This window comes from Prosthecomicrobium pneumaticum, assembly GCF_014199915.1.
In the GTDB taxonomy this organism is placed as follows: Bacteria; Pseudomonadota; Alphaproteobacteria; order Rhizobiales; family Kaistiaceae; genus Prosthecomicrobium; species Prosthecomicrobium pneumaticum.
Genome location: NZ_JACHOO010000001.1, coordinates 55434 through 167379 on the forward strand (window position 1 = coordinate 55434; position 111946 = coordinate 167379).

Sequence of the window (111946 nt, forward strand, 5' to 3'; positions counted from 1 at the left end):
CTGCAGTCGGGCGGCGCGCGCGGCGCTCGCTTCAACCGGGCGACCGACGAGCTCGACGCCGTCGTCTCCGACACCGAGGCGGCGACCGAAGAGATCCTGCAGATGGCGGAGAACATCGACAGCGCTGCGACGTCCCTCGTCAGCGAGCTCGACGGCAGCCGGCGTTCGGCCGCTCAGGCGATCCATTCCTACGCGACGCGGATCTTCGAGGCCTGCAACTTCCAGGACATCAGCGGACAGCGGATCCGCAAGGTCGTCGAGCTGATGCTGTTCGTCGAAGAGCGGGTAACCCGCATGGCGGAGATCTGGGGCGGCCAGGAAGAGGTCGCGCGACTCGCCGATACGATCGCCGGTCAGCGCGACGGCGATCAGGCGCTGTTGAACGGCCCGGCGCTCGCCAAGGACGAGAACGTCGTCTCGCAGGACGACATCGACTCGCTGTTCTCCTGAACGGCCCACTGCCGACCCCGGCGGTCCGCGACCGCCGGGGTTCGGGCACTCGGCGGGGCCTCGCCACTGCTCTTTCCGGCCTCGGGCCGAGAGACGAACGCACGCCGCCCACCGCGCCGGACCCCGGGATCCGGCCCGCTCAGCCGCAGAAGGCCCGCGATTCGGCCGTCCATGCGCCGAAGCCCGACCGGACCAGATTGCCGATCACCTTGCACACATAGCGCTTCTGCGCCGGATTGTTGTTCGGTCCGGCATTGTAGCGGGCCGCCGCCATGGTCCAGCTTCCCTGTGCGCGGCGCAGCTGCGCGAGAAAGCGCGCCGCATAGTCGACATTGCGCTCCGGATCGAACATCTCGTCGGCGGACGCGAACTGATCGCCGTGCCAGCGGTGGTTGATCTGCATGCAGCCGAGGTCGACGAGCGTCACGCCCTTCGCTCTGAAGGCAGCGAGCTTGCGCACGCCGTCCTCCCGGCTCGCTGCAATATAGCTCTCGCCGCCGCCGTTCATGGCGAGCGGCTCCAGGCGGCCACCGCCGCCGGTCTCGGTCAGACCGACCGCGTAGAGGATGGCGAGCGGCACGCCATAGCGGGCGGAAGCCTCCGCCATAGCCGCCTCGCACGGGCCGAGCCGTGCCGGCTCTCCGGCCGCGGCTCCGCTAGCGAGCGCCAGAACGGTCAGAACCGCGGCGATCGTCGTCGTCTTCATCCTGTCCTCTCTCACGCTGCTGGGCCGGTTCCTGGCGGCGACGCCCGCCGCCGGCTTCGGCGTCGTCGGAACGCGGCGTCATGTTCGGCAGGACCGCGTCGTGGCCGGTCAGGCCTGCGACCGGTCCGTTGCCGGTGATCACGAGGTCCGAGGGGGCGCAGCCGGCATCGACGAGACTCGTCACGAGCGCTGCGCGGCCTTCGGCGAGCAGCCGGGCCGTCTCCGGCCTGGCGGCGTGAACACTGATCTCGACGCCGTTGCGGCCGCTGCGCAGCCGCACCGTAACGACGCCGAGCGTCGTCGGATGGAGCGCGATCTCGAGGATGCGCACGGGACCCGGCGCTCCGGCAGCGCCCTGTCCGGCCGCTTCCGCCGCCGGTGAAGCAGCGAGCGCACGAGCGATCCGGTCTGCGATCTGGCTGGCGGGGCTCGGCGATTCGCCGTCGCGGAAGGTCGGGGACCCGAGAGCCACGGAGCCGGGCGCCGCATAGGCGGGGGGCAATCCGCCGGTCGGTCCGGTCTGCGTTTCGGCAGGATGTCGCGCCGGCAGGTCGGCGGGTGAGCCCGGTCCCGCCGCGGCCCAGCCGGTCGGCGCGGCGGCCGGCTCGGCGAACGGCCGGGGCGCGCCGTCGAGAGCAATGGCGAACCGGCGCTCCACGGCCGGCCGCCCCGAAGGCACGGAGCGGCTCGCGAAATCCTGCGGCAGAACCGGCGCGAAGTGCGTCTCGCGCAGCACCACCCGGACCGGCATCCGGGCGACGGCGTCCGCACCGGCATCCTCTTCCGCGGCGGCCGTCTCCGACAGGCCGCGCGGCCCGGGGTCGGCTTCCGCTTCCGCTGCACGGCTCGACGTCTCGACCATGGCCGCCGCAGCAGGCGGCGCCGGGGCACCGATCAGCACCGCCAGATCGGCGCCGGCGCTTGCGGCCGGGGCGGTGGCTGCCGCCGGCGGCGTTCCAATGTCTGGCTCGGCGGCACGGTGCCGCGCCGGCGCGGGGTCGATCGGCTCGGGAGCGGGTGGGACGGATGCGTCGATCGCTGCCGCGCCCGGCAGAGCAGCCGAATGCTCGCGCAGTGATGCGGACCGTGCCGCGGGAACGACCGGCCGGTACGGGAGGGTCGGCGTCTTCAGCGCCTCTTGCCGCGACGGGTGGGTTGGGGTGCCGCTTCCGTCCGTGACGGGCCGCCCGCTGCGGACGTCTGCAGAGACCGCCATAGGAGGGGGTTCGCCGCCCGACGTCCCGCCGGGCTGCGGACCTGCCGGCGCTCCCGCGACGTCCGGGGACGCAGCGGCCCTTGCTCTTCCGGCGTTTTCGCCCACCGCCCCTTGCAGTGCGGCAGCGCCCGTCTCCGGCGTCTGGCGATCGGATCGAACGGACCCGGCGGGCGGGCGCGCCGAAGGGTCGCCCGGCGACGGGGCGGGCGAGATCGAACCGGACGAACGAAACGGGTTGTGGGCCGCCGCGGGCGACCCCTCCACCGATGGCCGGTCGGCCGCATCCGGCGGAGCAGGCACGCGCGGGGCCTCGAGCGTTTGCGGCGAGCCGTCCTGCGGCATTGCGGCGAGGGTGCGCAGCGCCGCCACCGATCGCTCGAAGCGGAGCGGCAGGGGTGCCCGGCCGCTCGATGCCGCCGCGCGCTCCCGCTGATCGGGCTCCGGGTGTGGCGCCCTCTCCGATCCCGGGGCGGGACCGGAGGGCTTCGAGCCGAGCGGGTCGGCGTCCGCCCCTTCGGCATCGACCGGCGTTGCGGCGCCTGTGTCGGCCGCTCCGGACTCCCCGCTGCCCGCAATGCGCAATCCTGCCGCAGAACGCGGCGCCGCATCCGGCGCGGCAGGCGCCTCCCATCCGACGAGCAGGGCGTCGAAATCCGCGCCGCCCGGCACGTCCCCGCGGCGGGGGTGGGGTTCGTCGCCGGGCGCCGTTGCGGCCTGCGGCTGAGAGGGCCGCAGCGGGATCAAAGCGGCGCCTCGGCGAGCAACTTGTCGGTGACGCCGAGCGCCTCCTGTGCCTTGGCGAGCACGGCTTGCGTCTCGGGTGCGGCTTCGGCCGCGGCGGCGTCGTCACGCGCTGTCTGCGCCGAGATCACGGCCGGGGCGTCCGCGACGGCCTGCGCGACCGCCGTCGCGGCGCCGAGCAGCTGCAGGTCCGTCGGCGACAGCCGGTCACGATCGATCCCGGCGAGTTCCTCGCGCGCCTCGGCATAGCGCTCGGGGCTGACCGCGAGGGCGGCGCCGCGATAGAGGTGCGCGCGGTCGGCATCGGCGCTGCCGATCGGCGCCTCGGCGAGCACGAGGTCCGCCGCCATCTCGGCCGCGCCGGTCTGCCCCCGGACGATCGCGCCCTGTGCGACGAGAAGGCCGATCTCGCGCCGGCCCTCCGGTTCGAGCGGCGCCAGCAGCGCGGTGAGCCGCTCGGCCGCGCCGGGCTCGGTGATGAAGCGCATCCGGGTCAGCGCCGCCGCGAAGCGCTGGCGGAAATTGCCCGCATAGACCGAGTGACGGAAGCGGTAGAGATAGGTGGCCGTCTGGCGCTCGAACTTGTCGAGATCATCCTCCTGTGCCGCGACGAGGATCTCCCGGCGCAGCGCCGCCTCCTCGACCAGCGTGCCAGGGGCGACGAGCCGGGCATAGCCGAGCAGGATCGCGGCGCGTTTCGGGTCCTTGCGCACCCAGAGCGCGGCTTGGGCGAGGGCGACCTGACCGGCTATGCTGTCCGGCAGGCTGCGCACGTCGATCTCGCCCAGTTCTCGCATGGCGTCGGTTTCGCGGCCTTCCAGATAGGCGATGCTGCCGCGCACCAGCTTCTCGTCGACGGCCGGGTGCGGGGCGCGCTCGAGCACCGCCCGCAGTGTCGTCGGGCCACCGCCACCCAGCGCGAATTCGATCAGGGCGCGCGCATTGTCGCGATCGTCCCAGACGGAGGGATCGGCAGCGCGGAACTCGCGGTCGATCCGGGCGATCAGTGCGTTCTGCGCCGCCACGGCGTCCGGCTCGCCATGGGCCATCTGGTCCTGGATCCGCTGCAATTCCCGGACCGCCCGGTAGAGGGGGGGAGCAGGCGGGGCCTTCGGTGCGTCGGCCTCCTCCTGTGCGTGTTCGGTCCCGGCGGCGTCGTGGCCGTGTCCTTCGGCCGGCGCGGCATCGGCCGCGGCGTGTCCCGTGTCCTCGGCCTGTCCGGCCTCGGCCGATGGGGCGTCGTGATCGGTCTGTTCGGCCGCCGCGACGGGAGCCGGTTCGGCGGGCGCGGCGTGTTCAGCGGCGGCGTCGTGCACGGCCTCCACGGCAGGAGCCGCGCCCGCCGGGACGGGCTCGGACGGGACGGCGGCCGCCGGTTCGGCGACCGGCGCGTGCGCATCGGCCGGGGCTGGTGCAGGGGTCGGGGCGGGCACGTCGGCCGATGCGGCGGTGTCGACGCCGGCCTCCGAGGGCGCGTGGTCCTCGGAGGCGCCGTGCTCGTCAGCCGACGCGGGCTCGGCGGGGTGCCTCCGAGGTGCCGGCTCCGCTCCGGTACCGGATGCCGCAACCGCGACGTGTTCGGTTTCGCGGGCGTGCGGCACGGGGATCGGCGTCGCCGCCGGCGCGGCTGTGGCCGGTGCTGCGAGCGCCGCAGCGCCCGGCCCGTTCGCTTCTGCCGCTAAACCCGGATGAACCGCAGGCTCGGCCGCCGCGGGCGGAACCGGCTCTGCCGGTGCTGCCGGCTCGGCCGCCGCGACGACGACCGGGGCATGCTCGGCCGCCATTGACTCCGCGACGGTCGCGCCGTGTCCGTCGGCGCCGTGCGCCGCCTCGGCGATCTGCGGCGCAGCGCTCCCGGCAGCGGCAGGGCCGGTTTCGGCAGCAGACGGTGTCGCAGCCGACTGCGCGGCCTCGGCTCGCTCGGCCTGATCGGCCGGCACGGCCGGGTGCACTGCGGGGGGCGTTACCGGTTCGGCGGGAGCATGCGCTTCGGGCGCCTGCGAGGCCGCGACCGTCTTCACCGGCTCGACGTCCGCGTCGTGCTCCGCCGGCGCGGTCTCGACGGCTGTGGCGGGAGGAGCGGCCTCGGCAACAGGATGGACGGTGTCTGCCGCCTGCGTCTCGGCAGCGGCCTCGCTGTTCGTTTCAGCATGGTCGGACGCCGCGGCGGGCTGCGCGGGCTCTTCGGTCTTCTCAGGGGGCGCGGCGGCCGTCTCGGCGGCCGGGGTCTTCGCGGGCCGCGTCTCGGCGGCCGGTGCTTCGGCGGTCCGGGTGTCCGCGAGCGCGGTTTCGATCCGATCCGCCGGTGCCGCCGGCTCGGACGCGGGTGCGGCATTCGCCGGCTCCGCGGGGATAGCCGCCGCGGCATCGACGGGTTCCGCGGGCACGGCCGCTTCGGCGAGGACGACCGGTTCCGCCGGGGCGGCGGGGGCGTCTGCGGGAACCGGCTTCGCCATCGGGACCGGCGGGTGGCGGAAGGTCACCCCGGTGGCGAGCGCCGGCGGCAAGGCGAGCGCCACCGGACTGGTGACGACGCGCCAGATCCGCTCGGGCGAAGGGCGCCAGAACCGCGGCGGATCCATGACCGGCTGCGCGATGTCGAGCCGGAACCCGGTCGCGGCCGCCGCCGGAGCGGTCTTCGATCGTGCGGAGGTGCCCGCCGTACTGCGCGGCAGAGCCGGCCGCCGCCGCGGCTCCGGCGGCAGGCCGGCGGCATCGGTCGCGGCGACCGAGGCGGGTGCCGTCCGGTATGGCGGCACGGGGGGCGGAGGCGGCGTCTCGGCGCCGTCACGGACCGGCCCGCCATCCGCCCGCAGCCCCGCCCAGGGGTCGTTGGCGAGGGCTGTGCCCGACAGGGCGGGCAGGAGCAGGGCGAGGCCTGCGGCGAGCGGGCTCCGCTTCATCGCGCCGGCTCCTGCTGCAGGAGGATTTCGATCCGGCGGTTCTCGGGCGCGTTCGGATCCGCTTCATTCTTCAGGTTGCGGTCGGCGAAGCCTTCGATCCTTCCGATCCGCCGCTCGTCGAGCCCGCCGCGCACCAGCATGTAATGGGCGATATTGGCGCGCGCCGCGGAGAGTTGCCAGTTGTCGTAGTTCGCCGAGCGGAAGGGCCGCGCATCGGTGTAGCCGCGGATCACGACGGTGCCCGGCCGCGACGCGAGCGTGCCGGCGATCCGCCGCATCGCCTCGATCAGCCGTGCGTCGGGCACCGCCGAGCCGATCGGGAACATCGAGAAGTCGATGTCGTCGGTCAGGCTGACGACGAGACCCTCCTTGGTCTGGCGGACCTCGACCTGCGGTCCGGCCGCGCCGTTCATCGCTCCGGCGACATCGGCCCTGATGGTCTCGGAAAGACTGGCCGGCTTGCCGTCGGCCGTCTGCGCGGCGGCGTTGCCGCTGCCGGTCTCGGCCGCCCGTGTGTCGGCGGTGTCCTGCGTCGGGGCATCCGGGGAACCATCCGGGGATTCACCGGCCGCCGGCGGGCTCTCCCCCGGCTGATCGGAGGGCGGCAGGTCGGTGCGCGCTGCGCGCGCGTCCGGCTCGCCGCCCGAAGGCGGCGTGATGCCGCCGGTCGGCGGCGCGTCGGTGCGTGCCTCGCGGTTCGAGGTCATCTGCCAATAGGAGGGGTCGAACGGGTCGCGATGGGTGTCGCCATTGCCGTTGCCCGGCGAACCCTGATCGCCGATCGCGGCATCCGGCGAGGTGGCCGTGCCGGGCGCCGCCTCGGCCGCGATTTCGGCGAGCACGGCGTATGGATCCTGGAACAGCGCGCTCTCGTGCTTGCCCTGCTGAACGTCTTCGCCCGCGCCGGTCTTCTCGCCCGCCGTGTTCTTGAGCGTCGACATCGATTCTCCGTCCGCGGAGGTGCCGGCATCGGAGGTATCCTGCGGGTCGTTGAGCCCCTTGCGCTCACTGATGCTCTCGGCGAGATCGACCGGATTGAAGTAGTTGGCGATCGCCTTCCGTACATCCTTATCGGTGACGTTGATCAGCCACATGATCAAGAAGAACGCCATCATCGCCGTCATGAAGTCGGCATGCGCCACCTTCCAGGCGCTCGAGTGGTGCTCGTGCTCCTCGTCGTCGTGACGTTTGATGATGATGAGTTCGTGTTCGTGATCGGCCATCTGATCCTCAGACTTCCTGTTCGCCGAGGCGGGCGAGCCATGCCGCAATGCGTGTTTCGAGCAGGGTCGCCCCCGCCGTGACGGTCACCTCGGCGCCCGAGGCCGGCTCGAAGGTGACCGGCGCGTCGGCCGCGAGCCGGGCGCGCAGCGCATCGATCAGGTCGGGCGCACCGCTGACGCGCAGCAAGGGCATGTTCTCGGCGGCGATCGCCGCGCGGATGAGACCGGCGAGCTCGTCGAGAGCGCGGTTGCGCATTGCCGGCGCCAGGAACGGCTCGACGACACGGGCGAGCCGATCGCAGAGCGTCCGCTCGAGACCGGCGAGGCCGGCTTCGAGCGCGCGGGCGAGACCGTCGCCTTCCCGTTCGCTCCAGCTCTTGCGTTCCGCGGCAATGCGTTCCTCGAGTCGAGCCTGATCCTCGGCGCGCTGGCGCTCGAACGCCTGCCGGGCGGCCGCCTCGCCGGCGCGGCGCCCCTCGGCGGCGGCGGCCTCCGCGATCGCCTTCAGGTCGGGCTGCGGGGGCGCGGAAGGCGCTGCGGCCGGCGCGTGTCCCGACTCGGCCTTGGTCCGCTCCGCGCCGACCAGTTTCGGCAGGGCGTGCGAGAAGTCGGGGAGATGCTCCATCAGGGCGTGCATCAGGCGCGCGCCTCCTGTTGCAGCCACTGACGCAGGATCGCCGCGGCCTGCTCCTCATCGAAGTCGACGATCTGTTCCAGCCGCTTCTGCGGCGAACGGTTCATGCGCGAGGTGAGATCCTCGATCAGGTTGACCTGCTCGGCCGCAGTCAGCCGTTCCGGTCCGTCGGGGGCGGGCAGTTCACCCAAGGGGGCCGGCGCCGCGATCATCGCCGCCTCGATCGCTTCGGCCTCGTCCGGCCGGGCGACGATCGCCCGCACCGCCGGCTTGAGCCCGAACCAGATCAGGAGAACGGCCACGATGAGGATCGTAGCGGCGTTCACCACCGTCCCCATCTGCCGCATCAGCACCTCGGTCCAGGACAGCGGCGGCACCGGCTCCAGCTCGCCATTTCCGTCGGCGAACTCGACCGCCGAGACTTTGAGCTTGTCGCCCCGGTCCTTGTCGAACCCGGCGGCGGCGGCGGCGATCTGCTCGATCTCGTAGATCTGGGTTTCGATCGGTACCGCGTCCTTGGCGTCGGCCGCCGGGGCGAGGCGCGCCCGGTTGACGAGGATGGCGATCGACAGGTTCTCGACCGTGAAGGCGTCGCGCACCGTTTCGGTGTTGCGCGAGGAGATCTCGAAATTGGTGAGCTCCTCGCGGCGGTTGTTCTCCTCGTTCGAATTGTTGCCGCCATCCGCAGCGGCCTGCTCCGTCGGGACGTTCTGCTGGATCGACGCGCTCTGCTGCTGCGAGCGGTTCTGCGCGCTGCCGGTCTCGCGGACGACCCGGACGGAGCGCTCGGTCTTCGAACCGGGATCGTAGGTCGTCTCGCTCGTCGTCACGCGGTCGGTGTTGAGGCGGGCGGCGACGCTGATCTGGAAATTGTCGATACCGAGATAGGGCGTCAGGGCCCGGCGGATCTTCGCCTCGGTCTCCCGGTTCAACTGGTCCTGGAGAAGCGCCTTGCGTCCGGCCGAGGCATTGGTCGGGTCGTCGCCCGCGGCGAGCACGTCGCCCTCGGTGTTGAGCACGGTGACACCGTCGATCTTCATGCCCGGCAGGGCGGCGGCGACGAGATGCCGGATCGCGCTGGCGTCCGTGGCGTCGTTCGGATTGTCGGTGCGGATGACCACAGAGGCGGAGGCCTGCTGCTCTTCCCGGCGGAACGAGCCCCGCTCCGGCAGCACGATGTGAACGCGCGCGGCCCGGATGCCCTGCATGGTCTGAATGGTGCGGGCGAGCTCGCCCTCGAGCGCCCGGACCTTCGTCACCTCCTGCATGAAGGAGGTGAGGCCGAGCGCGTGCACATCGTTGAACAGCTCGTAGCCCGAGCTCGAACTCTGCGGCAGGCCCTTCTCGGCGAGGAGCATGCGGGCGCGCGCCGTATCGGCCGGGGCGACCAGGACGGCCGAGCCGTCGGCATTGACGTCGAAGTCGATGCCCGAGTCCTTGAGCGCGCCGCCGATCCGCGTCACGTCCTCGCGGCCGAGATTGGCGTAGAGCACCTCGCTGGTCGGCTGGCTCAGATAGTAGGCGCCGAGCGCGATGGTGGCGAGCACGGTGAGGCCGATCAGGCCGAGCGCGACGAGCCGCCTGGCGCCGAGCTGACGCAGATTGCTGAGGAGCAGCGCGAGTTGCTGACGCGCGACCATGGCTCATTGGCTCCGTCGAAGGCCCTGCGGGATGGGACCGCCGCCTCGGCGCCCCGGGGTGGGGACCCGGGGCGCCAGTCCGGATGCGCCGAAAGTGGGGGCAAAGCGACGGCATCCGGACGAGAGGCAGGCGGCGATCGAGACATGGGCACCGCCGGCCGTCTCGACGAACCGAACCTCGCGCGACGAGCTTGCATGGGCATTGCGACGCGACGGAGCGAGGGGGGAGAGCATCCGTTCGAAAAAAAAGCCACGCTTCCTTCGAAGCGTGGCCAGTTTGCCGGTCGTCGCGGGGAGGAAGGGGCGACGGGCCGGGACTTTCGCAGAGTGCGAAGGACGGTCCGCCGGTGTCGCGGGCCGTCGAAAAGGGGGCCGCATGCCTCCGAGCGCGCCACGGTGGGGGCCGTGGAGCGCCTTTCCGGCCGCGCGACGCGGGTATGGAGGAATCGCGCACGGAACGGAGGCATGCGGTTGGCAGGACGCCGAGCGGGGGGGCCGGCGCCCTGCACAGTTGCATCCTCGCGCGCCTGGCTTGTCCGAGGGTTGCATCCTCGCGGGTCCGCGTGCCCCCGAAAACAGAAAGGGCCACGCTTCCGAAGAAGCGTGGCCCGGGCGCCCGGGACTGAGCGGGAGGAGTGCCGCTTAGCCTCGGAACAGGCTGAGCACGCTCTGGGACGAGGAGTTGGCAATGCCGAGCGACTGGACGGCGAGCTGCTGCTGCGTCTGCAGGGCCTTCAGTCGGGTCGACTCCTCTTCCATGTTGGCGTCAACGAGCGCACCGATGGCGCGATTGTTGGCGTCCTGGAGGGCCTGCACGAAGTTCGTCTGCGACTCGATGCGGCTGGAAGCCGAGCCGAGCGTGGTGGAAGCATCGGTCAGGTCGGTCAGAGCCGAGTCGACGATCGAGGTGTAGTTCGCGATCTTGTCGAGATCGGCCTGGCTGGAGGACAGGCCCGAGATGTCGATATCCTTGATCGAGCTGACGGTCGCCGTGCCGCTGGCGGTCGCGGCGACGCGGGACTTGTCGAGGATGCCGAGATCGTTGGTGCCCGAAGCGCCCAGCGAGTTCTTCAGCGCGAGAACCGCACCGTCGAGCGCCGTCTTCTTGGCGGCGCCCGCCGTCGCATAGGACGAGTCCCGCGTGTTCTTCGCCGTCGCATAGGCGGCGTCACGGGTGGCGACCGCCGCCGCGTCCATCGCCGAACCGGCGAAGGTCGTGTCGGCCGCGCCGATCGCGGTGTTATAGGTCGTGTCCGCGGTCGTCTTGGCGGTGTCGTAGGTGGTGTCGGCCGTGGTCTTCGCCGTGGCGTAGGTGGCCGACGCCGTGGTCACCGCCGCGGCGACCGAGGTATGCTTCGTCGTGTTCGAGTCATACAGCTTGAACTTCGACGTATCGATGTTGATCGTGTCGACCTGCACCGTGTCACCCGTGCGGGAGAACGACGCCACGATCGCCTTGTTGGCGTTGTAGTTCGCCTCGCTCGAGTCGACCGACAGCCAGTTCGAGCCGGAGATCACGGTGCTCGCCGCGTTGTTCTTCAACTCGTCGAGCAGGCTGGTGATCTCGGTCTGGAGCTTGGTCCGGTCCGCGTCGGGCGACGCGGCCGTGATCAGCTTCTCCTTGACCTTCTGCAGCGCGTTCCGGACCGTATCGAGGCCGGTGTTCACCGTGTCGACGGACGACTTGGCGAGACCGAGCGCATCCTTCACCGCGCCGAGCGCACCGTTGTCGGAGCGGGTCGTCGTGGCGATGGACCAATACGCCGCGTTGTCGGCGGCCGAATTGACCTTCAGGCCGGTCGAAACGTGGTTGTTGGTTTCGTCGAGGTTGGAGTTGATCATCCGCAGGGTCTGCAGCGCGACCATGCTGGACGTGTTGGTCATCAGGCTCGTCATGATAGAATGTCCCTTGAGGGTTGTATGAAGGTTTCGCGGGACATACCGGGCTGAAACCGGCATGGCAGAGGCGGCGTCATGCCTTTGTTGGGAGACGTCCTTGCGGGGTTCGTCTCTCGTCCGACGGACCATGGTGGCCGGCGGTCAATCTGCCATGTTTCGAGCTTCGCATCGGAAGCTTGCGCCAGGCTTGCCGCAGCGTCGTCCCGGAAAGGGGAGCTCGAGAGCATTTCGGGCCGCGCCCCAGGGGAGGGACGCGGCCCGAAAGACGCCGGCGGACGCGGAAGGCCGGCGGCGATCAGAGGAAGGAGCGGATCAGCCCGGCTGCGAGCAGGTTCCAGCCGTCGATCAGGATGAAGAACAGCACCTTGAAGGGCAGGGCGATGACTGCCGGCGGCATCATCATCATGCCCATCGACATGACGAGCGTCGCCACCACCATGTCGATCACGAGGAAGGGCAGCACGATGAGGAAGCCGATCTCGAAGCCGCGGCGCAATTCGGAGATCATGAAGGCGGGGATCAGGATGCGCAGCTCGATCGTCTCCGGATCGGTGCTGGCGGTCTGCCCCGTCTCGATGGCGAGGTTGGCGAAGGTGTCGAGATCCTTCGGCCGGACCTGCGACAGCATGAAGGCGCGGAACGGCTCGACGGTGCGGGCCAGCGCCTCCTGTTCGGTGATCTGGTTTTCCGTGAGCGGCCGGATGCCCTCCTTCCAGGCGCGGTCGAAGGTCGGGCCCATGACGTAGAAGGTCATGAACAGCGACAGCGAGATGAGCACGAGATTGGCCGGCGTCGATTGCAGGCCGAGTCCGGAGCGCAGGAAGGAGAAGGCCACGACGAAGCGGGTGAAGCTCGTCACCATGATCAGGAGACCGGGCGCCACGGAGAGCACGGTCAGCAGCGCGATCATCTGTACGATGCGGCCGGTGGCAGCCGCCCCGCCCGCCTGGTCGAGCAGGTCCGAGAGGCCGGGCACGGTCTGCGCGGTGGCCGGGACGGCGACGAGCGTGGCGGCGACGGCGATCACCGGGCGCACGAGGCTGCGCATCATTGCACCACCAGCGTCTGGACGATCAGCTCGTCGACGTGACCTTCGGTCCGTATCTTCGCCCGCTCGTCGAGATCGGCGCGCAGATGGAGCAGGCCGCTCGGACCCTCGATCTGGCTGAGCGTCAGCGTGCGCAGATAGCTCATCACGTCGTCGCGGATTTCCGCCGCCGCCACCGTCGGGTTGGAGAGGGTGCCGGTCTTGAATACCATCGCGGCCTCGATCCGCACGAAGGTCGAACTCGGCGCGGCGAGATTGGTGACGATCGGCTCGAGCGGCTGGACCGTCGTCTCGCCGAGCGCGTAGCGCAAGGGCGGCGTATCGGGCTCGGGCGGCTTTTCCTTCTCCCGCTCCGTGACCGTCTGCTCGACATTCGAGGCGACGAGCATGCCGAGGCCGGCGCCGCCCCCGCCGCCGAGCAGGGTCAGAACCAGGATCGGCAGAAGGAAGCCGAGCTTGCCGCCCGCGCCCTTGCCGCCTTCATTCTCTTCAATGGCCATGACGATTCCGGGGTCAGAAGGGCGCGGCGACGTCGGCGATGCGCTGGCCCCAGGCCGGCTGCTGAACGTCCATCAACCGGCCGCGGCCGCCATAGGAGATGCGTGCCTCGGCGATCTTGTCGTAGGCGATCTGGTTGCCCGCCGAGATGTCGAGCGGATTGACCATGCCGGCGATCGTCAGCACCCTGACTTCGTAATTGACGAGCACTTCCTGCGAGCCGCGGATCATCAGATTGCCGTTCGGCATCACGTCGGTGACGATCGCGGCGATCGACAGGCGCAGCTTTTCGGAACGGTCGATCGAACCCTTGCCCTTCGCCTCGGTGTCCGAGTTGAGCGTGAGGTCGCCGGTCGTCGAGCCGGAGGTTCCGAGCCCACCGAAGCCCTCTGCGCCGAAGGAAACGTCGAAGCCGCCCTTGCGTGCCGAATTGCGCGACCGGCCTGTCGAATTGTCGAACTGCGCCTGGTCGTCGATGGCGATGCTGACGGTCAGAACGTCGCCGACGCGGCTCGCCCGGATGCTGCGATAGAGGCTCTGGCTGCTCTGGTCCCAGGTCGAGGCGAAGCTGCGGCGCGGCTCCGGCGGGAAGGCGACCGGGATCGGCGCTGCCGGCGAGGAGACGCCATAGCCGACCGGGCTCAGCGAAGGACCGGTGGCGAGATTGTCGAACTGGTTCGTCTGGCAGCCGGCGAGGGCGAGCCCGGCGAGCGGGATGAGAAGGCGGCGCATCACGAGGTCCCGTTCGAGCGCGCCCGCTTGGCGATGCCGACCATCACGCCGGTGAGCCGTGCGGCGCGCGCCGGCTCCATCTCGTTGAGAATCGCGCTCGCAACGCGGGGGTTGAGCCTGGCGAGGATCGCCGCAGCCGGGTCGTCGCCCATGATGGTGAGCTGCGCGGAGGCCGCATCGGGCCGCATCTGCGAGAACACGGCGAGCAGGTTTTCGTCGGCCTGTTTCAGGAACTCCTCGCGGCGGCTCAGCCAGGTCTCGTAGTCGGCCCGCTTGGCCTCGAGCGCGGCGATCCGTTCGTCGATGGTCTTCTGCATCGCCTCCAGCGCGGCCTTCTGGCGGGCGAAGCGCGCGTCCTGCGCCGCCTGCGCGACGCCCTGGCAATACTGTTCGGCATTGGTGCCGCGCGGCGCCGGAGGGGGCACCGACCGGGCCGTCATCGCCGGCTCGGCGGCGGCCGCCTCTGCGCCGCCGCCATGCTCGGCTGCGGGCGCGCTCTCCGCGCGGGCCGGCGGAGGGACGACGAGGGCGGTGAGCAGCGCCGCTGCCGCGGCGAGGCCGAGCATGCGAGGGAACGCCTTGGCCGGTCGCTCGACGGATTGCGATCCGACGGCTTCGGGCTCGTCCGCACGGTCGTCGAAAGAGCCGAGACCGCGCGCGACCACGAGCAGGCCGGATGCCATCAGGCCGACGACGCCGCCGGCCACGAAGGCGAAGGTATGGGACAGAACGACACTCAGGGTCATTGGTCACCTTCACGGCCGCCGATGCGGCCCGGAAAAGGCGGCGTCACTGGATGACGAGATCCGCCTGGAGCGCGCCGGCCGTCTTGATCGCCTGGAGCACGGCGATGATGTCGGTCGGCCTCATGCCCATACGGTTCAGACCTTGCACGAGGGTTTCGAGATCGGTGCCGCTCACCACCGCGAGATGTCCGCCGCTGCTCTCGACCGAGACGTCGGTGCGCGGCAGCACGACGGTCTCGCCCTCCGAGAAGGGCGCGGGCTGGGAGACGACCGGATTCTCCGTGACCCGCACGGTCAGATTGCCCTGGGTCACGGCGACGGTTGAGATCTGCACGTTGCGGCCGATCACGACGGTGCCGGAGCGCTGGTCGACGACCACGCGCGCCGCCGTGTCCGGCTCGATCGGCAGTTCGCCGACCATGCCGAGGAAACGCGCGGCGTTGAGCCGGGCGGGCCGCCGCACGACCACGGTTCCGAGATCGCGCTCTTCCGCGATCGGCCGCTTGCCTTCGGCGAAACGGGCGTTGATCGCGTCGGCGATCCGCGACGCCGTCGTGAAGTCGGGGTTGTCGAGGGCGAGAACGAAGCTGTCGAGCGTGTCGAGCCGGCCGGGGGCGGGCCGCTCGACGAGGGCGCCGTTCGGAATGCGGGCGCCGGTCGGCACCCCTTCGGTCACGCTCTCGGCGGCGCCGGCGGCGGTGAGGCCCGTCACCGCGAGCTGGCCCTGCGCGACCGCATAGGTCTTTCCGTCCATGCTGGCGAGGGGGGTGATCAGAAGCGTGCCGCCGCGCAGTGATGTCGCATCGCCGAGCGAGGCGACATTGACGTCGATGCGGGCGCCGATGCCGGCGAAGGCCGGCAGGTTCGCCGTCACCGCGACGGCGGCGACGTTGCGCGCCCGCAGCGGCACGCCGCGCGCCGAGATGCCCATGCGGTCGAGCATCGACTGCATCGCCTGCTCGGTGAAGGGCGAGTTGCGCAGCGTGTCGCCCGTGCCCTGCAGGCCGATGACGAGGCCGTAGCCGATCAGCTGGTTGTCGCGCACGCCCTCGACGCTCGAGACGTCCTTGATCCGGGTCGCGGCACCGGCGCCGCCGAGACCGGCGAGCGCGAAGGAGAGGGCGAGGGCGGCCGAGAGAATGCGCATCACGGGCCCACCTTGACGGTTCCGTCCGACTGGACGACGCCGGACACGATCCGGCCGCTGTCGCTGTTCTTCACGCGCACGACGCTGCCCAGCGCACCCGATTCGAGTGGCACGCCGAGCGCCGTGATGCGCAACCCGTTCTCCTCGAACACCAGCTCGGTCCCCGTGCCGCGCAGCACGAGCTGCGCCTCGGCGACGGAGGCGACGAGAATCGCATTGCCCGGCAAGAGCATGCGCCGTGCGATCTTGCCGACCAGCTGGCCGCGGTCGTGCGCGACCGGATAGCGGGCGACGACCCCCGCGGGGAAGGGGCGGTCGAGCAGCATCGCGTCGGTGATGGTGTCGCCGGGGGTGATCGTCACCGCGGCGACGGGGAGCATCACCTCGGGCGATGCGGCGGCGGGGAGAGCCTCCTGCGCCTGCGCGCAGGCGAGCGCGAGGGCGAGCGCCACCGCCGCCCCCGACAGCAACCGGATCATGATGGAGAACCTTGCTAGCGGATACCCTTCGAGACCGTCGCGGCCATCTCGTCGGCGGCCTGGATGACCTTCGAATTCATCTCATAGGCGCGCTGCGCCGAGATCAGCTCGGTGATCTCCTTGACGGGATCGACGTTCGAGCTCTCCAGATAGCCCTGATGGATCTTGCCGAAGCCGGGATCGCCGGCAAGGCCCGTCACCGGCGTTCCCGAGGCGGACGTCTCGCGGTAGAGATTGTTGCCGATCGGCTCGAGGCCGCCGTCATTGGCGAAATTGGCGAGTCCGATCTGGCCGAGCTGGGTCGGCTCGGCCTGGCCTGGAACCTTGGCGTAGATGGTGCCGCTCTCGTTGACGACGATCTCGGTGGCGTCCGAAGGCACCGTGATCGCCGGGATGACGACATAGCCGTCATTCGTCACAAGCTGCCCGTCGGGTCCCTTGTTGAAGGAGCCGGCGCGGGTGAACAGCGTCTCGCCGGTGGGGCCGGTGATCTGGAACCAGCCCCGCCCGTTGATCGCGAGATCGAGCGGGTTGCCGGTCTGGGTGAGCGGCCCCTGGATATGGATGTTGCGCACGCCCACCGTGCGCACGCCGAGGCCGACCAGCGCGCCGTCCGGAATGGGCAGCCCGCCATCGACATTGGGAACGCCCTGGGCACGCTCGGCCTGATAGAGGAGATCGGCGAACTCGGCACGGGCGCGCTTGAAGCCCGTCGTGTTGATGTTCGCGATGTTGTTCGCGATCACTTCGAGATTGGTCTGCTGGGCGTTCATGCCGGTCGCGGCGATGGCGAGCGCTCTCATCTGCGGTCCTCAGATCGAAAGGCGGGAGATTTCCTGATAGGCGGCGACCACCTTGTCGCGCACGGCGAGAGCGGTCTGGAGGGTCTGCTCCGCCGCCATCACAGCCTGAACGACGTGCTGCACCGAGGAACGACCCTCGATGCCGGTGATCGCGGTTGCCTCGGCTGTCTTCAGCGTGCCGACGGCCTGGCTCGAGACATCGGCGAGGACCTCGCCGAAGGGAGTGCCTCCAGCCGGTTTCGCGACAGCCGCGGGCGCGGCCGCGCCAGCGCCTCCGGTGCCCGCGCTCGAGAGGCGGGTGGTGATCGATCCGACAGCGTCGAGCATCATCCGCCCCTCAAAAGATCGAGTGTCATCGAGATCATGGAACGCGCCTGTTTCATCATCTGGAGATTGGCCGAATAGGAGCGGCCCGCATCGCGCAGGTCCGCCATTTCCACGAGGACGTTGACGTTCGGCAGCTTGACGTCGCCATTCTGGTCGGCGGCCGGGTTGCCCGGATCGTGCTCGACCTCGAAGGCGGTCGCCCGGTCTACGCCGATCGAACGAACCGAGACGCCGGTGAAGCCGAGGGCGCGGTCGAGCTCGCTCGCGAATTCGACGGTCTTGCGCCGATAGGGATCCGCACCCGGGGTCGCACCGGTCGAACGCGCATTGGCGATGTTCTCGGATGCGATGCGCATGCGCAAGAGCTGCGCTTCCATTCCGGAGCCGGCGATCCGGCCGATCGAGAGCAGGGGGTCTGACATCAGCCGCTCCTTACGCTGGCGAGCATCATCCGGTGAAAGGCGCGCGCGATGCTCGTGTCGAGACTGAAGGCGCGATGGGCCTCGCCGGCCTGCACCATCTGCTGGTCGAGACTGACCGAGTTGCCGGTCGCGGTGACGCTCCAGCTCTCATCGGCGCCGAGCTTGACGCCGCCGCCGCTACCGGACCCCGCCACCATGTGGCGCGGGTCGGTGCGCATCTGGGTCAGACGCGTGCGGTCGAGCACGGAGGTGAAGGGCTCGACGTCGGACGCGCGATAGCCGGGGGTGTTGGCGTTGGCGATGTTGGCGGCGATCGTCGCCTGGCGCACCGAAGCCCAATCGGCGTGGCGCGCGGCGAGATCGAACAACAGGATCTTGTCCAAGGGGCACTCCGAACTCTCGATGGAACCAGATTAGGACGAGAACCTTGCTTGGGGCTGGCGGCGCCGATCAGTGTCCGGCAAGGCGTGCGGAGGCGAGCGCCGCGGCGAAGCGGGCGAGGCCATCCTCCTCGGGGCCGCCGGATGCGAACTCGATCCGGTCGACATTGACGCCGATCACCGCCGCCGCGAACACGATCCGGAAGGCCGCCCGGAGCTGGGCGCAGGCGAAGGTCATCTCGATCGAGACATGGGGCGGCGTGCCCCAATCGGTCTCGATCGTCGCCCTCCGGGCATAGCGCAGGCAGCCCGGCTTCAGGAAAAGCTCCGCCGAGGAGGCGATCAGATCGTCCATGTTCTCGTCGCGGCGATGGCTGATGTAGGACATCACCACGCCGGCATTGGTGAGACAGAGTTCGGCGAGAAAGCCGCGCAACGTCTCAGCGAGCAGCTTCTCGTAAGGCAGGAGCGCCAGCGGAGGCAGGGTCCGCCTGTCGAGGCTGCGCGGGCCGTCAGGTCGGGCCATTCTTGTCTCGGCTGTAGACGAAATAGAGAATCTTGGCGATCGGCCGGTAGAACTCCGGCGGAATCCACTGGTCGACCTCGACCGCGGCATAGAGCGCCCGGGCGAGTTCGCGGTCCTCGACGACGGGCACGTCGTTCTGCTCGGCGATCGCGCGGATCTTGAGGGCGATCAGATCGACGCCCTTGGCGAGCACGAGCGGTGCGCCGCCCTTCTGGCGGTCGTATTGCAGGGCGATCGCGTAATGCGTCGGATTGGCGATCACGACGGAGGCGCGCGGCACGGCGCTCATCATGCGCTGGCGGGCGCGCTGCTGGGCGAGCGAGCGCATCCGGGCCTTGACCATCGGGTCGCCCTCGGCCTGTTTGAACTCTTCCTTGACCTCCTGCTTCGTCATCCGCAGCTCGGCCCGCCAGCTCAGCCGCGACCAGACGAGATCGATGCTGACGAGCGCGATCGTCGCGACGCAGACGACGGAGACGAGCCGGACCGCCAGTGTGAGCAGCATCGAAGGGACGAGCACGGGGTCGGTGGTGAGCGCCCCGAGCAGGTCGTCGCGGCCGGAGAAGAGGAGGATGCCGCAGGCGATGGAGATGGCGAGGAACTTGAAGAGGGACTTGAGGAACTCGATCTGGCCGTGCTTGCCGAAGATCCGGTTCCAGCCGGCCATCGGTGAGATTCGCGACCACTGCGGCCGGATCCGCTCGCCGACCAGTCGCGGCGTGTTCTGCAACAGCGCCGCGACGAGGCCGGCGACGGCGAGCAGCAGCACGACGGGCAGGAGCACCCGGCCGGCGAGCCCGGCAATCATCCAGAGCAGGGCCGTCGCATCCTCGCCCGTGTCGAGCCGAAGCCCGCCGGGATCGTCGATCAGCCGAGCCAGCCCCTCGGCGAGCATCGTCGTCTGGTTGGCGGCGAAGAAGACGAGGCTGACGAGGATGCCGAGGAGCGAGGCGAACAGTGTCGCCTCGCGCGAGAAGGGAATGTTGCCCTTCTCCACCGCGTCGGCGATCTTCTTCTCGCTCGCCTCCTCGGTTTTGCTCTCCTTGTCGCTATCCTCCGACATGGGCGGCCTTAGCGGACATAGGCGTCGTCCTCTCCGCCCGAATTGAGTTCGATCTCGCCGCGCCCGGCCATTTCGAGCGCGAGGTCGGTGATCGCGCGGCGCGCTTCGGCGACATCGCGCTGCGAGGAAGGTTCGCTGCTCATCAGCTCCTGCTCCACCATGCGGCGCACGCGCGAGCCGAGCGATTGCAGGATGATCTCGCGGAATTCGGCATCCGTGCCCTTGAGGGCGATCACGGTGCGGTCGTTCGGCACCTGGTCGAACAGCGAGGTGCGGGCGCGCGCCGGCAGATTGATGATGTCGTCGAAGGTGAAGAGCAGGCCCTTCAGAATTTCGGCCGATTTCGGCCGCGTGTTGGCGAGGTTGGAGAGCACGTTCTCCATGTCCTCGCGCTCCATCTTGTTGATGATGTCGGCGATACGGGCGTGGGTGTCGGCGCCGGCATTGCGGGCGAGGTTCACCATGAAGTCTTCGTGGATGGTGTTCTCGATGATCCGCATCGTCTCGTCGACGATCGGCTTGAAGGCGAGCATGCGGCGCATGACACCGTTGCGCATCTCGAGCGGCAGATGGCTGAGCACCTTGGCGGCGCAGGCCGGCTTGACCTTGGAGAGAACGAGCGCCGCGATCTGCGGATGCTCCTTCATCACATAGGCGGCGATCGTCCCTTCAGAGACCGCCGAGATGCGGTCCCAGATCGAGTGGTTCGCGGCGCCGAGCACCTCCGTCATGATCTCGGCGATCTGTTCGGGCGGCAGCACGCCGTTGAGCAGCCGTTCGACCTCGCCGGCCGAGCCGACGACATTGGCGCCGGCGACGAACTGGGTGGCGAACTCCTCGATCGCCAGTTCGACCTGCGCGGTGGAAACCGGGCGCATCTCGGCGATCGCCCGGGTGACGAGCCGGATCTCCTCCGGCTGGAAATGCTTCATCAGACGGGCCGCGGTCGTCTTGCCCATCGTCATCAGGAGCGCCGCGACGCGGTCAGCGCCCGTCAGGCCGCGCGATCCGCGCGTCGCCACTGCCGCCATGGCTGCCGCCTCAGCGCGTGATTTCGCCGGTCGCGCCGACGATCTCGGTCAGCGACACGCCGAAGCGGGAATTGTCTTCGTCGACGACGACCACTTCGCCGCGGGCGATGATGCGGCCATTGACCACGATGTCGACCGGCTCGCCGACGCGGCGGTCGAGCGAGACGATGGCGCCGCGGCCGAGTTTCATCAGCTGGGCGACCGGCAGCTGGGCGGAACCGAGCACCACCTGCAGCGTGACCGGAACGCGCAGCAGCGAGTCGAGCCCGCGTCCGGCGAAAGTCTCCTCCGGCTCGCGGCCGGGAACGAGGGTCTCGGGGGCGAAACTCTCGCTCACGGGCGAATCTCCGGATCGCGGCCGATCGACTTGCCGGCGCGGTCGAGCCGCCAGAGCACCGCCTCGGCCTCTTCGATCTTCCGGCAGAGCTGGACGAGCAGGTCGCGGCTGTCGTCGTTGACGAGGCCCACGGCGGCCCGGGCCTTGAGGAGCGCCACAGTGCTGTCGTCGAGCGCGGCGCGGTAGCGGCCCTGGTCGACCGCGAGCGCACGCAGCCGGCGCTGCATGAGCACGACACAAACGCTCGTCATCACCAGGGCGGCGAAGAGGAGGGCTTCAGCGGGGGAGAATATCATCGAGAAACTCCTGGTCGAGATCGATGGCATCTTCGATGCGCAACACATAACTGCCTTGAGCTTGCCCGAGGCTGCACCAGAACAGCGGCTCCTCTTCGCTTTCGAGGCGTACGCGACTGCGCGTCGTCGCCTGGAGCGGCAGCAATTGGCCGACGCGCAGCGCTGCCGCATCGCCGAGCGTGACCTCGCGCTCTTCGAGGACGGCGCGCAGCCTTACCTCGGTGCGGCCGACCTCGCCCCGGATGTGCTTGGTCCAGGTCGGGTCGCGCGGGGAGGATTCGCCCGCCGTGGTGCTCGCGAGCTGCTGGCGCATCGGCGTCAGCGCGGCCTGGGGGATCAGGACGAACATCTCGCCGCCGCGGTTGATCGCCTGCAGCAGCAGCTTGGCGCAGACGGCGAGATTGTTGCGCCGGCCGATCACCGCGAAGTCCATGCGCGTTTCCTGCCGCTGCAGCTTGAACGTCGCCCGGCTGACGAGGGCGAAACAGGCCTGGAGCGCCTTCGCGACCTGTTCGAAGAGGGCGATGGCGATTCGCGTCTCGATGTTCGAGAACGAGCGCTCGTCATCGATCGGCGGCTCGGTGCCGTCGGCCCCGAACAGCACCTCGACCATGGTGAAGATGAAGTCGCGGTCGAAGCCCACGATGACGTGGCTGTCCCACTCCGGCGAATGGAAGACCCCGGCGATGGCGTTGCCTTCATAGCCGTCGAGGATGTCGCCGATGCGGCCGCTCTCGACATGGCTGAGCGAGTAATAGGCCTGGGAGGCGGCGAGCTGGCGCAGGCTCTCGGCGCAGTTGGTCGCCAGCCGGTCGAAGATGACGTGCAGCATCGGCAGCTTGTCGAGCGCCAGACCGGCGGCGTCGAGCAGCAGGTCGCGGATGTCGCGCGAGCCGGCGGCATTCGGAGGAGCGTGCATGTTCATGGCTCAGGCTGCCTGCTTGACGGCGCCGGCCGGCGGCACGTTCGAGATCGACTCCGCCTCGACCTCGTCGATCGTCGGCCGCTCCCCCGAGGAGATGGTCTTGCGGCCGTGCTCGAGCGCGATCTGCGGCAGGGCGCCGTTCATGAAGGCGATCAGCGCCTGCTTCACGATGATGTAGGGCTGGCACTGCTTCTCGCGCGTCAGCTTGATCTTGTTGGCGAGCGGAGAAAGGATCGCATACGAGCCATAGATGCCGACGAGCGTGCCGATCAGCGCCGAGCCGATGTAATGGCCGAGGATCTCCGGCGACTGGTCGATGGCACCCATCGCCTTGACGATGCCGAGCACCGCGGCGCAGATGCCGATCGCCGGCATCGCCTCGGCCACCGTGCCGATCGCGCTGGCGGGTTTGGTCTTGTGCTTCCGGATGGTCGAGATCTCCTGCTCCATCAGCGCCTCGATCTCGTGCGAGCGGGCATTGCCGATGACGATCAGGCGGGCATAGTCGCAGATATACTGCGTCAGTTCCTTGTCCTTCAGAATGCCGGGGAAGTGCTGGAAGATGCTCGAGTTCTGCGGATCGTCGATGTGCGCTTCGACCTCGTTGCGGGGTCGCGTCCGCAACTCACGCATCAGCGCGTAGAGCAGGCCGAGGAGCGCGAGGAAGTCTTTCCGTTTCGGGGCCTTCCCGGAAATCGCCTGCATGATGCCGGCGCCGCTGTCCTTGATGGTCGACATCGGGTTGGCGATGATGAAGGTGCCGAGCGCGATGCCGCCGATGATGACGTATTCGAAGGGTTGCCAGATCACTTCGATATGGCCGCCCATGGCCATGAAGCCGCCGGCCAGCGACGCCATGCCCAGGATGATGCCGATCAGAACGCCCAAGGTGATGCCACTCCGTTGTTGCGGAGCGGTCTAGGCCGACAAGGTTGCGCGAGGCTGGCCGCGATGAGCCGGCGGGGTGGAAAGCCCCGTGCAAGGTTGTCGGGGGAGGGTGCCGGACGAAGAAGGGCGGCCCGGCCATGGACACCACATTCTCCACCTATCGCCTGCTGACCCGCAACCTCGACCGCACGCTGAAGCTCAAGGCGGCCGAACCCCAGGTCGCGCTCGAGACGAAATACTATCTCGAAAACATCACGAAAGTGAAATCGGTCGACGATTTCCTCAAGAACACCCGGCTCTTCAACTATGCGATGAACGCCTTCGGCCTCGGCGACATGGCCTATGCCAAGGCCTATATGCGCAAGGTGCTGAACGAGGGCATCACCGACACCAAGTCCTTCGCCAACCGGCTGAACGACGAGCGCTTCGTCGCTTTCGCGAAGGCGTTCGACTTCGACAATTACGGCGCGCTCACGACCTCGCGCAGCCAGGCGCGGCAGGATGTTGCGGACAAATATGTCCGCCAGGCGCTCGAAGTCGACCAGGGAGTAGAGAACGAGGGCGTGCGCCTCGCCCTCTATTTCCAGCGCGAGGCGCCGAGCGTGAAGTCGGCCTATGGCCTGCTCGCCGATCCAGCGCTCTGGAAGGTGGTCAAGACCGTCTACGGCTTCCCCGATGCCATGGCGATGGCCGACATCGAGAAGCAGGCGAATGCCGTGACGAAGCGGCTCGACATCGCCGATCTGAAGGATGCAACGAAGCTCGACCGGCTGATCCGCCGCTTCACGGCACGCTGGGACGCCGATCAGGGCGTCGCGTCCTCCCCGGCGCTGAGCCTCATCGGCAGGTCTTACAGCACCAGCAGCAACGTCGCGCTGACGCTGCTGGGCTTCAAATACGGGGGCTGACCATGACCAGTCTTTATGTCGCGCTCTCCGCCCAGATGGCGACGGAGCGGCGTATGGCGACGATCGCCAACAATGTCGCGAACATGAACACGCCCGGGTTCCGGGCGGAAGAGATCCGCTTCGAGGACGTGCTGTCGGGTGCCGGCGACGGCACGCGCTTCGTCTCCTCCGGGCAGACCTATACCTCGCTGCGCGCCGGTCCCGTCGTCCAGACCGGAAATGCCTTCGACGTCGCGCCGCAGGGCGACGCCTGGTTCGGCATCCAGACGCCGGCCGGTACCGCCTATACCCGCGATGGCCGCTTCCATCTTTCCGAGACCGGCCAGCTGCTGACGGTCGAGAACCATCCGGTGCTCGATGCGGGAGGGACCGAGCTGATGCTCGACCCGGGCGCCGGCGAGGTTCACATCGCGGCCGATGGCGCCATCAGCCAGGGCGGCAACCGACTCGGCTCGCTCGGCCTCTTCACGCTCGCAGCCGATGCCAAGCTCAGCCGTTACGGCGGCGCGGTGATCCCGGACAAGCCGGCGGAGCCGGTGCAGGATTTCACCAGCCTCGGCGTCCGCCAAGGCTATATCGAGGGCTCGAACGTCGACCCGGTGACGGAGATGACGCGGCTGATCAACGTCCAGCGCGCCTTCGAGATGGCGAGCCAGGCGGTGCAGCAGGGCGAGGACTCGACCGCCGAGGCGATCCGCACGCTCGCCCCCTCCTCCTGAGCCTGAGCGCGCGCCATGAACCGTCTCGCCCGGCTCGAAGCCGCCATCCAGTCCGGCCTCGACGAAGAGCCTTTCGTGCGCGTGCGCGGCGCGGTGCGCGAGGTGGCGCCCACCCACTTCGTGGTGAGCGGTCTTTCGAGCCATTTGCGGCTCGGCGATTCCGTGACGGTCGACGCGGGCGGGCGCGCGGTCGTCGGCGAGGTCGTTCGCCTCGACCATGCCGCGGCGATCATCAAGCCCTTCGACGAGCGCATCGCGATCGGCATCGGGGCGGCGGCGCACAGGGCGGGGCCGCTCGCCTTTCGGCCGGCGGCCGACTGGAAGGGCAGGGTAATCAATGCGCTCGGCCGGCCGCTCGACGGATTGGGACCCCTGACGGTGGGGCCTCGCGCCATGCCGCTCGACGCCGATCCGCCCGAGGCGATGAGCCGGTCGCGGATTCACAAGCCGCTGCGCACCGGCGTGCGCGTCATCGATCTGTTCACGCCGCTCTGCGAGGGGCAGCGCATCGGCATCTTCGCCGGCTCGGGAGTCGGCAAGTCGACGCTCCTCTCGATGCTCGCCCGCTGCCAGGGTTTCGACACCGTGGTCGTCGCGCTGGTCGGCGAGCGCGGCCGCGAGGTGCGCGAGTTCCTCGAGGGTCCGCTCGCCTCGAACCGTCATCGCGCTGTGGTGGTCGTCGCGACGAGCGACGAGAGCGCGATGATGCGGCGGCTGGCGCCCCGCGCCGGCTTCGCCGTCGCCGAGTATTTCCGCGATCTCGGCGAATCGGTGCTGCTGATCGTCGACAGCGTGACGCGCTATGCCCATGCCGCCCGCGACGTCGCGCTCGCCGCGGGCGAGCCGGCGGTGACGCGCGGCTATGCGCCGAGCGTCTTCTCGACGCTGCCGCGCCTGCTCGAGCGGGCGGGACCCGGCGCCGAGGGCAGCGGCTCGATCTCCGCCGTTTTCTCGGTCCTCGTCGACGGCGACGACCACAACGATCCGGTCGCCGACGCCATCCGCGGCACGCTCGACGGCCATATCGTTCTCGACCGGGCGATCGCCGATCAGGGCCGATTCCCGGCGGTCAACGTGCTCGGTTCCGTGTCGCGGCTCGCCGATCTCGTCTGGACGCCCGAGGAGCGCACCCTGATCCGCCGATTGCGCGGTCTCGTCGCCCGCTACGAGGATACGCGCGACCTTCGCCTGATGGGCGGCTACCAGGCGGGTTCGGATGCCGAACTCGATCAGGCCGTCGGCGTCGTGCCGCGCATCTACGACGCGCTCCGCCAGTTCGCCGACGCGCCGCCGAGCCGCGATCCCTTCGGCGAACTCGCCCAGGCGATCCGGGGCTGACCGCTCCGGGCGGGGCGCCAGTCTCGCGCAAGCATCGCGCTGTTCTCTAGCGGCGGCAGGCCAGTCAGGAGTGATGAGATGAGCCTTTACGGCATGATGCGCACCGGCGTGACCGGTATGGCGGTGCAGTCGAACAAGCTCGGGGCGATCTCCGACAACATCGCCAATTCCGGCACCGCCGGCTACAAGCGCGCCTCGACGGAGTTCTCGACCCTGCTGCTGCAGAGCGGCCCCGGCGAGTATAATTCCGGCGCGGTCAATTCGAGCACGCGCTACGCGATCAGCCAGCAGGGCGCGCTCAACTACACCACTTCGGCGACCGATCTCGCGGTCCAGGGCAGCGGCTTCTTTCTCGTCTCGGGCACCGATGGCCTGCCCTATCTGACCCGTGCCGGCTCCTTCGCGGTCGATGCCTCGACCGGATACCTGACCAACACCGCCGGCTTCCGCCTGATGGGCTACGACATCTCGGGCGGCGATCCGAACATCGTGCTGAATGGCGCGGGCGGCCTGCAGCCGCTGCGGATCGCCGATGTGCGGCTCGCCGCGATCCCGACCCGCACCGGCGCATTCGCCGCCAACCTCCCGGCCAATGATGCGGTGGTGACGGGATCGACCCCGGCCGACAACATCGCCGGAGCGAAGTTCTCTCAGAAGTCCTCCCTCGTCACCTTCGACAATCTCGGCAAGGAGGTCACGCTCGACATCTATCTGACCAAGACCTCGGACTCGCCGATCGCCTGGGAAATGACCGCCTTCAACCGCGCCGATGCGGGCCTCGGCGGCGGCTTCCCCTATGCGACCGCGCCCCTCGCGAGCCAGAGCCTGACCTTCGACGCGCTCGGCAATCTCTCCTCGACGCCGTCGATGATGCTGACGGTGCCGAACGGTCAGGATCTGACGCTCGACCTGACCGGCATGACCCAGCTCGCCGACGACTACACGCCGCTCAAGGCGACCGTCGACGGCAATGCGCCGAGCTCGGTGTCGGGCGTCATCATCGGACCGGACGGCATCGTCTCGGCGCTCGACAGCAGTGGCCGCAAATCGCCGATGTACCGGATTCCGCTCGCCACCGTGACGAGCCCGGACAATCTCAATCCGAAGCCCGGCAATGTCTACGAGACGACGCGCGAATCCGGCGCCCTGCAGATCGGCTTCCCGACCGAGAACGCGCTCGGCACCATGGTGTCGGGTGCGACCGAGCGCTCGAACGTCGACATGGCGTCCGAGCTCACCGAGATGATCAGCGCGCAGCGCGATTACACGGCCAATTCGAAGGTCTTCCAGACCGGGTCGGAACTGCTCGACGTCCTCATGAACCTGAAGCGGTGAGGCCGCGATGAGCCTCTCGCTCGCCCTCAACACGGCGCGCTCCTCACTCTTCGCGACGGCGAGCCAGATCGAGACGACGGCGCGCAACATCGCCAATGCGGGGCAGGCCGGCACGTCGCGCAAGATCGCGGTCACGGCGACCGCGCCGGGCGGCGGGGCCTATGTCGTCACCGTGTCGCGGGCGGCGGACAGCGCGCTCTATACGCGCATGCTCGCGGCGACCTCTTCCTCGGCCGCCGGTGCCGCGCGGCTCGAGGGGCTCGACCGGATGCAGGCGACGATCGGCGATCCGGAAAGCGACGCCTCGCCTGCCGCCAAGCTCGGGGCTCTGGGCGATGCCCTCGCGCAATATGCCAATGCGCCCGACGAGCCCTCGCTCGGCGCGGCCGTGGTAACCTCGGCAAAGGATCTCGCCCGCACGCTCAACGCCGCCGCCGCCGCCGTCCAGAGCGTCCGCGAGGACGCCGATGCGGGCATGGTGCGCTCGGTCGCCCGGGTCAACGATCTGCTGCGCCAGTTCGCCGTCGAGAACGCGACGGTGATCAAGGGCTCGGCCGCGGGCACCGATGTGAGCGACGCGATGGACCGTCGCGACACGCTCCTCGCCAGCCTCTCCGAGGAGATGGGCGTTACCGCCATCACGCGGTCGAACAACGACATGCTGATCTACACCGATGGCGGCGCGACGCTCTTCGAGAGTTCGCCCCGGACCGTCGCGCTCGCCGCGACGCCGGTGCTGGCGGCGGGCCAGTCCGGCGCGGCGGTGACGGTGGACGGCGTTGGCGTCACCGGTGCCGATGCCGCCATGCCGCTGCGCTCCGGGCGGATCGCCGGCCTCGCGGCGCTGCGCGACAGCCTCGCCCCGACCATGGAGAAACAGCTCGATTCGGTGGCGCACGGTCTGATCGCCGTCTTCGCCGAGACCGACCGGACCGGCGGCGGCGCACCGGCGCCCGGCCTGTTCACCGCGGGCGGGACCACCGTTCCGGCCGATCCGACCGGACTCGCGCGCCGCATCGGCGTCGTCGCGGCCGTCGACACGGATCGCGGCGGTTCGCCGGCGCTGCTGCGCGACGGCGGCATCAATGGCCCGTCCTACCGGGCCGGCACCACCGGCTATGCCGGTTTCGCCGACAATCTGCGGGCGATGGGCGACCGCCTCGATGCCGTGCGCGGCTTCGACAGCGCGGCCGCCCTCGATCCGCAGGCGAGCCTCGGCGATTTCGCGAGCGCCTCGGTCGGCTGGCTGGCGCGGCAGCGACAGAACACGGCGGTGACCGCCGACAGCGAGAAGGCCCTGCTCGCGCATGCTTCCGGTGCGCTCTCCAATGCGACGGGGATCAACATGGACGACGAATACGCCCGCCAGCTCGAACTCGAGCGCAGCTATCAGGCCTCCTCAAAGCTGATCGCGGTGATCAGCGGCCTGTTCGACGTGCTGCTCCAGGCGACGCGGTGATCCGATGCGCACGAGCTTCATCTCGACTCTCAGCCTGACCGGGGCGCCGCGCAGTGCGCTCTTCAAGCTGCAGACCGACCTCGCCAATGCGAGCAAGGAGCTGACCACCGGACGGCGCGCCGATCTCGGTCTCGCGCTGGGTGTCAGGCTCGGCGAGAGCGTCGGCTTGCGGCGGGAACACGCCGCCTTGCAGAGCTATATGGACGGCAATGCCGCGGCCCGCTCCAACATCGAGCGCACACAGACCGCGCTCGACGACATCCGTGGCGGCGCCGACCGTTTCCTGCAGATGACGGTCACGGCGCTGCAGGCGGACGCCGCGTCGCCGTCCTTCGCCCAGCAGGCGCGCGGCGCGCTCGACGCGCTCACCTCGACCCTCAACGTCACGGACGGCCGGCGCTATCTTTTCGGCGGCGTCAACAGCGGCGAGAAACCGGTCGCGGGATTCGAAGAGGGACCCGAGGCGGCCATCCGCGCGGCCTTCGCGGCGCGCTTCGGCCTCGACCCCACCGATCCGCAGCGCGACCCCGCCATTGCCGGCATCCCGGCGGCCGATCTCGCCGATTTCATCGATACGCAACTCGCCGGCTTCTTCGATGAGACCGGGTGGAGCGCCACCTGGTCGAAAGCCTCCTCGCAGAACCGCGAGAGCACGATTTCCGCGACCGAGCGGATCGGGACCGGGGCGAGCGCCAACGAGCCAGCCATGCGCAAGCTCGCCATGGCATACACGATCGTGGGTGCACTGGGTGGCGCCGCGCTGAAGGGCGATGCCTCGCGACTCATCTTCGACAAGGCGCGCGATCTCGCCGGTGCGGCGATCGGCGAGCTCACCACGATCGGAACGCGCCTCGGCGCGGCGCAGAACCGCATCGACGCCGCCGACGAGATGATGCGGCGCGCGCTCGACGTGACCGACCGGCGTGTTTCCGTACTGGAAGCCGTCGATCCCGCCGAGGCGAAGACGCGGCTCGACATGCTGTCGACGCAGATCGAGATGTCGTTTTCGCTGACGTCTCGAATACTGAAGATGTCCATATTGGACTACGTCTAGACGGAAGGAGTCTAAGATGTATTGCTTCTCTTATGCGGAAATCCTGGGCGATTCCGGCGCCGAGGGGCGGCAGGAAGAGCGTCTGGCGCTCGATCACGCGCTCGAACTCCTTTCGACCGCGCGCGAAAAGGGGCCGACCTCGCCCGAGGCCGCCCAGGCCGTGCTCTACCTTCAGAAGCTCTGGGGCTTCCTGATCCGCGATCTGTCGGACCCCAACAACGAGCTCGCCGATGCCCTGCGCGCCAATCTGATCTCGATCGGTCTTTGGGTGATCAAGGAGGCCGACGAGATCGTGCAGGCCCGCTCGACGAATTTCGCCGGTCTCATCGACGTCAACAAGACCATCCGTGACGGCTTGGCGTAAGGCGTTCCCGACATGCTGATTTCGCTGAAGCCCGGCGAGCGGATCTTCCTCAACGGCGCGGTCATCCGGGTCGACAGGAAGGTCACCATCGAGCTCCTCAACGACGTCTCCTTCCTGCTCGAGAGCCATGTGCTGCAGATCGAGGATACGACGACGCCGCTGCGGCAGCTCTACTTCGTCGTCCAGACCATGCTGATCGAGCCGACGAAGGCAATGCAGGCGCGGCGCGTGTTCCGCGACCAACTCGCCGGGCTGATGGTGACGTTCAGCGACGAATCGATGGTCGCGGCGCTCGCCCAGATCGGCAGCCTCGTCGATGCCGAGCGGCTGTTCGAGGCGCTCAGAGTGATCCGCAGGCTGTTCCTGGTCGAGACGACCATCCTCGGCGGCACGCCGAAAGCGGCATAGATGCCCATGATGACCGACATCTCCGCGCTCTCGGGCGCCAAGGCCGGTACGGCGGCCGGCGCCGCGCCGGCCTCCTCGACTTCCCGTAGCACCAGCGGCACGGGGACGCTCGATTACTCGGCCTTCCTGAAACTGCTCATCGCTCAGATGAAGAACCAGGATCCGACCGAGCCGATGGATACGGCGCAGTACATGGGCCAGCTCGCCTCCTTCTCGCAGGTGGAACAGAGCGTTTCGACCAATGCGAAGCTCGATTCGCTGCTCACCGCCTCGTCGCTGCAGGTTGCCGACGCCGCGATCGGCCGCACGCTGACGAGCGCCGACGGTACCGTGTCGGGGCGGGTCGCCTCCGTGCGGATCAATGCGGACGGCGTCGTCGCGACGCTCGCCGACGGTCGTGAGGTCGCGCTCGGCGCCGGCGTCCGGATCGCCTGAGCATGAACGAGGTCGACGCCCTCGACATCGTCCAGTCGGCGATCTGGACCGTCATCGTCGCGGCCGGACCGGCCGTGGTGGCGGCGATGCTCGTGGGCATCCTGATCGCCCTCCTGCAGGCGCTGACGCAGATCCAGGAGGTGACCCTGACCTTCATCCCCAAGATCATCGCCGTGCTCGTCGTCACCGCCTTGAGTGCCACCTTCGTCGGCCAGCAGGTCCTCGCTTTCACGCAGGAAATCTACGGCCGCATCGCGACCGGGTTCTGATCGATCATGAGTGAGGCGAGCCTCAGCGCCGCGCCGGAGCGCGCATCCCGCCGCGATATCGGCTTCGCCGCCGGTATCGTCGCGATCCTCGCCGTCCTTTTCCTGCCGATCCCGCCCGCGCTCATCGATATCGGCCTCGCGCTCTCGATCGCCTTGTCGGTGCTGATCCTGATGGTGGCGCTGTGGATCCAGAAGCCGCTCGAATTCTCCGCCTTTCCAACCGTGCTGCTGATCGCGACGATGCTGCGCCTGGCGCTCGGCATCGGCACGACGCGGCTGATCCTCGCCCATGGCGGCGACGGCGTGCACGCCGCCGGTCACATCATCAGCGGCTTCTCCCAGCTGGTGATGAGCGGCGATTTCGTGATCGGCATCGTGGTCTTCGTCATCCTGATCACGGTCAACTTCCTCGTGATCACCAAAGGTGCCACCCGTATCGCCGAGGTCGGCGCCCGCTTCACGCTCGATGCCATACCGGGCAAGCAGATGGCGATCGACGCCGACCTGAATGCCGGCCTGATCGACGACAAGGAGGCGCAGCGCCGCCGCCAGGAGCTCGAGGAGGAGAGTTCCTTCTTCGGCTCGATGGACGGCGCATCGAAATTCGTCCGCGGCGAGGCGGTGGCGAGCCTCATCATCATCGCCGTCAACATTTTCGGCGGCATCATCATCGGCGTGACCCGGCACGGCCTGCCGCTCGCCGAGGCGGCCGACATCTTCACCCGCCTGTCCGTCGGCGACGGCCTCGTCTCGCAGATACCGGCCCTCATCGTTTCGCTCGCGGCCGGCCTGCTCGTCTCGAAGGGTGGCACGCGCGGCTCCACCGACAAGGCGGTGCTCGGCCAGCTCGGCGCTTATCCCCGGGCCCTCTACGTCGCCTCCTTCCTCCTCTTCGCCCTCGCGCTCGTGCCCGGCCTGCCGCTGATCCCGTTCGCCGCGCTCGGGGGCGTAATGGCCTTTGTCGCCTATCGCATCCCGCAGCACGTCGCCCGCCAGAAGGAGGCGGAGGCGGCCCGGCTGCGCGAGCAGCAGCAGATCGCCGCGGCGGAGGCGAAGGACTCCGTCAAGGAGTCGCTCCGCACACCCGAGATCGAGGTCGCCGTCGGCAAGCAGCTCGCCACGGTGGCGCTGCGCAACCCCGCCGAGCTGGCGCACCGGATCGGCAAGATGCGGAGGAAGTTCGCCGAGCGCTACGGCTTCGTCGTGCCCGAGATCAAGGTGAGCGAAAGCCTGTCGGTGCCGGCGAAGGGCTACCAGATCAAGATGCACGGCACCACCGTCGCCGCCTTCGACGTCCGCATCGGCGAGATGCTCGTCGTGGTGGGCGAGGGGCCGCGGCCGGACGTGCCCGGCGACGATGTGCGCGAGCCGGCTTTCGGCATGAAGGCGCTCTGGGTCTCGGAGGCCTATGCGGCGGAAGTGAAGCGCGAGGGTTTCGCCCCGGTCGATTCGCTTTCGGTCATTCTCACCCATGTCAGCGAGGTCGTTTCGAACAATCTCGCCCAGCTCCTCTCCTACAAGGACATGCGGGCGCTGCTCGACCGGCTCGACCCGGAATACAAGCGCCTGATCGAGGACATCTGCCCGTCGCAGATCTCCTATTCGGGGCTGCAGGCGGTGCTGAAACTCCTGCTTGCCGAACGGGTGTCGATCCGCAACCTGCATCTGATGCTGGAGGCGATCGCCGAGATCGTGCCGCATGCGCGCCGTTCGGAACAGGTGGTCGAGCACGTCCGCATGCGGATGGCGCAGCAGATCTGCGGCGATCTCTCGGACGGCGGCGTCGTCAATGTGCTGCGGCTCGGCGGCAAGTGGGACCTCACCTTCCATGAAGGCTTGAAGCGCGACGCCAAGGGCGAGGTGATCGAGTTCGACATCGATCCGCGACTCGTCGAACAGTTCGGCGCCGATGCCTCGACCGCAATCCGCGAGCGCATGAAGACTGTCGGCAGTTTCGTTCTGGTCACCGCGCCGGACGCCCGGCCCTATGTCCGTATGATCATCGAGCGGATGTTCCCCTCGCTGCCCGTGCTCTCCCATGTGGAGATCGCCCGCGGCGTCGAGATCCGCTCGCTCGGGGCGATTTCGTGAGCCCGGTCGAGGGGCTGATTCTGCCGGCCTTCCTCGTCTTCTGCCGGGTCGGCGCCTGTTTCATGCTCATGCCGGGCCTGTCGAGCGCCCGGATACCGTCACAGATCCGGCTCTTCCTGGCGCTCGGCGTCTCGCTCGCGCTGACACCGCTCGTCGCCCCGCAGATCGTCCCGGCGATCGCCGGCAAGCCGATCGCCGAGCTGCTGCTCGCGATCGGCGGCGAACTCGCCGCCGGCGGCATCATCGGCCTGCTCGCCCGCATCTTCATCCTGGCCCTGCAGGCGCTCGCCACCGCGGCGGCGCAATCGGTAGGTCTCGCGACGCCGGCCGGGATGGTGATCGAGGAGGAAGGCCAACTGCCCGAGATCACCACGCTGATCTCGCTCTCGGCCGTGACGCTGCTCTTCGCGACGGGTCAGCACATCGAGATGATTCGGGCCCTCGTTGAATCCTACGGTCGCATTCCGCCCGGCGCACCGCTCGAATCGGGCGCTGCGCTCGGGCTTGCGCTCGATCGGCTGGGCGAGACCTTCCTTCTGGCTCTGCGGCTGGCGAGCCCGTTCCTCATCTATTCGGCCATCGTCAATTTCGCTGTCGGCCTCACCAACAAGCTGACGCCGACGATTCCCGTCTTCTTCATCGCCATGCCCTTCGTCACGTTCGGCGGGCTGCTTCTGCTCTACGCGACGATCGGCGACATGCTGTCGGCCTTCGTCGATGCGTTCTCGAGCTGGCTGGCGACCGGATGAGTGCCGCCGACCGGCTCGGCAAGGCGCGGCGGGTCGAGGCGGTGCAGCGGCGGCTGCGTCAACGCGCCGATCACGTCCTGATCCAGCTGGAGCGCGACGAAGCCGCGGCCGCCGCGGAACGCGCGGCCGTGCTCGCCGTCCTCAACGACGAATGTCTCTCGCCCGTCGTCGTGGGCTTCGCGGCCCGCCGGCTGAAGACCATCGATGCCGAAATCGTCCGTCTCGCCGGCGCCGTTGCGGCCCAAAAGGCAAAGGCGCTCGAGGAGGCGATGCGCCTCGAGCGCGCCGAACGCTCCACCAGCCGCGTCGCCGCGGCGAGCCGGGCGGAAGCGGAGCGCCGCGCCCTCGACGAGACGCTCGAGGCCCTGATCGCCCGGTGTGACGCAAGCTTCCCACCAGCCTGACGGTTCAGGTTGCAGCGTCGACTACCACATGGTGCATGGGACATGAGCATCCAACCTCCGTCGGACCTGCTTCTCGACGTCGTCCGGGCCGCCGACCCCCGCAAGGCGCAGGCGATCGCGGCCCGGCTGCAGCAGGCCTCTTCGGCAAATCCCGCGGCCGATCCGCTCGCCTTCGATCGCGTGATGGCGGATTCAGCCGCCCTGCTCGACGGCGCCGGCGACGCCCCGGCCGCGGCAGGGGAGGCCGATGCGGGGTCCGCCGGTTTCGAGCCTGCGAGCCCGCTCGCCATGACCTCGTCGACCGCACTCCTCAACGCCACCGTGCTGTCGACGCGCGGGCCGTCGGCAACGCCCGACGCCTATCGCCGCTTCGAGGCGATGGTGCTCGGCCAGTTCGTCGAGCAGATGCTGCCCCGCTCCAGCGCCGTCATGTACGGCGAGGGCACGGCGGGCCAGGTCTGGCGCTCGATGCTCGCGGAGCGGATCGCCAATGAGATCGCCAAGGCGGGCGGGGTCGGCATCGCCGCCCGCGTCGCGGAACGCGAAGCGCTGGTCGGGGGTGCGTCGTGAGCTTTGCAGGAGACTGGACCGACGCGACGCACGTTCTGCCCGCCGGGTCGGCCGGCGGGCTCAAGGGCCTGCTCGACCGGCTCGAAGAGGTGATCGACGCCGAGAACGCGGCGTTGCGCAGCCGCGATGCCATCGATCTCGTCGAGACCAACCGGCGCAAGAGCCGCAGCCTGCTCGAACTGAGCCGCGCCGCGCGCAGCCTGCAGGCGAGCCCCGACCATGCGATCCGCAATCAGCTTCAGCGCGTCCGGGTGAAGCTGCAGCAGAACTACGACCTGCTCGGCCTCTATCTCGCCGCCGCTCAGGAGGTCACCGACATTCTCGGCGATGCGCTGCGCGACGCGGAGTCGGACGGCACCTACAGCGCGGCGCTCGGTTCGGGGCATGGCTCCCGATGATCAAACCGCTCGTCATCGGTCTGTGGGCCTGCCTCGTGACCCTGGCGGCGAGCTATGCCGGCGCCTATTGGGCCGCCGGTCTGCCGCCGAAGGCGAAGGAGGAGCCGTTTCTCGCGGGCCTCGAATATCGCAGGGTCGACCCGATCAACATTCCCATGATCCTCGACGGACAGATCCGCGGCTACGTCATCGCCAAGCTCGTTTTCACCGCCGATGCCGCAACGCTTCGCAAACTGCCGATCGAGCCGCAAATCTTCGTCACCGACGCCGCCTTCTCCGAGATCTACACCAACGGGCGCGTCGAGTTCGGCAAGCTGTCTAAGTACAATCTTGCCGAGATCATGAGCAATATCAAGAACAACGTGAATGCGAAGCTCAACGCGCCGGTGATCCAGGAGGTCCTCGTCGACGGCCTGAACTACATCGACCGCACCGAGATCCGGGCTCTCGCGAACCGGATGACCCAGCCCGCGGAGCCGCGGGCGGTCCGGCAGATCGAGCCTTCGACCCATTAGGACGCCTTCCGGGGAACCTCCGCCATGAAGATAACCACCAAGATCTACGCCATCGCCGCCGTCACGGGCTTCGCCACGCTGTGCGTCGGCGGGCTCGGGCTCTACACGCTCAGCGAACAGACCGATCTCGCCCGTCGGCTCGACCATCAGGCGCAGCGCGCCTTCATCGCCGAGCGGATGAACGGGCTCGTCAGCGCGGTGGTGATGGATGCGCGCGGCGTCTACATGTCGCCCGACATCGAGAAGGCGAAGCCCTTCGCCGAAGGCATGACGCGCTCGCTGCGGGTGATCGCCGAGGTGCTAGAGGAAGCGAAGGCGCTCGAGCCGGCCGGCAGTGCCGATCTCGACCAGCTCTCCGCCGATGTCGGACGATTCATCCAGTTCCGCTCGGAGACGGTGCGGCTCGCCACCGAGGTCAACCCGCAGGCGGCGAACGCCCAGGGCAACAACGAAGCCAACCGGACCAACCGTAAAGCCCTGCAGGCCTCGCTCAAGGACCATGTCGAGCGGATCCGCCAGCAGCTCGACCCGCTCCGCGACCAGGCGGCGGCGCGTGCCGACGCGGCCGAGATGCTGATCGCCCTGACGACCATCGTCGGCGTCCTCGTCGGCGTAGGCATCGCGCTCTTCATTGGCGTCTTCGCGGTGAGCCGGCCGATCCGGCGCGTCATCGATACGGTGACGGCGGTCGCCGGGGGCAAGCTCGACGTCACCATCGAGACGAGCTCCGGCAAGGACGAGATCGGCGCGCTGTGGAGCGCGACCGGCCATCTCCTCTCGACGCTGCGCGAAGCGTCCGAGCTCCGCGCCGAGCAGGAGCGCAGCGCGGCGCGCGCCGCTTCGGAGCGCCGCGCGGCCATGCAGGACCTCGCCAACCGCTTCGACAGCGAGGTGTCCGGCGTCGTGCGGACCGTCGCCGCGGCGGTGTCGCAGCTCGAACATTCGGCGGCGAGCATGAGCTCGTCGGCCGACGAGACGAGCCGCCAGTCGCAGGCCGTGAGTGCCGCGGCCGACCAGGCGACGAGCAATGTGCAGATCGCCGCCTCGGCCGCCGAAGAACTCGCCGCCTCGGTGCGCGAGATCGGCCAACAGGTGTCGACTGCGGCGAAGATCGCCGGGGAGGCGACCGACCAGGCGTCGAGCACCGCCGAGGTGGTGCGTGGCCTCGCCACCAGCGCGCAGCGCATCGGCCAGGTCGTGAACCTCATCACCGACATCGCCTCGCAGACCAACCTCCTCGCCCTCAATGCCACGATCGAGGCGGCGCGGGCGGGCGAGGCGGGTCGGGGCTTCGCCGTCGTGGCGATGGAGGTCAAGACGCTGGCCGAGCAGACCTCGAAGGCGACCGACGAGATCTCGTCGCAGATCGCCGCCGTCCAGGGCGCGACCAACGACGTCGTCCGGGCGATCGAGGGCATCAGCGGCACGATCAAGCGGATCGACGAGATCTCCTCTTCCATCGCCACGGCGATCGAAGAACAGGGTGCTGCGACCGGCGAGATCGCCCAGAACGTCCATCAGGCCGCCCAGGGCACCCAGGACGTTTCGTCGAGCATCACCACCGTCAACGCCGCCGCGGCCGACACCGGCCGTGTCTCGGCCGAGATCGTGCGCTCGGCCGCCGATCTCTCCGCCCAGGCGATGCACTTGCGCCGCCAGGTGGATGCCTTCGTCGAGCGGGTTCGCGCCGCCTGATGTCACGCCGCCCGACGCCGTCTTACGCCGGGTCTTTCACCCCTTCCTTTCCGCATTCTCAGAGTTGGCGCCATGGATGACCTGCTGCGAGAGTTCCTGACCGAGACCAATGAGAGCCTCGACGTTGCCGATACCGAACTTGTGAAGTTCGAGACCGACCCCGGCAACCGCGAGATCCTGAACAACATCTTCCGGCTCGTGCACACCATCAAGGGCACATGTGGCTTCATCGGCCTCAGCCGGCTCGCCGGTCTCGCTCACGCGGCCGAGACGCTGATGGACGAGTTCCGCAACGGCCGGCCGATCACGTCGGGCTCTGTCGGGCTGATCCTCTCCACGATCGACCGGATCAAGACCCTGCTCGCCGAGATCGAGCAGCGCGACGGCACCGAGCCCGAGGGTTCGGACGCGGATCTGATCGCCGCGCTGGAGGCGGAGGTCGCCCGCGTTCCTGAGCCGGTTGCCGTTCCGGCCGCAGCGCCCGCTCCGGCGCCGGCGCCCGCGGCGACGTCGATCGGGGCCGTCATCGAACGGCTGGAGCGCGAGTTGCTGCCCGGTGAGGTGCCGCTCGCCGAACTCGACCGCGTCTTCCGCGAGACGGACGTCGAGGTTCGGGCGCCCAAGCCCGCCGCCTCGGCGGCGCGGCCGGTCGCCGCCGAAGCGCCCGCCGCGGCCGCCTCGCACGACTCGGTCTCGGCGCAGACGATCCGTGTCAATCTCGGCACGCTCGAGCAGCTGATGACCATGGTCTCGGAACTGGTGCTCACCCGCAACCAGCTGCTCGAAATCTCCCGCCGCAACGAGGACAGCGAATACAAGGTCTCGCTGCAGCGGCTCTCCAACGTCACCGGCGAGCTGCAGGACATCGTCATGCGGACCCGGATGCAGCCGATCGGCAATGCCTGGCAGAAGCTGCCGCGCATCGTCCGCGATCTGGCGCAGGATCTCGGCAAGCAGATCGAGCTGGAACAGCACGGCGCCGAGACCGAACTCGACCGCCAGGTGCTCGACCAGATCAAGGATCCGCTCACCCATATGGTGCGCAATTCCGCCGATCACGGGCTCGAGACACCGGAAGCGCGGCGCGCCGCGGGCAAGCCGGAGCGGGGCACCATCCGTCTCTCGGCCTATCACGAAGGCGGCCACGTCATCCTCGAGATCGCCGATGATGGCCGCGGCCTCGATGTCGCCCGGATCCGGGCGAAAGCGATCGAGAACGGGCTCTGCACCGAGGCCGAGGCGGGGCGGATGCCGGACGCTCAGCTCTACCGCTTCATCTTCCACGCCGGCTTCTCGACCGCGAAGGCGGTGACGAGCGTATCGGGCCGCGGCGTCGGCATGGATGTGGTGCGCAACAACATCGAGGCGATCGGCGGCACGGTCGACGTGCGGTCGAAGCCCGGCAAGGGCACCACCTTCGTCATCAAGATCCCGCTCACCCTCGCCATCGTCCCGGCGCTGATCGTCCGCGCCGGCGAGGAACGCTTCGCCCTGCCGCAGACGGTGGTGCTCGAACTGGTGCGGGTCCGCGAGGGCTCGGAGCACTCGATCCGCCGCATCAACGGCACGCCGGTCCTGTCGCTGCGCGAGCAGCTGCTGCCGATCGTCGATCTCGGTGCGGCGCTCGGCGTCCGCCGCCGCGAGGCCGAACTCGTCGGCAACGGCCGCGAGGACGCGCTGATCGCTGTGATGAATGTCGGCGCGCAGCAGTTCGGCGTGGTGGTCGACGCGGTGTCCCATACCGAAGAGATCGTCGTGAAGCCCCTCGCTTCGATGTTGCGGCACGTCTCGATGGTCTCCGGCAGCACGATCCTCGGCGACGGCCGCGTCATCATGATCGTCGACCCGAACGGCCTCGCCCAGCTCGCGGCTGCCCGTGCCGAGAAGACCGCCGACATGGACACGGTCACTGCGGCCGAACACGGTGCGGAAAAGAACGCGCTCACTTCGCTCCTGCTCTTCCGGGCCGGCGCACAAGGCATCAAGGCCGTGCCTCTCTCGCTCGTCACCCGGCTCGAGGAGCTCGACGCCAGCAATCTCGAGGAGCTCGACGGCCGTCCCGTCGTCCAGTATCGCGGTACGCTCATCCCGGTGCTCTACGCCAATGCCGAGGTCGAGCGGCGCACCAGCGGCCGTCAGCCGCTCCTCATCTTCTCGGAGGGGACACAGACGATCGGCCTCGTCGTCGACGAGATCGTCGACATCGTGGAGACCGAGCTGCGCCTGCAGCTCTCGCCGGCGACGCCGGAACTCATCGGCGGCGCGATCATCAACGGCATCGCCACCGAAGTCTACGATGTCGGCCACTTCATGGGCGCGGCCTTCGGCGGCGATCTCCAGGTGACGCCGCACTTCGAGGGGCGGGCGCACCGGCTTCTGCTCGTGGACGAGAACGCCTTCCTGCGGGCGCTCCTCGAGCCGCTGCTGCGCGGCCACGGCTACCGCGTCATCACCTGCCGCACGGCCCGCGAGGCGCTCGACCGGCTGTCCGCCGATCGTGACTTCGCCGCCGTCGTCAGCGGGGTCGGTGCGGACGATGTCGACGGGTTCCACCTCGCCGAGGCGATCCGCAACGAGCTCGGCCTCGAGGATCTGCCGATCATCGGCGTCGCCTCGACCAGCCGTCCCGAACTCATCGAGCGCGGCCGCGAGGCCGGCTTCACCGATTATGTCGCGAAGTTCGACCGGCCGGGCCTGATGGCGGCGCTGCGCGAATTCGCCTCGAACGAGCACCTGGAGGCCGCATGACCACGCATTCCACGACCGTCGATCGCGGCGAGGCCCGCCAGTATGTGACGGTGCGCATCGGGGGCCAGCTCTTCGGCCTGCCGATCGATACGGTGAACGAGGTTTTCTCGCCCGACCGCATCACCGCGGTGCCGCTGTCGGCGACGGAGATCGCCGGCGTCCTGAACCTGCGCGGCCGGATCGTGACCATGCTCGACATGCGGCGGTTGCTCGGCGTCGCCCCGGCGACCGGCCCCTCGATGGCGGTCGGTATCGAGAGCGCGGGCGAGGCCTTCGGCCTGATGATCGACGAGGTCGGCGACGTGCTTCTGCTCGAGGATGTCCGCAAGGATCCCAACCCCTCGAACATCGATCCCCACTGGGCACCGCTCGTCGACGGCGTCTACCGCCTGCCGGGCGAACTGATGCTGGTGCTCGACGTCCAATCCATGCTCGCGCGCGTCACTCCCGCGCGAGCGGCCTGAACCCACGATCGGATGCACGCAATGAAGACTGTGCTTGTCGTCGACGATTCGGGGGTGGTGCGAAAGGTCGCCCGCCGCATGCTGGAGGGCTGGCTGTTCCGGGTCGAGGAGGCGGAGAACGGCGAGAGCGCGCTCGCCCGCTGCGACCTCGCGATGCCCGACGGCATCCTCCTCGACTGGAACATGCCGGTCATGACCGGTCCTGAATTCCTCGCCCAGCTGCGCCGGCGCGCCGATGGCGCGCGGCCGAAGGTGGTGTTCTGCACGACCCTCAACGACGTTCATCACATCAGCCAGGCGCTCGCCGCCGGGGCGGACGAATACATCATGAAGCCCTTCGACGAGGACATCCTGCGGGAGAAGCTCGTCGAGGTGGGCCTGCTGGACGATATCGAGCAATGAGCGCTGCCCCTTCATCCACCGCACCCGGAGCGGCGCAGGGCGGCGGAATCCGCGTGATGATCGTCGATGATTCGGTGTTCATCCGCGGGGTCCTGTCGCGCTGGTTCAACGGCGCCGGCGAGTTCCAGGTCGTCGCCACCCATGCCAACGGCCGCAAGGCCGCCGACGACGTGCAGCGCACGCAGCCCGATGTGGTCGTGCTCGACCTCGAAATGCCCGACATGGACGGACTGACCGCGCTGCCTCTGATCCTCGAGCGCAAGCCCGGCACCGCGGTGCTCGTCGCCTCGGCGCTGTCGCGGCGCGGCGCGGAAATCAGTCTGCGGGCGCTGACGCTCGGCGCGTCCGACTACATCCCGAAGCCCGACGCGGGCAACGGCATGGCCTCGGCCGACGAATTCCGGGATGAGCTGCTCGCCAAGGTGAGGAGCCTCGGTCAGCGGGTCCGCCGGCGCAGCGTGCGCGGGGCGGCACCGGTCCAGAGCGGCGCATCCGTGTCCGTCGGCACGGCGACGGGTTCCGCTGCCGCCCCGGCCGCGGGGAAACTGCCGCAGAAGCTGCGTTCCTACTCGATGCTGCCCGTCGGCATCCTGGCGATCGGCAGTTCGACCGGCGGACCCCAGGCGCTCACCAAGGTGTTCGCCGAGATCGGTCCGCAGATCGGCAATATCCCTGTTGTGATCGCCCAGCACATGCCGCCGACCTTCACCGCGATCCTCGCCGAGCACATCGCGCGGGCCGCCAACCGGCCCTGCGCCGAGGGGCGCGACGGGGAGGAGCTGCGGCCCGGCCGCATCTATGTCGCCCCCGGCGGACTCCACATGGTGATCGGCCGGGACGGCGACACGCGCATCCGCCTCAAGGATTCCCCGCCGATCAATTTCTGCAAGCCGGCCGTCGATCCGCTCTTCGAAGCGGTCGCGACCCTTTACGGTCCCGCCGCGCTCGCCATCGTGTTGACCGGTATGGGCAGCGACGGGGCACGCGGTGCGCTGCGGATCGCCGAGGTGGGGGGCAGCGTCATCGCCCAGGACGAAGAGACGAGCGTCGTCTGGGGCATGCCCGGGGCGACCGCCAATATCGGCGCCTGCGCCGGCATCCTGCCGATCGGTGAGATCGGCCGCAAGATCAACAGGCTGATCGCCGGAGGGCGGGAATGATCGCGGCATCCGACTACGAGTTCCTGCGCCGCTTCCTGAAGACGCGCTCCGGCCTCGTGCTCAGCGACGACAAGCAGTATCTGCTCGAATCGCGGCTCGACCCGGTGATGCAGAAGGCGGGTATCGCCGATATGGCGCGGCTCGTGCTCGCGCTCCGCGACGGCTTCAAGCCCGGTCTCGCCGACGCCGTCGTCGACGCGATGACGACGAACGAGTCGCTGTTCTTCCGCGACAAGAATCCGTTCGAGCTGCTGTCCTCGCTGGTGCTGCCCGAACTCCTGCAGCGGCGGGCGCCGGGCCAGACGGTGCGGATCTGGTGCGCCGCCGCCTCCACCGGGCAGGAGCCCTATTCGATCGCCATGCTGCTGCGCGAAAACGAGCGCCTGCTCGGCGGACGCAGGGTGGAGATCGTCGCCACCGATATCTCGAGCGAGGTGCTCGCCCGGGCCGAGGAGGGGATCTACAACCAGTTCGAAGTCCAACGCGGTCTGCCGGTGAACTATCTGCTACGCTATTTCGCAAAGACTGGCGACATGTGGCAGATTTCGCAGGAAATCCGCTCTATGGTGCGCTTCTCCCGGCTCAATCTGCTGCAGCCCTTCAATCATCTCGGTACGTTCGACATCGTCTTCTGCCGCAACGTGCTGATCTATTTCGATGCGCCGACAAAAAGCGACGTTCTCGCCCGGATCTCCGGCGTGCTCGCCAAGGATGGTTATCTGTTCCTCGGCGGCGCCGAAACCGTGCTTGGTCTGTCGCTCGACTTCGTCGCCGGCAGCAAGCGCGGCTACTATGTCCGGAAGCCCGCCGCCTGACGGCGGCGCGCGGCTCCGGTGGGCGCGGCCCCGCTCCGTGTCAGCGGCGCCGGCGCATCACCAGACCGGCATGGTGCAGCCGGTCGCCCTCGATCGTTCCGTCGGCCTCGAACCCGCTGTCGTCGAGATAGAGGATGCGGCGACCGTCGACCCAATAACGGCCGCGATAGGCGGCCCGGCGGCGATCGCGCGTCTCGATATAGCGGCCATTGGGCAGCAATTCGTGCCGGATCGCGCCGTCTTCCGTCATCCACAGCCCGGCGAAGCCGTGCGGGGCGGCCGCATCCGGCTTCGTGCCGCCCCGCCGCTCAAAGGCGGTCGCGATGATCGATCCGCCGGCGGCGAGGCACAGTTCGCGCAAGGTGATCATGGCCGCGGCCTCCATTTCGGCCGCGACGGCGACCGGCTGAGGCGTATATGGGACGAGGGGTGGCCGACGCCTGTTCCGATCCTCGCGAAGCCTTGCCCGATCCTCTCGCGCGGGCCCGCAGAGGCCGGCCTCTTCCGGTCGGGCGCCATTCCGGGGGTTTCATCGGCCCGGGTGCCGCCCTACATAGCGCTCACCCCACCGGCCGCCGCCTTTTCCGCGATGCGGCGAAAAAACCGCGCGGACGGATTGCGCGGATCACGACTTCCGGGCAGGATTCCCAAGGTTCGATGCTTTTCGATCGGGTCATGAGCAAAGAGACACGTCGTTCCGACGAAGGCGACAACGGCACCGGGACCGGAACAGGCACCGGCGTGATCGCCAAGGTGCGGCCGAAAACCAAGCGGCCGAATCTCTACCGCGTGTTGCTGCTCAATGACGATTACACGCCGATGGAATTCGTCGTCCATGTGCTCGAACGGTTCTTCGGCAAGGACCGCGAGGCGGCGACGCGCATCATGATGCACGTGCACCAACACGGGGTGGGGGAGTGCGGCGTCTACACCTATGAAGTGGCCGAGACCAAGGTCACGCAGGTGATGGACTTCGCCAGGAAACACCAGCATCCGCTTCAATGCGTGATGGAAAGGAAGTGAGGTCCCGCCGTGCCGTCCTTCTCTCGTAGTCTCGAAAAGGCGCTGCATCAGGCGCTCGCTTTCGCCAATGAGCGTCATCAGGAATATGCCACGCTCGAACACCTTCTGCTCGCCCTGATCGAGGATCAGGACGCGGCCGCCGTGATGCGCGCCTGCAATGTCGATCTCGATGTGCTGCGCCGCAATCTCGTCGACTATATCGACACTGAACTCGCCAATCTGACCGGCGTCGGCGAAGACGACTCGAAGCCGACCGCCGGCTTCCAGCGCGTCATCCAGCGCGCCGTCATCCATGTGCAGTCCTCGGGCCGCGAGGAAGTGACGGGCGCCAATGTGCTCGTCGCCATTTTTGCCGAGCGCGAGAGCCATGCGGCGTATTTCCTGCAAGAGCAGGACATGACGCGCTATGATGCGGTCAACTACATCTCGCACGGGATCGCCAAGCGTGCGGGCATGTCCGAGAGCCGGCCGGTGAGGGGCGTCGATGACGACGCAGCGACCGTGGAAGGACGCGAGGACCCGAAGAAGAAGGCCGACGCGCTCGACGCCTATTGCGTCAACCTCAATGACAAGGCGAAGAAGGGCAAGATCGATCCGCTGATCGGTCGTGACACCGAGATCAGCCGGACCATTCAGGTTCTCTGCCGCCGGCAGAAGAACAACCCGCTGCTCGTCGGCGACCCCGGCGTCGGCAAGACGGCGATCGCCGAAGGCCTCGCGAAGCGCATCGTCGAGGGCGACGTGCCCGACGTGCTGCGCGCCTCGACCATCTTCTCGCTCGACATGGGCACGCTGCTCGCGGGCACCCGCTATCGCGGCGATTTCGAGGAGCGGCTGAAGCAGGTCGTCAAGGAGATCGAGGAGTTCCCCGGCGCGATCATGTTCATCGACGAGATCCATACGGTGATCGGCGCCGGTGCGACGTCGGGCGGTGCGATGGATGCGTCGAACCTCCTGAAGCCGGCGCTCGCCGCCGGCACGATTCGCTGCATCGGCTCGACCACCTATAAGGAATACCGCCAGTTCTTCGAGAAGGACCGGGCGCTCGTCCGCCGCTTCCAGAAGATCGATGTGAACGAGCCGACCGTGCCGGACGCGATCGAGATCCTGAAGGGCCTGAAGCCCTATTTCGAGGATTTCCACGGCGTCCGCTACACGAACGACGCGATCAAGAGCGCCGTCGAACTGTCGGCCCGCTACATCCATGACCGCAAACTCCCCGACAAGGCGATCGACGTGATCGACGAGACGGGGGCGTCGCAGATGCTGCTGCCGGAGAGTCGGCGCAAGAAGACGATCGGCGTCAAGGAGATCGAGGACACCATCGCCACTATGGCGCGGATCCCGCCGAAGACCGTGTCGAAGGACGACGCCGAGGTGCTGAAGAATCTCGAGACGACGCTGAAGCGCGTGGTCTACGGCCAGGAAGCGGCCATCGAGAAGCTCTCTTCGGCGATCAAGCTCGCCCGCGCAGGTCTGCGCGAGCCCGAGAAGCCGATCGGCAACTATCTGTTCTCCGGTCCGACCGGCGTCGGCAAGACCGAGGTCGCCAAGCAACTCGCCGCGACCCTCGGCGTGGAGCTGCTGCGTTTCGACATGTCGGAATATATGGAGCGCCACACGGTCAGCCGGCTGATCGGCGCGCCTCCGGGCTATGTCGGCTTCGATCAGGGCGGCCTGTTGACCGACGGCGTCGACCAGCACCCGCATTGCGTGCTCCTGCTCGACGAGATCGAGAAGGCGCATCCGGACCTGTTCAACATCCTGTTGCAGGTGATGGATCACGGCAAGCTGACCGATCACAACGGCAAGCAGGTCGATTTCCGCAACGTCATCCTGATCATGACGACCAATGCGGGCGCCTCCGATCTTGCCAAGCCGGCAATCGGCTTCCGCAATTCGGTGCGCGAGAAGGACGACCAGGAGGCGATCAACCGCCTGTTCACGCCGGAATTCCGCAATCGTCTCGACGCGATCATCCCGTTCGGCAATCTGCCGATCGAGGTGGTGTATCAGGTGGTGCAGAAGTTCGTGCTGCAGCTCGAGGCCCAGCTCGCCGATCGCGGCGTGACCTTCGAGCTGTCGCCCGAGGCGGTCGACTGGCTCGCCACGCGCGGTTACGACCCGCAGATGGGCGCCCGTCCGCTCGGCCGGGTGATCCAGGAGCACATCAAGCAGCCGCTCGCGGAAGAGGTCCTGTTCGGCAAGCTGAAGAGCGGCGGCACGGTGAAGGTGACGGTCGGCGAGAAGGCAGACGGCGAGACGGGCCTGCTGCTCGAGGCGATCGAGGACGGCCCGGTGAAGCCGAAGCCCGAACCGACGCCGAAGCCCGCCCGCGCCAAGCGCAGCAAGCCGGCGGCGAAGGCCGCGGCGGCGAAGAAGACACCGCCGCAGAAGGAGCCGCCGAAGCGCGGCCTCGTGCCGAAGGTGCCGCTGAAGGCCGATTGAGGCCGAGCACCGCGCCGGTTCGGGCGACCGGTGCCGGAGACCAGGTCGAAAGGGCCGTTCCCGCCTCGCCGCGGGGACGGCCCTTTCCCTTTCTGTTCCGGTCGGCACGCGCGAGGCACGAGCGCCGGATCGGGGCAGCATCCTGCTTCCGATCGAGGCAGCGACGATCGGCTGCGCAGGGCCGCGGCGCGCCGATGCCGAGAGCTTCGGGCCGGACCGACCCGCGCACCCGCTTCTGGCACGGCATTTGTTACGGCCGGCTCCGGCGCGTGGAGACGGACGGGACGGATGCTGAGACAGGTGAACGGGCTCTATCCCTGGCCCTATGACGGACGTTGGTCGGCCGCCGATACGGCGCTTCTCGTCGTCGACATGCAGCGCGACCTTCTCGATCCCGAGGGCTGGTTCGCGCTCACCGGGGGCGATACGGCGCCGCTCGTGGCGATCGTGCCGGCCGTCGCGCGGGCGCTCGCGCTCGCCCGGGCTGCACGCCTCGCCGTGATCTTCACCATCGAATCGCACCGGCCGGACCTTTCCGACCTGCCGGCGAACAAGCTCTGGCGGTCGCGAAGGCTCGGCGCCGCGATCGGCGAGGCGGGGCCGCTCGGCCGCCATCTCGTCCGCGGCGCGGCGGGCACGGCGGTGGTCGCCGCGCTCGCCCCAGAGCCCGGCGAGCCGGTGGTCGACAAGCCCGGCAAGAGCGCCTTCATCGGCTGCGATCTCGATCAGATCCTGCGCCGCCGCGGCGTCCGCAATCTGGTGTTTTCAGGCGTCACGACGGATGGCGCGGTGCAGTGCACGCTGCGCGACGCCAATGATCGCGGTTATGAATGCCTGCTGCTCGAGGATGCGACCGCCTCCGACGTCGCCCGCGACCACGCCGATCAGGTCCACACGCTCTCGCTCGCCGGCGGCCATTACGGCTCGATCGCCACCGTCGCCGCGCTCGCCGAGGCGCTTCAGCCGGAGACCGTCCGATGAGCCTGCCGCCCGTCGACGCCGAACCCTACCTCTGGCCCTTCGACGGCGCGTGGTCGCCCGCCGACACCGCGCTCGTCATCATCGATATGCAGACCGATTTCCTGAAGGCCGACGGCTATTGCGACCTGATGGGCCTCGACATCGGCCTTACGTCGGCCTCGATCGAGCCGACGCGGCGCCTCCTCGAGCGGATGCGGGCGCTCGGCTTCACGATCATCCACACCCGTGAGGGGCACCGTCCCGATCTCACCGACCTCAATGACAACAAGCGCTGGCGCTCGGCCCGCATCGGCGCGGAGATCGGCACGCCCGGTCCCTGCGGCCGCGTGCTGACGCGCGGCGAGCCGGGATGGGACATCGTGCCGGAACTCTATCCGGTTGCCGGCGAGCCTGTCGTCGACAAACCGGGCAAGGGCAGTTTCCACGCCACCGATTTCGAGCAGGTGCTGACGAGCCGCGGCATCCGCAGGCTGATCTTCGCGGGCGTGACGAGCGATTGCTGCGTGCACACCACCATGACCAATGCGAACGACAAGGGCTATGAGTGCCTGCTGCTCGGCGACGCCTCCGCCGCGCTCGACAGCCGCAACCACGCGATGATCGTCGCAATCACAGCGAAGCGCGGCGGCCAGTTCGGCGCGGTGGCAAAGGTCGATCAGGTGCTCGCGGCGCTCGCCTGAGAGGCCGCCGTCAGAGCGCCGCGAGCGCTGCCCGCACCTTCGCGGCGTTTTCGGCGAGCACCTCCGGCTTCTCCATCGCGCCGGAATGCGCGACGAGCGGCACGCCCTCGTGCCGCGGAATGACGTGGATGTGGAGGTGGAACACGGTCTGCCCGGCCGCGCCTTCGTTGAACTGCAGGACGGTCACCCCGTCGGCGGCGAAGGCGGCCTTCGCCGCGCGGGCGAGCTTCTGGACGACGGGCAGGAGACCGGCGAGCACCGCCGGATCGGCATCGAGCAGGTTGCGCGAGGCCGCCTTCGGCACGACGAGCAGATGGCCCGGCCCCTGCGGCATCACGTCCATGAAGGCGACGGTCGCCTCGTCCTCATAGACCCGGTGGGAGGGGATCTCGCCGCGCAGGATCCGGGCGAAGATGTTGCCGTCGTCATAGGCGGGGGCGGTCATCGGCATCGTCCTTCGGAAAGCCTCTCCGCCTCGCCTCTTACGGGAGCGGGTGCCGTCGCCGCAAGGGCCTCGCCCGGCGCACCGAGACGGACATGGCCGAGCTCGATCATCGCCCGGTGGAAGCGGCCGCGCGCCGTCGAGGGGGTGCCGACATAGTCGGCGCCGATCTCGTCCATGAGCGCGAGCCGCGCCCGCGCGATCGGGTCGAGCGGCAGCCGGCCATAGGCGAGCGCCGCCGTGCCGAGAAAGGCGACGTCGAGCGGGCGGGGCAGGGCGACCGGCCGCGGCGTGAAGCCGATCGCCTCGATCGCGAAGGGTGTCGTGAAGCGGAGCGCCTCGTGGTCGCGGCCGGTCCGCGCCGCGATCTCGCGGGTGAGCGCGGGCTGATGGTCGCCATAGCGCAGGATGAGGAGCGGCCGCCCTGCGCGGCGCTCGGCGAGCCGCGCGCGAAACGCCGCATAGGCGGCGGCCGTCTCGGTCAGCCGCGCGTAATATTCGCCATAGGCCGGCAGGTCGAGGGCGCGAAGGGCGAAGGCACGGGACGCTTCCGCGGCACCGTGTGGAACGAGCCGCCGCTCGTGCGGGCCATGATTGTAATTGGTGAGCAGCACGGCGAAGAGCGGCGCCGTGCGCGGCCGGTCGAACAGCGCGGCTTCGGCCGCGGCGAAGAAGGTCGCGTCGTGATAGTCGGCCTGCAGACGCTGGCGGTCGAAGGGCGCGGGAAAATCGTCGGCGAAACGTCGTTCATCGACGCCCGCCGCGGCGTAGAAGCCGTCATAATTCATGAAGCCCTTCTCGAAGCTCGAGGCGAGCGCCGTCTCGTAGCCGAGCGCCTTCAGGGCGAGCGGCAGGGTGTGCCGGAAGCGGCCGGCCCCTTTCCTGAAGATCGCCCAGGTGTCGGCACCGAAGCTCGAGGCCGGGAAGCCCGTGAGGATCGAGAACTCGGTCTGCCACGATCCGCCGCCGAACACGTCGACATTGAGCGGCCCGTAAAGCCCGCCCTCGGGTTCGAGGAAGGCGGCGACGTCCGGCGTGACCGGCAGGCCGTAGAGCCGGGGGTCGAACACCGACTCCTGGTGCAGGACGACGATGTCGGGACGCTGCGCATCCGGCTCGCAGCGCGTCGCCGGCAGCGGCATCGCCGTCGCGGCGACGTCGGTCATGTCGAGCCAGTGCCTGCGCCGCCAGCGGCGCGGGTCGAGGCAGGCGGCGACGAAGGCCGAGAAATGGCGCGATCCGTCCGTCGTGAAACGCACGAAGGCCTCGGCGCCGCCGGCCCGGCGCCAGACGAGGATGGCGAAGGCGAGCGCGATCAGCGGCAGGCCGAGGCGCAGCGGCCAGCCGACCGGCTCGCGCCCGATGCCGAACACGATCGCCGCCGTCGCTGCGAAGGCGGCCGCCGACCAGGCGAACGCGCCCCGCGAGAGGCCGCGATAATCGCGCAGCAGCACCCGCGCGCCGCCGTCCGCGAGCGTCGCCAGATCGTCCGGCAACAGGTTGAGGCCGACATGGCGATGTTTCACGGCCGAAAGCCCGGTCACCGCGCCGGCGAAGAGCGCCGCGAAGAGCGGCGCGCGCAGGGCATCGCCGTCGACCGCCAGGAAGAGGCCGGCGGTGAGCAGGAAGGCGGCCGCCGGGAAGAGAAGGGGGAAGGGGTGGCGCCGCCACGGCTTTTCGAGCGCGTAAAGCGCCGCGAGGAGGGCGAGCCAGACGACGGCCGTGATGAGATCGATCGGAATGGAAGCGCGCCCCGCTGCGATTGGCCCGTTCTACGCCGCCTTGCGGCGCCGCGGATCACTCCGCGTCGGGCCGCCCTGCCGGTTCATGCCGGAAGGGCAGATGCTCTTCCAGGATTTCCTGCTCCTCGGCGACATGCGCCCGCTCGCGGCGGAGATAGTCGGCGACGGCACGGCGGAAGCCGGGATCGAGGATCAGATGCGCCGAATGGGTGGTCTGCGGGCGGTAGCCGCGGGCGAGCTTGTGCTCGCCTTGAGCCCCTGCCTCGACCCGCGGCAGGCCGCGGGCGATCGCCCATTCGATCGCCTGATAGTAGCACAATTCGAAATGGAGGAAGGGCACGTCCTCGGTCGCGCCCCAGTTGCGGCCGTAGAGCGCGTGCGAGCCGATGAAATTGAGCGCGCCGGCGATCGGCCGGCCGTGCCGCCTGGCGACCACGAGCAGGATGCGGTCGGCCATCGCCGCGCCGATGCGCGAGAAGAACTCGCGGTTGAGATAGGGGCGGCCCCATTTTCGGGCGCCGGTATCCATGTAGAAGGCGAAGAAGGCGTCCCAGGCGCTCTCGGTCAGCGCGGCGCCGGTGAGGTGCTCGACGGTGATGCCACTCGAAAGCGCCTCGCGCCGCTCTTTGCGAATCGCCTTCCGCTTCCGCGAGGCGAGGGCATCGAGGAAATCGTCGAAATCGCGATAGCCGGGATTGTCGAAATGGAATTGCTGGTCGGTGCGCGGCAGGAAGCCGGCGCCTTCGAGCACCGCCGCGTCCTCGGGTTCGAGGAAGGTGGCGTGCACCGAGGAGGCGCCGTTTCGCCGCGCCAGCTCCGTGGCCCCGGCGGCGAGCGCGGCGCGCGCGTGATCGTCGGCCCGGTCGCGGACGAGCAGGCGCGGCCCGGTCGCCGGCGTGAAGGGCACCGAGACCTGCAGCTTGGGGTAATAGCGCCCGCCGGCGCGCTCATAGGCGTCGGCCCAGCCATGGTCGAAGACGTATTCGCCCATCGAATGGCTCTTCATATAGGCCGGCATGACCGCGGCGGGCGCCTCCTCGGATCCGCCGAGCGCGAGATGGACGGGCTGCCAGCCGGTCTCCGCCGCGACGCAGCCGGAGGCTTCGAGCGCCGAGAGAAAATCGAACGAAACGAACGGGTTGTATTCGGATCTGGAACCGGCTCGGGAGCCGCCGGCGGCATGGAGCGCGCGCAGGCCCGCATCGACGTCTGCGCCGAAGGGCCGGGCCGGCCAGCCGGGATTGGCACAATCGTCCCAGGCCGCGCGGCCGATGCCGGCGATCGCGGTGTGGACGGAGAGACGCGCTTCGGATCGGGAGGAGGACGGCAAGGAGCGGCTCACGCTTTCTGAGTGCTGATGTTAGGGTTTGGAGAGGCGAGTTCAAGCCGTGCGGGGCGCGGCGGCTCGGCGCGGGGGGGGTGGGATGATGAGGCGGATCGCAGGCGCGGCGCTCGGCGTCGCGATGATGCTGTCGGGGGCGACGGCGCAGGAGGTGCCGATGTTCACCGGCGTCGCGGTCTACGAGGCGTCGCTGCCGCCGGACAAGACGCCGCCCGGTTTCGTCTTGCGGGGGCAGGTCACGGAGACGACCACGTTCAACTGCGAGGAGGTCGTGACTATGACCGGAATCGACCTGGTCGGCCAACAGGAGGGAGCGTCCGAGTTTCGCATGTCGCTCAGCGCCGACATCCGCGAGAGGCCGGAAGGCGCCAGCTTTCGTGCCGAGACCATGCTCGGCGGGCTTCTCTCGGAGCAGGTCGTGGGCGAGGCACATCGGGACGGCGATGACCTGGTCGTGACCCGGACCCTGCCCGAGCGGGTGACATTCCGAAGGCCCGGCGTGGCGCTGACCGGCACCGTGCTGACCCGGCGTCTGGTCGAGACCCTCGGGCGCGGGGCGCTCGAACTGTCCGTCCCCACCGTCGACTATACAGCGCAACCGGACGTGGACCCCTGGACGACCGTCGTGGCGAGACCGGAGGTCCCGGCGGTGCCGGCCGCACTGGTTCCGCTCGGCTTCGAGAGACTGAAGCGGTGGTCGGTGACCGCAACCTATACCAATGGGCCCTTTTCGCCGACTGCGGAGATCATCGGCACCGAGGAAGGCACGTTTTACGAGAACGGCTTCTTCGAGAGGTCACGCCTCAACTTTGCCCTCGCGGAGATCGCGCTCACTCCCAAGGCCGTCACGCCCATCCCGCCGACACCCTGCGCGGACTGAGGCGTCACGGCGCCGGCCGAGGCGCTCGAGCCCGCGTCGGATCGAAGCGCAGCAGGCGCAGCGCGTTGGCGGTGACGAGGACCGTGGCGCCCGTATCGGCGAGGATCGCCGGCCAGAGGCCGGTGACGCCGACCAGCGTGGTGACGAGAAACACCGCCTTCAGCCCGAGCGCGATCGTGATGTTCTGGCGCACATTGGCGAGCGTCCGGCGCGACAGCGCGATCATCGCGGCGAGATCGGTCAGCCGGCCGTGCAGCACCGTGGCATCGGCGGTTTCGAGTGCCACATCCGTGCCGCCGCCCATTGCGATGCCGATATCGGCCGCGGCGAGCGCCGGCGCGTCATTGATGCCGTCGCCCACCTTGGCGACGCGGCGGCCGGCCTGCTGCAGTTCCTTGACGACCGCCTGCTTGTCCTGCGGCAGCATCTCGGCGCGATATTCGAGGCCGAGGTCGCCGGCGATCGCCGCCGCCGTGCGGCGGTTGTCGCCGGTGAGCATCAGTGTCTCGATGCCGGCGCGCTTCAGCGCGGCGAGGCCGGCCTTCGCGTCGGCCCGCGGCTCGTCGCGCATCGCGATGATGCCCGCGAGCCGGCCGTCGGCGACGACGAGCGAGACCGACTTGCCCCCGTCGTGCAGGGCGGCGATGCGAGCGCTGTCCTCCTCGGAGAGCGGCGCCCGCTCCGCGGCGGCGCCCGCCGAGCCGACGAAGACCGACTTGCCGCCGACCCGGCCGACGACACCCTTGCCGGCGATCGCCGCGGCGTCCGCCGCCGGCGGCACCGGCGCCTTGCGGGCCTCCGCCGCGGCGAGGATGGCGAGGGCGAGCGGATGGCTGGAGCCGTTCTCGAGCGCGGCGGCGAGCGACAGCGTCTCGCGCTCCGAAAGGCCGATGGCGATCAGGTCGGTGACCACCGGACGCCCTTCGGTCAGCGTGCCGGTCTTGTCGAGCGCCATCACGTCGATCGTGCCGAGCCCTTCGAGCACCGCCCCGCCCTTGATCAGCAGGCCGCGCCGCGCCCCGGCCGACAGCGCCGCGGCGATCGCGGCGGGCGTCGAGATGACGAGCGCGCAGGGGCAGCCGATCAGGAGCACGGCGAGGCCCTTGTAGATCCAGGCGCCCCAGTCTGCGCCGAAGGCGAGCGGCGGAACGATCGCGACGAGCGCACCGAGCGCCAGCACGGCGGGGGTATAAGCGGTCGCGAAACGGTCGATCAGCCGCTCGGTCGGGGCCTTCGCCTCCTGCGCCTCCTCGACGAGCCGCACCACCCGCGCGATCGTGTTGTCCTCGGCCGCGGCCGTCACCCGGACGCGCAGCACCGCATCGGTGGCGATCGTGCCGGCAAAGACCGCGGCGCCCGGCCCTTTGCGGACGGGCACGCTCTCGCCGGTGACCGGCGCCTCGTCGATCGCACCCGTCCCTTCGACGATCTCGCCATCGGCGGCGATCCGGTCGCCGGGACGCACGAGGATGACCGCGCCGACGGCGAGGTTCGCGGCGGGCACCTCGCGGGTGCCGCTCGCCTCTTCGAGGAGCGCGGTCTTCGGGACGAGGGCGGCGAGCGCCTTGATGCTCGCCCGCGCCCGGTCGGCGGCGATGCCTTCGAGCAGCTCGCCGACGAGGAACAGCAGCACGACCGCGGCCGCCTCCTCGGTGGCGTCGATCAGCACGGCGCCGACCGCGGCGATCGTCATCAGCGTCTCGATCGAGAACGGCGTGCCGTTGAGGCCGGCGACGACGGCGCGCCGTGCGATCGGCACGAGCCCGATCAGCAGCGCGACGAGGAAGGCGGGCATCTGCCAGGCCGGCACGACGAGGCCGATGCCATAGGCGGCGGCGAGCGCCGCGCCGCAGAGAAGGGTCAGGACGACGCGGCGGTTCCGCCACCAGGGGCCGTCGCCGACGGGGTGCGCATGGGCATGGCCGTGCGCGCCGCCGGAAGCGTGCTCATGGCCGGGCTCGTGGCCGTGGCCATGGTCGTGAGGAGCGGCATGAGGGTGATCGTGATGGTCGTGGCCGTGATCGTGCGCCGCATGGTCGGGTCCGTGTCCGGGGCTGCCCGATCGGGGCGCCGGCTTTGCGGTGCCGGCTCCGGGCTCGATGCCGTAGCCGAGCCTGCGCACCCGGCTTTCGATCGCAGCGGCAGGGAGGGCGTCGGCGTGGCGGAGCGTCAGCGTGCCGGCCGTCGCGGACACCGAGACATCGGAAATGCCGGGGATGCGACGCACCGCGTTCTCGATCTTCACCGCGCAGGCGGCGCAATCCATGCCGGAGATGCGATAGCGGGTGAGATTCTCGGCCATGGCCGCGGCTCCTTGTCGGTTCGCTGCGGATGCTGCATCCTCTAGTCACTAGAGGAGCAAGCACAATGTTGGACGATCTTCCGATCGGCCGGGCGGCCGCCCTTTCGGGCGTGAAGGTACCGACCATCCGCTATTACGAGCAGATCGGCCTCTTGCGGCCGGCACCACGGAACGAGGGCAACCGGCGGCGCTATGGCGCGGATGACCTCAGCCGGCTCGGCTTCATCCGGCACGCGCGCCAGCTCGGTTTCGAGCTCGATCAGATCCGCGAGCTGATCGCGTTGAGCGAGGAGCCGGAGAGCCCCTGTGGCCGGGCCGATGCGATCGCGCGCCGCCAGCTCGCCGACATCGACGACCGTGTGCGGCGCCTGCTCGCGCTGCGGGCCGAACTCGCCCGGATGACCGAGGGCGGCTGCCATGGCACGATCGCCGAGTGCCGGGTCATCGAGGTGCTCGCCGATCACGGCAAGTGCGCCCATCATGGCGTCGATGAGGCGGCGTGAACCGAAGGCGCCTCAGGCGGCGTCGGGGTCGAAGCCCTCGAAGGTGATCTGCGCGCCGACCGCCTTCGCCTTCTCCCTCTGCGCGCGCGTCCGCACCGTCCAGGTGATCAGGCCGACGCCGAACCATGCCTCGAGGAGCCGCGTCTCGAAGGTCGGCAGATCGTCGATCGCGTAGGAGACGAAGGCGGGCTGGACGGCGGGCGCGGCGAGCAGATGACGGAGAGCGAAGCGGCGCGGCGGGGAGAGGAAGTCCCAGTCGGGCCCCTTCCGGTAGGCATCGGCGACGAGGCCACGGGGAATGCCCGGCAGAAGCCGCTTCATCGCCCTCATGGAGTCGGGATCGAACGACATCACGACGGCCGGCCCGCGATAGGCGGCGAGGATCGGTGCCACCGCGGCCTCGAGCCGGCGGTCGCCGTCGAACAGGCTCTTCAGTTCGAGAACGAGCGGCACCGCCCCGGCGACGAGGGCGAAGAGCTCGGCGAGGGTCGGGATGCGCTCGACGCCGTCGCGGAAGCGGAGCGCCCGCAACTCGGCGAGCGTCATGGTGTCGACGCGGCCGCTGCCGTGCATCAGCCGGTCGACGGTGTCGTCGTGGAAGACCACCACCTCGCCGTCGGCCGTCCGCTGCAGGTCGACCTCGATCGAAAAGCCGCGTTCGGCGGCCGCCGCCGCGGCGCCGAGCGTGTTCTCGACCCGCCCCGCCGCGGCGTCGTGATAGCCGCGATGGGCGATCGGCCGCGCGGTCAGCCAGTCGGGCGCGCGCATCGCATCACGCGATTTCGAGGACCGCTTCGACCTCGACCGCGACGTTGAACGGCAGTCCGGCGACGCCGACGGCCGATCGGGCGTGGCGGCCGTGCTCGCCGAGCACCTCGACGAGGAAGTCCGATGCGCCGTTCACCACCTTCGGCTGATCGCCGAAATCGCCGAAGGAATTGACGAAGCCGACGAGTTTCACCACCCGCTTGATCCGCTCGAGATCGCCGAGCGCAGCTTTCGCCTGGGCGAGGATGTTGATCGCGCAGAGCCGCGCCGCGGCCCGGCCCGAGTCGAGCTCGACATCGCGGCCGAGCTTGCCGATGAATTCCGGGCCGTTCGGCCCCATCGGCACCTGGCCCGAGATCCACAGCCAGCCGCCGCTCTCGACGGCCGGCACGTAATTGGCGACGGGCGGGGTCGGCGTGGGCAGGACGACGCCGAGCGCCGCGAGGCGCTCTTCGATCGGGCTGGTCATCGGGAGGCTCCTCGGACGGGACAGGGGACCGATGTCGCCCAAAACGCCGCATGCCGCAAGGCTCTTCCGCCGCCGTTCGGCCATTTTTGCCGAGGCTCATCGGCAAAGAGGCAACCCGTTTCGGCGGGTGGACGGCAGGGGCTGTTGTGGTTCAATTTGGTGGCGCCGGCATCCTCCGGCGGGAAACGGCCTCGGCAATAATGAAGAAGCGCAACACCCACCTTCTGGCGGCGACCCTCCTCGCCGGTGCCACGATCGCCGCCGACGGGTCGGCGGCGGCCGCGACGGCCGATCTCGCGCTTCACCGCGCCGTCTACGACCTGTCGCTCGCCGACAGCACCGACGATTCGGCGATCGGCGGCGCGGCGGGCCGCATGGTCTACGACGTGTCTGGCTCGGCCTGCGACGGCTACACCACCAATCTGCGCTTCGTCACCCAGATCAGCGACACGGAGGGCAATGGCCGCGTCACCGACGTGCACACCTCGACCTTCGAGGATGGCGCCGGAAAGCGTTTCCGCTTCGCCACGCGCACCTATGTCGACGGCAATCTTTCAGAGGATACGGTCGGCTCCGCCGACCGGTCCTCAGGTTCGGTCCGGGTCCAGTTGAGCAAGCCGGAAAAGAAGAGCTTCGACCTGCCCGCCGCAGTCCTTTTCCCGACCCAGCACCTCGCGGCCCTTCTCCAAGCGGCCGAAGCGGGCCGGCACTTCGTGCAGATCGATCTCTTCGACGGGTCGGACAAGGGCGACAAGCCCTATGCCACGTCGGCCGTGATCGGCGCGGCGCTGACCGGGCCGGATGCGCTCGCCGATGGCGGCGCGGCGACCAAGGCCGGGATCGACGCGGTGGCCCGCTGGCCGGTGACGCTCTCCTATTTCGACGGCAAGGCGGCAGCGAACGGCGAGGAGACACCGGTCTACGAACTGTCCTTCCTGCTCTACGAGAACGGCATCACCCGGCGCATGAAGCTCGACTATGGCGGCTTCGCGCTCGAAGGCCGGTTGGTGAATCTCGAAATCCGGCCGCAGGAAGAGGCTTCCTGCGGCGAGCGCTAAAAGGTCAGCGAACCCGCACGACGGGAGAACGCTCCGGCAGGGTGATGCCGGCCCGCTTCGCGATCAGGGCGGAGCGGGCGGCGATCTCGCCCAGCAGGGCGTCCTCGTCGATGCCGAGCACGCGCCTGCCGCGCATGATCCACCGGCCTGCGACCATCGAATCGGTCACCGCCCGCGAGTGCATGGCGTAGACGAGCGTCGAGACGAGGTCGTGCACCGGCAGGACGCCGATGTCGCGCGGGTCGATCACGATGAGGTCGGCCGCCTTGCCGACCTCGAGACTGCCGATCTCATCGTCCCAGCGCATTGCCCGCGCGCCGGACACCGTCGCCATTTCGAGCACGCGCTCGGCGGGCAGGACCAGCGGATCGGCGCGGTGTCCCTTGTGGATCAACGCCGCGAGATAGATCTCGTCGATCATATCGGACCGGTTGCAGCAGGGCGGGCTGTCCGTGCCGATGCCGACCGGCACGCCGGCCGCGACGAGATCGGGAATCGGCGCGAAGCCGAGGATGCGCATGTTGGAGGAGGGGCAGTGCACGGCCGGCATGCGATGCTCGGCGAACAGCTCGACCTCGCGCGGCGTCAGCCACACGCAGTGAATGCCCATCAGATTGGGCCCCATCACGCCGAGCCGGGCGAGATGTTCGATCGTCGAGGCGCCGCGCGTTTCCTGCGCATAGGCGTTCTCGGCCGGCACTTCGGCGACGTGCATCTGGATCGAGGTGCCGCGCGAATCAGCAATTTCCTTCGTCTTCAGAATCAGTTCGTCGGAGCAGTTGAAGATCGTTCTGAGGCCGAAGAAGTGGCGGATCCGACCGTCGGCCGCGCCGTGCCAGCGGTCGTGCTCGTCGATCTGGCGGCCGAGCACCGTCTCGGTCGGCTGCACCCAGCCGGCCGGCAGGCCTTCGCCCGTATCCATCGAGGAACGGCAGAGCGCGGCGCGCAGCCCGAGCTGGATCACCGCCCGGCCCATCGCGTCGACGTGCTGGCCGCCCGCTTCCGAGAATGTGGTGACGCCGGAGCGGATCATCTCGACGCCGAGGGCGAGCGTCGACAAGTGCTGGTCGTCCTCGGTCAGATGGCTCTCGAAGGGCCAGATCCGGTCGCGCAGCCAGGTGAGCAAATCGACATCGTCGGCGATGCCGCGGCCGAGCTGCTGCGAGGTGTGGACATGAGCGTCGACGAGGCCCGGCAGAACGATGCGGCCGGAGAGATCGACGATCTCGGTGCCCGGCGGCAGTTCCGCATCGGAGAGCGCCCCGATCGCCGCGATACGCCCGCGCTCGACGAGGAGATCGGCATCCGCAAAGATCTCGCGGCGGCCATTCATGCTGACGATGGTCGCGTTCCGCAGCAGCACGCTCATGCGAGCACCTTCGCGACGGCGTCGTCGAGCGCGTCGTAATGGCTGATCACCACGTCGGGCGAAAGTTCGGTGACGGGGACCGGCGTGTAGCCGAAATCGACGGCGACGACCGGGATGCCGGCGGCACGCGCCGTGTCGATATCGGTCGCCGAGTCGCCGATCATCACCGCCCGGGCCGCGTCGCCGCCGGCCCGACGGATCGTCTCGGTCAGCATCAGCGGGTCGGGCTTGCGCACCGCGAAGGTGTCGGCGCCGCAGATCGCGGCGAAGCGGGGAGAAAGCCCGAGCGCATCGAGCAGGCGGAGCGACAGGTGTTCGAGCTTGTTGGTGCAGACCGCGAGCGCGAAGCCGCGCGCCGAAAAGCGGTCGAGCGCCGCCTCGACGCCGGGAAACGGCCGGCTCGCGACCGCGATGTTGGCGCCATAGTGTTTGATATAACGGGCGAGCAGCGCATCCACCTCGTCGGGCGCGCGCTCCGCCCCCTTCGCGGCCAACGCCCGCTCGATCAGGACGCGCGCGCCGTGCCCGACCATCGCGCGCGTCTGCGCCCCCGTCACCCCGCCGAGCCCCGCCTCCTCGAGCACGACATTGAGCGTCGCGACGAGATCGTCCGCGGTGTCGACGAGCGTGCCGTCGAGATCGAATACGAGAATGGGGGAGGTCATCGGAGTGCCATTGAGAGGGGAGATGCGCGCAGACTGCCGCCATCCGGCAGAGCTCACAATGGGATTTCCGTAGCCGACCTACTCGACGAGGCCGGGGCGATGGCCGCTCACCGGCTCCGCTCCATCGTCATCCGGGCTGTCCATAACCCGCACCCTCAGGGCAGAAAGCGGTCGAAGAAGGTCGGCGTCTTGGTCCGGATCAGGTGGCAACCCCAGCTCGCCTCGAGGAGCCGGCGTTCCTGCGAGAAGGGATTCGCTGCCACCTTGAGGTAGTAGGATGCCCGATAGCGCCGCGAGGTCGACCAGGTGTGCCAGCCCCGCCCGGACACGAAATAGGTCAGGATCGGCGCGAAATTCCATCGCTGATCGATCTCGTGGACGCGCTTCCTCCTCCACGCGACGGCATTGAGCGCGCCCTGATCGGCGATTCCCCATACGCTCGGATCATCCCCGGTCTCGTACGCCTCGAGAAGCAGATCGGCACCGTTCGGGCCCACCACGACGAAGCCCGTGTTCCCCGTCCATTCGACCGCGGCATTGTGCGTATTGGTCTGGACCGCGTCCCGGGCGAGACCGATCTCGCCTTCCGGTATCGCCGGCAGTGGCGGGGCCTTGCCGCTCACAAGCAGGTCATCGTCGACGATGGCGTAGACATCGAAGTCCCGGAACCGCTGGGGCACCATCAGCTTGCCGTAATGCGGCAGCCGTCCGGGCTCGTGAAGCGGCTCCTTGATCAGGACGCAGGAATAGTCGTTCCGGCTCGCCCAGCGCGCGAGCCGCGGGAACGAGAATGTCCGTCAGATGATCCCGTCTCCCGGCCGAGAGCATCGCTACGAGTGTCCGCACCTGGGTCCCCCGGGGTCCTTCGATCGCAAGGCCGCGCCGACAATAGGCAGAGGAACGCGCGGAGCAAGGGGAGCGATGTCCTCCCGGCAAGCGGCGGTTGGCGGGGCGTCGCGCGGCATGCTAAGGAGGCCGCGCTCCGGGGAGGTGCCGTGACGACATCGAGCGAAGATCTGAAGCGCAGCGCCGCGCTCGCGGCGCTCGATCATGTCGGCGAGGGCATGGCGCTCGGCATCGGCACCGGCTCGACCGCGGCGCACTTCGTCCGCGCCCTGGGTGCACGCGTGCGCGACGGGCTCGGCATTGTCGGCGTGCCGACGTCCGAGGAAACGGCGCGGCTCTGCGCCGCCGAAGGGATTCCGCTCACCACCCTCGACGACACCCCGCATCTCCATCTGACGGTCGACGGCGCGGACGAGATCGACCCGGCCCTCCGGCTCATCAAGGGCGGCGGCGGCGCGCTGCTGCGCGAGAAGATCGTCGCTGCGGCCTCCGACCGGATGATCGTCATCGCCGACGGCTCGAAGGCGGTTCCGGTGCTCGGCACCTTCCCGCTGCCGATCGAGGTCAATCTCTTCGGTCTCGGCGCGACCTTGCGCGAAATCGGGCTGCTCTCCGCCGAACTCGGCCTCGAAGGCCCGATCCGCCGCAGGCTCGGCCGCGACGGCGAGCCCTTCGTCACCGATGGCGGACATGCCATACTCGATGCATGTTTTGGCCGCATTCCCGATCCAGAAGCCTTGGCCGCCACGCTCAACACGATCCCCGGCGTCGTCGAGCACGGCCTGTTCATCGGCCTTGCCACGCAAGCCGCGATCGCCCGCACGGACGGGGTCGAATGGCTTCCGGCGCGAGAAGCAAACCGTCCACACGGAGCCCGTCCATGACCTTGTTCAGATCCACCCTCCGCGCGGCCGTTCTCGCCGCCGCGCTTTCGACCGGGGCGGTCTTCTCCGCCCATGCGCAGGAGGTGACGCAGAGCCATCTCGACGCTGCGCTCGATGCCGTGACCTCGGCGAAGACCTCGCGCGGCTTCGACAACGTGCTTCCGCTCCTGTCGCAGCAGACGCAGAACCGGCTGATCCGGCTCCGGCCCGACCAGCACACGGTGATCGCGGACGTCGTCGAGGCCCAGGTGCTGACGCTCGTCGCCCGCCGCCGCGATCTCGACAACGATGTCGCCCGCATCTGGGCGAAGCACTTCACCGAGCAGGAACTGAAGGACATTGCCGCCTTCTACAAGAGCGAAGCCGGCAAGAAGCTCGCCGATATCGGCCCGCGCGTGGTCGGCGAGACGCTGCAGTCGGTCAAGGGCTGGTCCGACCGCGTCGGCGAGGAGCTCTATGAGAAGTCGCTCGCCGCACTGAAGGAAAAGGGCGTCGAGTTCTGAGCCGAACGCCGGCTGGAGTGGCGCGCCACGCATGGCCGCCATGCGCGGCGGCTGTGGACGCGGGCAGGCGCGCCGCCTACATGGCGCGGAGCGATGGTCCGTTCCGCGTGTCGCGGCGGCGGTGATCATTCCGCGGGGCGAGGGGCCATGAGCGAATTCGACGTCGATCTCTTCGTCATCGGGGCGGGCTCGGGCGGTGTGCGGGCGGCGCGGATCGCGGCGCAGCACGGCGCGCGGGTGATGGTCGCCGAGGAGGACCGGGTCGGCGGCACCTGCGTCATCCGCGGCTGCGTGCCCAAGAAGCTCCTCGTCTACGCGTCGCAGTTCTCCGAGCATTTCGAGGACGCCGCCGGCTATGGCTGGACGGTCGGCGAGACGGACTTCGACTGGCCGACGCTGATCGCCGCCAAGGATCGCGAGATCGACCGTCTCTCCGAAATCTATATCCGCAATCTGGAGCGGTCGGGCGCCACCCTGATCCGGCAGCGCGCCGAGTTCGAGGACGCGCACACCGTCCGGCTCGCCGATGGCCGTTCCGTGCGGGCGCGGGTCGTGCTGATCGCCACCGGCGCGCGGGCCTATCGCGATCCGGCGCTGCCCGGCGCCGAGCACGCCATCACCTCCAACGAGGCATTCCATCTCGCCGAACTGCCGAAGCGCATCGTGATCGTCGGCGGCGGCTACATCGCGGTCGAGTTCGCCGGGATATTCAACGGCCTCGGCGCCGAAGTGACGCTCGTCCATCGCGGTGCGTCGATCCTGCGCGGCTTCGACGGCGAGGTGGCGCGGATGCTCGCCGACGAGATGGCGGCGAAGGGCGTCCGCTTCCTCCTCGGCGAGACGCCGGCGAAGATCGAGAAGACCGCCGAGGGCCTGACGCTCGTCACCGACAAGGGCAGCGTGTGCGCCGTCGACCAGGTGATGCTCGCCACCGGCCGACGGCCGAACACCGACGGGCTCGGCCTCGACAAGGCGGGCGTCGCGCTCGATGGTGCCGGCGCGGTGATCGTCGACGCGGCCTCGCAATCGAACGTGCCGTCGATCTATGCCGTCGGCGACGTCACCAACCGGATCAACCTGACGCCGGTCGCCATCCGCGAGGGCCACGCCTTCGCCGACACGGTCTTCGGCGGCCGGCCGGTCACCGTCGACCACAGCGACGTGCCGACCGCCGTTTTCTCGCAGCCGGAGATCGGCACGGTCGGCCTCACCGAGGAGAAGGCGCTCGCGCTTTACGATTCGGTCGACGTCTACCGCACCCGCTTCCGGCCGATGAAGCACATCCTTGCCGGCCGCGACGAGCGGATGCTGATGAAGCTCGTCGTCGACGCCGAAACCGATCGTGTGCTCGGCGCCCACATCCTCGGCCCCGATGCCGGCGAGATGGCGCAGCTCCTCGGCATCGCGGTGAAGATGCGGGCGAAGAAGGCCGACTTCGACGCCACCATGGCGGTGCATCCGACGGCGGCCGAGGAACTCGTGACGCTGCGCGAGCCGAGCGAACGGCACCGGAAGAGGGCGTAGCCGCCTCAGGAGACTGCGCGGCCCACGCTCCGCGATCGCCCGGAACGGTGGGATCGGTCCTCGCCGCCCCCGAACACCCGCCACCCCGGCCTCTGTGCCGGGGTCCACCGCCGCCACCGCGCACACCCGTCATCCCCGGCGCGCCGCAATGAGCCGGCGTACGCCGGGGGAGACGACCGCGCCCGGCACATCGACCCGCGCGCTTATGGATGCCGGCACGGAGGCCGGCATGACGGGTGGAGCAGGCCGTTCTCAGACACCGGACGTCCGCATGACGGCGAAGGCGGATCGTGCCGCGCACCGGCGACCACGGTTCGTCCGACCCTCCGATAACTGCGCGGCCAACCGGCGGCCACCGTCAACCGGACAGAGGTTCGGCTTTCGAGGTGGCGCCGTCCGCCCCGCGCGTGTATATGCCTGCCTTTCTGGCCCAAGGGAGGCGGCGTCGTGCCTGGAGCGCAGGCATGGAGGCGCCGCCGGGCATTGGAGTGACGACGATGGTCAAGCACTGGAGACCCGACAGCTGGCGCGCCAAGCCGATCCAGCAGGTGCCCGCTTATGCCGATACGGCCGCCCTCGAGGCGGTCGAGGCCCGGCTCTCCAGCTATCCCCCCCTGGTTTTTGCAGGTGAGGCGCGCAAGCTCAAGAAGGGCCTCGCGGCGGTGGCGCGCGGCGAGGCGTTCCTGCTGCAGGGCGGGGATTGCGCCGAGAGCTTCGCCGAGCACCATCCCGACAACATCCGCGACTTCTTCCGCGTCTTCCTGCAGATGGCGGTGGTGCTGACCTTTGCCGGCGCCATGCCGGTGGTGAAGGTCGGCCGCATCGCCGGCCAGTTTGCCAAGCCCCGTTCGGCGCCGAACGAGACGATCGACGGGGTGGAGCTGCCGAGCTATCGCGGCGACATCATCAACGACATCGCCTTCACGCCCGAGGGCCGTCATCCCGATCCGAACCGGCTGGAGATGGCCTACCGGCAGTCGGCGGCGACGCTCAACCTGCTGCGCGCCTTCGCGCAGGGCGGCTATGCCAATCTCGAGCATGTGCATCAGTGGATGCTCGGCTTCGTGAAGGACAGCCCGCAGGGCCATCACTATCAGGAGATCGCCGACCGCATCTCCGAATCGATGGCCTTCATGCGCGCCTGCGGCATCGATCCGGACACCACGCCGTCGCTGCGGACGACCGATTTCTTCACCTCGCACGAGGCGCTGCTGCTCGGCTTCGAGCAGGCGATGACGCGCGTCGATTCGACGACCGGCGACTGGTACGCCACCTCCGGCCACATGCTGTGGATCGGCGACCGTACCCGCCAGCCGGACCATGCGCATGTCGAATACATGCGCGGCGTGAAGAACCCGATCGGGCTGAAATGCGGTCCGTCGCTGACGCCGGACGGCCTGATCGAACTGATCGACCTCCTGAACCCCGACAATGAGCCGGGCCGGCTGACGCTGATCTGCCGCTTCGGCGCCAACAAGGTGTTCGACCATCTGCCGCAGCTGATCCGCGCGGTGGAGCGGGAAGGGCGTTCGGTGGTCTGGTCGTCCGACCCGATGCACGGCAACACGATCAAGGCGGCGACCGGCTACAAGACCCGGCCGTTCGATCTGATCCTGCGCGAGGTGAAGAACTTCTTCGACGTGCACAAGGCCGAGGGGACGCATCCGGGCGGCATCCATATCGAGATGACCGGCAAGAACGTCACCGAATGCACGGGCGGTGCGCGGGCGATCACCGACGAGGACCTGTCGGATCGCTACCACACGCATTGCGACCCGCGGCTCAACGCCGATCAGGCGCTCGAACTGGCGTTCCTCGTCGCTCAGCTGCTGAAGGCGAGCCGGGTCGGCGAGGTGCGGAAGATCGCGGCCGTCGCCGGTCTCTGACCGCCGGCCGGACGTCACAAGAAGGGCGCGGGCCGATCGGTCCGCGCCTTTTTTCTTTGGTCGATCGTCGCCCCCCGAGGGCGCCCTGTCGCATCAGGCCGCCGGTGCGGCGCCGTCCTTCGTCACGCCATCGGCTCCCGGGCCGGTCGCCGGGGCGGATGCCCCCGCGGCTTCCTCGCGCTGGCGCCGGCAGGCGACGCACTGGTCGAGCATGCCGCGCGCGATCTCGTGCTCGCCGGTGATCGCGTTGTCGGCGCCGAGCCCAAGCAGATGTTCCGCTTCCGGGGTGGATCGGGCGCGTGCAACGATCGTCAAGCCGGGATTGCCGGCGCGGGCGCGGCGGATGAGATTGCCGGCCTCGAACACGTCCGGAATGGCGACGAAGAGATCGGCCGCCCCCTCGATGTCGGCGGCCTCGAGGGTCTCCGGATCGGTCGCATTGCCGATGATCGGCTCGAAGCCGTCCTGCCGGGCGCGTGCCACCGTGTCGTCCCGGTCGGCGATCAGCGCGATGTCGCGGCCGGCATTCCTGAGCCCCGCGGCGATCAGCGCACCGACCTTGCCGTAGCCGACCAGAATGGCGTGATCCTTCCGCGGCAGCGCGGCGGCGTCGGGCGCCTGGTCGGCGTCGGTCACCACGCCGGTCGCGGCCTCGGGCGGTGTCGCGCCGAGCGATCGCGCCGGCGCCGCGGCGGGCTTCTCGGCCGGCACGGCGGGCCGCGGCACGGCCGCCGGTGCAATGAGGCGTTCGACTACCGAGAAGGCGACGGGGTTGAAGAGGATCGAGAGGATCGCGCTGGCGAGGATCAGGTCGCGCCCTTCCGGCGGCAGGACGCCGAGCGCGACGCCGAGGCCTGCGAGGATGAAGGAGAACTCGCCGATCTGCGCGAGGCTCGCCGAGATCGTCAGCGCCGTCGCCCGTGAGCGGCCGAAGGCGACGACGATCAGATAGGCGGCGATCGATTTGCCGACGACGATGATCGCGACGGTGGCGATGACGAGCAGGGTCTGCTCGGTCAGGATCGCCGGGTTGAACAGCATGCCCACCGAGACGAAGAACAGCACCGCAAAGGCGTCGCGGAGCGGCAGCGTCTCCTCGGCCGCCCGCTGGCTGAGCGGCGATTCGCTCAGAACCATGCCGGCGAAGAACGCGCCGAGCGCGAAGGACACGTCGAAGAGCATCGCCGAGCCGTAGGCGACGCCGAGCGCAATGGCGAGCACGGCGAGGCGGAAGAGCTCGCGCGAGCCGGTGTGGACGACCCTGTGCAGCAGCCAGGGGATGAGGCGCCGGCCGACGATCACCATCAGCGCCATGAAGGCGGCGATCTTGCCGAGGGTGAGCGCGACGATCTCGGCGACCTGCGTCATGCCGGGTGCCGGCGCCTCGCCATTGCCGCCCGTCGCGCTGGCGAGCGCCGGCAGGAGAACGAGGGCCACCACCATCACGAGGTCCTCGACCACCAGCCAGCCGACCGCTATGCGGCCGCGCTCGGTCTCGACCAGCCTTCGTTCCTGGAGGGCCCGCAGGAGCACGACCGTACTCGCAACCGACAGCGACAGGCCGAACACGACGCCGCCGGTGACGCTCCAGCCGAGCAGGGTGGCGAGGCCGAGACCGAGCGCCGTCGCCACCGCGATCTGCACGACGGCGCCGGGGATGGCGATCGCTTTGACCGAAAGAAGGTCGCTGAGCGAGAAATGCAGACCAACGCCGAACATCAGCAGGATCACGCCGATCTCGGCGAGCTCCATCGCGAGCGCCGTATCCGCTACGAAACCGGGCGTGAAGGGGCCGACGACAACGCCCGCGAGGAGATAGCCGACCAGCGGGGAGAGGCGGAAGCGCTGCGCCAGCGCGCCGAGCAGGAAGGCGACGACCAGACCCACGACGATCGTCCCGATGAGCGGGGTGTGGTGCGGCATGAACCTCCGGGCGGCCGTTCGAGTTTGGGAACCTCTTGAACTTGGGGACTTGCTCCCCCAGAATCAACCATTATGGCCAAGATCGAGAGCACTTTTTTGGGCTCATCCCCCCTGCTTCCCTGCCAGTGCCGCGCCGCACGCGGCCTTCTGGACTGGACACAGGAGGAACTCGCAGACCGGGCCGGTCTTTCCCGCAGCACCGTCCGCGAGTTCGAACATGGCCGGCATGCCCTCCAGAGCGGTTCGGCGGAGCGGATCATTGCCGCGTTCACCTCTGCCGGTGTCGAATTGACGGGGGGAGGGGGCTCGGGTGCGGGGGTACGATTCCGCACTGCGGTGGCGCCGCCCGGCCAAACGGGCTAGAGGATCGAGGATGACCCGTCCGGACACGCTGAAGATCGCCCTCGCCCAGTTGAACCCGGTGGTCGGCGACGTGACCGGGAATCTCGAACGGGCGCGAAGGGCACGGATCGCCGCCGCCCGTCTCGGCGCGGATGCCGTGATGTTCTCCGAGCTCTTTCTCTCCGCCTATCCGCCCGAAGATCTCGTGCTGCGGCCGGCCTTTCAGGCGGCCTGCCGCCAGGCGGTCGAGTTGCTCGCCGCCGAGACGGCGGATGGCGGGCCGGCCGTGCTGATCGGCACGCCCTGGCTCGAGGAGGGAAGGCTCTACAACGCCTTCCTGCTGCTCGATGGCGGCCGGATTGTCGCGGTCCGACACAAGGTCGATCTGCCGAACTATGGCGTGTTCGACGAGAAGCGGCTGTTCGTGGCGGGCGCGGAGCCCGGGCCGGTGACGCTGCGCGGCGTGCGCGTCGGCCTACCGATCTGCGAGGATATCTGGGGTCCCGATGTCGTCGAGACGCTCGCCGAGACGGGCGCCGAAGTGCTCCTCGTCCCGAACGGCTCGCCATACTCGCAGGCGAAGGACGATCTTCGCCTCAACATCGCGGTCGCCCGGGTGGCCGAGAGCGGCCTGCCGCTCGTCTATCTGAACCAGCTCGGCGGCCAGGACGAGCTCGTCTTTGACGGTGGTTCCTTCGGCCTCCAGGCGGATTGCGCGCTCGCTTTCCAGATGCCGCAGTTCGAGGAACAGGTCGCTCTCGTCGAGCTGCGCCGCGAGGAGGAGGGCTGGCGGATCGCGTCCGGTCCGCTCGCTGCATGCCCCGAGGACGACGAGGCGCATTGGCGTGCCTGCGTGCTCGGCCTGTCCGACTATGTCGGCAAGAACGGCTTTCCGACCGTCGTGCTCGGCCTCTCGGGCGGCATCGATTCCGCTCTCGTCGCGGCGCTCGCCGTGGATGCGCTGGGGGCCGACCGTGTCCACGCGGTGATGCTGCCCTATCGCTACACGTCGTCGGAGAGCCTCGCCGCGGCCGCCGCCTGCGCGGCGACGCTCGGCCTGCGCTACGACGTGCTGCCGATCGCCGAGCCCGTCGAGGCGCTCAATCGCGCGCTCGCGCCGCTGTTCGCCGACCGGGCCGAGGACGTCACCGAAGAAAACCTTCAGTCGCGCGTGCGCGGCACGATGCTGATGGCGGTGTCGAACAAGTTCGGCGCTCTGCTCCTCACAACCGGCAACAAGTCCGAGATGTCGGTCGGCTATGCGACTCTCTATGGCGACATGAACGGCGGGTTCAATCCGATCAAGGACCTCTACAAGACCGACGTCTATCGCCTCGCGGCCTGGCGGAACGTCCATCGGCCGGCGGGCATGCTCGGGCCGGAGGGCGTCGTCATCCCGCCCGAGATCATCGCCCGCGCGCCGTCGGCCGAACTGCGCGAGAACCAGACCGACCAGGATGCGCTGCCGCCCTATGAGGTGCTCGACGACATTCTGCGCTGCCTCGTCGAAGGCGAGATGCGGGTGCAGGACGTCGTCGCCCGCGGCCACGATCCCGCGACGGTGGCGCGCGTCGAGCATCTCCTGGCGGGCGCGGAATACAAGCGCCGGCAGGCGGCGCCGGGTATCAAGATCAGTGACCGCAATTTCGGCCGCGACCGGCGCTATCCGATCACCAACCGTTTCCGCGATCGTCCCATCGCCTGAGCGCGGTCATCTGAACGATCGAAAAGGAAAAGGCGGCCCTCCGGCCGCCTTTCCTATCCCACGTCCCGTGTGGCGCGATCAGCCGTGCACGTCGGCCGGAGGAACCGGCGCCGTGGCCGTGTTGGCACGGCCGTCATCGGCCGGCGCTCCGGAATTCCCGTAAACCGCCTGCGGGTCCGGCTGGACATTGCCGATCACGGTCACCTTCGTGCCGAGCGGCACGCGGCCGTAGAGATCGATGATGTCGTGGTTGAGCAGGCGGATGCAGCCGGAAGACAACGACTTGCCGATCGACCACGGCTGATTGGTGCCGTGCAGGCGGTAGAGCGTGTCCTTCTTGCCCTGGAAGAGGTAGAGCGCGCGCGCGCCGAGCGGGTTGCGCGGGCCGCCGGGCATGCCGTCGGGCCACTTCGCCGCTTCGGGGTCGCGCGCCTGCATCTCTTTCGGCGGATGCCAGCGCGGCCACTCGCGTTTCGCCTGGATCGCCGCGTCGCCCGACCAGGCGAAGCCATCGCGGCCGACGCCGACGCCGTAGCGGATCGCCTGGCCTCCCTCGAGGATCAGATAAAGGTAGTGTGCCGGGGGATCGACGACGATCGTGCCGGGCTCGTTCGGAATATCGAACGGCACCGAGACGACGCGTCGGTAAAATTTCGGGTCGATCCGGGTGAGATCGATCGCCGCGATCGGGAACGGCTCGGTGTCGATCGGGCCGTACATGCTCGCATATTCGGAATCGACGATCGGCCCCGGCGCTGCCGCCATCGGCCGCCGGGTGGCGGTCGACTGGCAGGCCGCCAGAACGAAGGGGATGCCGATCACGAAACTGCGGCGGCTCAGGCCGCCGGTCTTCCTGGAAGTTGGCTTCGTCTCGCTCAAAGCCGGCCCTTTCGCCCTAGTCCCAACGATGCGGTTGTCAACCGCCGACCGCGCATTCGGTTCGCTCGCCGCGTCACCCCGCCGCGGCGGTCCCATTCAGGAGGATCGGCCAAGACGGACTTGATCCGTGTTTTGAAGCGCGTGCGCAATGATAATTCGGCCACACTGACGCGGCAAACGTCGCGCTGCGGCAAAGATCGGGGTGCGCCTGGTTGCAGCGCGGCGCCGGTGAATCGGATAGACAGGCACCTTGATCATTCCGGGAGCCGAAATGCGCTGGTCGCCCCAGCAGGAAGCGGCGCTCGCCGCCGTGTCGCGTTGGCTGAAGCGCGGTGATTCGCAGATCTTCCGCCTGTTCGGCTATGCCGGAACGGGAAAGACGACGCTCGCCCGCCACATTGCGGAGGGCCAGGACGGCGACGTCGCCTTCGCCGCTTTCACCGGCAAGGCCGCCCATGTGCTGCGCCAGAAGGGTTGTGAGGGCGCCGGCACGATCCACAGCCTGATCTACCGGCCGCGTGCGGTGGAAGCGGAGGAGGAGACGCCGACCTTCGCGCTCAACCGCGACAGCGCCGCGGCGAAGGCCGATCTGATCATCATCGACGAATGCTCGATGGTCGACGAGGAGCTCGGCCGTGATCTCCTCTCCTTCGGCACGCCGGTGCTGGTGCTCGGCGACCCGGCGCAGCTGCCGCCGGTGAAGGGCGGCGGCTTCTTCACCGAGGCCGAACCGGACGAGATGCTGACGGAAGTCCACCGGCAGGCGCAGGACGACCCGATCATCCGCCTGTCGATGGCGGCGCGGGTCGGGGAGGGACTCGATTACGGCGTCTATGGCGAGACGAGCGTCATCCCGCGCCGTGCCATCGATGCCGAGCGCATCCTCGCCGCCGATCAGGTGCTCGTCGGCACCAACCGGACGCGCCGCGCCTATAACGGCCGCATCCGCGCGCTGAAAGGCCTGCTCGACCCGATGCCGGCGGCGGGCGACAAGCTCGTCTGCCTGCGCAACGACAAGCAGAAGGGCCTGCTCAACGGCGGCACCTGGACGGTGACGATCGTCTCGCCGCCCCGCAAGGGGCTGCTCCGCCTCTCCCTCGTGCCCGAGGACGAGCCCGGCGGCCGCTCCGTCCGCGTCTCGGTCAATCCCGCCTTCTTCGAGGATGGCGGCGAGGGGCTCGCCTGGCCGGAGCGGCGCAAATCCGACGAGTTCGACTACGGCTATGCCCTCACCGTGCACAAGGCGCAGGGCTCGCAATGGGACGACGTCGTGCTCTTCGACGAGGGCTTCGCCTTCCGCGAGCACCGCGACCGCTGGCTCTATACCGGCATCACCCGGGCGGCGAAGCGGCTCACCATCGTGCGCTGACTGCGGCCCGCGCGGCGCCCCTTACTGTGCGTAGTAATAGGACGGCCCGACCCTTCGCACGGTCTCCGGATCCTTGGTCTCGCTCGCGAGGCTCGCCACCGGCGTCTCGGCGGGCGGCGGCGGAACCGCGTCGCGCGGATCGAATTCGCCGTCGAGATCGGCCTGGGTTTCCGGATCGGCGCCCGGCATCGGCTTGCGCGCCGGAACCGGCGGGGTGCCGGGCGCGAGCATCGCGGCGAGCGCCGCGGCATCATAGCCGCCCGCCATCGCGGTCATCGGCGCGCCGGCCGCACTTTGGCAGCCGCAGCTCGGATTATAGCGGCTGCGATAGGCGAAGGCCTGCGGCAGGTCGGAATAGCGCGCGCCGGTCGGCGTGACGGCCGATCCGACATCGTCGGAGCCCGACCGGTAGGCATAGAGCGCGACGTCGGTCCCCGGGCAGCGGGCGCGGCAGGTCGCCTCGTCATTGGCGAAATTCGACGAACTGGTCGAATAGCTGATCGGGAAATAGAAGCCGTCGCAGGTGCGCACACAGACCGTGCGATAGCCGGAGCCGCTCGGCGTGCTCGGCTCGTCCTCGCGATAGTCGTCCCAAGGGTCGCCGGAACGGTCTCCCGGCACCCAGATACCTTGGGAATTGTAATAGCCTCGGCGGGAGAACAGGCCGAACCGGTCGCGCGGGGCATAGCGGGCATATTGCGGCCCGCAATCGTTCTCGGCGAGGGCGCGCAACAGACCGCCGCGCTCGCCGCGCTCCGAGCCGCCATTCGCCGAGCTGGCCTCGAGCCGGCGGAGATTCGCCTCCATGCCGCGGATCCGGTCGAGCAGCGCGTCGCAACCCGCATCGCCGCGCGACTTGAAGAACAGGAAGCCGCTGCGGCAGTCGGCTCGGTGCGCCTCGGCGCGAGCGCTGCGCAGGGCCGCCCGCTGTTCGCGGATCGCCCGTGCCGTGTCGCGCGCACCACCGCCCTCGACCGCAGAGAGCCGTGCCTCGAGCCGGGCACAGATCGCCGAGGCGGCGGCAGCGGCATTCCCCGCGAGCCCGCACAAAAAAACGGCAAAGATGGCCGCACTCAGTCCGCCTCGGATCATGGGTCGCTCGGTCGTTTTGATGAAACGTCGTCGCTTCCTGCCCCCATTGGCGGGATAGCACGCGCACAACGCCGGCGATAGGGTTTGGATCGACGGCGATATCTGTCATCAGCATCTTTGATTGGCCGCCCGGCGCCGGTCTGCCTATAGTCCGCGCTTCGCCGGCTGCGGCTGGCCATTTGTTGATCAAACACCTTCGGTGCACGCCATGACGACCGCCGTCCATACGGCCGGCCGCGAGGATGCGTCGCTTCGTCCCTGGGCCGCCGAGGCCCGCGCGACGCTGGCGCTGTCCTGGCCGATGATTCTCACCAATCTCGCGCAGACCGCGCTCAACGCGACCGACGTCATCCTGGTCGGCTGGATGGGCGGTCATGCGCTCGCCGCGGCCGCGCTCGGCACCAATCTCTATTTCGCGCTGCTGATCTTCGGCATCGGCCTTACCGGTGCGACGGCGCCGATGATCGCGCGGGAGCGCGGCCGCAACCGCCATGCCGTGCGCGAGGTGCGCCGTACGGTCCGCCAGGGCCTTTGGGCCTCGGTCGCCCTTGCCGTGCCGTTCTGGCTCGTGCTGTGGCACACCGAGGCGATCCTGCTCGCCTTCCGGCAGGAGCCGCGCCTCGCCGCCGATGCCGGCATCTATATGCGCGGCCTGCAATGGGCGCTGCTGCCCTTCCTCTTCTATCTCGTGCTGCGCTCCTTCGTCGCCGCGCTCGAGCGGCCGATGTGGTCGGTGGCGGTCGGGCTGATGGGGGTGGCGGTCAATGCGGTCGCGGTGTGGGCGCTGGTCTTCGGGCATTTCGGCCTGCCCCGCATGGGCCTGCTCGGCGCCGGCATCGGCTCGACGCTCGCCGCGACGATGATGGCGCTCGGCATGGCGCTCGTCGTCTCGGTCGACCGCCGCTTCCGGCGCTATCGGCTGTTCGGCCGCTTCTGGCGGGCGGATTGGGGCCGCTTCCGCGAGCTGTGGCGGCTCGGCCTGCCGATGGCCTTCGCGATCTGCTTCGAGGTGACCGTCTTCAACGCCGCGGTCTTCCTGATGGGGCTGATCGGTGCCGATTCGGTGGCCGCTCACGCCATCGCGATCCAGATCGCCTCGCTCACCTTCATGGTGCCGCTCGGCTTCAGCCAGGCCGTGACGGTGCGGGTCGGCCGGGCCTATGGCGCCGGCGACCGCGAGGCGATCCGCCGGGCCGGCTGGGTCGCGTTTGCGATGACGATTGCCTTCATGAGCGTCACCTGCGCCGTGATGATCCTCGCGCCGGGCGTGCTGATCGGCGCCTTCATCGACCGCGCCGATCCGGCCAATGCCGAGGTGTTCGCGCTCGCCGTGGTCTTCCTCGGCGTCGCCGGCATCTTCCAGATCTTCGACGGCGCGCAGGCGGTGGTCGCCGGCATGTTGCGCGGCCTGCACGACACGCGGGTGCCGATGATCTATGCCGGCCTCGGCTTCTGGGGCGTCGGCCTGTCCTCGAGCGTCGCCTTCGGCTTCGGGCTGGGGCTCGAGGGGCTCGGCATCTGGATCGGCCTCGCCTGTGGCCTCGGCGTCGTCGCCGCGCTGCTGATCGCGCGCTGGCTGCGGCGCGACCGGCTCGGCCTCGAACGCGGCGGCCACCGCGCCGTTGCGCCGGCGCATTGAGGGGGAGGGCGCACGAGCGGGCCTCGCAGCGGACGGGCGGCGTGACCATATTCCGGCGATCGTCATCCGGAGGCCCGCCATGCGCCGTCTGCTGCTCGCTCTCGTCCTCGCCTTCTGCGCCGCTGCGCCCGCGGCGGCGGAGGGGCCGGATCTCATCTTCCGCGAATCGACGACGTTCCGCCTGCTGACCCCGAACGACAAGATCGGCGTCTACGGCATCGACGATCCGGAGGTGGAGGGCGTCGCCTGCCACTTCGCGGCGGCCGAGCGCGGCGGCGTCTCGGGCTGGCTCGGCCTCGCCGAGGAGACGTCGGACATATCGCTCGCCTGCCGGCAGGTCGGGCCGATCGCGTTCAAGGGCAAGATCGACCAGGGCGATGCGGTGTTCCGCCAGCGCCGCTCGCTGTGGTTCAAGAAGATGCAGATCGTCCGCGGCTGCGATCCGGAGCGCAACGTGCTCGTCTATCTCGTCTATTCCGACAAGCTGGTCGACGGCAGCCCGAAGAACTCGATCTCCTCCGTGCCGATCATGCCCTGGGGCGACGCGCCGGCACCGCAGTGCAAGGATTTCGTGAAGGACTGATCGGTCACGGCGCCCCGCCCGGGCGCCGCTGTCACGGCTGCGGAGCGGGCGCCCGGTGGCGCCCGGGAGGAAGGGCTCACGCCCGCCATCCGGTGCAATCCTGTGTCGGTCGAGCGGCTTGCGGCGCCGGGTGCGTCGTTCTAGAGCTTCCGGAACCGCAGCTCCCGTATGCCCGAGGATGCCCCTATGAACCTCGCCTTGCGCACGCCCGACCCCAAGAAGCTCTTGAAGGGCGCGACCGGCGACTGGGAAGTGGTCGTCGGCATGGAGGTGCACGCCCAGGTCACCTCGAAATCGAAGCTCTTTTCCGGCGCCTCGACCGAGTTCGGCGGCGCGCCGAACAGCCATGTCAGCCTCGTCGATGCCGCCATGCCGGGCATGCTGCCGGTGATCAATGCCGAATGCGTCGCGCAGGCGGTGCGCACCGGCCTCGGCCTCAAGGCGAAGATCAACCCGGTCAGCGTGTTCGACCGGAAGAACTATTTCTACCCCGACCTGCCGCAGGGCTATCAGATCTCCCAGTACAAGCAGCCGATCGTCGGCGAGGGCGAGATCACGGTCGATCTCGAAGGCGGCGAGACGATCACGGTCGGCATCGAGCGGCTGCATCTCGAGCAGGATGCCGGCAAGTCGGTGCACGACCAGCACCCGACGCTCTCCTATGTCGATCTCAACCGCTCCGGCGTCGCGCTGATGGAGATCGTCTCGCGGCCGGACCTGCGCTCGGCGGAGGAGGCGAGCGCCTATCTCTCGAAGCTGCGCACCATCCTGCGCTATCTCGGCACCTGCGACGGCAACATGGACGAGGGGTCGCTCCGGGCCGACGTCAACGTTTCGGTCCGCCGGCCGGGCGACCCGCTCGGCACGCGCTGCGAGATCAAGAACGTCAACTCGATCCGCTTCGTCCGGCAGGCGGTCGAGGCCGAGGCGCGGCGGCAGATCGGGATCATCGAGGATGGCGGCACGATCGACCAGGAGACGCGCCTCTTCGATCCGTCGAAGGGCGAGACCCGCTCGATGCGCTCCAAGGAGGAGGCGCACGACTACCGCTATTTCCCCGATCCGGACCTCTTGCCGCTCGAGCTCGACGAGGCCTGGATCGCCTCTCTCGCCGAAGGCCTGCCTGAACTTCCTGACGCCAAGAAGGCCCGCTTCATCGCCGAATACGGCCTCTCGGCCTATGACGCGACCGTGCTCGTCGACGAGAAGGCGACCGCCGATTTCTACGAAGCGGCGGCGCGCGGACGCGATCCGAAGATCGTCGCCAACTGGGTGACCCAGGAACTCGCCTTCCGCCTCAACAAGGACGGCAAGGGCATCGAGGAGAGCCCGGTCTCGCCCGAGCAGATCGGCGCGGTGGTCGACCTGATCGCCGACGGCACGATCTCGGGCAAGATCGCCAAGGACCTCTTCGACATCGTCTGGAGCGAGGGCGGCGATCCGCGCGCCATCGTCGAGGCGCGCGGCATGAAGCAGGTGACCGACACCGGCGCGATCGAGAAGGTCGTCGAGGAGATCATCGCCGCCAATCCGGAGAAGGTCGAGCAGCTGAAGGCGAAGCCGACGCTCGCCGGCTGGTTCGTCGGGCAGGTGATGAAGGCCTCGGGCGGCAAGGCCAATCCGCAGGCGGTCAACGACATCCTGAAGCGGAAGCTCGGCCTCTGATGATCGAGACGCTGCGGGCGAGGCTCGACCGCGGCGTCGGTCGGGTGGCGGGGCCGCGCGGGGCCGTCGCCTTCTGGCTGTTCTACGCCGTCTTCTTCGTGGCGCTCTATCTGGCGCTGTCGCGGACCCTGTCCTTCGACGATGCGGTCTCGGCCGAGCTGATGCAGGGCCGGCTCGCCGCCGCCTATCAGGTGCGCAATCCGCCGCTCTACGAATGGCTGCTCTTCCTCGTCACGGCGATCCTCGGGGACGGCGCGCCGGCCCATGCGGTGCTGCGCTACGGGCTGATCGCGTTGTTCGGCTGCGCGACCTATCTCGGCGCGCTGCGCACCTCCGGCTCGGCGGTCGTCGCCTGGGGCGTGTCGATCTCGCTCGTCGCTTTCTCCTGGCTGCTCTTCGATCTCCACCATGCGACGACGCATTCGCTGCCGATCCTGTCGCTCGGCGTGTTCGCCTTCGTGCTCGTCTGCGACCAGATCGAGCGTCCGACGGTCTGGCGCGCGGCACTGCTCGGGCTGGTGATCGGCTTCGGCCTCGTCGCCAAATGGAGCTTCGCCCTCTATGTCGCCGGTCTCGTGCTGGCGCTCGCGAGCGATCGCGACGGGCGCCGATTGCTGTTCGATGTCCGCACCCTCGCGACAATCGCCTTCGCCGTCCTGCCTCTGCTGCCGGTGATCGTCTGGCTCGCCGGGCCGGGCCGCGATTTCATCGATATGGCACAGCACAATCTCGCCCGCTCGAACGCGCCCTGGGCGGAGCGGGTGGCCGAAGGCCTGGTGAGACTCGCGATCGGGGCGAGCACCTTCGTGCTGTCCTGGCTCATGTTCATGGCCGTCGTCGGTTTGCCCGCACGAAGGCCGACGCCCGACCGGCCTGCGCCGCGCGCGGCCATCGCGGCGCGGCTGGCGCTGCGCACCACCGTCGGCGCGCTCATCCTTGCCGCGGTGGGCGTCGTCGTGATCGGCGCGACCCACACCGACTACCGCTACATGTATCCGCTCTTCCTCGTCGCCCCCCCGGCCATGGCGGGCTTCCTTGCGCCGCGGGTCGACCATCGCCGGTTCGCGCAAGGCGTTCTCGCGATCGCCCCCTTCGTCTTCCTCGGGGCGGCGATCGCCCGCACCTACCTGCTCCTCGATCCCGCCGATTTCATGCGCCGCTTCGCCTATGAAGAACTCGTGGACGAACTGCGCGTGCGCGGTCTCGTGCCGGCGACGGTGATCGCGCTCGACCGGCGCGATGCCGGCAATCTCCTCGGCCTGTTGCCGGAGTCGCAGGTGCGCGCGGCGGGCCGGGCGGGACCCGCCGGCACTGCCGAGCAACCCTGTCTCGTCGTCGCCGGCAGCGACCGCGGCGCGTCTCCCCGGCCGCCCGAAGCGATCGCCGCGGATCTGCGGCGGCTGCTCGGCGAGGCAGCGACGCCGGAGGCGATCGAGACGATCGCGATCGATCAGGATCCCGTCTGGGGGCCGCCGCGCCGGGTGCACTGGCATCTCGTTTCCGGCGCCGCCGCCGCGTCCGCCTGCAGGGCCGAGGAGCGCGAGGTCGGTGACGAGGATGGGTGACCATGGCCCGCCGGCTTCGCCCGTGACAGGCCGCCGCGACGCGGTTATGGTCGCGGCGTTTCCGACCCTCCCGTCGGCCCGGCTGGCACGGGCGCGCGCACAGACGGCCTTCGCATGACCACCACTGCTGTTGGAGAGCGCGGCCGGCTCGATCCGGTCGTTCTCGGCATCCTCCTCTACTTCGCCGCGCACACGCTCATCCGCGTCGTCGGCGTGCCGAATTTCGGCGTCGACGACACCGAGGCGGAGGTCCGCACCCAGATCTTCTCGCTCTACTACAACGCGCGTAACCCGCCTCTCTTCGACTGGCTGTTTTACGGAGCGCAGCAGCTCTTCGGCAGCACCAACACCACCATCCACCTCTTGAAGGCGGTGCTCTATTCCGGTGCCGGAATCCTGCTCTATTACGGCATCCGGCCGTTCTTCCGGCATCGAAGCGCGCTCTACGCCGCCATCCTCGGCTATCCGTCGACGATCTTCTTCGGCTGGTTCACTTTCCAGCAGTTTTCCCATACCGCGGCCTTCTTTCTTGCGATCGGCCTTGTGGTCTATGCCTATATGCGCGTGCTGAAGCACGGCAATGCCGGTGCCTATGTGCTGCTCGGCGTGGCGCTCGGGCTCGGCTTCATGTCGAAATACCTGTTCGCGATCCTCTTCGTCGCGCTGTTCGTCTCGGGCCTGATGCGGCCGGCCTACCGGGCGCGGCTCCTGTCGGCGAAGATGCTCGTCGTTCTGCCGGTCGCGCTGTTGATCCTCGTGCCGTTCGCCATCGGCTTCTGGCTCAACATCGACGAGACCGGCGCGACGCTGCGCCATCGGATCGTCGGTTCGGCGTCGAGCGTCGCCGAATCGCTCTTCTGGCTCGCGGCGCTGTCGGCCTTCTACTGGCTGCCGCTCGTCGCTCTGCTCGGCGCGGCCCATCTGCGATGGCGAGGGAGGTCTGCGCCGACGGCCACGGAGCACAGCGAAGGGGTGGTCGGCCCGGGCGATCCGGACTTCTATCCCTGGATGCGCGATGCGACCCTGATCATGATCGCCACCATGGTGTTCGCGGTCACCGTGCTCGGCACCGAGATCGGCAGCGGCGGCGAGCGCTATCTGGTCGGCGCCTTGCCGCTCCTCCCGGTCGCGATCTTCGCGTGGGTCGATCGCCGGCCGGCCTTCCCGGCCGATGCGGTCCGTCGCTTTCTCCGTTTCGCGATGGTCTTCATCATCGGCACGGCGGCGGTTCGGATCCTCTTCTTCGTCCTGGCGGCGCCGCCCGTCTGCATGCCGCGCTGCATGGTCTTCGTCGATTACGGCAACGTCCTGCAGCAGCTCACGCCGCTCCCCGGCGAGACGGGCGTCGTGCTGACCGACCATGTCCATATCGGGTCGAACCTGCGGCAATATCTGCCGGACACGTTCGTCCGCGTCGGCAGCTACAATCGCCGCGACGTGTTCGGCCTGCCGGCGCCCGAGGTGCGGAGCTGCCATCTCGTCTGGTTCGAACGCTTCCGCAAGGATCGCCCCAGCACGGCCGAAGAGGCGCTCTCCTCGGTGCTCGGCCGCCCTGCAACGGCGCAGGATATGGCGGCCGTCGGCACGCCGGAGACGGTCACCCTCGGCTGGTGGACGCGGCTTCTCGAGGCACGCGATCCTCCGCCGCTCCTCGGCGTGGCGAAGGTCGACCCGGCGAGCCCGATCTGCGGCGATCCGCAGCCGGGCGGTTGACCGGCCGGCTGCAGGAGCGCCCCCTTTGCCCTATGATCCGGTACCCCCAAACCAGCGAGCGGGAGTTCAGCCATGACCGTCACGCAGACCCAGCCGATCGAGCTCCACTACTGGCCGACGCCGAACGGCCACAAGATCACGATCATGCTCGAGGAACTCGGCGTCCCTTACGCGTTGCACTATGTGAACATCTCGAAGGGCGATCAGTTCAAGCCGGACTTCCTCTCCATCTCGCCGAACAACAAGATGCCGGCCATCGTCGACCCGGAGGGGCCGGACGGCCAGCCGATTTCGGTCTTCGAATCGGGGGCCATCCTGCTCTATCTCGGCCGCAAGTTCGGCCGGTTCTATCCTACCGCCGACGAGCGGGCGCGCGTCGCGGTCGAGGAATGGCTGATGTGGCAGATGGGCGGTTTCGGCCCGATGCTCGGCCAGGGCAATCACTTCCGCATCTACGCGCCGGAGAAGATCCCCTACGCCATCAAGCGCTATGAGGACGAGACGCATCGCCTCTATGGCGTGCTCGACAAAAGGCTCGCCGACCGCGAGTTCGTCGCCGGCGATTACTCGATCGCCGACATCGCCATCATCGGCTGGGCGAAGGGCATGGAGCGGCAGGGTATCGAGCCGACAGAATTCCGGAATGTCGCGCGCTGGCGAGAGACGATGCTTGCCCGTCCCGCGGTCGAGCGCGGCTTCGCCGTCGTCGCTCCGACGCCGCCGACCAATCTCGCCGACGACAAGGAAGCGCAGAAAGTTCTCTTCAACCAGCGCGCCCGCTGATCGCGACTGCCGGCGGCGGGCCGTCCGCCCGCCGCATGGTGAATGGCGGATCGGTGCGGGTCACATCCCCTTAACCACACCGCCCGCCATACGGGGACGCGGCGCGCTTTCGGCGCCGCGTTCCGAATCGGTTAACCTCTCGTTAGGACTCCGGCGGGCTCAATGCCGGCAACCGAGACGTACGACCTCACGGCTCCTTGGCGACGGCGAATCCTCATGCTGCGGTGCACATCGACAGACGCGCCCGTAGCTGCTAACCAAAGGCTGCTGGGGACGTCAACGCAGGCGGAACGACGGGGACCAATGCAGGGCAGGGTGCTTCTCACCGCGGCGACCATGGTTTCGGCGGCCGCCATTCTCGCTTCTTGCGCTTCGCCGCCGCCGCCGAAGACGGCGCGGAGCAAAGAATATTTCAGCGAGAAGAAGTACGGGGTGAAGGCGAGCCCGCGCGTCGTGAACTATGGCGAGCGGGTGCCGCAGGGCGGCGGTCGACGGATGGTCGGCAAGCCCTATACGGTCGCCGGTCAGGTCTATAAACCTCAGGATGTCGACGAGGATTACACGGCCGTCGGCCGGGCCTCATGGTATGGTTCGGCGTTCCACGGCCGGCTGACCGCGAACGGCGAAGTCTACGATGTCGATAGCATCACGGCCGCGCATCCGACGATGCCGCTGCCGAGCTATGCCCGGGTGACCAATGTCGAGAACGGCCGCTCGGTGGTGGTGCGCGTCAACGATCGCGGTCCCTATCACAGCAACCGCATGATGGACCTGTCCGAGCGCGCCGCCGAATTGCTCGATACCAAGCGCGACGGCGTCGGCACGATCCAGGTGCAGTATCTCGGTCCCGCCCCGCTCGAGGGCCATGACCAGAAGAAACTTCTGGCGACCTATCAAGGACCGGACTCGAATGCCTCCGGCGGCATGGGTCACACCATGCTCGCTTTCCTCGGCCTCGGCGGACGTCACGACCGCGGGCGCGATCGCGACACCGTGCGTCCCGCCGCCGCTCCGCAGCGCGCCGAGCCGGCGCCTGTGCTCGTCGCGATGGCGCCGATCCCGCGCGACCGTCCGGAATACGGCATCGCGGACGGCTATGCCGTCGATGCCTACACCTATGCGGTGATCGCCGCCCGCGAGGAGCGTGCGCAGACCGTCGCCGCGGTCGAGGAGCGGCCGGTCGCCCGGGTCACCACCAAGACGGCGTCCGTCGCGCCCGGCCTCGCGCCGGGTCCGCAGACCCTCGGCACGATCAGCGTCTCGCAGCCGATCGGCTATGGCGAGGGGACCGCTATCCCGGCCGTCTGGTCGGACGATCCAGTCTACGCCGTCTCGACCGCGGGTTCGTCCTTCTCGGCCGCTCCGATCTCCGCACGGGCCCATGCCGCGGCCGCCGATCTCGCCAGGCAGATCGATCTCGCTTCCGCGCTCGAGGACGCCGCCTGGCGCGAGGCCGGGCGCCGCGGCCTGCGCTGAACGGTGGGGCCGGACGGCGACCCGCCCTCCGCGGCGCCTGCCGACGAGGACCGCACGGTCGGGCGCCAGACGGTGCTGGTCGGCGACTGTCTGGTCCGCCTCGCGGAGCTGCCCGAGGGCTCTGTCGATGTCGTGGTGACGTCGCCGCCCTATAATATCGGCCTCGCCTATAACGCCTATGACGATGGCGGGGATCGCGCCGCCTATCTCGATTTCATCGCTGCGGCGGGCCGCGCGCTGAAGCGCGTGCTCGCGCCGGGCGGTTCGTTCTTTCTCAACATCGCCGGCACGGCGAGCGACCCCTGGATCGCGCAGGAGGTGGCGGCGGCGCTGCGACCGCTTTTCGTGCTGCAGAACGCCATCGTCTGGGTGAAGTCGATCGCCATCGACGGCCGCTCCGTCGGCCATTTCAAGCCGATCAACAGCCGGCGCTATCTCAACCACACCTATGAGCACGTCTTCCACTTCACCGCGACGGGCGCCGTGCCGCTCGATCGTCTGGCGGTGGGCGTGCCGTTCCAGGACAAGTCGAACATCGCGCGCTTCGGCCATGACGCCGACCGACGCTGCGCCGGCAATGTCTGGTTCATCCGTTACGAGACGATCCGCAGCCGCGGCGAACGCTTCCACCATCCGAGCCCGTTCCCCGTCGAACTTCCCGAGCGCTGCATTCTCCTGCACGGCCGCCGCGACGCCACGGTGCTCGATCCCTTTCTCGGCACCGGCTCGACCCTCGTCGCCGCGGAGCGGCTCGGCTGCCGCGGCATCGGCATCGAGCTCGATCCCGTCTATGCCGCCGCCGCCGTCCGGCGGCTCGAGGGCCTCGCGCCGCTCGCCCCGGACGTGGCGTGAGCGCGGCGCTCCGTCTTATCGACCGCCGGCGTGAAAACGGTTAAACCGCCGCCATGGCATCACTGAACGGAAACGCCGCCGAGACCCGCTGGGGGCCGCGCGGCACGGCCGGGGCGACGATCGCGGCGCGGCTCGCCTTCGAGGGCATCCGCCATTCCTACGGCGGAGGCGCCTCGCTCGACGGCGTCGCCTTCACCGTCGAGCCCGGCGAGATCCTCTGCCTGCTCGGGCGGTCCGGCTGCGGCAAGACCACGCTGTTGCGCGTCACGGCGGGTCTCGAGCGCCAGAGTGCGGGCCGCATCACGGTGAACGGGCTCGAGATCGCCGGCCCGCGCGCTTTCCTCGCGCCGGAGAAGCGCGGCATCGGCCTGATGTTCCAGGACTATGCCCTGTTCCCGCATCTCTCGAACCTGCGCAATGTGATGTTCGGGCTCGCCGGGCTGAAGCCTGCCGAGGCGGCGGACGTCGCGCGGCGGGCGCTCGCCCGCGTCGGCCTCGAACATCATGCCGAGGCCTTCCCGCACGCCCTTTCGGGCGGCGAACAGCAGCGGGTCGCGCTCGCCCGCGCGATCGCGCCGCGCCCCTCCGTGCTCCTGATGGACGAGCCCTTCTCGAATCTCGATCGCCGGCTGCGCGATCAGGTGCGCGAGGAGACGCTGGCGGTGCTCCGCGAGACGCGGGCCACCGCGATCATCGTCACTCATGATCCGGAGGAGGCGATGCGGCTCGGCGACCGGATCGCGCTGATGCGGGCCGGCCGGCTCGTCCAGATCGGCGAGGCGCGCACGCTCTACGAGACGCCCGCCGATCTCTTCGCGGCACGCTTCTTCTCGGAGCTCAACGAATTCGAGGGCCGCGTGTCCGCCGGCGCGGTCGACACCCCGCTCGGACGGATCGCGGCGCCCGGCCGTGCCGAGGGCGAGACGGTGGTGGTGGCGGTGCGGCCGCAGGGTGTCGCCGTCGCGCCGGCGGGCGCCGGCGTGCCCGGCCGGGTGATCGGCCACCGCTTCCTCGGCGAGGTCGACCAGCTCGACGTCGCGATCGATGGAACGGACATTCCGGTGAAGGCCCGCGCCCGCATCACCGCACCTTTCGCCGTCGGCGACGAAGTCGGTCTCTCGCTCACGCCGCGCGACGTGCTCGTCTTCGCCAAGGACGGCTGATTCGCCAAGGACGGCTGACCGGCGCTGGCGCCGCCCCCGCGTCACTCGCCGTAGGGCACCCAGATGTTCTTGACCTGGGTCGCCCGGCGGAGGAACTCCCGGCCCTGGCCTTCTGCCGGACTCGTCCAGCGGACGGGCCGGGCATGGGCCCACACCGGTTTCAGATTGCCGGCCGAGGCAGCCTCCACGGCCGACGCACCGTCGTCGACGCCGAAATACCAGAAGGCCGCGACATCGTCGTGCTCGGCGAGGGTCTTTGCGAGCACGGACCGCTCGCCGGTGACGATGTTGACGACGCCGCCCGGCACGTCGCTGGTGTCGAGCAGCTGATAGAAATCCGTGGCGACGAGCGGGAAGACCGGCGAGGGGACGACCACCACCCGGTTGCCCATGGCGATCGCCGGTGCGACGAGCGAGACGAAGGCGACGAGCGGCGCTTCGTCCGGACAGGCGATGGCGATCGTGCCGAACGGCTCGTTCATGGCGAGCGTCACGTTGCGCGAGCGGGTGGCGTGGACGAGGCCGTCATATTTGTCGGCCCACGCGGCGTAATGGGCGATCCGCGCCACCGCCGCCTCGACCTCGGCGGCCGCGGCCTTCGCATCTCCATCGACGAGCGTGGCGATGCGGTCGCGGAAGTCGTTCGCCCGCGCCTCGAGATTCTCCGCGAGGTAATAGAGCACCTGGGCGCGGTTGTGCGCGGTCACGCCGGCCCAGGCGGAGGCCTTGTTCGCCGCCTCGACCGCGTTGCGGATGTCCTTGCGGTTGCCGAGGCCGACCTGGCCGGCGGCCGCGCCGCGATGATCGGTGACGGTGTAGCTGTAGCCCGAATCCGGCCGCGCCTGCTTGCCGCCGATATAGAGCTTCGCCGTCCGGTCGAAGCGCGGCGCGGTGGCGACGGCCTCCGGCAGGGCCGCGGCCGGTGCTGCCGAGAAGTCGACGCTCCGCAGCCGCACCGGCTTCGCTTCCGTCACGTCCGCGGCCGGCACGAGATAGTCGGCGAGCCCTTCGCGCCCGCCCTCGCGGCCGAAGCCCGATTCGCGATAGCCGCCGAAGCCGGCGGCGGCGTCGAACAGATTGGCGGCGTTGATCCAGACGACGCCGGCCTTCAGCCGCGCCGCCGCGTCGAGCGCGACATTGATGTTCTCCGACCAGACCGAGGCGGCGAGGCCGTAGCGGGAATTGTTGGCGAGCTCGATCGCCTCCGCCTGGGTGCGGAAGGTCATCGCGACGAGAACCGGGCCGAAGATCTCCTCCTGCGCCAGCGTCGAGGCCGGGCCGACGCCCGTCACGAGCGTCGGCGGGAAGTAGAGGCCCTCCTTCGGCAGCGGCGCTCCCAGCTGGTGGCAGACGGCGCCCTCGGCCCGGCCGGCCTCGACGAGGCTGCGGATCCGCTCGAGCTGCACGGTATCGACGATCGCTCCGACATCGGTCGACTTGTCGAGCGGATCGCCGACGCGCAGCGTCTCCATCCGTGCCTTGAGCTTGCCGATCAGCCGGTCGGCGACCGCCTCCTGGACGAGCAGGCGCGACCCGGCGCAGCACACCTGGCCCTGGTTGAACCAGATCGAATCGACGACGCCCTCGACCGCCGCATCGAGATCGGCGTCGTCGAAGACGATGAAGGGCGACTTGCCGCCGAGTTCGAGGCCGAGCTTCTTTCCCGTGCCGGCGGTCGCCTTGCGGATGAGCCGGCCGACCTCGGTCGACCCCGTGAAGGCGATCTTGTCGACGTCCGGATGCTCGACGAGCAGCGCGCCGGTGCGGCCGTCGCCGGTGACGATGTTGACGACGCCCTGCGGCAGGCCGGCCTCGCGGCAGAGTTCGGCGAAGGCGAGGGCGGAGAGCGGGGTGAACTCCGCCGGCTTCAGCACCACCGTATTGCCCGCCGCGAGCGCCGGCGCGACCTTCCAGGCGAGCATCAGGAGGGGGAAGTTCCACGGCACGATCTGGCCGCAGACGCCGACCGGCCGGTGCTGGGGGAACTCGCTCTCGATCAGCTCGGCCCAGCCGGCGTGATGGTAGAAATGGCGGACGACGAGCGGGATGTCGATGTCGCGGCTCTCGCGGATCGGCTTGCCGTTGTCCATCGTTTCGAGCACGGCGAAGAAACGCTCGCGCTTCTGCAGCAGCCGCGCGAGGGCATAGAGATATCTGGCGCGGGCATGGCCGGACAGCGCCTGCCAGGGCGCCAGCGCGGCCTTTGCCGCCGCGACCGCGGCGTCGATATCGGCGGCGGAGCCTTGCGCGACCTCGGCGAGCAGCGCGCCGGTCGCCGGATTGCGGACCTCGAAATGGCCGCCCTCGGCGGGGTCGGCGTGCTCGCCATCGATGAAATGGCCGAAGCGCGGCCGTGCCGCGAGCCAGGCGAGAATCTCGGCATTCGCTTCCGGGGCGGGGCCGTAATCCATGGTGCGCAGGATGTCCTTGACGGCGGGCATGGCGGGCCTCAGGCGACGGCGTGACGGTTGTCGGCCGAATAGCGGCCGGTGACGAAATGTTCGAGCTGGCGGTCGATGTCGCCGAGCAGCGCGCTCGCGCCGAGCCGGAACAGCTCCGGCTCGAGCCAGTCGGTGCCGAGCTCCTCCTTCATCAGCGTCATCCAGGCGAGCGCGTCCTTGGCGGTGCGGATGCCGCCCGCCGGCTTGAAGCCGACGTCGAAGCCGGTGAGCGCGCGATAGTCGCGGATGGCGCGGGCCATCACGAGGCTGACCGGCAGGGTGGCGTTGACATCCTCCTTGCCGGTCGAGGTCTTGATGAAATCGGCGCCCGCCATCATCGCGACCATCGAGGCCTTGTAGACGTTCCTGAGCGACCGCAGATCGCCGGTGGCGAGGATCGCCTTCAGATGCGCATCCCCGCAGGCGGCCCGCATCGCACGCACCTCGTCATGGAGCGCCCGCCAGTTCTGATCGAGCACGTGGCTGCGGGTGATCACGATGTCGATCTCGGCCGCACCTTCCTCGACGGCGTAGCGGATCTCCTCGAGCTTCAGCCGCGTCGGGATGAGGCCGGCCGGAAAGCCGGTGGCGACCGAGGCGACCGGGACGCCGCTGCCTTCGAGCGCCCGCACCGCCGCGGGCACCATCGCCGGATAGACGCAGACCGCCCCGGTGGTGAGGGAGAAGTCGAGCCCCAGCGCGGCGACGAGATCGTCCCTGAGCGGCTTGCGGGCCTTGGCGCACAACCGGGCGACGCGCTCCTCGGTGTCGTCGCCGGCGAGCGTCGTCAGGTCGATGAGCTGGATGGCGCGGACGAGCCAGGCCGCCTGCCACTCCTTCTTCACGGTGCGACGGGTGGTGATCGTCGCGGCGCGCCGCTCGGCCGCCGAGAGGTTGACGCGCGCCGCGTCGAACCACTCGACATGCAGCGGCGTGCCCTCGTTGCGCGGCCGGACGTTCGGCAGGGCGGCGGCGTCGGCCGGCGCCGCGCCGCGGATCTGGACGGGTTCAGCGGCCATCACGATTCTCCGAGGACATGGCGCGCCGTGCTCTCGTCGGCGACCAGGACGTTGACATAGCGGGCGCGCAGGGCGGCGAGGACGACGGCGTGCTTCGACCGGCCGGCGCTGATGCCGATCGACAGCGCCTTGTCGCGCAGCGCCGCCGGCGCGAGGCCGATGGTGCGGGCATCGAGCGCGGGATCGCTGATCGCGCCGTCCGGCCCGATCACCCGGCCGAGAATGTCGCCCACCGCGCCCTGGGCGCGCAGCCGCAGCATGGTCTCGCCATCGATATAGCCCGACTGGACCAGGACCGAATCGGCCGGCAGGCTACCGAGGCCGAAACAGGCGACCGGCGCCTCCGCACCGCGATCGAGCACGCGGCGGATGATCGGATCGGCGACGAGCGCGTCGCGCGTCGCGGCCTGGCCGAGAATGGCGGGCACCGGCAGCAGGGTCGCCGTGCCGCGCGCCGCCGCCGCGAAACGCTCGGCGACGGCGTTGGTCGGCGCGCGGGTGCTTCTGAGGTGCGTCGCGCCGTTCAGGAGCACGACCTCGACCCCTTCTGCCCAGCCGGCCGGCAGGCGCTCGGCGACCGCCGACATGGTGCGGCCCCATGAAACCCCGATCAGCGAGAGGCGCGGGCCCAGCGCGGCGAGATAGCGGGCGGCGGCCTCGGCGACGGCGGGGAGGGAGGCCCCCTCGGCATCGTCCGTCTCCTGGACGATCACCGCCTCGGCGAGGCCGAACGCCTTCTGCAGCCGGGTTTCGAGGGCAGGCAGCCGGTTCGCCCGCGGCGCGATCTCGATCCGCACCAGCCCGATCTCGCGCGCCTCGCGCAGCAGCCGGGCGACCTGGAAGCGGTTGAGCCCGAGCGCCCGGCCGATCTCGGTCTGGGTCCGTTCGAGATCGTAATAGAGCTTGGCGGCCTGGATCATCAGCGGCTCGCGCGCCTCCGCCGACAGGCCGCGGAGCGGGGTGTCGGTCTCGGTCTCGGCGCTGCGGGCCGGCGTGTCGGTCATGACGGCCGTTTCATCCCTGAGGGCGGCGCGCTCCGGACGGCCGAGCGCGCGGTGACCGCCCTTCTATCACGATGCGCTCATTCGAGCAAAGAGTGCTCCTATGTGATCACCCGTAGAGGCCCCGCCGCGCCGGGACCGCGCGGGCGCGGGCGCGTCGGCCCGCGCGGCGGCGCGAGGACGACGGCGAGGCGGGAGAAGAGGATGGGGAAAGAGGGCGGCCGCCGGCCTCAGATCTGGTCGCGGCGGGTGAGGGCACGGACGATCTCGCGGCCGCCGATCACGCCGGCGAGCCGGCCCTCGGCGTCGACGAGCGCGATCGGCCGCAGCCGCTCGCCGCGCAGCGCGATCGCCGCCCGCAGCGTCAGGTCGAGCGGCGCGACGACGATGTCGGCCTCCGCATCCGGACCGCCGAGCGTCGCGTCGCGGCCGTTCTCGGTCGCCGCCGCCGGCCGGCCTTCGGCGTCGAGCGAGAGCCGCAGCCGGCCCTCGGGATCGAGCAGCACGGCGGGGCCGATCCGCGGCGTCTCGGCGAGCGGCGTCATGATCGCGCCGCCGCGCAGCACGTCGAGCGGGTTGACGTGCTGCACGAAGGCGGCGACGTAATCATTGGCGGGGCGGGCGAGAATGTCCTCGACGCTGCCCGACTGGACGATCCGGCCCGCCTCCATGATGGCGATCCGGCTGCCGAGCTTCATCGCCTCGTCGAGATCGTGGCTGACGAAGAGGATGGTCTTCTTCAGGCTCTTCTGCAGCGCCAGCATCTCGTCCTGCAGCCGGTCGCGGATGAGCGGGTCGAGCGCCGAGAAGGGCTCGTCCATCAGGAGGATGTCGGCGTCGGTGGCGAGCGCTCGGGCGAGGCCGACGCGCTGCTGCATGCCGCCGGAGAGTTCGGCCGCGTAGCGGTCGGCCCATTTGTCGAGCGCCACGAGATCGAGCATCTGCGCCACCTTCGCGTCGCGCTCGGCCTTCGGCACGCCGGCGAGTTCGAGCCCGAAGCCGACATTCTGGCGGACGGTGCGCCAGGGCAGCAGCGCGAACTGCTGGAACACCATGGCGATCCGCCGCGTCCGGAGCGTCCTGAGCAGCCCCGGCTCGCAGCCGCCGAGATCGACCGTGCGGCCCTCATGGGCGATTTCGAGCCGGCCGCGGGCGATCGGCGCGAGGCCGTTGACGGCGCGCAGCAGGGTCGACTTGCCGGAGCCCGACAGGCCCATCAGGACGCAGATCTCGCCGGCCTCGACGTCGAGCGTCGCGCCCGAGGCGGCGAGCATCAGGCCCGTTGCGGCGAAGACGTCCTCGCGGCTCGCGCCACGGTCGAGCATGGCGAGGGCGCGGCCCTTCCATTTCGGCGAGATCGAGCGGCCGCGGCCGAGCAGCACGTCGACCGAGCGAAAGGCGATCGCGGCCACGCTCAGCGTTCCTCCCGGCGCGGGAATTTCGGCGGCGGCACCGGCCGCTTGCACACCCGGTCGAGGATGATCGCGATCACCACGATGGCGAGGCCCGCCTCGAAGCCCTGCGCGACATTGACGGTGTTGAGCGCGCGCACGACGGGCTTGCCGAGCCCGTCCGCGCCGACCAGCGCGGCGATCACCACCATCGACAGCGACAGCATGATGCACTGGGTGACGCCCGCCATGATGCTCGGCAGGGCGGCGGGCAGCTCGACCTTCCAGAGCAGTTGCGTCCGCGTCGCGCCGAAGGCCCGGCCCGCTTCGACGAGCGGGGTTGGGATCGCGGTGATGCCGAGATGGGTGAGGCGGATCGGCGCGGGGAGGGCGAAGACGACGGTGGAGATCAGCCCGGGCACGACGCCGAGCCCGAAGAGAACGAGCGTCGGGATCAGATAGACGAAGGTCGGGATCGTCTGCATCAGGTCGAGCGCCGGCCGGACGACGGCGTAGAGCCAGGGGCGGTGGGCCGTCGCGATGCCGATCGGCACGCCGATCGCGACCGAGATCAGCGTCGCCCAGAAGACGAGGGCGAGCGTCTCCATCGTCTCCTTCCAGTAGCCGAGATTGGCGACGAGAAGGAGGGCGAGCGCGACGAACAGCACCAGCCAGACCGAGCGCTGCAGCGCATAGACCGCGATCGCCGCGAGGGCGACGAAGACGAGCGGCGGCAGGACGAGGAGCGCGTGGGTGACGCCCTCGATCAGCGCTTCGAGAACGATCGAAACGATGTCGAAGAAGCCCTGCGCATGCGCGTTGAGGAAGCGCACACCCCCCTCGAGCGCCTTGCCGACCGGAATCTTCGGAACGGAGAGCCAATCAGGCACAGGCTGTCCTCGTCTGTCCCCTGCCGCGCGGGAGAAGGCCGGGCGACGGCCGGCCGCGCGAACGCGAAGCGGCCGCCGCGCGGGAATTCAGAGGCCGAGGCTCGCCTTGACGGCGTCGAGGCCCGGCTGGCCGTCGAAGGTGGTGACGCCGGCGAGCCAGGGCTCGAGTGCCGCCGGATTGGCCTTCAGCCATTCCTCGGCCGCAGCGGCCGGGTCCTTGCCGTCATTGAGGATGGCGCCCATCACCTGGCCTTCCTGGGCGAGGGTGAAGACCATGTTCTCGACGAGGCGCCCGGCATTGCCGCATTCCGCTGCCCAGCCGGCGCGGGCATTGGTGTAGACCGTTGCGCCGCCGAAATTCGGGCCGAACACGTCGTCGCCGCCCGACAGGTATTCCATCGGGAACTTCTCGTTCATCGGATGCGGCGCCCAGCCGAGGAAGACGATCGGCTGCTTGCGCTGCACCGAGCGGTCGACCTGGGCGAGCATGCCCTGCTCGCTCGATTCGACCAGTTCGAAGCCGCCGAGATCGAACTGGTTGCCCTCGATCATGCCGAGGATCAGGCGGTTGCCGTCATTGCCCGGCTCGATGCCGTAGATCTTGCCGCCGAGCGCGTCCTTGAACTTCGCGATGTCGGCGAAGGATTTGAGGCCGGCCTCGAAGCTGTAGGCGGGCACGGCGAGCGTGTATTTCGCGCCCTCGAGGTTGGCGCCCAGCACCTCGACCGAGCCGTCCTCGACGAAGGGCTTCCGGTCGGCTTCCATCGAGGGCATCCAGTTGCCGAGGAAGACGTCGATGTCCTTGTTCTTCATCGACTGGTAGGTGACCGGCACGGACAGCACCTCGGCCGAGGGCTGATAGCCGAGCGCGGTGAGGATGCGGGAGGTGATCGCCGTCGTCGCGGTGATGTCGGTCCAGCCGACATCGGCGAAGCGCACGGGCTTGCAGCTCTCCGGCTCTGCCGCCGCCGCGATCTGCGCCGTCGCGGCGAGTGCTCCGAGCGCCACGAAAGCGGCCTTCAACCCCTTCATCCCATCCTCCTGTCGGCTTCGCCGGCGGTCTCGCCCGCCATGGCGCCCCGGAGGGGCGCGAGCGCGATCATGTGTGGCGGCAGCCGGAAAAAGATGCAAGACGCCGCATGCCGCCGCGACGCGGGCGCGGGCGCCCTTTGAGGCGGCGCAAGGATTTTCTTCGCCCGGGCGCGTAGGAAAGCCGCAGGCCCGGCGTTAAGGGGTCGGATCGGAAACAGGACCACCGAAGATGCAAGAGCCGTCGAAGACAGCGGCGAAGGAGGCCTCCGTCGACCAGCAGAGGCTGCGCGACCTGCTCGCTTCGAGCGGGCCGAGCCGCGCCGCGCGGCTCATGCGCTGGATCGGGCTCGCCGCCGTGCTCGTCGCGGCCGTTCTCGGCTATCTCTACTGGTCGGGTTCGTCGACGCAGACGAGCTATACGACGGCCGCCGCCACACGGGGCGATCTGGTGGTGACGGTCTCGGCGACGGGCTCGCTGCAGCCGACCGACGAGGTCACCGTGTCGAGCGAGCAGTCCGGAACGATCCGTCTCGTCAATGTCGACTACAACAGCCGGGTGAAGAAGGGCGACGTGCTCGCCGAGATCGACAAGACCTCGCTCACCCTCGCCGTCGACAGCGCCCGGGCGGCCTTGCGGGCCGCCGAGGCGAGCGTCGCGCAGGCGAAGGCGACCGTCGACCAGAAGGAAGCCGTCTTCAACCGGACGAGTGCTCTCGCGACGCGCAATTTCTCCTCCCAGCAGGATCTCGAATCGGCCAAGGCCGATTACGAACTGGCGACCGCCGCGGTCGCTTCGGCCGAGGCCGATGTCGACAAGGCGAAGGCCGCGCTTTCGACCGCCGAGACCAACCTCGCCCGCGCCGATATCGTATCGCCGATCGACGGCGTCGTGCTGTCGCGCGATGTCGATCCGGGCCAGACGGTCGCCGCCTCCTTCCAGGCGCCGGAGCTCTTCACCATCGCCGGCGACCTGACGCGGATGGAATTGCAGGCGGATGTCGACGAGGCGGATGTCGGCTCGGTCAAGGCCGGGCAGGCCGCCACCTTCACCGTCGACGCCTATGCCGACCGGGTGTTCCCCTCGAGTGTGCGCGACATCCGTTTCATGTCGGAGACGACGGACAATGTGGTCACCTACAAGGCGCTGCTCGAGGTCGACAACTCCGAGCTGATCCTGCGGCCCGGCATGACCGCGACCGCCGACATCGTCGCCGAGAAGGTCGAGAACGCGCTGCTGATCGCCAATGCGGCGCTCCGCTACGCCCCGCCGCAGACGGCGAGCCGCTCGTCCGGCGGCGGCCTGTTCGGCGGCCTGTTCCGTCCGCCGCAGATGGGCGCGGCGACGACCAATGTCGCCACGACCGGCAAGAGCCGGACCGTCTGGGTGCTGAAGGAGGGCGTGCCGACCGCCGTGCCGATCGAGATCGGCTCGACGGACGGCCAGCGTACCGTCGTCGTCTCGGGCGGGCTGGCGGAAGGCGATCTCGTGATCACCGACGCCGTCACCCGGACGAAGTGAGGAGAGGGCCGATGGCCGAGCCGGCCGAGGGCGATACCCCCCTGATCGAGTTCCGCGCCGTCGCCAAGGTCTATGGCTCGGGCGAGGCGGAGGTGCGGGCGCTCGCCGGGGTCGACCTCGCGATCCACCGGCACGAATTCGTCGCCATCATGGGGCCGAGCGGCTCGGGCAAGTCGACCGCCATGAACATCATCGGCTGCCTCGATACCCCGACCTCGGGCGATTACCTGTTCGACGGCATTCCGATCACCGGCCTCGACCGGCGGCAATACACGCTGCTGCGCCGCCACATGCTCGGCTTCGTGTTCCAGGGCTTCAACCTGCTGCCGCGCACCTCGGCGGTCGAGAATGTCGAACTGCCGCTCGTCTATCGCGGCATGCCGCAGCGCGAGCGGCGGCAGCGGGCGCTCGCCGCGCTCGCCCAGGTCGGGCTCGAGCGGCGTGCCGACCATCAGCCCTCGCAGCTCTCCGGCGGCCAGCAGCAGCGCGTCGCGATCGCCCGCGCGATCGTCACCGAGCCGGCCGTTCTGCTCGCCGACGAGCCGACCGGCAATCTCGACACCAGGACCAGCCGCGAGATCATGGATCTCGTCGGCGCACTCAACCGCGACCGCGGCATCACCGTCGTGATGGTGACGCACGAGCCCGACATCGCCGCCTATGCGAAGCGGGTGGTCCGCTTCGTCGACGGCCGGATCGAATCGGACGAACGCCAGGAGCAGGTGGCCGCCTGATGTTCACCGAGACCCTCAAGCTCGCCCTCCACGCGATCCGGCGCAATCCGCTGCGCTCCTTCCTGACGGTGCTCGGCATCGTCATCGGCGTCGCGGCGGTGATCGCCATGGTGACGATCGGCAACGGCACGACCGTGCAGGTGACGGAGCGGCTGTCGGCGCTCGGCACCAATGTCCTGTTCGTCCGGCCCGGCCAGTTCGGCCCCGGTCGGGCGAGCAACGAGGCGAAGTCCTTCACCTGGCGCGACGTCGACGCCATGCGCAGCCAGGTGGCGGGGGTCTCCGCCGTCGCGCCGGTCTCGCAGAGCACGGCGACCGTGATCTATGGCGGCGCCAGCCGTTCCACCACCGTGGTCGGTTCGACCAGCGACTATCTGGTGGCACAGAACCGCATCGTGGCTTCCGGCCGCGGCTTTCTGCCGAGCGAGGAGCGCAGCGGGGCTGCCGTCTGCATCGTCGGCGACACCGTCAGGGAGAAGCTGTTCGGCTCCGCCTCCGCGGTCGGCGAGCGGATGCGGCTCGGCAGCTTTTCCTGCGAGGTCATCGGTGTCCTCGAGCGGAAGGGCGAGGGCGGCATGGGGCAGGACCAGGACGATATGGCCCTCATTCCGCTGCGCACCCTGCAGCGGCGGATCACGGGCTCCACCGGCATCAGCGCGATCTCCGTCGCGGTCCGCAGCGACGTCTCGACCACCAAGGTCCAGGGCGAGCTCGAGCGCCTGTTGCGCGAGCGGCGGCGCATCCTGCCCGGCCGCGAGGACGATTTCTCGGTGAACGACATGGCGCAGATCGTCGCGACCATGGCGAGCACGACGACGCTGCTGACCGGGCTGCTCGGGGCGGTCGCCGCCGTCAGCCTGCTCGTCGGCGGCATCGGCATCATGAACATCATGCTCGTCTCGGTCACCGAGCGGACGCGCGAGATCGGCATCCGCCTGGCGATCGGTGCGCTCGAGGGTCAGGTGCTGACGCAGTTCCTCGTCGAGGCGGTGGCGCTGTCGATCTTCGGCGGCGTGGTCGGCATCCTGCTCGGCCTCGCGCTCGCCTGGGGCGCGGTGACCGCGATGTCGGTGCCGTTCGTCGTCAGCGTGCCGATCGTCGCGCTCGCCTTCGGCTTCTCGGCGCTGGTCGGCGTGGTGTTCGGCTATTTCCCCGCCCGCAGCGCCGCGCGCCTCGATCCGATCGAGGCGCTCCGGCACGAGTGAGGCTCAGCCGAGCTCGTGTCGCCAGGGCGGGTCGGCGCCGGGGCGCGAGCAGGTGATCGCCGCGACGCGGTTCGCAAAGTCGAGCGCCGTCTGGAGCGCGGCGAGCGGCGTCGCCCGCACCGAGCCGACCGTGAGGTGGCCGAGTTCCGACAGCCGGGCGAGCAGACCGCCGGTGAAGGAATCGCCGGCGCCCACCGTATCGGCGACCGTGACGGGCACGATCGGGCTCTCGACCGAGCCGTCGGCGGCGAAGGCGATGACGCCCTTGCCGCCGCGCGTCACCACGACGAGGCCGGCGCCCGCCGCCCGCCAGCGCGCCGCGGTCTCGGCGACCGGCACGCCGGGATAGAGCCATTCGAGATCGGCGCCGGAGATCTTGACGATATCGGCCATCGCCGCCATCCGCTCGACCCGCGCCCGGAAGGCGGCGCCGTCGGTGATCAGGCTCGGCCGGACGTTCGGATCGTAGGAGATCACCCGTCGGCCGCGCTCGGCCGCCATCAGCGCCTCCAGACGATCGCCGATCGGCGGCGGGATCAGCGAGATCGAGCCGAAATGCAGCGCCTCGACCTCGGGTCCGAGCGGCCGGGTCGCCGGATCGTCGAGCCGCTCGGCGGAATTCTCGTCGAAGAAGGCGTAGGCCGGCTCGTCATGCGCGAGGCTGACGAAGGCGAGGGTCGAGGGCCGGCCGCTGCGCTCGACATAATCGAGCGCGACCTTGCTGCGTTCGAGTTCCGCGGCGAGCATGTCGCCGAAGAAATCCGTCGACACGCCGCCGAGAAAGCCGGCCGGCACGCCGAGCCTGCCGATCGTCAGCGCGACATTGTAGGGCGAGCCGCCGACCACCGGCCGGTAGGCGTCGTTGCCGCCGGTGTCCTTCACCGGCAGGAAGTCGATCAAGGCCTCGCCGCAGCTGACGATCATGCGCAATCCCCATCGGTGACCTCAAGCCCTCTACCGGATCGGCCGCGCGCCGCCAAGGGGCGCGCCACAGCCGGACCGGCGGGCCTGCGGCAAAGATGCGCTCGCCGGAGCGTGACTTGGGGCCGTGTCGCGTTCCGCGCTATAGAGGCGGGACGATGACGACCGACGTCACCTTCCTCCACGCGCTCGGCGCGGGCGCGCTCTCCTTCGTCAGCCCCTGTGTGCTGCCGCTGGTGCCGCCCTATCTCTGCTACGTGACCGGGCTCAGCCTCGACGAGGTGACGAACGCCTCGCGGCGCACCGTGCTCGTCGCCTCGCTCGCCTTCGTCGCCGGGTTCACCACCGTTTTCGTCGCGCTCGGCGCCACCGCCTCCGTGCTCGGCCGGATGGTGGCTCAGTATTCGGGCACGCTGGCGATTCTCGCCGGCGTCTTCATCATCATCGTCGGGCTCGGCTTCCTCGGCGTGTTCCGCATCGGCTTCCTGCAGCGCGACATGCGCTTCCGCGTCGCCACCCGGCCGGCGAGCCTCTTCGGGGCCTATGTGCTCGGCCTCGCCTTCGCCTTCGGCTGGACCCCCTGCATCGGCCCGGTGCTCGCCGCCATCCTCGCCGTCGCGGGATCGACGGAGACGGTCGGGCAGGGGGCCTCGCTGCTCGCCTTCTATTCGCTCGGCCTCGGCGTGCCCTTCCTGATCGCCGCCGCCTTTGCCGGCGCCTTCGTCGCGACCTTCGTGCGGTTCCGCCGCTTCGTCCCGGTCGCCGAGAAGGCGATGGGCGTGTTCCTCGTGCTGACCGGCGTGCTCTTCCTGACCGGCCAGATGACGCGGATGTCGTTCTGGCTGCTCGAGACCTTCCCCGGCCTCGCGACGATCGGCTGACCCGCCGGCGAACCGCACCGCGCCGGCCGCGTTGGACCGCCGTCACTCCCCTTCGTCATCCCGGCCGTCCGCTCGACGGCGGACGGAATTGTCATGTTCGGAGCGCCGATCGAGGCACCGAACCCCCGCGCATGCAATGGTTCCGTCGTCGGTGAGAAGAAAAGAAAATAGGCCTTCAAGGAGAGCGCGGAGGGAACGATCGTCCTTCTCGCCGGTTCTTTCGTCGATCGTCCAACAGGTCGGTCCCAAAGGAGGAAGATCATGAAGACCGAACTTCTGAAAGTCTCTGCCCTCGCCGCCCTTCTGGTCGCCGGATCGGTTCCGGCCTTTGCCCAGTCGAACCCGCCGGCGGGCGCCAATACCGAATGCGCTCCGGGCACGACGGGCACGATCGTCCCGAATGCGGACGGCACCACCAGCTGCGTGCAGAGCAACGCGAACGACAACAACTCGGCGACCGGCACGGATGCCCCGGGTACCGGTGGCACGGATGGCTCGGGCTCCGGCTCCCAGTAATCCGCCCGTCCTCGGCCTGCCCGAAGGAAGAAAGGCCCCGCAATGCGGGGCCTTTTTTCATGGTCGGGGGTCCGCCCCTGTTCCGGGCGGGCGCTGCTGTCGACGGTTCACGGCCTCGTCTCGACCTGGATGCCGAGGAGGTCGGGCAGCGTCTGCGGCGCCGATTTCGCCGCCGCCTCGATCGCCGTGATCGGCACCGGCGAGACGGGCGCAGCTGCAAAAGCGATCGTCCCGGGCGCCTTCAGGAAGGCCTGCAGGGCCGGCGCGAGCTTGCCCTGGAAGGTCGGGTTGCGCAGCACCATGAGCGCGAGCGGCACCGCGCCGACGATCTGGTTCCGGAAGGTGTCGGGCGAGACGTTCATCTTCTTCGCCTGCATGGCGAGCGCGCGGCCGACCACGGAGCGGTCCTCGATCGTCAACCGGCCGCTCTCGAAAAGCAGCGACGGTAGAGCCGCCTCGAGGCTCTGCGGGCGCTCGATCGCCGCGCGGGTGAGCCCGCGCAGCGTCGCGCTGGCGGTGATCCGGCCGATATCCTCGAGGGTGAGGTCGAACCCGTCGAGCGTGACGCTCTGGTCGGCCTCCCGCCAGCCGAGCCGGAAGCTCGAATCCCCCGCGACCCGGTCGTAGCCGAGCCCGGCCAGCATCTCCTGCGCCTTCGGGTCCTTGATCAGCGAGGCCGGGATATCGAGCCCGCGCATGGCATAGCCGATCTTCGTCGGGATCGGGCCGATATAGTCGCCGAGATCGAGCCGCAGGCTGTCGAGCTTGCCCGCCTCGGCGCCGCGCTTGAAATCGAACCCGAGCACCTCGGCGAAGCCGAGCGTCGGGATCAGCGGCGTCGGGTCCGCGGGCACGCCGCTCGCCTGAGCCTCGGCGGCGCGGATCACGGCTTCGATCTCGGGGAACCGGACGTCGCCGAAGGCGAAACGATCGAGGCCGAGATCGACCTCGCCCGGCACGGAGAGGTCGAAATCCTCGAGGGCGAATTCCCCAAGACCCTCCGCCGAAAGCTCCGAGAAGCGGATTGCTCCGAGATGGAAGCGGTCGATCTCGGGCGCCACGACGTCGAGGTCGCCCATCCGGATCATCCCGACGCTGTAGGTCTTGGCGAGGTCCGGCAGGATGGGCAGGAACTCCTTCCCGATTTCCTCCGGCGAGGCGTCCTGGCGGTTGATGAGGGCGTCGAAGAGCCCGGTGAAGCTGCGTGGCGGCTGACGCACCCGCTCCGCTTCCCCGGCGATCAGGCCGATCCGGGCGGAGCCGCCGGGAAACTCGTAGACGAGGTTGCGGATGGCCTCGTGTCCGACGACGATGCGCCACTGCATGTCACCGACCCCGCCGGCATAGCGGTCCGGGTCGAGCAGATGGACGATTGCGTCGAGATCGTAGCCGCTGCCCTCGATCCGGTCGGCGCGCATCTTGATGATGCCCTCGGGCGAGGGCATGTCCGAGACGATCGGGCCGACCGTCACCGTATTGATCTTGCCGTCGGCGAGCCCCCGCAGTTCATAGGTGCCGTAGGAGGACCGGGAGCGTTCGCCCTCGATCGAGTTTTCGACGTCGACGCGGGCGATCCGGATGAGGTCGGCCCGGGTCCGGGAGGCGATGGCGAAAGCCTTGACGACCGAGGTGGCGACCCGCTGCGGATCGAACCGGTAGTCGGCGAAACTCGGAACGGCGAGCCGGTCGATGGTGACGTCGTCGAGGTCGACGTCGAACACGCCGCCGGTGTCGATCCGCCCGCCGTCCGCGGTGATCTGCTGCGCCGAGAAGGCGCCGTCCGGCTGCTCCTCATAGCCGAACACCGTCACCTTCGCGAAGCTGATCACGACGGGGGCTTTCGCGATCTCGGTGGCGATCCGCAGGCCCGTGACGGTCGCCGTACGCTGCGCCGGATCGACGGTCAGGGCGCTCCGGCTCGCCGTCCAGTTCGGCGAGGCATCGATCGTGGCGATCCACGAATCGATCGCCGTCTCGACCGGCTCGGCGGCCGCCGCGGGACCGGCCGTGAAGACGACGGCGATCGCCGCCGCTCGGATCAGGCGCAGCTTGCGCATCGGGCGAACTCCTCGTGCCGCGACCGGCTTTCATCGGGAAGGGCCGGGCGGGAGACAGGGCCCGCCCGGGCGCACTCTCACTTGTTGGCGTCGATCCCGACCGACAGGATGTCGGGGATCGTCTGCGGCGCGGCCTGCGCGGCGCCCACAACCTGGAGCACCGGCACCGGCGCCGCCGGCGACGCGGTGATTGTGAGCGATTTCGGCGCCTTGAGGAAGGTGCTCGCCGCGGTTGCGACCTTTTCCTGGAAGGCCGGATTGCCGATGAAGTTGAGCATCAACGGCAGGCCGCCGGCGATCTGCTCGGCGAACTGCGCACCCGTCACGCCCATCGCCTTGCCCTGCATGTCGAGCACCCGCTCGACGAGGCCGGCATTGTCGAAGCGCAGGGTGAAGTCCTTGATGGTGACCGTCGCGGCCAGCTCGTCGGCCTTCTTCGGATCCTGGAGATTCGCGCGCGGCAGGCCGCCGAAGCTGCCGGAGAAGGCGACCTTGCCCATCTCCGCGCCTTCGAAGCTGAAGCTCGACAAGGTCAGCGACTGGCTGGCGTCGTCATAGCTGCCCGCGAGGTCGACATTGAGCGTCAGGCCGTCGGTATAGCCGAGCTCGGCGAGCTGCTCGCCCGTGCCCTCGTCGGCGGCGATGACCTCCTTCGGCACGACGATGTCGCCGACATACAGCGTGCCGCCCGCGATCGCGCCCTCGGCGGTCGCCGTCATCGTCGCGGCGATCTCGGCGATCGTCACCGGCGGCCGGCCGCCCTCGGCGACGGAGACCTCGGTCACGCTGAGGCTCTCGAAGGGCGTCAGCTTCGCTTCCGCAGTGATCTCGGCCGGCGAGGGAACGACCGCGTTCTCCATCGCCGCGGTCTTCCACGCGATCACCGTGTCCTTGTCGCCGCCATTGCCGCCATCGGCGGTGATCCGCGCGGCCGTGAAGCCGCCCGGCTGCCGGTCCTGCGGCGCCGTCACGACGAGCTTCGGCATGGTGATCGTGTTGTCGCGGCCCCCCGTGATCTTGAAATTGCTGATCACCACGTCGTCGCCTTCGGCGCTGGCCGATTCGAAGCTCGCCTTCTGATGGCCCCGCGCCTCGACGGCGGCGACGAGATCGTTGGCGATCTTCGTCGCGTCCGCGGCGAAGGCCGACGGCGCGATCAGCAGCGACGACGCCAGCAGCAGGCCGCGCAGCGCGTGACCGGTGGGAAGGGCGTTCATGAAGTCCTCCAGGTGAGACGAATGGGACCCCGCCCGCCGGGCCGGCTCGGGTGCCACAAACTGGTTACATCTTGAACGTGACGGTAGAACTGGGCAAGGCGAGGGCGGCGCCGCTGTGATCCGCGTCACGAAGGCGTGCGCCCTTGCGAGGCCCGCCTGCCGAGCCCCTCCTCACCGCCAATGCGGAAGGCGGCGAGCGGATCCATCGCCGCGCCGTCGGTATCCTCGGCCACCGTTCCGGCTTCGGCCGTCGCCCGGACGAGTTCGAGGAACGTGGCGCCGGGCAGGGCGGGCGCGAACAGATGGCCCTGCGCCGCCTCCACGTCGCGCATCCGCAGATATTGCAGCTGGTCGATCCGCTCGACGCCCTCGGCGATCACCTCCATGCCGAGATCGTGCGCCAGCTTGATCAGCGAGTCGACCACCGGCGCGGAAATCCGGTCGGTGCCGATCGTGTCGATGAACAGCTTGTCGATCTTCACGACGTCCATGCCGAGCTCCTGCAGATAGGCGAGCCCGCCATGGCCGGTGCCGGCGTCGTCGAGCGCGACGCGCGCGCCGAGGTCCTGCAGCCGCTGGATGACCAGCCGCGCCCGTTCGAGATCGGCGAGCGGCTGCCGCTCGGTCACCTCGAAAACGAGCTGATCGAAGCGGATGCGCGAGCGGCCGAAGATCGTCTCGACATCCTCGACGATCTGCAAATCCTCGAAATGATCGTCGAAGAGGTTGATCGAGAGCTTCAGCTCGGGCCGTGCCGCATAGGCCGCCTCGAGTTCGTCGCGCACCTTGCGCATCAGGCCGAGCGTCATCGGCAGGGCGAGGCCGGTCGCCTCGGCATGGGCGATGAAGGCGCCGGGCATCGACACCGTGCCGTCGGCGCGCCGCCAGCGGATCAGCACCTCACAGCCGACGAGGCGGCCGCGCTGGATGTCGACGACCGGCTGATAGTGGGGCACGAACTCGCCGCGCTCGATGCCGGCGCGGATCAGATTGCTCTCGCTCGGACCCCGCCGCGCGATGAGGGCGAAGCCGCAGGCGATGATGGCGCTCGCGAGCGCGCCGCCGAGACCGGCCCACTCCCGCAGCGGCCGCGTCTCCTCCCAGATCAGCGCGGTCGGGACACGGAAGGTGAAGCTGATCGGAAACTGGTCCGACGCCGCTCGGCCGGTGAACGGCTCCTGGTCGGCGAAGGCCGCCGGCGTGAGCCTCGTGCCGGCCGGCATCGCGCCGATCACCGAGCCGTCGTTCAGGACCAGCGCACCATAGGCCCCGCCGCGCAGCGCCATCGGCACGATGTCGGTGGCGATCACCTCGCCCGGGATCACCGCGTCGAGCGCCCGGCCGCTCGCCAACCGGAGCGACAGCATCAGGCCGGGGCTGTCGGTGTCCGGAAACAGCACGGTGCGCAGCCGGATCGCCCCGTCGGCGCTGTCCGCCGGCGCCGAGGCCGGCCGGATCGCCGCCACGTCGCCGGTATGATTGCACAGCGTCGTGCCGTCCGCGCCGGTCACCGCGACCTCCTTGACCGCGAAATTCGCGTAGACCGAACGCCGCATCATGTCGAGTTCGCGCAGGCTGCAGCCCTTGACCCCGAGCAGCTCGAGCTCGGTCAGCGTGACGACGCTGCGGCCGATGATGCGCTCGGCGCGGCGAATCGCCCGTTGCGCGACCATCTCGGCGATCTCGTGCCCTTCGGTGCGGATGTGCCAGAGCCCGAGCAGGTAGACGCCGATGAGCGGCGTCGCGGCGCAGAGAAGGCCGATCAGGCCGATCGCCAGCCTTCGACGACGGAGCATCACCAGCCACACCCCCCGTCGAGCAGGCGGAACGCGCCATTCCGGGCGCCACCTTTCCGGGTGGGCCGGCCGGCTCTGCGCTTCCGCCCCGCCGCGGCGGGGGCTATGGTCCCGGCGCGAAGAAGGAGGAACCTCGCATGGAATACCGGCTGCTCGGCCGCTCCGGCCTCAAAGTCTCCGTCCTGTCGATGGGCACCATGACCTTCGGCGGCGGCGGCGCCTTCGCCAAGGTCGGCCAGAACGACGCCGACGAGGCGCGGCGCCAGATCGACCAGTGCATCGATGCCGGCGTCAACCTGCTCGACACGGCGAACGCCTATTCCGGCGGTCGCTGCGAGGAGATCCTCGGCGAGGTGCTCGCGGAGAACGGCCGCCGCGACAAGGTGCTGATCGCCACCAAGGCGCGCTTCCCGATGGGCGAGGGGCCGAACGACCGCGGCCTGTCGCGCTGGCATCTCATCCGCGCCTGCGAGGCGAGCCTGAAGCGGCTGCGCACCGACGTGATCGACCTCTATCAGGTCCATCAGTGGGACGCGCTGACCCCGCTCGAGGAGACGATGGAGGCGCTCGACACCCTCGTGCGGCACGGCAAGGTCCGCTACATCGGCTGCTCGAACTATTCCGGCTGGCACATCATGAAGGCGATGGAGACGGCCCGTTCCGCCGGCGGCATCCCCTTCGTCGCGCAGCAGATCCACTACACGCTGCAGGCGCGCGAGGCGGAATACGAGCTCGTGCCGATCTCGCTCGACCAGGGCCTCGGCATCCTGATCTGGAGCCCGCTCGCCGGCGGTCTCCTGACCGGCAAATACCGCCGCGGCCAGGGCGATCCGGAAGGCTCGCGCCGCTTCAACGGCTGGCAGGAACCGCCGGTGCGCGACGAGGAGGCGCTGTGGAAGATCGTCGACGTCCTCGTCGAGATCGCCGAGGCGCGCGGCGTCTCCGCCGCCCAGGTGTCGCTCGCCTGGCTGCTCGCCCGGCCCGGCGTCACCTCGGCGATCGTCGGCGGGCGGACCCGGGAGCAATTCGCCGACACGCTCGCGGCGGCGGAGCTGAAGCTCACCGGGGAGGAGACCGCCCGGCTCGACGCGGTGAGCGAACTGCCGCTCCTCTATCCCTACTGGCACCAGTCCTGGACGGCGACCGACCGGCTCGGCCCGGCCGATCTGGCGCTGCATCGGCCCTATCTCGGCCGCCGCGGCCCGCGCTGAGGCGGGCGGGCGCCGCCCGTGCGGCGGCGCCGTCGATCGGGGCATGAGGGCGGCGGCGCTCATTCCGGCGGCAGCGGACGCGGTCGGCGGTCCTCGCCGAGCGCCACGAAGGTGAAGGTCGCCTCGGTGACCTTCGCCGCCTCGTTCCGGTCGCGCCGGCGCCGCCAGGCCTCGACGAAGATCCGCATCGAGGTCCGGCCGGTCGACAGGATCGAGCCGTAGATCGTCACCTCGTCGCCGACATAGACCGGCGAGATGAAGCTCATCCCCTCCACCGCCGCGGTAACGACGCGCCCGCGCGCCCGCTCGAGCGCGAGGGTGCTGGCGCCGAGATCCATCTGCGACATCAGCCAGCCGCCGAAAATGTCGCCCTGGTGATTGGCGTCGCGCGGCATGGCGATCGTGCGGATCACCGGCGTGGTGGTCGGCTGCAGCGTCTCGGCTGGGGACATCGAGCATTTCCAAGCGGATGCGAGGGTTCGCCTTTGTCGCCCGTCCGCGCGCCGGGCGCAACCGGAGAGCCGCGGCCCGGTGCGACCGTCCCCATCCGGTGCTAGGCTGGCGGCCCGGCACCGAGAGGGGATCCAGCCATGGCCAAGCAGTTTCCGAAGATCGAAGCGACCCATCGGTCGTTCATCGAGCGGCAGCACATCTTCTTCGTGGGCTCGGCCGCGCAGGGCACGCGCGTCAACGTGTCGCCGAAAGGGCTCGATGCGTTCCGGCTGATCGACGACCATGCGGCCGTCTATCTCGACCACACCGGCAGCGGCAACGAGACCGCCGCCCATCTCGCCGCCGACGGCCGACTCACCATCATGTTCTGCGCCTTCGACGGGCCGCCGCTGATCCTGCGGCTCTATGGCCGCGGGCGTATCCTGCCGCGTGGCGGTGCGGAGTATCGCGACCTGCTCGAGACGCTGTTCGGCGACGTGGAGCCGGTCGGCGCGCGCCAGATGGTGCGCATCGATTTCGACCTCGTGCAGACCTCCTGCGGCTTCGGCGTCCCGCTCTACGACTATGAGGGCGAGCGGCCCTCGCTGCCGCGCTGGGCCGCGTCGAAGGGGGAGGAGGGCATCGTCGCCTATCGGCGCGAGAAGAACAGCGTCAGCATGGACGGCCTGCCGACCTTCCTCGTCGAGGCCGACGAGGCGGCCGCCGGCTGAGCCGCGGCGGCGGGCCGAAACGAAACGGGGCGCCCGAAGGCGCCCCGCTCGTTCGATCGTCGATCCGACCCTCGGTCAGACCGAGTAGTACATGTCGTATTCGACCGGATGCGGGGTGTGCTCGAAGCGGATGACCTCTTCCATCTTCAGCTCGATATAGGCGTCGATCATCGGCTTGGTGAAGACGCCGCCGGCGAGCAGGAACTGGTGGTCCTTCTCGAGCGAGGAGAGCGCCTCGCGCAGCGAACCGCACACCGTCGGGATCTTCTTCAGCTCCTTCGGGGGCAGGTCGTAGAGGTTCTTGTCCATCGCCGGGCCGGGATGGATCTTGTTCTGGATGCCGTCGAGACCGGCCATCAGCATCGCCGAGAAGGCGAGGTAGGGGTTCGCGCCCGGATCGGGGAAGCGGACCTCGACGCGCTTCGCCTTCGGCGAGGTCGCGAAGGGGATACGGCAGGAGGCCGAGCGGTTGCGCGCCGAATAGGCGAGCAGCACCGGCGCCTCATAGCCCGGGACGAGACGCTTGTAGGAGTTCGTCAGCGGGTTGGTGAAGGCGTTGAGCGCCTTGGCGTGCTTGATGATGCCGCCGATATAGTAGAGGCAGATCTCGGAGAGATCCGCATACTCCTTGCCGGCGAAGACCGGCTTGCCGTCCTTCCAGATCGACTGGTGGACGTGCATGCCCGAGCCGTTGTCGCCATAGATCGGCTTCGGCATGAAGGTCGCCGTCTTGCCGTAGGAATTGGCGACGTTGTGGATCGCATATTTGTAGATCTGCAGGTGGTCGGCCATCGTCACCAGCGTGCCGAACTTCATGCCGAGCTCGTGCTGGGCGGAAGCGACCTCGTGGTGGTGCTTCTCGACGACGACACCCATCGAGGCCATCGCGGCGAGCATGTCGCCGCGCATGTCCTGCAGCGAGTCGATCGGCGGAACCGGGAAGTAGCCGCCCTTGATGCGGACGCGGTGGCCGAGATTGCCGCCCTCGATATCGGCGTCCGAATTGATCGGCAGCTCGATGTCGTTCAGCTTGAAGCCGGTGTTGTACGGGGTCGCGGCGAACTTGACGTCGTCGAACACGAAGAACTCGGCCTCGGGGCCGAAGAAGGCGGTGTCGCCGATGCCGGTCTGCTTCAGATAGGCTTCGGCCTTTTTGGCGATGCTGCGCGGATCGCGGTCATAGGCTTCGCCGCTGATCGGCTCGAGCACGTCGCAGACGATCGAGAGCGTGGTCTGCGCGAAGAACGGGTCGATCGTCGCGGTCGACGGGTCCGGCATCAGCAGCATGTCCGACTCGTTGATCGCCTTCCAGCCGGCGATCGACGAGCCGTCGAACATCGTCCCCTCGGCGAAGATCTCCTCGTCGATCATGGTGATGTCGAACGTGACGTGCTGCCACTTGCCGCGCGGATCCGTGAAGCGGAAATCGACATACTTCACGTCCTTTTCCTTGATCAGCGAAAGGACGTCCTTGGCGGTTGTCATGTTTGCCCTCGTTGGCGTTGTTCGAAACCGATTCCGGATCGGAGGCTGGCCGGAGACCGGGAGGGGGAGAAGGGAGGCGCCGGCCGGATGCCGGCAGCATGCTTAGGCGAGGCGTCAGATGGCGTCCAGACCGCTTTCTCCGGTCCGGATGCGCACCGCTTCCTCGATGTTCGAGACGAAAATCTTGCCGTCGCCGATCCGGCCGGTCTGGGCGGCCTTGCGGATCGCATCCACCGCGCGCTCGACCATCTCGTCGGCGAGCACGATCTCGACCTTCACCTTCGGCAGGAAATCGACGACGTATTCCGCACCGCGATAGAGCTCGGTGTGGCCCTTCTGCCGTCCGAAGCCCTTGGCCTCGGTCACCGTGATGCCCTGGAGGCCGACTTCCTGCAGCGCTTCCTTCACTTCATCGAGCTTGAACGGCTTGATGATCGCTTCGATCTTCTTCATCGCCTCCGCATCTCCGACTGCTTGCTTCGTCCGGCTCTCGCCGGGCCGGTCCTAGCCCCTGCTTGCAGGCTCCGTGCCACCCGGCGCACCACGCGCCATCGCCGGAATATTGGGCTCTTTCATGCCGTTCGGCCGGGTCTGTGGGGATGAAACCGGGTCGAGGCCGCTTAGGCAATGGGCAAGTGCACATTCTTGGTGCAGATCGCCTGCCCGATGTGTGTTGCAAGCGGCCACCGGCTGGCGAAACTCCCGGCAGAGACCGCCGCGGCCACAGACGGGGACGTGATGATCGAGCTGCTCACGCCGACCGAGATGGCCGAGGCCGATCGGCTGGCGATCGCCGCCGGCACGCCGGGCCGCCGGCTGATGGACCGCGCCGGGCGGGCCGTCGCCGACGTGGTGGCGCGCCGGCCGCTCGGCACCCGCGTCGCGGTCGTCTGCGGCCCGGGCAACAATGGCGGCGATGGCTTCGTCGCGGCGCGCATCCTCGCCGAGCGCGGCTATCCGGTGACGCTCGCGCTGCTCGGCGCCGCCGAGCGGCTGAAAGGCGATGCGGCGGAGGCTGCGGCGCTGTGGCGCGGGGCTGTGCTCGCGCCCGAGGCGCTCGATCTCGCCGGTGCCGGGGTGATCGTCGACGCGCTGTTCGGCGCCGGGCTCGACCGGCCGCTCGAAGGCGCGGCGGCGGCGCTCGTCGACCGGATCAATGCGGCCTCCGCCGAGGTGATCGCCGTCGACCTGCCGAGCGGCGTTTCGGGCGCCACCGGGGCGGTGCTCGGCACCGCCGTCGAGGCGGAGGAGACGGTGACCTTCTTCCGCATGAAGCCCGGCCATGTGCTCGCGCCCGGCCGGTTTCTCTGCGGCCGCGTCCGGCTCGCCGACATCGGCATCCCCGAACGCGTCCTCGCCGCGATCGCGCCGCGCGCCACGCTCGACCGGCCGGAACTGTGGCGCGCCGCGCTCGCGCGGCCGTCGCGCACCGGCCACAAATATGACCGCGGCCATGCCGTCGTCGTCTCCGGCCCGATGACCCGCACCGGGGCGGCCCGGCTCGCCGCCCGTGCGGCGCTGCGCGCCGGCGCCGGCCTCGTCACCGTCGCCTCGCCGCCCGACGCGCTCGCCGTCAATGCGGCGCATCTGACGGCGATCATGCTGCGCCGGATGGAGGGCGCGGGCGGCCTCGCCGACCTGCTCGCCGATGCCCGGCTCAATGCGGTGGTGCTCGGCCCGGCGCTCGGCGTCGGGGAGGGGACGGCGGCACTCGTCGAGGCCGCGCTCGCCGCCCCGGCCGCCGTGGTGATCGACGCCGACGGGCTGACGAGCTTCGCCGCCACGCCGCAGCGGCTCTTAGACGCGATCCGCCGGCGGGAGGCGCCGGTCGTGCTGACGCCGCACGACGGCGAGTTCGCCCGGCTGTTTCCCGATCTCGCCGACGCACCCGGCAAGCTCGAGCGCGCCCGCGCCGCCGCCGCCCGTTCGGGCGCCGTCCTCGTGCTCAAGGGACCCGACACGGTGATCGCCGCGCCCGACGGCCGCGCCGCGATCGCCGACAATGCGCCGGCCGATCTCGCCACCGCCGGATCGGGCGACGTGCTCGCCGGTCTGGTCGGCGGATTGCTCGCCCGCCGGCTCGCTGCCTTCGAGGCGGCGGCCGCCGGCGTGTGGCTGCACGGCGAGGCGGGGAGGGCCGCTGGCATCGGTTTGATCGCCGAAGACCTGCCGGAAGCGCTCCCGCGGGTGCTGAGCGGGCTTTTTGATTGACCCTGCGCGCGCGGGTGTTATAGAGCGCGGCCTTGACTCCTGCCCCGCCGGGCGGCGTCGGCGGGCGTGGCGGAACTGGTAGACGCGCTGGATTTAGGTTCCAGTGGCGAAAGTCGTGGGGGTTCAAGTCCCTCCGCCCGCACCAGACCGGGACGCTCCTTCGGCAGGCGAATACGAGAAACGGACAAGACGACCATGCAGGTGACCGAGACCCTCACCGAGGGCCTGAAGCGCAAACTCGAGATCGTCGTTCCGGCGAGCGAGCTCGACAGCCGGCTCTCGGCCCGTCTGGAAGATCTGAAGGGCCGTGTGCGCCTGAACGGCTTCCGTCCCGGCAAGGTGCCCGTCGCGCATCTGCGCCGTCTCTACGGCAAGGCGACGATGGCCGAGATCGTCCAGGAACTGCTGAACGAGAACGCCCGCAAGACGCTCGAGGAGCGTGGCGAGCGCGCCGCCCTCCAGCCGAGTTTCGACCTGCCCGAGGACGAGGGCGAGGCGAACGAGATCCTGACCGGCAAGAAGGATCTCGCCTACACGATGAGTTACGAGGTGCTGCCGAAATTCGCCCTCGGCGATTTCCGCGGCATCAAGATCGAGCGGCCGATCGTCGACGTGACCGAGGCCGAAGTCGACGAGCGGCTGCAGCAGCTCGCCAAGGACTCCCGCCCCTATGAGGCGAAGGAGGGCGCGGCGGAAGACGGCGACCGGCTGACCATCTCCTATCTCGGCAAGATCGACGGCGAGCCCTTCGAGGGCGGCGCGGACGAGAACGCCTTCGTCGTCATCGGCTCCGGCCGCTTCATCCCCGGCTTCGAGGAGCAGCTGCTCGGTGCGACGGCGGGCGAGGAGCGTGTGCTCTCGGTGACCTTCCCCGAGAATTACGGCGCCGCCAATCTCGCCGGCAAGGCCGCCACCTTCGACGTCACGGTGAAGGAAGTCGCCTCGCCCAAGGATGCCGAGATCGACGAGGAATTCGCCAAGCGCTTCGGCATCGAATCGCTCGACAAGCTGAAAGAGGCGCTGCGCGACCAGCTCGTCTCGCAGTTCGGCGCCGCGACGCGCCAGAAGGTGAAGCGCCAGCTGCTCGACGCGCTCGACGAGAAGCACCAGTTCGAACTGCCGCCGACCATGGTCGAGCAGGAGTTCAACAACATCTGGGGCCAGGTCGAGCAGGACATGCAGCGCTCCGGCCGCAGCTTCGAGGACGAGAACACCACCGAGGAGACGGCGAAGGCCGACTACCGCAAGATCGCCGAGCGGCGTGTCCGCCTCGGCCTCGTGCTCTCCGAGATCGGCGAGCAGGCGAAGGTCCAGGTCACCGACGAGGAGGTGCAGCGCGCCCTCGTCGACCGGATCCGCCAGTTCCCCGGCCAGGAGCAGCAGGTCTACGAGTTCTACAAGAACAATCCGGACGCCCTCGCCAGCCTGCGCGCGCCGATCTTCGAAGAGAAGGTCGTCGACTATCTGCTCGAGCTCGCCGACGTCACCGACAAGACGGTGTCGAAGGACGAGCTGCTCGCCGAGGACGAGGACGAGAAGGCCGCCTGAGCGGCCCGATCGCACGGCGGAATTTGACGGGGCGGTCCGGTCGGGCCGCCCCGCTTCCGTTCCGGGATCCGTCGGCTCTTCCGTCCGCCGGTCCGCTACCCTATGTATGGCCGGCGCAGGCCCGGAATCGGTTGCTTCCGAGTGAGGTCGCCCGGGCCTGCGGAGTTTTTGGCGACGCCGAAGGACGATCATGAAGGATCCAGTCGACCTCTACATGAACACGCTCGTGCCGATGGTCGTCGAGCAGACCAATCGCGGCGAACGGGCTTTCGATATCTATTCGCGACTCCTCAAAGAGCGCGTGATCTTCGTCACCGGTCCGGTCGAGGACTACATGGCGACGCTGATCACCGCGCAGCTCCTGTTCCTCGAGGCGGAGAACCCGAAGAAGGAGATCGCGATGTACATCAACTCGCCGGGCGGCGTGGTGTCGTCGGGCCTCGCGATCTACGACACGATGCAGTTCATCAAGCCGGCGGTGTCGACGCTGTGCATCGGCCAGGCCGCCTCGATGGGCTCGCTTCTGCTGACCGCCGGCCAGAAGGGCATGCGCTTCGCGCTCCCCAACGCCCGCGTCATGGTGCATCAGCCCTCGGGCGGCTATCAGGGCCAGGTGACGGACATCCTCATCCACGCCCGCGAGGTCGAGAGCCTGAAGCGGCGGCTGAACGAGATCTATGTCCAGCACACCGGCCAGGATTACGAGACGATCGAGAACGCCCTCGAGCGCGACAATTTCATGGTGGCGGACAAGGCGGTCGAGTTCGGACTGATCGACGCAGTGCTCACCACCCGCGAGGCGCTCGAGACCGCCACCAAGAAGGACTGAGCCGCCGCATCGCGGCCACACAGACGGAACTTCGGCCCCGTTCCGTCGACGAACAGCCGGTTGCGGACTGGTCCGCAACTGTTTGCGCGATTAAGTATCTCTTGAACACGGGCCGGATGGCGTGTTTGGATCGCAGGGTCCGATCGCGTCCGTCGGACGAGGCGAGACGGCCCGGCGAGCGGGCCGCCGGTCGACGAGCCCGACCGGAGCCCCAGGACAAGCCGTCCGGATATCGCATCCGATCGGCAGCGAGGTAATTGGATGAGCAAAGTCAGCAGCGGCGACACCAAGAACACGCTCTACTGCTCGTTTTGCGGCAAGAGCCAGCACGAGGTGCGCAAGCTGATCGCCGGCCCGACCGTCTTCATCTGCGATGAATGCGTCGAGCTCTGCATGGACATCATCCGCGAGGAATCGAAGTCCTCGCTGGTGAAGTCGCGCGACGGCGTGCCGAC

At 69.2% G+C, this 111946-nt stretch carries 107 protein-coding genes and 1 tRNA gene (2 of these 108 only partly in view); 58 read left to right on the forward strand and 50 right to left on the reverse strand.

Translation table 11 applies throughout. The features are described 5' to 3' along the window. Positions 1-450: the 3' portion of a protein phosphatase CheZ gene (locus tag GGQ63_RS00270; protein ID WP_246429546.1), read on the forward strand. Its footprint begins 264 nt before the window's first position; 450 of the gene's 714 nt are visible here — the last part of the coding sequence; its start codon lies off the left edge, out of view; the stop codon is at positions 448-450. Between the two features lie 139 nt (positions 451-589). Here the strand turns inward: GGQ63_RS00270 and GGQ63_RS00275 are convergent, their stop codons facing one another. From GGQ63_RS00275 to motA, 24 genes are all read right to left on the reverse strand, one after another. After that, positions 590-1156, reverse strand: a complete 567-nt coding sequence (locus GGQ63_RS00275) for a transglycosylase SLT domain-containing protein (RefSeq protein ID WP_183851599.1) — start codon at positions 1154-1156, stop codon at positions 590-592. Then, complete coding sequence (fliK, locus tag GGQ63_RS00280) at positions 1107-3116, reverse strand: flagellar hook-length control protein FliK (RefSeq protein ID WP_183851600.1); 2010 nt, start codon at positions 3114-3116, stop codon at positions 1107-1109. Before fliK ends, GGQ63_RS00275 begins: the two co-directional genes overlap by 50 nt. Continuing rightward, complete coding sequence (locus GGQ63_RS00285) at positions 3113-6016, reverse strand: hypothetical protein (protein WP_183851601.1); 2904 nt, start codon at positions 6014-6016, stop codon at positions 3113-3115. The genes fliK and GGQ63_RS00285 overlap by 4 nt, the downstream gene beginning before the upstream one ends. Continuing rightward, positions 6013-7239, reverse strand: a complete 1227-nt coding sequence (locus GGQ63_RS00290) for a MotB family protein (protein ID WP_183851602.1) — start codon at positions 7237-7239, stop codon at positions 6013-6015. Before GGQ63_RS00290 ends, GGQ63_RS00285 begins: the two co-directional genes overlap by 4 nt. Positions 7240-7246: 7 nt before the next feature. Continuing rightward, entirely contained in the window at positions 7247-7876 is a 630-nt protein-coding gene (locus GGQ63_RS00295; protein WP_183851603.1) for a hypothetical protein, read from the reverse strand. After that, positions 7876-9513 carry a flagellar basal-body MS-ring/collar protein FliF gene (gene fliF / locus GGQ63_RS00300; protein ID WP_183851604.1) on the reverse strand — a complete coding sequence of 546 codons (1638 nt, stop codon included), beginning with the start codon at positions 9511-9513 and terminating at the stop codon, positions 7876-7878. The genes GGQ63_RS00295 and fliF overlap by 1 nt, the downstream gene beginning before the upstream one ends. 642 nt (positions 9514-10155) lie before the next feature. After that, on the reverse strand, positions 10156-11409 hold the full coding sequence (locus GGQ63_RS00305) for a flagellin N-terminal helical domain-containing protein (protein ID WP_183851605.1): 1254 nt from the start codon (positions 11407-11409) through the stop codon (positions 10156-10158). Between the two features lie 298 nt (positions 11410-11707). Continuing rightward, complete coding sequence (gene fliP, locus GGQ63_RS00310) at positions 11708-12463, reverse strand: flagellar type III secretion system pore protein FliP (protein ID WP_183851606.1); 756 nt, start codon at positions 12461-12463, stop codon at positions 11708-11710. Continuing rightward, positions 12460-12960 (reverse strand): flagellar basal body-associated FliL family protein, encoded by a 501-nt coding sequence (locus tag GGQ63_RS00315; protein ID WP_183851607.1) that lies wholly within the window; start codon positions 12958-12960, stop codon positions 12460-12462. The genes fliP and GGQ63_RS00315 overlap by 4 nt, the downstream gene beginning before the upstream one ends. A 13-nt stretch (positions 12961-12973) precedes the next feature. After that, on the reverse strand, positions 12974-13690 hold the full coding sequence (gene flgH / locus GGQ63_RS00320) for a flagellar basal body L-ring protein FlgH (RefSeq protein WP_183851608.1): 717 nt from the start codon (positions 13688-13690) through the stop codon (positions 12974-12976). Further along, positions 13690-14436 (reverse strand): MotE family protein, encoded by a 747-nt coding sequence (locus GGQ63_RS00325; protein ID WP_183851609.1) that lies wholly within the window; start codon positions 14434-14436, stop codon positions 13690-13692. Before GGQ63_RS00325 ends, flgH begins: the two co-directional genes overlap by 1 nt. Positions 14437-14479: 43 nt before the next feature. Next, on the reverse strand, positions 14480-15583 hold the full coding sequence (locus GGQ63_RS00330; protein ID WP_183851610.1) for a flagellar basal body P-ring protein FlgI: 1104 nt from the start codon (positions 15581-15583) through the stop codon (positions 14480-14482). Next, the gene (gene flgA, locus GGQ63_RS00335; protein ID WP_183851611.1) at positions 15583-16062 is read right to left on the reverse strand and encodes a flagellar basal body P-ring formation chaperone FlgA; all 480 of its coding nucleotides are present in this window, start codon (positions 16060-16062) and stop codon (positions 15583-15585) included. Before flgA ends, GGQ63_RS00330 begins: the two co-directional genes overlap by 1 nt. 14 nt (positions 16063-16076) lie before the next feature. Next, complete coding sequence (flgG, locus tag GGQ63_RS00340; protein ID WP_183851612.1) at positions 16077-16865, reverse strand: flagellar basal-body rod protein FlgG; 789 nt, start codon at positions 16863-16865, stop codon at positions 16077-16079. A 9-nt stretch (positions 16866-16874) separates the two neighbouring features. Beyond that, positions 16875-17192: a flagellar hook-basal body complex protein FliE gene (gene fliE, locus GGQ63_RS00345; RefSeq protein ID WP_183852564.1), complete on the reverse strand. Its 318-nt coding sequence runs from the start codon at positions 17190-17192 to the stop codon at positions 16875-16877. Next, positions 17192-17614 carry a flagellar basal body rod protein FlgC gene (gene flgC / locus GGQ63_RS00350; protein ID WP_183851613.1) on the reverse strand — a complete coding sequence of 141 codons (423 nt, stop codon included), beginning with the start codon at positions 17612-17614 and terminating at the stop codon, positions 17192-17194. The genes fliE and flgC overlap by 1 nt, the downstream gene beginning before the upstream one ends. After that, positions 17614-17997: a flagellar basal body rod protein FlgB gene (flgB, locus tag GGQ63_RS00355; protein ID WP_183851614.1), complete on the reverse strand. Its 384-nt coding sequence runs from the start codon at positions 17995-17997 to the stop codon at positions 17614-17616. Before flgB ends, flgC begins: the two co-directional genes overlap by 1 nt. Before the next feature lie 67 nt (positions 17998-18064). After that, a complete protein-coding gene (locus GGQ63_RS00360; protein WP_183851615.1) occupies positions 18065-18520 on the reverse strand; it encodes a hypothetical protein in 456 nt (151 codons plus the stop codon). Next, positions 18507-19583, reverse strand: coding sequence for a flagellar biosynthesis protein FlhB (gene flhB / locus GGQ63_RS00365; RefSeq protein WP_183851616.1), 1077 nt, complete (start codon positions 19581-19583; stop codon positions 18507-18509). The genes GGQ63_RS00360 and flhB overlap by 14 nt, the downstream gene beginning before the upstream one ends. Before the next feature lie 8 nt (positions 19584-19591). After that, entirely contained in the window at positions 19592-20614 is a 1023-nt protein-coding gene (locus GGQ63_RS00370) for a flagellar motor switch protein FliG (RefSeq protein ID WP_183851617.1), read from the reverse strand. Between the two features lie 10 nt (positions 20615-20624). Next, positions 20625-20951: a flagellar motor switch protein FliN gene (fliN, locus tag GGQ63_RS00375; RefSeq protein ID WP_183851618.1), complete on the reverse strand. Its 327-nt coding sequence runs from the start codon at positions 20949-20951 to the stop codon at positions 20625-20627. Then, a complete protein-coding gene (locus GGQ63_RS00380) occupies positions 20948-21247 on the reverse strand; it encodes a hypothetical protein (protein WP_183851619.1) in 300 nt (99 codons plus the stop codon). Before GGQ63_RS00380 ends, fliN begins: the two co-directional genes overlap by 4 nt. Next, a complete protein-coding gene (locus GGQ63_RS00385; RefSeq protein ID WP_425502031.1) occupies positions 21228-22172 on the reverse strand; it encodes a flagellar motor switch protein FliM in 945 nt (314 codons plus the stop codon). Before GGQ63_RS00385 ends, GGQ63_RS00380 begins: the two co-directional genes overlap by 20 nt. 3 nt (positions 22173-22175) lie before the next feature. Further along, the gene (gene motA, locus GGQ63_RS00390) at positions 22176-23060 is read right to left on the reverse strand and encodes a flagellar motor stator protein MotA (RefSeq protein ID WP_183851621.1); all 885 of its coding nucleotides are present in this window, start codon (positions 23058-23060) and stop codon (positions 22176-22178) included. Between the two features lie 137 nt (positions 23061-23197). Here motA and GGQ63_RS00395 point away from each other — a divergent pair, with 137 nt between their 5' ends. The 22 genes from GGQ63_RS00395 (at position 23198) to GGQ63_RS00500 (ending at position 43360) form a co-directional block, all read left to right on the forward strand. Further along, complete coding sequence (locus GGQ63_RS00395) at positions 23198-23968, forward strand: DUF1217 domain-containing protein (RefSeq protein WP_183851622.1); 771 nt, start codon at positions 23198-23200, stop codon at positions 23966-23968. 2 nt (positions 23969-23970) lie between these two features. Continuing rightward, on the forward strand, positions 23971-24687 hold the full coding sequence (flgF, locus tag GGQ63_RS00400; RefSeq protein ID WP_183851623.1) for a flagellar basal-body rod protein FlgF: 717 nt from the start codon (positions 23971-23973) through the stop codon (positions 24685-24687). Positions 24688-24702: 15 nt separating this feature from the next. Further along, positions 24703-26025 (forward strand): flagellar protein export ATPase FliI, encoded by a 1323-nt coding sequence (gene fliI / locus GGQ63_RS00405; protein WP_183851624.1) that lies wholly within the window; start codon positions 24703-24705, stop codon positions 26023-26025. A 78-nt stretch (positions 26026-26103) separates the two neighbouring features. Beyond that, the gene (locus GGQ63_RS00410; protein WP_183851625.1) at positions 26104-27360 is read left to right on the forward strand and encodes a flagellar hook protein FlgE; all 1257 of its coding nucleotides are present in this window, start codon (positions 26104-26106) and stop codon (positions 27358-27360) included. A gap of 7 nt (positions 27361-27367) precedes the next feature. Continuing rightward, on the forward strand, positions 27368-28819 hold the full coding sequence (gene flgK / locus GGQ63_RS00415; RefSeq protein ID WP_183851626.1) for a flagellar hook-associated protein FlgK: 1452 nt from the start codon (positions 27368-27370) through the stop codon (positions 28817-28819). Positions 28820-28823: 4 nt separating this feature from the next. Then, the gene (locus GGQ63_RS00420) at positions 28824-29873 is read left to right on the forward strand and encodes a flagellar hook-associated family protein (protein WP_183851627.1); all 1050 of its coding nucleotides are present in this window, start codon (positions 28824-28826) and stop codon (positions 29871-29873) included. Between the two features lie 16 nt (positions 29874-29889). After that, on the forward strand, positions 29890-30237 hold the full coding sequence (gene flaF, locus GGQ63_RS00425) for a flagellar biosynthesis regulator FlaF (protein ID WP_183851628.1): 348 nt from the start codon (positions 29890-29892) through the stop codon (positions 30235-30237). A gap of 12 nt (positions 30238-30249) precedes the next feature. Further along, positions 30250-30645, forward strand: coding sequence for a flagellar biosynthesis repressor FlbT (flbT, locus tag GGQ63_RS00430; RefSeq protein ID WP_183851629.1), 396 nt, complete (start codon positions 30250-30252; stop codon positions 30643-30645). Positions 30646-30654: 9 nt separating this feature from the next. Next, positions 30655-31080: a flagellar hook assembly protein FlgD gene (gene flgD / locus GGQ63_RS00435; RefSeq protein ID WP_183851630.1), complete on the forward strand. Its 426-nt coding sequence runs from the start codon at positions 30655-30657 to the stop codon at positions 31078-31080. Positions 31081-31082: 2 nt separating this feature from the next. Then, positions 31083-31349 (forward strand): flagellar biosynthesis protein FliQ, encoded by a 267-nt coding sequence (gene fliQ, locus GGQ63_RS00440; protein WP_183851631.1) that lies wholly within the window; start codon positions 31083-31085, stop codon positions 31347-31349. Between the two features lie 6 nt (positions 31350-31355). Next, entirely contained in the window at positions 31356-33440 is a 2085-nt protein-coding gene (flhA, locus tag GGQ63_RS00445) for a flagellar biosynthesis protein FlhA (protein WP_183851632.1), read from the forward strand. Further along, positions 33437-34189, forward strand: coding sequence for a flagellar biosynthetic protein FliR (locus GGQ63_RS00450; protein ID WP_183851633.1), 753 nt, complete (start codon positions 33437-33439; stop codon positions 34187-34189). Before flhA ends, GGQ63_RS00450 begins: the two co-directional genes overlap by 4 nt. After that, the gene (locus tag GGQ63_RS00455; protein WP_183851634.1) at positions 34186-34593 is read left to right on the forward strand and encodes a hypothetical protein; all 408 of its coding nucleotides are present in this window, start codon (positions 34186-34188) and stop codon (positions 34591-34593) included. Before GGQ63_RS00450 ends, GGQ63_RS00455 begins: the two co-directional genes overlap by 4 nt. Before the next feature lie 42 nt (positions 34594-34635). Further along, complete coding sequence (locus GGQ63_RS00460) at positions 34636-35163, forward strand: rod-binding protein (RefSeq protein WP_183851635.1); 528 nt, start codon at positions 34636-34638, stop codon at positions 35161-35163. Next, positions 35160-35561, forward strand: a complete 402-nt coding sequence (locus GGQ63_RS00465) for a hypothetical protein (protein WP_343061044.1) — start codon at positions 35160-35162, stop codon at positions 35559-35561. The genes GGQ63_RS00460 and GGQ63_RS00465 overlap by 4 nt, the downstream gene beginning before the upstream one ends. Continuing rightward, positions 35558-36076 carry a hypothetical protein gene (locus GGQ63_RS00470; protein ID WP_183851636.1) on the forward strand — a complete coding sequence of 173 codons (519 nt, stop codon included), beginning with the start codon at positions 35558-35560 and terminating at the stop codon, positions 36074-36076. Before GGQ63_RS00465 ends, GGQ63_RS00470 begins: the two co-directional genes overlap by 4 nt. Positions 36077-36100: 24 nt before the next feature. Beyond that, positions 36101-37771 (forward strand): methyl-accepting chemotaxis protein, encoded by a 1671-nt coding sequence (locus GGQ63_RS00475; RefSeq protein ID WP_183851637.1) that lies wholly within the window; start codon positions 36101-36103, stop codon positions 37769-37771. A 72-nt stretch (positions 37772-37843) separates the two neighbouring features. After that, the gene (locus GGQ63_RS00480; protein WP_183851638.1) at positions 37844-40519 is read left to right on the forward strand and encodes a hybrid sensor histidine kinase/response regulator; all 2676 of its coding nucleotides are present in this window, start codon (positions 37844-37846) and stop codon (positions 40517-40519) included. Continuing rightward, positions 40516-40983: a chemotaxis protein CheW gene (locus tag GGQ63_RS00485; protein WP_183851639.1), complete on the forward strand. Its 468-nt coding sequence runs from the start codon at positions 40516-40518 to the stop codon at positions 40981-40983. The genes GGQ63_RS00480 and GGQ63_RS00485 overlap by 4 nt, the downstream gene beginning before the upstream one ends. A gap of 21 nt (positions 40984-41004) precedes the next feature. Next, positions 41005-41385 carry a response regulator gene (locus GGQ63_RS00490; protein ID WP_183851640.1) on the forward strand — a complete coding sequence of 127 codons (381 nt, stop codon included), beginning with the start codon at positions 41005-41007 and terminating at the stop codon, positions 41383-41385. Beyond that, a complete protein-coding gene (locus GGQ63_RS00495; RefSeq protein WP_183851641.1) occupies positions 41382-42545 on the forward strand; it encodes a protein-glutamate methylesterase/protein-glutamine glutaminase in 1164 nt (387 codons plus the stop codon). The genes GGQ63_RS00490 and GGQ63_RS00495 overlap by 4 nt, the downstream gene beginning before the upstream one ends. Continuing rightward, complete coding sequence (locus GGQ63_RS00500) at positions 42542-43360, forward strand: CheR family methyltransferase (protein WP_183851642.1); 819 nt, start codon at positions 42542-42544, stop codon at positions 43358-43360. Before GGQ63_RS00495 ends, GGQ63_RS00500 begins: the two co-directional genes overlap by 4 nt. A 40-nt stretch (positions 43361-43400) precedes the next feature. Here the strand turns inward: GGQ63_RS00500 and GGQ63_RS00505 are convergent, their stop codons facing one another. Further along, positions 43401-43730, reverse strand: coding sequence for an Atu4866 domain-containing protein (locus GGQ63_RS00505; protein ID WP_210308338.1), 330 nt, complete (start codon positions 43728-43730; stop codon positions 43401-43403). Positions 43731-44035: 305 nt separating this feature from the next. Here GGQ63_RS00505 and clpS point away from each other — a divergent pair, with 305 nt between their 5' ends. From clpS to GGQ63_RS00525, 4 genes are all read left to right on the forward strand, one after another. Beyond that, positions 44036-44383, forward strand: a complete 348-nt coding sequence (gene clpS / locus GGQ63_RS00510; RefSeq protein WP_183852569.1) for an ATP-dependent Clp protease adapter ClpS — start codon at positions 44036-44038, stop codon at positions 44381-44383. Between the two features lie 9 nt (positions 44384-44392). Then, positions 44393-46831 carry an ATP-dependent Clp protease ATP-binding subunit ClpA gene (gene clpA, locus GGQ63_RS00515; protein WP_183851644.1) on the forward strand — a complete coding sequence of 813 codons (2439 nt, stop codon included), beginning with the start codon at positions 44393-44395 and terminating at the stop codon, positions 46829-46831. A 288-nt stretch (positions 46832-47119) separates the two neighbouring features. Beyond that, entirely contained in the window at positions 47120-47812 is a 693-nt protein-coding gene (locus tag GGQ63_RS00520; protein ID WP_183851645.1) for a cysteine hydrolase family protein, read from the forward strand. Further along, a complete protein-coding gene (locus tag GGQ63_RS00525; RefSeq protein WP_183851646.1) occupies positions 47809-48492 on the forward strand; it encodes a cysteine hydrolase family protein in 684 nt (227 codons plus the stop codon). Before GGQ63_RS00520 ends, GGQ63_RS00525 begins: the two co-directional genes overlap by 4 nt. 10 nt (positions 48493-48502) lie before the next feature. Here the strand turns inward: GGQ63_RS00525 and GGQ63_RS00530 are convergent, their stop codons facing one another. From GGQ63_RS00530 to GGQ63_RS00540, 3 genes are all read right to left on the reverse strand, one after another. Next, entirely contained in the window at positions 48503-48937 is a 435-nt protein-coding gene (locus tag GGQ63_RS00530) for an HIT family protein (RefSeq protein ID WP_183851647.1), read from the reverse strand. Beyond that, positions 48934-50460, reverse strand: coding sequence for a sulfatase-like hydrolase/transferase (locus GGQ63_RS00535; RefSeq protein WP_183851648.1), 1527 nt, complete (start codon positions 50458-50460; stop codon positions 48934-48936). The genes GGQ63_RS00530 and GGQ63_RS00535 overlap by 4 nt, the downstream gene beginning before the upstream one ends. A gap of 271 nt (positions 50461-50731) precedes the next feature. Beyond that, positions 50732-52006, reverse strand: a complete 1275-nt coding sequence (locus GGQ63_RS00540) for a GNAT family N-acetyltransferase (protein WP_210308339.1) — start codon at positions 52004-52006, stop codon at positions 50732-50734. A gap of 94 nt (positions 52007-52100) precedes the next feature. Between GGQ63_RS00540 and GGQ63_RS00545 the strand changes: the two genes are divergently transcribed. After that, complete coding sequence (locus GGQ63_RS00545) at positions 52101-52898, forward strand: EipB family protein (protein ID WP_183851649.1); 798 nt, start codon at positions 52101-52103, stop codon at positions 52896-52898. 4 nt (positions 52899-52902) lie between these two features. Here the strand turns inward: GGQ63_RS00545 and GGQ63_RS00550 are convergent, their stop codons facing one another. Then, on the reverse strand, positions 52903-55200 hold the full coding sequence (locus GGQ63_RS00550) for a heavy metal translocating P-type ATPase (RefSeq protein ID WP_183851650.1): 2298 nt from the start codon (positions 55198-55200) through the stop codon (positions 52903-52905). Between the two features lie 65 nt (positions 55201-55265). On the opposite strand from GGQ63_RS00550, the gene GGQ63_RS00555 reads away from it, so the two are divergent. Next, a complete protein-coding gene (locus tag GGQ63_RS00555; protein WP_183851651.1) occupies positions 55266-55703 on the forward strand; it encodes a MerR family transcriptional regulator in 438 nt (145 codons plus the stop codon). 12 nt (positions 55704-55715) lie between these two features. Here GGQ63_RS00555 and GGQ63_RS00560 read toward each other — a convergent pair whose 3' ends face one another. Together GGQ63_RS00560 and GGQ63_RS00565 are read right to left on the reverse strand one after the other, a co-directional pair. Beyond that, positions 55716-56471: a glycerophosphodiester phosphodiesterase family protein gene (locus GGQ63_RS00560; RefSeq protein WP_183851652.1), complete on the reverse strand. Its 756-nt coding sequence runs from the start codon at positions 56469-56471 to the stop codon at positions 55716-55718. Between the two features lie 4 nt (positions 56472-56475). Next, on the reverse strand, positions 56476-56940 hold the full coding sequence (locus GGQ63_RS00565) for a RidA family protein (RefSeq protein WP_183851653.1): 465 nt from the start codon (positions 56938-56940) through the stop codon (positions 56476-56478). Between the two features lie 200 nt (positions 56941-57140). Between GGQ63_RS00565 and GGQ63_RS00570 the strand changes: the two genes are divergently transcribed. After that, positions 57141-57998: a cell envelope integrity EipB family protein gene (locus tag GGQ63_RS00570; RefSeq protein WP_183851654.1), complete on the forward strand. Its 858-nt coding sequence runs from the start codon at positions 57141-57143 to the stop codon at positions 57996-57998. A gap of 4 nt (positions 57999-58002) precedes the next feature. Here GGQ63_RS00570 and GGQ63_RS00575 read toward each other — a convergent pair whose 3' ends face one another. From GGQ63_RS00575 to GGQ63_RS00585, 3 genes are all read right to left on the reverse strand, one after another. Further along, entirely contained in the window at positions 58003-59367 is a 1365-nt protein-coding gene (locus tag GGQ63_RS00575; RefSeq protein WP_183851655.1) for an amidohydrolase, read from the reverse strand. Beyond that, entirely contained in the window at positions 59364-60032 is a 669-nt protein-coding gene (gene gph, locus GGQ63_RS00580) for a phosphoglycolate phosphatase (RefSeq protein WP_183851656.1), read from the reverse strand. The genes GGQ63_RS00575 and gph overlap by 4 nt, the downstream gene beginning before the upstream one ends. A 155-nt stretch (positions 60033-60187) precedes the next feature. Beyond that, positions 60188-60715, reverse strand: a complete 528-nt coding sequence (locus GGQ63_RS00585) for a hypothetical protein (RefSeq protein ID WP_183851657.1) — start codon at positions 60713-60715, stop codon at positions 60188-60190. A 312-nt stretch (positions 60716-61027) separates the two neighbouring features. On the opposite strand from GGQ63_RS00585, the gene rpiA reads away from it, so the two are divergent. From rpiA to GGQ63_RS00605, 4 genes are all read left to right on the forward strand, one after another. Further along, complete coding sequence (gene rpiA / locus GGQ63_RS21895; protein ID WP_343061046.1) at positions 61028-61762, forward strand: ribose-5-phosphate isomerase RpiA; 735 nt, start codon at positions 61028-61030, stop codon at positions 61760-61762. Next, positions 61759-62265 carry a DUF2059 domain-containing protein gene (locus GGQ63_RS00595; RefSeq protein ID WP_183851659.1) on the forward strand — a complete coding sequence of 169 codons (507 nt, stop codon included), beginning with the start codon at positions 61759-61761 and terminating at the stop codon, positions 62263-62265. The genes rpiA and GGQ63_RS00595 overlap by 4 nt, the downstream gene beginning before the upstream one ends. A gap of 147 nt (positions 62266-62412) precedes the next feature. After that, positions 62413-63789: a glutathione-disulfide reductase gene (gene gor / locus GGQ63_RS00600; RefSeq protein ID WP_183851660.1), complete on the forward strand. Its 1377-nt coding sequence runs from the start codon at positions 62413-62415 to the stop codon at positions 63787-63789. A 497-nt stretch (positions 63790-64286) separates the two neighbouring features. Further along, a complete protein-coding gene (locus GGQ63_RS00605) occupies positions 64287-65675 on the forward strand; it encodes a class II 3-deoxy-7-phosphoheptulonate synthase (RefSeq protein WP_183852573.1) in 1389 nt (462 codons plus the stop codon). A 93-nt stretch (positions 65676-65768) separates the two neighbouring features. Here GGQ63_RS00605 and GGQ63_RS00610 read toward each other — a convergent pair whose 3' ends face one another. Further along, a complete protein-coding gene (locus GGQ63_RS00610) occupies positions 65769-67598 on the reverse strand; it encodes a cation:proton antiporter domain-containing protein (protein ID WP_183851661.1) in 1830 nt (609 codons plus the stop codon). 72 nt (positions 67599-67670) lie between these two features. On the opposite strand from GGQ63_RS00610, the gene GGQ63_RS00615 reads away from it, so the two are divergent. Both GGQ63_RS00615 and GGQ63_RS00620 read left to right on the forward strand, forming a co-directional pair. After that, positions 67671-67961 carry a helix-turn-helix transcriptional regulator gene (locus GGQ63_RS00615; RefSeq protein WP_183851662.1) on the forward strand — a complete coding sequence of 97 codons (291 nt, stop codon included), beginning with the start codon at positions 67671-67673 and terminating at the stop codon, positions 67959-67961. A 10-nt stretch (positions 67962-67971) separates the two neighbouring features. Next, positions 67972-69645, forward strand: coding sequence for an NAD+ synthase (locus GGQ63_RS00620; RefSeq protein WP_183851663.1), 1674 nt, complete (start codon positions 67972-67974; stop codon positions 69643-69645). 78 nt (positions 69646-69723) lie between these two features. Here the strand turns inward: GGQ63_RS00620 and GGQ63_RS00625 are convergent, their stop codons facing one another. Then, positions 69724-70524, reverse strand: a complete 801-nt coding sequence (locus GGQ63_RS00625) for a L,D-transpeptidase (protein ID WP_246429548.1) — start codon at positions 70522-70524, stop codon at positions 69724-69726. A gap of 271 nt (positions 70525-70795) precedes the next feature. On the opposite strand from GGQ63_RS00625, the gene GGQ63_RS00630 reads away from it, so the two are divergent. After that, positions 70796-71893 carry an ATP-dependent DNA helicase gene (locus GGQ63_RS00630; RefSeq protein WP_183851665.1) on the forward strand — a complete coding sequence of 366 codons (1098 nt, stop codon included), beginning with the start codon at positions 70796-70798 and terminating at the stop codon, positions 71891-71893. A 21-nt stretch (positions 71894-71914) separates the two neighbouring features. Here the strand turns inward: GGQ63_RS00630 and GGQ63_RS00635 are convergent, their stop codons facing one another. Continuing rightward, positions 71915-72985 (reverse strand): DUF2865 domain-containing protein, encoded by a 1071-nt coding sequence (locus tag GGQ63_RS00635; protein ID WP_183851666.1) that lies wholly within the window; start codon positions 72983-72985, stop codon positions 71915-71917. Positions 72986-73193: 208 nt separating this feature from the next. Here GGQ63_RS00635 and GGQ63_RS00640 point away from each other — a divergent pair, with 208 nt between their 5' ends. From GGQ63_RS00640 to GGQ63_RS00680, 9 genes are all read left to right on the forward strand, one after another. Further along, positions 73194-74624, forward strand: a complete 1431-nt coding sequence (locus GGQ63_RS00640) for an MATE family efflux transporter (protein ID WP_183851667.1) — start codon at positions 73194-73196, stop codon at positions 74622-74624. 79 nt (positions 74625-74703) lie between these two features. After that, positions 74704-75207: a CreA family protein gene (locus GGQ63_RS00645; protein ID WP_183851668.1), complete on the forward strand. Its 504-nt coding sequence runs from the start codon at positions 74704-74706 to the stop codon at positions 75205-75207. 186 nt (positions 75208-75393) lie between these two features. Continuing rightward, entirely contained in the window at positions 75394-76872 is a 1479-nt protein-coding gene (gene gatB, locus GGQ63_RS00650) for an Asp-tRNA(Asn)/Glu-tRNA(Gln) amidotransferase subunit GatB (protein ID WP_183851669.1), read from the forward strand. Further along, positions 76872-78437 (forward strand): glycosyltransferase family protein, encoded by a 1566-nt coding sequence (locus GGQ63_RS00655; RefSeq protein WP_183851670.1) that lies wholly within the window; start codon positions 76872-76874, stop codon positions 78435-78437. Before gatB ends, GGQ63_RS00655 begins: the two co-directional genes overlap by 1 nt. A gap of 114 nt (positions 78438-78551) precedes the next feature. Beyond that, complete coding sequence (locus GGQ63_RS00660; protein ID WP_183851671.1) at positions 78552-80150, forward strand: ArnT family glycosyltransferase; 1599 nt, start codon at positions 78552-78554, stop codon at positions 80148-80150. A 72-nt stretch (positions 80151-80222) separates the two neighbouring features. Beyond that, positions 80223-80933, forward strand: coding sequence for a glutathione S-transferase N-terminal domain-containing protein (locus tag GGQ63_RS00665; protein WP_183851672.1), 711 nt, complete (start codon positions 80223-80225; stop codon positions 80931-80933). Between the two features lie 432 nt (positions 80934-81365). Further along, a complete protein-coding gene (locus tag GGQ63_RS22170) occupies positions 81366-82409 on the forward strand; it encodes a septal ring lytic transglycosylase RlpA family protein (protein ID WP_343061047.1) in 1044 nt (347 codons plus the stop codon). A gap of 3 nt (positions 82410-82412) precedes the next feature. After that, positions 82413-83261 carry a DNA methyltransferase gene (locus GGQ63_RS00675; RefSeq protein ID WP_210308340.1) on the forward strand — a complete coding sequence of 283 codons (849 nt, stop codon included), beginning with the start codon at positions 82413-82415 and terminating at the stop codon, positions 83259-83261. Between the two features lie 53 nt (positions 83262-83314). Beyond that, positions 83315-84424 (forward strand): ABC transporter ATP-binding protein, encoded by a 1110-nt coding sequence (locus GGQ63_RS00680; protein WP_183851673.1) that lies wholly within the window; start codon positions 83315-83317, stop codon positions 84422-84424. Between the two features lie 41 nt (positions 84425-84465). Here the strand turns inward: GGQ63_RS00680 and GGQ63_RS00685 are convergent, their stop codons facing one another. The 6 genes from GGQ63_RS00685 to GGQ63_RS00710 all read right to left on the reverse strand — a co-directional run bounded on the left by GGQ63_RS00685 (position 84466) and on the right by GGQ63_RS00710 (position 92198). Then, positions 84466-86865 (reverse strand): aldehyde dehydrogenase family protein, encoded by a 2400-nt coding sequence (locus GGQ63_RS00685; protein ID WP_183851674.1) that lies wholly within the window; start codon positions 86863-86865, stop codon positions 84466-84468. A gap of 8 nt (positions 86866-86873) precedes the next feature. Then, complete coding sequence (deoC, locus tag GGQ63_RS00690; RefSeq protein WP_183851675.1) at positions 86874-87884, reverse strand: deoxyribose-phosphate aldolase; 1011 nt, start codon at positions 87882-87884, stop codon at positions 86874-86876. After that, positions 87884-88888 (reverse strand): sugar-binding transcriptional regulator, encoded by a 1005-nt coding sequence (locus tag GGQ63_RS00695; RefSeq protein ID WP_183851676.1) that lies wholly within the window; start codon positions 88886-88888, stop codon positions 87884-87886. Before GGQ63_RS00695 ends, deoC begins: the two co-directional genes overlap by 1 nt. A 227-nt stretch (positions 88889-89115) precedes the next feature. Beyond that, entirely contained in the window at positions 89116-90297 is a 1182-nt protein-coding gene (gene choV, locus GGQ63_RS00700; RefSeq protein ID WP_183851677.1) for a choline ABC transporter ATP-binding protein, read from the reverse strand. 2 nt (positions 90298-90299) lie between these two features. Next, positions 90300-91166: a choline ABC transporter permease subunit gene (gene choW, locus GGQ63_RS00705; RefSeq protein WP_183851678.1), complete on the reverse strand. Its 867-nt coding sequence runs from the start codon at positions 91164-91166 to the stop codon at positions 90300-90302. 87 nt (positions 91167-91253) lie between these two features. Then, positions 91254-92198 (reverse strand): choline ABC transporter substrate-binding protein, encoded by a 945-nt coding sequence (locus GGQ63_RS00710; protein WP_183851679.1) that lies wholly within the window; start codon positions 92196-92198, stop codon positions 91254-91256. A gap of 229 nt (positions 92199-92427) precedes the next feature. On the opposite strand from GGQ63_RS00710, the gene GGQ63_RS00715 reads away from it, so the two are divergent. Genes GGQ63_RS00715 through GGQ63_RS00725 form a run of 3 tightly spaced genes read left to right on the forward strand, consistent with a single transcriptional unit; the run spans position 92428 to position 95656 of the window. Beyond that, positions 92428-93717, forward strand: coding sequence for an efflux RND transporter periplasmic adaptor subunit (locus tag GGQ63_RS00715; RefSeq protein WP_183851680.1), 1290 nt, complete (start codon positions 92428-92430; stop codon positions 93715-93717). A gap of 11 nt (positions 93718-93728) precedes the next feature. After that, positions 93729-94451, forward strand: coding sequence for an ABC transporter ATP-binding protein (locus tag GGQ63_RS00720; RefSeq protein ID WP_183851681.1), 723 nt, complete (start codon positions 93729-93731; stop codon positions 94449-94451). After that, on the forward strand, positions 94451-95656 hold the full coding sequence (locus GGQ63_RS00725) for an ABC transporter permease (protein WP_183851682.1): 1206 nt from the start codon (positions 94451-94453) through the stop codon (positions 95654-95656). Before GGQ63_RS00720 ends, GGQ63_RS00725 begins: the two co-directional genes overlap by 1 nt. 3 nt (positions 95657-95659) lie before the next feature. Here the strand turns inward: GGQ63_RS00725 and GGQ63_RS00730 are convergent, their stop codons facing one another. Continuing rightward, a complete protein-coding gene (locus tag GGQ63_RS00730) occupies positions 95660-96580 on the reverse strand; it encodes a carbohydrate kinase family protein (protein WP_183851683.1) in 921 nt (306 codons plus the stop codon). Between the two features lie 155 nt (positions 96581-96735). Between GGQ63_RS00730 and GGQ63_RS00735 the strand changes: the two genes are divergently transcribed. Both GGQ63_RS00735 and GGQ63_RS00740 read left to right on the forward strand, forming a co-directional pair. Continuing rightward, positions 96736-97458 carry a cytochrome c biogenesis CcdA family protein gene (locus tag GGQ63_RS00735; RefSeq protein ID WP_183851684.1) on the forward strand — a complete coding sequence of 241 codons (723 nt, stop codon included), beginning with the start codon at positions 96736-96738 and terminating at the stop codon, positions 97456-97458. A 261-nt stretch (positions 97459-97719) separates the two neighbouring features. Beyond that, the gene (locus tag GGQ63_RS00740; RefSeq protein WP_183851685.1) at positions 97720-97974 is read left to right on the forward strand and encodes a hypothetical protein; all 255 of its coding nucleotides are present in this window, start codon (positions 97720-97722) and stop codon (positions 97972-97974) included. A 107-nt stretch (positions 97975-98081) separates the two neighbouring features. Here GGQ63_RS00740 and GGQ63_RS00745 read toward each other — a convergent pair whose 3' ends face one another. The 3 genes from GGQ63_RS00745 to GGQ63_RS00755 form a co-directional block, all read right to left on the reverse strand. Continuing rightward, positions 98082-100031 (reverse strand): hypothetical protein, encoded by a 1950-nt coding sequence (locus tag GGQ63_RS00745; RefSeq protein ID WP_183851686.1) that lies wholly within the window; start codon positions 100029-100031, stop codon positions 98082-98084. 77 nt (positions 100032-100108) lie between these two features. Beyond that, positions 100109-101248, reverse strand: coding sequence for a hypothetical protein (locus GGQ63_RS00750; RefSeq protein ID WP_183851687.1), 1140 nt, complete (start codon positions 101246-101248; stop codon positions 100109-100111). Between the two features lie 125 nt (positions 101249-101373). Next, positions 101374-103044 carry an EAL domain-containing protein gene (locus GGQ63_RS00755; RefSeq protein ID WP_246429583.1) on the reverse strand — a complete coding sequence of 557 codons (1671 nt, stop codon included), beginning with the start codon at positions 103042-103044 and terminating at the stop codon, positions 101374-101376. A 137-nt stretch (positions 103045-103181) separates the two neighbouring features. Here GGQ63_RS00755 and GGQ63_RS00760 point away from each other — a divergent pair, with 137 nt between their 5' ends. Next, positions 103182-104255, forward strand: coding sequence for an aldo/keto reductase (locus tag GGQ63_RS00760; RefSeq protein WP_183851689.1), 1074 nt, complete (start codon positions 103182-103184; stop codon positions 104253-104255). A gap of 59 nt (positions 104256-104314) precedes the next feature. Here the strand turns inward: GGQ63_RS00760 and GGQ63_RS00765 are convergent, their stop codons facing one another. Then, positions 104315-104707 (reverse strand): acyl-CoA thioesterase, encoded by a 393-nt coding sequence (locus GGQ63_RS00765; RefSeq protein ID WP_183851690.1) that lies wholly within the window; start codon positions 104705-104707, stop codon positions 104315-104317. A 138-nt stretch (positions 104708-104845) separates the two neighbouring features. On the opposite strand from GGQ63_RS00765, the gene GGQ63_RS00770 reads away from it, so the two are divergent. Beyond that, positions 104846-105418: a pyridoxamine 5'-phosphate oxidase family protein gene (locus tag GGQ63_RS00770; RefSeq protein ID WP_183851691.1), complete on the forward strand. Its 573-nt coding sequence runs from the start codon at positions 104846-104848 to the stop codon at positions 105416-105418. A gap of 75 nt (positions 105419-105493) precedes the next feature. Here the strand turns inward: GGQ63_RS00770 and glnA are convergent, their stop codons facing one another. Both glnA and GGQ63_RS00780 read right to left on the reverse strand, forming a co-directional pair. Next, on the reverse strand, positions 105494-106903 hold the full coding sequence (gene glnA / locus GGQ63_RS00775; protein ID WP_183851692.1) for a type I glutamate--ammonia ligase: 1410 nt from the start codon (positions 106901-106903) through the stop codon (positions 105494-105496). A gap of 114 nt (positions 106904-107017) precedes the next feature. Next, a complete protein-coding gene (locus GGQ63_RS00780) occupies positions 107018-107356 on the reverse strand; it encodes a P-II family nitrogen regulator (protein WP_183851693.1) in 339 nt (112 codons plus the stop codon). Positions 107357-107641: 285 nt separating this feature from the next. On the opposite strand from GGQ63_RS00780, the gene GGQ63_RS00785 reads away from it, so the two are divergent. The 5 genes from GGQ63_RS00785 to clpX form a co-directional block, all read left to right on the forward strand. After that, positions 107642-109114, forward strand: coding sequence for an NAD(P)H-hydrate dehydratase (locus tag GGQ63_RS00785; RefSeq protein ID WP_183851694.1), 1473 nt, complete (start codon positions 107642-107644; stop codon positions 109112-109114). A 60-nt stretch (positions 109115-109174) separates the two neighbouring features. Then, positions 109175-109259, forward strand: a tRNA-Leu gene (locus tag GGQ63_RS00790). A gap of 50 nt (positions 109260-109309) precedes the next feature. Then, positions 109310-110662: a trigger factor gene (gene tig / locus GGQ63_RS00795; RefSeq protein WP_183851695.1), complete on the forward strand. Its 1353-nt coding sequence runs from the start codon at positions 109310-109312 to the stop codon at positions 110660-110662. A 190-nt stretch (positions 110663-110852) separates the two neighbouring features. Beyond that, positions 110853-111491 (forward strand): ATP-dependent Clp protease proteolytic subunit, encoded by a 639-nt coding sequence (locus GGQ63_RS00800; protein WP_183851696.1) that lies wholly within the window; start codon positions 110853-110855, stop codon positions 111489-111491. Between the two features lie 261 nt (positions 111492-111752). Continuing rightward, on the forward strand, positions 111753-111946 hold the 5' portion of the coding sequence (gene clpX, locus GGQ63_RS00805) for an ATP-dependent Clp protease ATP-binding subunit ClpX (protein ID WP_183851697.1). Its footprint extends 1075 nt past the window's final position; 194 of the gene's 1269 nt are visible here — the first part of the coding sequence; it begins with the start codon at positions 111753-111755; its stop codon lies beyond the right edge, outside the window.

Excerpts from the sequence above, each read along its gene's own strand:
- GGQ63_RS00470 (WP_183851636.1), top strand. The coding sequence starts at position 35,558 with ATGATCAAACCGCTCGTCATCGGTCTGTGGGCCTGCCTCGTGACCCTG.
- GGQ63_RS00735 (WP_183851684.1), top strand. The coding sequence starts at position 96,736 with ATGACGACCGACGTCACCTTCCTCCACGCGCTCGGCGCGGGCGCGCTC.
- GGQ63_RS00760 (WP_183851689.1), top strand. The coding sequence starts at position 103,182 with ATGGAATACCGGCTGCTCGGCCGCTCCGGCCTCAAAGTCTCCGTCCTG.
- GGQ63_RS00730 (WP_183851683.1), bottom strand. The coding sequence starts at position 96,580 with ATGATCGTCAGCTGCGGCGAGGCCTTGATCGACTTCCTGCCGGTGAAG.
- GGQ63_RS00275 (WP_183851599.1), bottom strand. The coding sequence starts at position 1,156 with ATGAAGACGACGACGATCGCCGCGGTTCTGACCGTTCTGGCGCTCGCT.
- flhA (WP_183851632.1), top strand. The coding sequence starts at position 31,356 with ATGAGTGAGGCGAGCCTCAGCGCCGCGCCGGAGCGCGCATCCCGCCGC.
- GGQ63_RS00420 (WP_183851627.1), top strand. The coding sequence starts at position 28,824 with ATGCGCACGAGCTTCATCTCGACTCTCAGCCTGACCGGGGCGCCGCGC.
- GGQ63_RS00555 (WP_183851651.1), top strand. The coding sequence starts at position 55,266 with ATGTTGGACGATCTTCCGATCGGCCGGGCGGCCGCCCTTTCGGGCGTG.
- fliP (WP_183851606.1), bottom strand. The coding sequence starts at position 12,463 with ATGATGCGCAGCCTCGTGCGCCCGGTGATCGCCGTCGCCGCCACGCTC.
- GGQ63_RS00290 (WP_183851602.1), bottom strand. The coding sequence starts at position 7,239 with ATGGCCGATCACGAACACGAACTCATCATCATCAAACGTCACGACGAC.
- GGQ63_RS00665 (WP_183851672.1), top strand. The coding sequence starts at position 80,223 with ATGACCGTCACGCAGACCCAGCCGATCGAGCTCCACTACTGGCCGACG.
- GGQ63_RS00455 (WP_183851634.1), top strand. The coding sequence starts at position 34,186 with ATGAGTGCCGCCGACCGGCTCGGCAAGGCGCGGCGGGTCGAGGCGGTG.
- GGQ63_RS00380 (WP_183851619.1), bottom strand. The coding sequence starts at position 21,247 with ATGATATTCTCCCCCGCTGAAGCCCTCCTCTTCGCCGCCCTGGTGATG.
- GGQ63_RS00715 (WP_183851680.1), top strand. The coding sequence starts at position 92,428 with ATGCAAGAGCCGTCGAAGACAGCGGCGAAGGAGGCCTCCGTCGACCAG.
- GGQ63_RS00385 (WP_425502031.1), bottom strand. The coding sequence starts at position 22,172 with ATGAACATGCACGCTCCTCCGAATGCCGCCGGCTCGCGCGACATCCGC.
- GGQ63_RS00370 (WP_183851617.1), bottom strand. The coding sequence starts at position 20,614 with ATGGCGGCAGTGGCGACGCGCGGATCGCGCGGCCTGACGGGCGCTGAC.
- GGQ63_RS00360 (WP_183851615.1), bottom strand. The coding sequence starts at position 18,520 with ATGGCCCGACCTGACGGCCCGCGCAGCCTCGACAGGCGGACCCTGCCT.
- GGQ63_RS00755 (WP_246429583.1), bottom strand. The coding sequence starts at position 103,044 with ATGCTCCGTCGTCGAAGGCTGGCGATCGGCCTGATCGGCCTTCTCTGC.
- GGQ63_RS00475 (WP_183851637.1), top strand. The coding sequence starts at position 36,101 with ATGAAGATAACCACCAAGATCTACGCCATCGCCGCCGTCACGGGCTTC.
- flgF (WP_183851623.1), top strand. The coding sequence starts at position 23,971 with ATGACCAGTCTTTATGTCGCGCTCTCCGCCCAGATGGCGACGGAGCGG.
- GGQ63_RS00315 (WP_183851607.1), bottom strand. The coding sequence starts at position 12,960 with ATGGCCATTGAAGAGAATGAAGGCGGCAAGGGCGCGGGCGGCAAGCTC.
- GGQ63_RS00325 (WP_183851609.1), bottom strand. The coding sequence starts at position 14,436 with ATGACCCTGAGTGTCGTTCTGTCCCATACCTTCGCCTTCGTGGCCGGC.
- GGQ63_RS00460 (WP_183851635.1), top strand. The coding sequence starts at position 34,636 with ATGAGCATCCAACCTCCGTCGGACCTGCTTCTCGACGTCGTCCGGGCC.
- tig (WP_183851695.1), top strand. The coding sequence starts at position 109,310 with ATGCAGGTGACCGAGACCCTCACCGAGGGCCTGAAGCGCAAACTCGAG.
- GGQ63_RS00655 (WP_183851670.1), top strand. The coding sequence starts at position 76,872 with ATGATCGAGACGCTGCGGGCGAGGCTCGACCGCGGCGTCGGTCGGGTG.
- GGQ63_RS00695 (WP_183851676.1), bottom strand. The coding sequence starts at position 88,888 with ATGACCGACACGCCGGCCCGCAGCGCCGAGACCGAGACCGACACCCCG.
- fliQ (WP_183851631.1), top strand. The coding sequence starts at position 31,083 with ATGAACGAGGTCGACGCCCTCGACATCGTCCAGTCGGCGATCTGGACC.
- fliI (WP_183851624.1), top strand. The coding sequence starts at position 24,703 with ATGAACCGTCTCGCCCGGCTCGAAGCCGCCATCCAGTCCGGCCTCGAC.
- GGQ63_RS00285 (WP_183851601.1), bottom strand. The coding sequence starts at position 6,016 with ATGAAGCGGAGCCCGCTCGCCGCAGGCCTCGCCCTGCTCCTGCCCGCC.
- GGQ63_RS00525 (WP_183851646.1), top strand. The coding sequence starts at position 47,809 with ATGAGCCTGCCGCCCGTCGACGCCGAACCCTACCTCTGGCCCTTCGAC.
- GGQ63_RS00615 (WP_183851662.1), top strand. The coding sequence starts at position 67,671 with ATGGCCAAGATCGAGAGCACTTTTTTGGGCTCATCCCCCCTGCTTCCC.
- GGQ63_RS00710 (WP_183851679.1), bottom strand. The coding sequence starts at position 92,198 with ATGAAGGGGTTGAAGGCCGCTTTCGTGGCGCTCGGAGCACTCGCCGCG.
- flhB (WP_183851616.1), bottom strand. The coding sequence starts at position 19,583 with ATGTCGGAGGATAGCGACAAGGAGAGCAAAACCGAGGAGGCGAGCGAG.
- GGQ63_RS00410 (WP_183851625.1), top strand. The coding sequence starts at position 26,104 with ATGAGCCTTTACGGCATGATGCGCACCGGCGTGACCGGTATGGCGGTG.
- GGQ63_RS00660 (WP_183851671.1), top strand. The coding sequence starts at position 78,552 with ATGACCACCACTGCTGTTGGAGAGCGCGGCCGGCTCGATCCGGTCGTT.
- GGQ63_RS00480 (WP_183851638.1), top strand. The coding sequence starts at position 37,844 with ATGGATGACCTGCTGCGAGAGTTCCTGACCGAGACCAATGAGAGCCTC.
- GGQ63_RS00560 (WP_183851652.1), bottom strand. The coding sequence starts at position 56,471 with ATGCGCGCGCCCGACTGGCTGACCGCGCGGCCGATCGCCCATCGCGGC.
- GGQ63_RS00295 (WP_183851603.1), bottom strand. The coding sequence starts at position 7,876 with ATGCACGCCCTGATGGAGCATCTCCCCGACTTCTCGCACGCCCTGCCG.
- GGQ63_RS00395 (WP_183851622.1), top strand. The coding sequence starts at position 23,198 with ATGGACACCACATTCTCCACCTATCGCCTGCTGACCCGCAACCTCGAC.
- GGQ63_RS00745 (WP_183851686.1), bottom strand. The coding sequence starts at position 100,031 with ATGCGCAAGCTGCGCCTGATCCGAGCGGCGGCGATCGCCGTCGTCTTC.
- GGQ63_RS00605 (WP_183852573.1), top strand. The coding sequence starts at position 64,287 with ATGGTCAAGCACTGGAGACCCGACAGCTGGCGCGCCAAGCCGATCCAG.
- flgK (WP_183851626.1), top strand. The coding sequence starts at position 27,368 with ATGAGCCTCTCGCTCGCCCTCAACACGGCGCGCTCCTCACTCTTCGCG.
- flgH (WP_183851608.1), bottom strand. The coding sequence starts at position 13,690 with ATGCGCCGCCTTCTCATCCCGCTCGCCGGGCTCGCCCTCGCCGGCTGC.
- fliE (WP_183852564.1), bottom strand. The coding sequence starts at position 17,192 with ATGCTCGACGCTGTCGGATCGATCACCACCCGCCTCTCGAGCGCGGGC.
- GGQ63_RS00565 (WP_183851653.1), bottom strand. The coding sequence starts at position 56,940 with ATGACCAGCCCGATCGAAGAGCGCCTCGCGGCGCTCGGCGTCGTCCTG.
- GGQ63_RS00635 (WP_183851666.1), bottom strand. The coding sequence starts at position 72,985 with ATGATCCGAGGCGGACTGAGTGCGGCCATCTTTGCCGTTTTTTTGTGC.
- flaF (WP_183851628.1), top strand. The coding sequence starts at position 29,890 with ATGTATTGCTTCTCTTATGCGGAAATCCTGGGCGATTCCGGCGCCGAG.
- clpS (WP_183852569.1), top strand. The coding sequence starts at position 44,036 with ATGAGCAAAGAGACACGTCGTTCCGACGAAGGCGACAACGGCACCGGG.
- flgA (WP_183851611.1), bottom strand. The coding sequence starts at position 16,062 with ATGATCCGGTTGCTGTCGGGGGCGGCGGTGGCGCTCGCCCTCGCGCTC.
- GGQ63_RS00570 (WP_183851654.1), top strand. The coding sequence starts at position 57,141 with ATGAAGAAGCGCAACACCCACCTTCTGGCGGCGACCCTCCTCGCCGGT.
- GGQ63_RS00490 (WP_183851640.1), top strand. The coding sequence starts at position 41,005 with ATGAAGACTGTGCTTGTCGTCGACGATTCGGGGGTGGTGCGAAAGGTC.
- GGQ63_RS00485 (WP_183851639.1), top strand. The coding sequence starts at position 40,516 with ATGACCACGCATTCCACGACCGTCGATCGCGGCGAGGCCCGCCAGTAT.
- GGQ63_RS00765 (WP_183851690.1), bottom strand. The coding sequence starts at position 104,707 with ATGTCCCCAGCCGAGACGCTGCAGCCGACCACCACGCCGGTGATCCGC.
- GGQ63_RS00500 (WP_183851642.1), top strand. The coding sequence starts at position 42,542 with ATGATCGCGGCATCCGACTACGAGTTCCTGCGCCGCTTCCTGAAGACG.
- deoC (WP_183851675.1), bottom strand. The coding sequence starts at position 87,884 with ATGGCCGCTGAACCCGTCCAGATCCGCGGCGCGGCGCCGGCCGACGCC.
- GGQ63_RS00545 (WP_183851649.1), top strand. The coding sequence starts at position 52,101 with ATGATGAGGCGGATCGCAGGCGCGGCGCTCGGCGTCGCGATGATGCTG.
- GGQ63_RS00550 (WP_183851650.1), bottom strand. The coding sequence starts at position 55,200 with ATGGCCGAGAATCTCACCCGCTATCGCATCTCCGGCATGGATTGCGCC.
- GGQ63_RS00785 (WP_183851694.1), top strand. The coding sequence starts at position 107,642 with ATGATCGAGCTGCTCACGCCGACCGAGATGGCCGAGGCCGATCGGCTG.
- gatB (WP_183851669.1), top strand. The coding sequence starts at position 75,394 with ATGAACCTCGCCTTGCGCACGCCCGACCCCAAGAAGCTCTTGAAGGGC.
- GGQ63_RS00595 (WP_183851659.1), top strand. The coding sequence starts at position 61,759 with ATGACCTTGTTCAGATCCACCCTCCGCGCGGCCGTTCTCGCCGCCGCG.
- GGQ63_RS00780 (WP_183851693.1), bottom strand. The coding sequence starts at position 107,356 with ATGAAGAAGATCGAAGCGATCATCAAGCCGTTCAAGCTCGATGAAGTG.
- GGQ63_RS00800 (WP_183851696.1), top strand. The coding sequence starts at position 110,853 with ATGAAGGATCCAGTCGACCTCTACATGAACACGCTCGTGCCGATGGTC.
- flgG (WP_183851612.1), bottom strand. The coding sequence starts at position 16,865 with ATGAGAGCGCTCGCCATCGCCGCGACCGGCATGAACGCCCAGCAGACC.
- GGQ63_RS00740 (WP_183851685.1), top strand. The coding sequence starts at position 97,720 with ATGAAGACCGAACTTCTGAAAGTCTCTGCCCTCGCCGCCCTTCTGGTC.
- flbT (WP_183851629.1), top strand. The coding sequence starts at position 30,250 with ATGCTGATTTCGCTGAAGCCCGGCGAGCGGATCTTCCTCAACGGCGCG.
- flgD (WP_183851630.1), top strand. The coding sequence starts at position 30,655 with ATGACCGACATCTCCGCGCTCTCGGGCGCCAAGGCCGGTACGGCGGCC.
- GGQ63_RS00750 (WP_183851687.1), bottom strand. The coding sequence starts at position 101,248 with ATGAACGCCCTTCCCACCGGTCACGCGCTGCGCGGCCTGCTGCTGGCG.
- glnA (WP_183851692.1), bottom strand. The coding sequence starts at position 106,903 with ATGACAACCGCCAAGGACGTCCTTTCGCTGATCAAGGAAAAGGACGTG.
- GGQ63_RS00725 (WP_183851682.1), top strand. The coding sequence starts at position 94,451 with ATGTTCACCGAGACCCTCAAGCTCGCCCTCCACGCGATCCGGCGCAAT.
- GGQ63_RS00640 (WP_183851667.1), top strand. The coding sequence starts at position 73,194 with ATGACGACCGCCGTCCATACGGCCGGCCGCGAGGATGCGTCGCTTCGT.
- GGQ63_RS00680 (WP_183851673.1), top strand. The coding sequence starts at position 83,315 with ATGGCATCACTGAACGGAAACGCCGCCGAGACCCGCTGGGGGCCGCGC.
- GGQ63_RS00495 (WP_183851641.1), top strand. The coding sequence starts at position 41,382 with ATGAGCGCTGCCCCTTCATCCACCGCACCCGGAGCGGCGCAGGGCGGC.
- GGQ63_RS00770 (WP_183851691.1), top strand. The coding sequence starts at position 104,846 with ATGGCCAAGCAGTTTCCGAAGATCGAAGCGACCCATCGGTCGTTCATC.
- GGQ63_RS00720 (WP_183851681.1), top strand. The coding sequence starts at position 93,729 with ATGGCCGAGCCGGCCGAGGGCGATACCCCCCTGATCGAGTTCCGCGCC.
- GGQ63_RS00520 (WP_183851645.1), top strand. The coding sequence starts at position 47,120 with ATGCTGAGACAGGTGAACGGGCTCTATCCCTGGCCCTATGACGGACGT.
- GGQ63_RS00505 (WP_210308338.1), bottom strand. The coding sequence starts at position 43,730 with ATGATCACCTTGCGCGAACTGTGCCTCGCCGCCGGCGGATCGATCATC.
- flgC (WP_183851613.1), bottom strand. The coding sequence starts at position 17,614 with ATGTCAGACCCCCTGCTCTCGATCGGCCGGATCGCCGGCTCCGGAATG.
- GGQ63_RS00685 (WP_183851674.1), bottom strand. The coding sequence starts at position 86,865 with ATGCCCGCCGTCAAGGACATCCTGCGCACCATGGATTACGGCCCCGCC.
- GGQ63_RS00620 (WP_183851663.1), top strand. The coding sequence starts at position 67,972 with ATGACCCGTCCGGACACGCTGAAGATCGCCCTCGCCCAGTTGAACCCG.
- GGQ63_RS00645 (WP_183851668.1), top strand. The coding sequence starts at position 74,704 with ATGCGCCGTCTGCTGCTCGCTCTCGTCCTCGCCTTCTGCGCCGCTGCG.
- GGQ63_RS00330 (WP_183851610.1), bottom strand. The coding sequence starts at position 15,583 with ATGCGCATTCTCTCGGCCGCCCTCGCCCTCTCCTTCGCGCTCGCCGGT.
- gor (WP_183851660.1), top strand. The coding sequence starts at position 62,413 with ATGAGCGAATTCGACGTCGATCTCTTCGTCATCGGGGCGGGCTCGGGC.
- GGQ63_RS00530 (WP_183851647.1), bottom strand. The coding sequence starts at position 48,937 with ATGACCGCCCCCGCCTATGACGACGGCAACATCTTCGCCCGGATCCTG.
- GGQ63_RS00305 (WP_183851605.1), bottom strand. The coding sequence starts at position 11,409 with ATGACGAGCCTGATGACCAACACGTCCAGCATGGTCGCGCTGCAGACC.
- GGQ63_RS00575 (WP_183851655.1), bottom strand. The coding sequence starts at position 59,367 with ATGAGCGTGCTGCTGCGGAACGCGACCATCGTCAGCATGAATGGCCGC.
- gph (WP_183851656.1), bottom strand. The coding sequence starts at position 60,032 with ATGACCTCCCCCATTCTCGTATTCGATCTCGACGGCACGCTCGTCGAC.
- GGQ63_RS00585 (WP_183851657.1), bottom strand. The coding sequence starts at position 60,715 with ATGGTGCCCCAGCGGTTCCGGGACTTCGATGTCTACGCCATCGTCGAC.
- GGQ63_RS00610 (WP_183851661.1), bottom strand. The coding sequence starts at position 67,598 with ATGCCGCACCACACCCCGCTCATCGGGACGATCGTCGTGGGTCTGGTC.
- GGQ63_RS00630 (WP_183851665.1), top strand. The coding sequence starts at position 70,796 with ATGCGCTGGTCGCCCCAGCAGGAAGCGGCGCTCGCCGCCGTGTCGCGT.
- fliF (WP_183851604.1), bottom strand. The coding sequence starts at position 9,513 with ATGGTCGCGCGTCAGCAACTCGCGCTGCTCCTCAGCAATCTGCGTCAG.